General features: G+C 67.9%; 98 protein-coding genes, 1 tRNA gene and 1 pseudogene (1 of these 100 cut by a window edge). 24 read left to right on the forward strand and 76 right to left on the reverse strand.

Annotation, left to right across the window (positions count from 1 at the left end; all coding sequences use genetic code 11):
- The 14 genes from H7U32_RS01405 to H7U32_RS01470 form a co-directional block, all read right to left on the reverse strand.
- The coding region (locus tag H7U32_RS01405; RefSeq protein WP_239457411.1) for a transposase family protein at positions 1 to 303 on the reverse strand (303 nt) is incomplete at its 3' end.
- Positions 304 to 452: 149 nt separating this feature from the next.
- The gene (locus H7U32_RS01410) at positions 453 to 665 is read right to left on the reverse strand and encodes a hypothetical protein (RefSeq protein ID WP_204467400.1); all 213 of its coding nucleotides are present in this window, start codon (positions 663 to 665) and stop codon (positions 453 to 455) included.
- Positions 652 to 3,774 (reverse strand): type I restriction endonuclease subunit R, encoded by a 3,123-nt coding sequence (locus H7U32_RS01415; protein ID WP_204467402.1) that lies wholly within the window; start codon positions 3,772 to 3,774, stop codon positions 652 to 654. Before H7U32_RS01415 ends, H7U32_RS01410 begins: the two co-directional genes overlap by 14 nt.
- Positions 3,771 to 4,967 (reverse strand): restriction endonuclease subunit S, encoded by a 1,197-nt coding sequence (locus H7U32_RS01420; RefSeq protein WP_204467404.1) that lies wholly within the window; start codon positions 4,965 to 4,967, stop codon positions 3,771 to 3,773. The genes H7U32_RS01415 and H7U32_RS01420 overlap by 4 nt, the downstream gene beginning before the upstream one ends.
- 3 nt (positions 4,968 to 4,970) lie before the next feature.
- Positions 4,971 to 5,630, reverse strand: coding sequence for a restriction endonuclease subunit S (locus H7U32_RS01425; RefSeq protein WP_204467406.1), 660 nt, complete (start codon positions 5,628 to 5,630; stop codon positions 4,971 to 4,973).
- Between the two features lie 5 nt (positions 5,631 to 5,635).
- The gene (locus H7U32_RS01430) at positions 5,636 to 7,207 is read right to left on the reverse strand and encodes a type I restriction-modification system subunit M (protein ID WP_204467408.1); all 1,572 of its coding nucleotides are present in this window, start codon (positions 7,205 to 7,207) and stop codon (positions 5,636 to 5,638) included.
- Positions 7,208 to 7,881: 674 nt separating this feature from the next.
- Positions 7,882 to 10,194, reverse strand: coding sequence for a hypothetical protein (locus tag H7U32_RS01435; RefSeq protein ID WP_204467410.1), 2,313 nt, complete (start codon positions 10,192 to 10,194; stop codon positions 7,882 to 7,884).
- A 444-nt stretch (positions 10,195 to 10,638) separates the two neighbouring features.
- Positions 10,639 to 10,977, reverse strand: coding sequence for a hypothetical protein (locus H7U32_RS01440; protein WP_204467412.1), 339 nt, complete (start codon positions 10,975 to 10,977; stop codon positions 10,639 to 10,641).
- A gap of 131 nt (positions 10,978 to 11,108) precedes the next feature.
- A complete protein-coding gene (locus tag H7U32_RS01445; protein ID WP_204467414.1) occupies positions 11,109 to 11,501 on the reverse strand; it encodes a hypothetical protein in 393 nt (130 codons plus the stop codon).
- A gap of 50 nt (positions 11,502 to 11,551) precedes the next feature.
- On the reverse strand, positions 11,552 to 14,503 hold the full coding sequence (locus tag H7U32_RS01450) for a DUF5906 domain-containing protein (RefSeq protein WP_204467415.1): 2,952 nt from the start codon (positions 14,501 to 14,503) through the stop codon (positions 11,552 to 11,554).
- Between the two features lie 203 nt (positions 14,504 to 14,706).
- A complete protein-coding gene (locus H7U32_RS01455) occupies positions 14,707 to 15,006 on the reverse strand; it encodes a hypothetical protein (protein ID WP_204467417.1) in 300 nt (99 codons plus the stop codon).
- 485 nt (positions 15,007 to 15,491) lie between these two features.
- On the reverse strand, positions 15,492 to 16,913 hold the full coding sequence (locus tag H7U32_RS01460) for a hypothetical protein (RefSeq protein ID WP_204467419.1): 1,422 nt from the start codon (positions 16,911 to 16,913) through the stop codon (positions 15,492 to 15,494).
- Positions 16,914 to 17,046: 133 nt separating this feature from the next.
- Entirely contained in the window at positions 17,047 to 17,328 is a 282-nt protein-coding gene (locus H7U32_RS01465; protein WP_204467421.1) for a type II toxin-antitoxin system YafQ family toxin, read from the reverse strand.
- On the reverse strand, positions 17,321 to 17,578 hold the full coding sequence (locus H7U32_RS01470; RefSeq protein ID WP_204467422.1) for a type II toxin-antitoxin system RelB/DinJ family antitoxin: 258 nt from the start codon (positions 17,576 to 17,578) through the stop codon (positions 17,321 to 17,323). The genes H7U32_RS01465 and H7U32_RS01470 overlap by 8 nt, the downstream gene beginning before the upstream one ends.
- Before the next feature lie 84 nt (positions 17,579 to 17,662).
- On the opposite strand from H7U32_RS01470, the gene H7U32_RS01475 reads away from it, so the two are divergent.
- Entirely contained in the window at positions 17,663 to 18,439 is a 777-nt protein-coding gene (locus H7U32_RS01475; protein WP_204467424.1) for a MazG nucleotide pyrophosphohydrolase domain-containing protein, read from the forward strand.
- A 250-nt stretch (positions 18,440 to 18,689) separates the two neighbouring features.
- Entirely contained in the window at positions 18,690 to 19,214 is a 525-nt protein-coding gene (locus H7U32_RS01480; RefSeq protein WP_239457412.1) for a macro domain-containing protein, read from the forward strand.
- A gap of 106 nt (positions 19,215 to 19,320) precedes the next feature.
- Here H7U32_RS01480 and tig read toward each other — a convergent pair whose 3' ends face one another.
- From tig to H7U32_RS01520, 8 genes are all read right to left on the reverse strand, one after another.
- Positions 19,321 to 20,700: a trigger factor gene (gene tig, locus H7U32_RS01485; RefSeq protein WP_204467428.1), complete on the reverse strand. Its 1,380-nt coding sequence runs from the start codon at positions 20,698 to 20,700 to the stop codon at positions 19,321 to 19,323.
- Positions 20,701 to 20,751: 51 nt separating this feature from the next.
- On the reverse strand, positions 20,752 to 22,044 hold the full coding sequence (locus tag H7U32_RS01490; protein WP_239457413.1) for an HRDC domain-containing protein: 1,293 nt from the start codon (positions 22,042 to 22,044) through the stop codon (positions 20,752 to 20,754).
- Positions 22,037 to 22,669, reverse strand: a complete 633-nt coding sequence (locus tag H7U32_RS01495) for a DUF3000 family protein (RefSeq protein WP_204467431.1) — start codon at positions 22,667 to 22,669, stop codon at positions 22,037 to 22,039. The genes H7U32_RS01490 and H7U32_RS01495 overlap by 8 nt, the downstream gene beginning before the upstream one ends.
- 77 nt (positions 22,670 to 22,746) lie before the next feature.
- Positions 22,747 to 23,640 carry a pyruvate formate-lyase-activating protein gene (gene pflA / locus H7U32_RS01500; protein WP_204467433.1) on the reverse strand — a complete coding sequence of 298 codons (894 nt, stop codon included), beginning with the start codon at positions 23,638 to 23,640 and terminating at the stop codon, positions 22,747 to 22,749.
- Positions 23,641 to 23,798: 158 nt separating this feature from the next.
- Positions 23,799 to 26,174 carry a formate C-acetyltransferase gene (gene pflB / locus H7U32_RS01505; protein ID WP_204467435.1) on the reverse strand — a complete coding sequence of 792 codons (2,376 nt, stop codon included), beginning with the start codon at positions 26,172 to 26,174 and terminating at the stop codon, positions 23,799 to 23,801.
- A gap of 104 nt (positions 26,175 to 26,278) precedes the next feature.
- Positions 26,279 to 26,536, reverse strand: coding sequence for a hypothetical protein (locus H7U32_RS01510; RefSeq protein ID WP_204467437.1), 258 nt, complete (start codon positions 26,534 to 26,536; stop codon positions 26,279 to 26,281).
- 30 nt (positions 26,537 to 26,566) lie between these two features.
- The gene (locus tag H7U32_RS01515) at positions 26,567 to 28,270 is read right to left on the reverse strand and encodes an NAD+ synthase (protein WP_204467439.1); all 1,704 of its coding nucleotides are present in this window, start codon (positions 28,268 to 28,270) and stop codon (positions 26,567 to 26,569) included.
- 93 nt (positions 28,271 to 28,363) lie between these two features.
- The gene (locus tag H7U32_RS01520) at positions 28,364 to 28,765 is read right to left on the reverse strand and encodes a pyroglutamyl-peptidase I family protein (protein WP_204467441.1); all 402 of its coding nucleotides are present in this window, start codon (positions 28,763 to 28,765) and stop codon (positions 28,364 to 28,366) included.
- Positions 28,766 to 28,818: 53 nt separating this feature from the next.
- On the opposite strand from H7U32_RS01520, the pseudogene H7U32_RS01525 reads away from it, so the two are divergent.
- The 5 genes and pseudogenes from H7U32_RS01525 (at position 28,819) to H7U32_RS01545 (ending at position 32,784) form a co-directional block, all read left to right on the forward strand.
- Positions 28,819 to 29,405 (forward strand): annotated as a pseudogene (locus H7U32_RS01525) (IS607 family transposase).
- The gene (gene tnpB, locus H7U32_RS01530) at positions 29,398 to 30,723 is read left to right on the forward strand and encodes an IS607 family element RNA-guided endonuclease TnpB (RefSeq protein ID WP_204467742.1); all 1,326 of its coding nucleotides are present in this window, start codon (positions 29,398 to 29,400) and stop codon (positions 30,721 to 30,723) included. The pseudogene H7U32_RS01525 and the gene tnpB overlap by 8 nt, the downstream one beginning before the upstream one ends.
- A gap of 88 nt (positions 30,724 to 30,811) precedes the next feature.
- The gene (locus tag H7U32_RS01535; RefSeq protein ID WP_204467443.1) at positions 30,812 to 31,627 is read left to right on the forward strand and encodes a Cof-type HAD-IIB family hydrolase; all 816 of its coding nucleotides are present in this window, start codon (positions 30,812 to 30,814) and stop codon (positions 31,625 to 31,627) included.
- 62 nt (positions 31,628 to 31,689) lie between these two features.
- Entirely contained in the window at positions 31,690 to 32,229 is a 540-nt protein-coding gene (locus H7U32_RS01540; protein ID WP_204467445.1) for a hypothetical protein, read from the forward strand.
- Between the two features lie 15 nt (positions 32,230 to 32,244).
- Entirely contained in the window at positions 32,245 to 32,784 is a 540-nt protein-coding gene (locus tag H7U32_RS01545) for a peptidylprolyl isomerase (protein WP_204467447.1), read from the forward strand.
- Positions 32,785 to 32,863: 79 nt separating this feature from the next.
- Here the strand turns inward: H7U32_RS01545 and H7U32_RS01550 are convergent, their stop codons facing one another.
- The 3 genes from H7U32_RS01550 to H7U32_RS01560 all read right to left on the reverse strand — a co-directional run bounded on the left by H7U32_RS01550 (position 32,864) and on the right by H7U32_RS01560 (position 36,054).
- The gene (locus H7U32_RS01550; RefSeq protein WP_204467449.1) at positions 32,864 to 35,197 is read right to left on the reverse strand and encodes a RelA/SpoT family protein; all 2,334 of its coding nucleotides are present in this window, start codon (positions 35,195 to 35,197) and stop codon (positions 32,864 to 32,866) included.
- 75 nt (positions 35,198 to 35,272) lie between these two features.
- Positions 35,273 to 35,761, reverse strand: a complete 489-nt coding sequence (gene dut, locus H7U32_RS01555; protein WP_204467451.1) for a dUTP diphosphatase — start codon at positions 35,759 to 35,761, stop codon at positions 35,273 to 35,275.
- Entirely contained in the window at positions 35,761 to 36,054 is a 294-nt protein-coding gene (locus tag H7U32_RS01560; protein ID WP_204467453.1) for a DUF4193 domain-containing protein, read from the reverse strand. Before H7U32_RS01560 ends, dut begins: the two co-directional genes overlap by 1 nt.
- A gap of 207 nt (positions 36,055 to 36,261) precedes the next feature.
- Here H7U32_RS01560 and sepH point away from each other — a divergent pair, with 207 nt between their 5' ends.
- Positions 36,262 to 37,401 (forward strand): septation protein SepH, encoded by a 1,140-nt coding sequence (sepH, locus tag H7U32_RS01565; RefSeq protein WP_204467455.1) that lies wholly within the window; start codon positions 36,262 to 36,264, stop codon positions 37,399 to 37,401.
- Positions 37,402 to 37,431: 30 nt separating this feature from the next.
- On the opposite strand, the gene H7U32_RS01570 is transcribed toward sepH, so the two are convergent.
- Entirely contained in the window at positions 37,432 to 38,745 is a 1,314-nt protein-coding gene (locus H7U32_RS01570) for an alkaline phosphatase family protein (protein ID WP_204467457.1), read from the reverse strand.
- A gap of 133 nt (positions 38,746 to 38,878) precedes the next feature.
- Between H7U32_RS01570 and H7U32_RS01575 the strand changes: the two genes are divergently transcribed.
- Positions 38,879 to 41,569, forward strand: coding sequence for a DNA gyrase/topoisomerase IV subunit A (locus tag H7U32_RS01575; protein WP_204467459.1), 2,691 nt, complete (start codon positions 38,879 to 38,881; stop codon positions 41,567 to 41,569).
- A gap of 7 nt (positions 41,570 to 41,576) precedes the next feature.
- On the opposite strand, the gene H7U32_RS01580 is transcribed toward H7U32_RS01575, so the two are convergent.
- Entirely contained in the window at positions 41,577 to 42,251 is a 675-nt protein-coding gene (locus tag H7U32_RS01580; protein WP_204467461.1) for a ComF family protein, read from the reverse strand.
- A gap of 17 nt (positions 42,252 to 42,268) precedes the next feature.
- Positions 42,269 to 43,057, reverse strand: coding sequence for an HAD-IIB family hydrolase (locus H7U32_RS01585; protein WP_204467744.1), 789 nt, complete (start codon positions 43,055 to 43,057; stop codon positions 42,269 to 42,271).
- A 112-nt stretch (positions 43,058 to 43,169) separates the two neighbouring features.
- On the opposite strand from H7U32_RS01585, the gene H7U32_RS01590 reads away from it, so the two are divergent.
- Positions 43,170 to 43,598, forward strand: coding sequence for a metallopeptidase family protein (locus H7U32_RS01590; protein WP_204467463.1), 429 nt, complete (start codon positions 43,170 to 43,172; stop codon positions 43,596 to 43,598).
- A 13-nt stretch (positions 43,599 to 43,611) separates the two neighbouring features.
- Here H7U32_RS01590 and H7U32_RS01595 read toward each other — a convergent pair whose 3' ends face one another.
- From H7U32_RS01595 to H7U32_RS01605, 3 genes are read right to left on the reverse strand one after another with little or no spacing between them, the layout of a single operon-like run.
- On the reverse strand, positions 43,612 to 45,117 hold the full coding sequence (locus H7U32_RS01595) for a DUF5719 family protein (RefSeq protein WP_204467465.1): 1,506 nt from the start codon (positions 45,115 to 45,117) through the stop codon (positions 43,612 to 43,614).
- Between the two features lies 1 nt (position 45,118).
- A complete protein-coding gene (locus H7U32_RS01600; RefSeq protein WP_204467467.1) occupies positions 45,119 to 48,196 on the reverse strand; it encodes a glycosyltransferase family 2 protein in 3,078 nt (1,025 codons plus the stop codon).
- A 46-nt stretch (positions 48,197 to 48,242) separates the two neighbouring features.
- Entirely contained in the window at positions 48,243 to 48,542 is a 300-nt protein-coding gene (locus H7U32_RS01605) for a WhiB family transcriptional regulator (RefSeq protein ID WP_275051212.1), read from the reverse strand.
- Between the two features lie 333 nt (positions 48,543 to 48,875).
- Here H7U32_RS01605 and H7U32_RS01610 point away from each other — a divergent pair, with 333 nt between their 5' ends.
- From H7U32_RS01610 to H7U32_RS01620, 3 genes are all read left to right on the forward strand, one after another.
- A complete protein-coding gene (locus H7U32_RS01610) occupies positions 48,876 to 50,186 on the forward strand; it encodes an LCP family protein (RefSeq protein WP_204467468.1) in 1,311 nt (436 codons plus the stop codon).
- 96 nt (positions 50,187 to 50,282) lie between these two features.
- Positions 50,283 to 52,205 carry an FtsK/SpoIIIE domain-containing protein gene (locus H7U32_RS01615; protein ID WP_204467470.1) on the forward strand — a complete coding sequence of 641 codons (1,923 nt, stop codon included), beginning with the start codon at positions 50,283 to 50,285 and terminating at the stop codon, positions 52,203 to 52,205.
- Positions 52,206 to 52,338: 133 nt separating this feature from the next.
- On the forward strand, positions 52,339 to 52,620 hold the full coding sequence (locus tag H7U32_RS01620; protein ID WP_204467472.1) for a WhiB family transcriptional regulator: 282 nt from the start codon (positions 52,339 to 52,341) through the stop codon (positions 52,618 to 52,620).
- 92 nt (positions 52,621 to 52,712) lie between these two features.
- Here the strand turns inward: H7U32_RS01620 and H7U32_RS01625 are convergent, their stop codons facing one another.
- Complete coding sequence (locus tag H7U32_RS01625; RefSeq protein ID WP_204467473.1) at positions 52,713 to 54,197, reverse strand: sensor histidine kinase; 1,485 nt, start codon at positions 54,195 to 54,197, stop codon at positions 52,713 to 52,715.
- Between the two features lie 100 nt (positions 54,198 to 54,297).
- Here H7U32_RS01625 and trhA point away from each other — a divergent pair, with 100 nt between their 5' ends.
- The gene (gene trhA, locus H7U32_RS01630; protein ID WP_204467475.1) at positions 54,298 to 55,215 is read left to right on the forward strand and encodes a PAQR family membrane homeostasis protein TrhA; all 918 of its coding nucleotides are present in this window, start codon (positions 54,298 to 54,300) and stop codon (positions 55,213 to 55,215) included.
- Between the two features lie 185 nt (positions 55,216 to 55,400).
- Here the strand turns inward: trhA and H7U32_RS01635 are convergent, their stop codons facing one another.
- From H7U32_RS01635 to eno, 18 genes are all read right to left on the reverse strand, one after another.
- On the reverse strand, positions 55,401 to 55,817 hold the full coding sequence (locus tag H7U32_RS01635) for a type II toxin-antitoxin system HicB family antitoxin (protein ID WP_204467747.1): 417 nt from the start codon (positions 55,815 to 55,817) through the stop codon (positions 55,401 to 55,403).
- A 74-nt stretch (positions 55,818 to 55,891) separates the two neighbouring features.
- Complete coding sequence (locus H7U32_RS01640) at positions 55,892 to 56,947, reverse strand: acyltransferase family protein (protein ID WP_204467477.1); 1,056 nt, start codon at positions 56,945 to 56,947, stop codon at positions 55,892 to 55,894.
- The gene (locus H7U32_RS01645) at positions 56,907 to 58,034 is read right to left on the reverse strand and encodes an acyltransferase family protein (RefSeq protein ID WP_204467479.1); all 1,128 of its coding nucleotides are present in this window, start codon (positions 58,032 to 58,034) and stop codon (positions 56,907 to 56,909) included. The genes H7U32_RS01640 and H7U32_RS01645 overlap by 41 nt, the downstream gene beginning before the upstream one ends.
- A 75-nt stretch (positions 58,035 to 58,109) precedes the next feature.
- Positions 58,110 to 61,445, reverse strand: coding sequence for a bifunctional glycosyltransferase/CDP-glycerol:glycerophosphate glycerophosphotransferase (locus tag H7U32_RS01650; protein ID WP_204467481.1), 3,336 nt, complete (start codon positions 61,443 to 61,445; stop codon positions 58,110 to 58,112).
- 41 nt (positions 61,446 to 61,486) lie between these two features.
- Complete coding sequence (locus H7U32_RS01655; protein ID WP_204467482.1) at positions 61,487 to 62,278, reverse strand: ABC transporter ATP-binding protein; 792 nt, start codon at positions 62,276 to 62,278, stop codon at positions 61,487 to 61,489.
- A complete protein-coding gene (locus tag H7U32_RS01660; protein WP_323804548.1) occupies positions 62,268 to 63,053 on the reverse strand; it encodes an ABC transporter permease in 786 nt (261 codons plus the stop codon). The genes H7U32_RS01655 and H7U32_RS01660 overlap by 11 nt, the downstream gene beginning before the upstream one ends.
- A 36-nt stretch (positions 63,054 to 63,089) precedes the next feature.
- Positions 63,090 to 64,367, reverse strand: coding sequence for a CDP-glycerol glycerophosphotransferase family protein (locus tag H7U32_RS01665; protein ID WP_204467486.1), 1,278 nt, complete (start codon positions 64,365 to 64,367; stop codon positions 63,090 to 63,092).
- Positions 64,364 to 64,867 carry a glycerol-3-phosphate cytidylyltransferase gene (gene tagD, locus H7U32_RS01670; protein WP_239457414.1) on the reverse strand — a complete coding sequence of 168 codons (504 nt, stop codon included), beginning with the start codon at positions 64,865 to 64,867 and terminating at the stop codon, positions 64,364 to 64,366. The genes H7U32_RS01665 and tagD overlap by 4 nt, the downstream gene beginning before the upstream one ends.
- Before the next feature lie 4 nt (positions 64,868 to 64,871).
- A complete protein-coding gene (locus H7U32_RS01675; protein WP_204467488.1) occupies positions 64,872 to 66,059 on the reverse strand; it encodes a CDP-glycerol glycerophosphotransferase family protein in 1,188 nt (395 codons plus the stop codon).
- 179 nt (positions 66,060 to 66,238) lie between these two features.
- On the reverse strand, positions 66,239 to 66,721 hold the full coding sequence (locus H7U32_RS01680) for a GreA/GreB family elongation factor (RefSeq protein ID WP_204467490.1): 483 nt from the start codon (positions 66,719 to 66,721) through the stop codon (positions 66,239 to 66,241).
- A gap of 40 nt (positions 66,722 to 66,761) precedes the next feature.
- On the reverse strand, positions 66,762 to 67,172 hold the full coding sequence (locus H7U32_RS01685; RefSeq protein ID WP_204467491.1) for an FKBP-type peptidyl-prolyl cis-trans isomerase: 411 nt from the start codon (positions 67,170 to 67,172) through the stop codon (positions 66,762 to 66,764).
- Between the two features lie 121 nt (positions 67,173 to 67,293).
- Positions 67,294 to 68,739 carry an L-serine ammonia-lyase gene (locus H7U32_RS01690; RefSeq protein WP_204467493.1) on the reverse strand — a complete coding sequence of 482 codons (1,446 nt, stop codon included), beginning with the start codon at positions 68,737 to 68,739 and terminating at the stop codon, positions 67,294 to 67,296.
- A 28-nt stretch (positions 68,740 to 68,767) separates the two neighbouring features.
- Positions 68,768 to 69,349, reverse strand: a complete 582-nt coding sequence (locus H7U32_RS01695) for a cadmium transporter (RefSeq protein WP_204467495.1) — start codon at positions 69,347 to 69,349, stop codon at positions 68,768 to 68,770.
- Between the two features lie 142 nt (positions 69,350 to 69,491).
- A tRNA-Leu gene (locus tag H7U32_RS01700) sits at positions 69,492 to 69,571 on the reverse strand.
- Between the two features lie 59 nt (positions 69,572 to 69,630).
- On the reverse strand, positions 69,631 to 70,632 hold the full coding sequence (locus tag H7U32_RS01705; protein ID WP_204467497.1) for a Ppx/GppA phosphatase family protein: 1,002 nt from the start codon (positions 70,630 to 70,632) through the stop codon (positions 69,631 to 69,633).
- A gap of 84 nt (positions 70,633 to 70,716) precedes the next feature.
- Positions 70,717 to 71,325, reverse strand: coding sequence for a DUF501 domain-containing protein (locus H7U32_RS01710; protein WP_440201419.1), 609 nt, complete (start codon positions 71,323 to 71,325; stop codon positions 70,717 to 70,719).
- On the reverse strand, positions 71,322 to 71,888 hold the full coding sequence (locus H7U32_RS01715) for an FtsB family cell division protein (RefSeq protein ID WP_204467498.1): 567 nt from the start codon (positions 71,886 to 71,888) through the stop codon (positions 71,322 to 71,324). The genes H7U32_RS01710 and H7U32_RS01715 overlap by 4 nt, the downstream gene beginning before the upstream one ends.
- Positions 71,889 to 72,023: 135 nt before the next feature.
- Positions 72,024 to 73,322: a phosphopyruvate hydratase gene (gene eno, locus H7U32_RS01720; protein ID WP_204467500.1), complete on the reverse strand. Its 1,299-nt coding sequence runs from the start codon at positions 73,320 to 73,322 to the stop codon at positions 72,024 to 72,026.
- A gap of 372 nt (positions 73,323 to 73,694) precedes the next feature.
- Here eno and H7U32_RS01725 point away from each other — a divergent pair, with 372 nt between their 5' ends.
- From H7U32_RS01725 to H7U32_RS01735, 3 genes are all read left to right on the forward strand, one after another.
- Positions 73,695 to 74,441 (forward strand): ABC transporter permease, encoded by a 747-nt coding sequence (locus H7U32_RS01725; protein ID WP_239457415.1) that lies wholly within the window; start codon positions 73,695 to 73,697, stop codon positions 74,439 to 74,441.
- Between the two features lie 77 nt (positions 74,442 to 74,518).
- Positions 74,519 to 75,559, forward strand: a complete 1,041-nt coding sequence (locus H7U32_RS01730; RefSeq protein WP_204467502.1) for an ABC transporter substrate-binding protein — start codon at positions 74,519 to 74,521, stop codon at positions 75,557 to 75,559.
- An 11-nt stretch (positions 75,560 to 75,570) separates the two neighbouring features.
- Positions 75,571 to 76,302 carry an ABC transporter ATP-binding protein gene (locus H7U32_RS01735; protein WP_239457416.1) on the forward strand — a complete coding sequence of 244 codons (732 nt, stop codon included), beginning with the start codon at positions 75,571 to 75,573 and terminating at the stop codon, positions 76,300 to 76,302.
- 14 nt (positions 76,303 to 76,316) lie between these two features.
- Here the strand turns inward: H7U32_RS01735 and H7U32_RS01740 are convergent, their stop codons facing one another.
- The 4 genes from H7U32_RS01740 to H7U32_RS01755 all read right to left on the reverse strand — a co-directional run bounded on the left by H7U32_RS01740 (position 76,317) and on the right by H7U32_RS01755 (position 80,700).
- Positions 76,317 to 77,147, reverse strand: a complete 831-nt coding sequence (locus H7U32_RS01740; RefSeq protein ID WP_204467504.1) for a formate/nitrite transporter family protein — start codon at positions 77,145 to 77,147, stop codon at positions 76,317 to 76,319.
- A gap of 98 nt (positions 77,148 to 77,245) precedes the next feature.
- A complete protein-coding gene (locus H7U32_RS01745; RefSeq protein ID WP_204467506.1) occupies positions 77,246 to 78,526 on the reverse strand; it encodes a hypothetical protein in 1,281 nt (426 codons plus the stop codon).
- Positions 78,523 to 79,236 carry an alpha/beta hydrolase gene (locus H7U32_RS01750; RefSeq protein WP_204467508.1) on the reverse strand — a complete coding sequence of 238 codons (714 nt, stop codon included), beginning with the start codon at positions 79,234 to 79,236 and terminating at the stop codon, positions 78,523 to 78,525. The genes H7U32_RS01745 and H7U32_RS01750 overlap by 4 nt, the downstream gene beginning before the upstream one ends.
- An 861-nt stretch (positions 79,237 to 80,097) precedes the next feature.
- The gene (locus H7U32_RS01755; protein ID WP_323804549.1) at positions 80,098 to 80,700 is read right to left on the reverse strand and encodes a GNAT family N-acetyltransferase; all 603 of its coding nucleotides are present in this window, start codon (positions 80,698 to 80,700) and stop codon (positions 80,098 to 80,100) included.
- A 230-nt stretch (positions 80,701 to 80,930) separates the two neighbouring features.
- Between H7U32_RS01755 and H7U32_RS01760 the strand changes: the two genes are divergently transcribed.
- On the forward strand, positions 80,931 to 81,305 hold the full coding sequence (locus tag H7U32_RS01760) for an endonuclease domain-containing protein (protein WP_204467512.1): 375 nt from the start codon (positions 80,931 to 80,933) through the stop codon (positions 81,303 to 81,305).
- Between the two features lie 173 nt (positions 81,306 to 81,478).
- Here H7U32_RS01760 and mfd read toward each other — a convergent pair whose 3' ends face one another.
- Both mfd and pth read right to left on the reverse strand, forming a co-directional pair.
- Positions 81,479 to 85,036 (reverse strand): transcription-repair coupling factor, encoded by a 3,558-nt coding sequence (mfd, locus tag H7U32_RS01765; protein WP_204467514.1) that lies wholly within the window; start codon positions 85,034 to 85,036, stop codon positions 81,479 to 81,481.
- Entirely contained in the window at positions 85,026 to 85,625 is a 600-nt protein-coding gene (pth, locus tag H7U32_RS01770) for an aminoacyl-tRNA hydrolase (RefSeq protein WP_204467516.1), read from the reverse strand. Before pth ends, mfd begins: the two co-directional genes overlap by 11 nt.
- A 182-nt stretch (positions 85,626 to 85,807) precedes the next feature.
- Between pth and H7U32_RS01775 the strand changes: the two genes are divergently transcribed.
- A complete protein-coding gene (locus tag H7U32_RS01775; RefSeq protein ID WP_204467517.1) occupies positions 85,808 to 87,070 on the forward strand; it encodes a HipA family kinase in 1,263 nt (420 codons plus the stop codon).
- Between the two features lie 127 nt (positions 87,071 to 87,197).
- On the opposite strand, the gene H7U32_RS01780 is transcribed toward H7U32_RS01775, so the two are convergent.
- The 3 genes from H7U32_RS01780 to H7U32_RS01790 all read right to left on the reverse strand — a co-directional run bounded on the left by H7U32_RS01780 (position 87,198) and on the right by H7U32_RS01790 (position 89,015).
- Positions 87,198 to 87,497: a transcriptional regulator gene (locus H7U32_RS01780; protein ID WP_204467519.1), complete on the reverse strand. Its 300-nt coding sequence runs from the start codon at positions 87,495 to 87,497 to the stop codon at positions 87,198 to 87,200.
- Positions 87,481 to 88,047: a hypothetical protein gene (locus H7U32_RS01785; RefSeq protein WP_204467521.1), complete on the reverse strand. Its 567-nt coding sequence runs from the start codon at positions 88,045 to 88,047 to the stop codon at positions 87,481 to 87,483. The genes H7U32_RS01780 and H7U32_RS01785 overlap by 17 nt, the downstream gene beginning before the upstream one ends.
- Positions 88,048 to 88,490: 443 nt before the next feature.
- On the reverse strand, positions 88,491 to 89,015 hold the full coding sequence (locus tag H7U32_RS01790) for a GNAT family N-acetyltransferase (RefSeq protein WP_204467523.1): 525 nt from the start codon (positions 89,013 to 89,015) through the stop codon (positions 88,491 to 88,493).
- 1,014 nt (positions 89,016 to 90,029) lie between these two features.
- On the opposite strand from H7U32_RS01790, the gene H7U32_RS01795 reads away from it, so the two are divergent.
- Positions 90,030 to 90,746 (forward strand): hypothetical protein, encoded by a 717-nt coding sequence (locus H7U32_RS01795; protein ID WP_204467525.1) that lies wholly within the window; start codon positions 90,030 to 90,032, stop codon positions 90,744 to 90,746.
- A 127-nt stretch (positions 90,747 to 90,873) separates the two neighbouring features.
- On the opposite strand, the gene H7U32_RS01800 is transcribed toward H7U32_RS01795, so the two are convergent.
- The gene (locus H7U32_RS01800; protein ID WP_204467527.1) at positions 90,874 to 94,167 is read right to left on the reverse strand and encodes a UPF0182 family membrane protein; all 3,294 of its coding nucleotides are present in this window, start codon (positions 94,165 to 94,167) and stop codon (positions 90,874 to 90,876) included.
- 93 nt (positions 94,168 to 94,260) lie between these two features.
- On the opposite strand from H7U32_RS01800, the gene H7U32_RS01805 reads away from it, so the two are divergent.
- Complete coding sequence (locus H7U32_RS01805) at positions 94,261 to 95,535, forward strand: glycoside hydrolase family 3 protein (RefSeq protein ID WP_204467529.1); 1,275 nt, start codon at positions 94,261 to 94,263, stop codon at positions 95,533 to 95,535.
- 42 nt (positions 95,536 to 95,577) lie between these two features.
- Here the strand turns inward: H7U32_RS01805 and nadD are convergent, their stop codons facing one another.
- The 3 genes from nadD to H7U32_RS01820 form a co-directional block, all read right to left on the reverse strand.
- Positions 95,578 to 96,312 (reverse strand): nicotinate-nucleotide adenylyltransferase, encoded by a 735-nt coding sequence (nadD, locus tag H7U32_RS01810; RefSeq protein WP_204467531.1) that lies wholly within the window; start codon positions 96,310 to 96,312, stop codon positions 95,578 to 95,580.
- Positions 96,309 to 96,893, reverse strand: coding sequence for a phosphoribosylglycinamide synthetase (locus H7U32_RS01815; RefSeq protein ID WP_204467767.1), 585 nt, complete (start codon positions 96,891 to 96,893; stop codon positions 96,309 to 96,311). The genes nadD and H7U32_RS01815 overlap by 4 nt, the downstream gene beginning before the upstream one ends.
- Before the next feature lie 65 nt (positions 96,894 to 96,958).
- Positions 96,959 to 98,275 (reverse strand): glutamate-5-semialdehyde dehydrogenase, encoded by a 1,317-nt coding sequence (locus H7U32_RS01820; RefSeq protein ID WP_204467533.1) that lies wholly within the window; start codon positions 98,273 to 98,275, stop codon positions 96,959 to 96,961.
- Between the two features lie 132 nt (positions 98,276 to 98,407).
- Here H7U32_RS01820 and thrC point away from each other — a divergent pair, with 132 nt between their 5' ends.
- Positions 98,408 to 99,892, forward strand: coding sequence for a threonine synthase (gene thrC, locus H7U32_RS01825; protein WP_204467769.1), 1,485 nt, complete (start codon positions 98,408 to 98,410; stop codon positions 99,890 to 99,892).
- Between the two features lie 88 nt (positions 99,893 to 99,980).
- On the opposite strand, the gene H7U32_RS01830 is transcribed toward thrC, so the two are convergent.
- The 8 genes from H7U32_RS01830 to H7U32_RS01865 all read right to left on the reverse strand — a co-directional run bounded on the left by H7U32_RS01830 (position 99,981) and on the right by H7U32_RS01865 (position 108,763).
- The gene (locus tag H7U32_RS01830; protein WP_204467535.1) at positions 99,981 to 101,747 is read right to left on the reverse strand and encodes an FAD-dependent oxidoreductase; all 1,767 of its coding nucleotides are present in this window, start codon (positions 101,745 to 101,747) and stop codon (positions 99,981 to 99,983) included.
- Positions 101,747 to 102,310 carry a redoxin domain-containing protein gene (locus H7U32_RS01835; RefSeq protein ID WP_204467537.1) on the reverse strand — a complete coding sequence of 188 codons (564 nt, stop codon included), beginning with the start codon at positions 102,308 to 102,310 and terminating at the stop codon, positions 101,747 to 101,749. Before H7U32_RS01835 ends, H7U32_RS01830 begins: the two co-directional genes overlap by 1 nt.
- Before the next feature lie 158 nt (positions 102,311 to 102,468).
- Positions 102,469 to 103,968, reverse strand: coding sequence for an ABC-2 transporter permease (locus H7U32_RS01840; protein ID WP_204467539.1), 1,500 nt, complete (start codon positions 103,966 to 103,968; stop codon positions 102,469 to 102,471).
- 1 nt (position 103,969) lies between these two features.
- The gene (locus tag H7U32_RS01845) at positions 103,970 to 104,899 is read right to left on the reverse strand and encodes an ABC transporter ATP-binding protein (protein WP_204467541.1); all 930 of its coding nucleotides are present in this window, start codon (positions 104,897 to 104,899) and stop codon (positions 103,970 to 103,972) included.
- 21 nt (positions 104,900 to 104,920) lie between these two features.
- Positions 104,921 to 105,301, reverse strand: a complete 381-nt coding sequence (locus H7U32_RS01850) for a GntR family transcriptional regulator (protein WP_204467543.1) — start codon at positions 105,299 to 105,301, stop codon at positions 104,921 to 104,923.
- Positions 105,302 to 105,435: 134 nt separating this feature from the next.
- Positions 105,436 to 106,101, reverse strand: coding sequence for an HAD family hydrolase (locus H7U32_RS01855; RefSeq protein WP_204467544.1), 666 nt, complete (start codon positions 106,099 to 106,101; stop codon positions 105,436 to 105,438).
- On the reverse strand, positions 106,101 to 107,852 hold the full coding sequence (recN, locus tag H7U32_RS01860) for a DNA repair protein RecN (RefSeq protein ID WP_204467546.1): 1,752 nt from the start codon (positions 107,850 to 107,852) through the stop codon (positions 106,101 to 106,103). Before recN ends, H7U32_RS01855 begins: the two co-directional genes overlap by 1 nt.
- Positions 107,852 to 108,763: an NAD kinase gene (locus H7U32_RS01865; RefSeq protein WP_204467548.1), complete on the reverse strand. Its 912-nt coding sequence runs from the start codon at positions 108,761 to 108,763 to the stop codon at positions 107,852 to 107,854. Before H7U32_RS01865 ends, recN begins: the two co-directional genes overlap by 1 nt.
- A gap of 183 nt (positions 108,764 to 108,946) precedes the next feature.
- On the opposite strand from H7U32_RS01865, the gene H7U32_RS01870 reads away from it, so the two are divergent.
- Together H7U32_RS01870 and H7U32_RS01875 are read left to right on the forward strand one after the other, a co-directional pair.
- A complete protein-coding gene (locus H7U32_RS01870) occupies positions 108,947 to 110,410 on the forward strand; it encodes a TrkH family potassium uptake protein (RefSeq protein WP_204467550.1) in 1,464 nt (487 codons plus the stop codon).
- Positions 110,411 to 110,457: 47 nt separating this feature from the next.
- Positions 110,458 to 111,117, forward strand: coding sequence for a potassium channel family protein (locus H7U32_RS01875; RefSeq protein ID WP_204467552.1), 660 nt, complete (start codon positions 110,458 to 110,460; stop codon positions 111,115 to 111,117).
- Positions 111,118 to 111,140: 23 nt separating this feature from the next.
- Here H7U32_RS01875 and H7U32_RS01880 read toward each other — a convergent pair whose 3' ends face one another.
- From H7U32_RS01880 to tyrS, 5 genes are all read right to left on the reverse strand, one after another.
- On the reverse strand, positions 111,141 to 111,926 hold the full coding sequence (locus H7U32_RS01880) for a TlyA family RNA methyltransferase (protein WP_204467554.1): 786 nt from the start codon (positions 111,924 to 111,926) through the stop codon (positions 111,141 to 111,143).
- Entirely contained in the window at positions 111,923 to 112,102 is a 180-nt protein-coding gene (locus H7U32_RS01885) for a hypothetical protein (RefSeq protein WP_204467556.1), read from the reverse strand. The genes H7U32_RS01880 and H7U32_RS01885 overlap by 4 nt, the downstream gene beginning before the upstream one ends.
- A complete protein-coding gene (locus H7U32_RS01890) occupies positions 112,099 to 113,148 on the reverse strand; it encodes an HAD-IIA family hydrolase (RefSeq protein ID WP_204467558.1) in 1,050 nt (349 codons plus the stop codon). Before H7U32_RS01890 ends, H7U32_RS01885 begins: the two co-directional genes overlap by 4 nt.
- A complete protein-coding gene (locus H7U32_RS01895) occupies positions 113,145 to 114,845 on the reverse strand; it encodes a tetratricopeptide repeat protein (RefSeq protein WP_204467560.1) in 1,701 nt (566 codons plus the stop codon). The genes H7U32_RS01890 and H7U32_RS01895 overlap by 4 nt, the downstream gene beginning before the upstream one ends.
- A 77-nt stretch (positions 114,846 to 114,922) precedes the next feature.
- Positions 114,923 to 115,078, reverse strand: the 3' end of a protein-coding gene (gene tyrS / locus H7U32_RS01900) for a tyrosine--tRNA ligase (protein WP_204467561.1). The gene runs 1,167 nt beyond the window's last position; the window shows 156 of its 1,323 coding nt (coding positions 1,168–1,323); its start codon lies beyond the right edge, outside the window; the stop codon is at positions 114,923 to 114,925.

Here is a 115,078-nt window from a genome sequence, read left to right on the forward strand (position 1 = left end):
GAAGCCGCGGGTGAACCGGCCGCCCGGCTCGGCCCACGGCACCCGGGAGACCACCACGCCGTGCAGACGGCATTCCACTCGCGGGACCGGGCCGGAAAGCTCGACGCGGAAGCAACCGAAGTCCTGGCGCCGCCAGCTTCGCCCGCCCCCGCCGTTGTCGTGTCTCGGGGCCTTTCGCCCGCAGCGCGAGCAGCGCAACGCTCCCTTCCCGCACCTGACGCGCGCCACCAGGACGGGCGCGTCGCGTAGCGGGGAGTCGTCCAACGACACGTCCTCGACTATCATGTCTTCGACGTTCGGCAATCGCTTGAATATGCTCTTCGACTAAGGCGCTTTCCTCGGTTGTGTTCTTGGTCGAAAAACGAACCTACAGGAAGCGCCCCTCACACCTTCGTATTCAACGGCTCAACGACGAGCCACCACCCACGAAAACAACACAAGAGCCATTTTTTTCAGTCCAGAGCCGCGTCGATTTGGGCGCGCATGTCACCCAGAAGATACAGCTCGTCGCGCAGCGCCGCGGCATCGACCTCGTCGGGTATCTTGGCCTCGATGCATCGCCGGCCCGTATCCTCCACCGCGTAGAGGCCCTCGGCGATGTATCCGAGCTCGATTTCGGTGCAGCTCAGGACGTAGGTGCCGTCCGGGTCCCTAGTCACCCTCATGGCTCGCCTCCACCGGGTAGCGCCTGATGAGCGTCTTGAAGCGGTCGTAGAACTCCTGCAGGCGCGCAATCACGCGATGGCGCTGCTCGCCGTAGGCGTTGCCCTTGGCGAACCTCGAGACCTTCGGGAGGCACGCCTGAACGAGCGTGCCCGTCTCCGGCACCCCGCCAGCGTCGAACGCGTAGCTCACGACGCGACGGACCTCGTCACCCCTCAGGTGCTCGTCCGCGACGATGGCGTCGAGCTCGCTCTCGACCTGCTCGCGCACGTAGTCGGACCACGCGGCGTCGACGCGGGAGCGGCGAGCGCCCTCCTCGCCCGGATCGGTCTCCGTGGCGCCCTCGGGGGTGACGCCCATGCGCTCGACGAACTCGAGGATGAGCTCGGCCTTGTCGCGCAGCTGCGGCGAGGTCGCGATGGCCCTCTTGATCTTGTCGTAGGCGACCTTGTCCTCGCCGTTACCGGAGCGGGCGCGCATCACGAGGTCAAGGATGTAGTCGATGTTGACCTCGACCTGCCGTATCAGCTCGATCTCGAACACGAGGTCGTCGACGATGTCGGCCTGCTCGGCGCGGGCGTCGCGCTTGAACTGGTCCGCGAGATCCAGATAGGTCCCCTGCAGGTCCTGCAGCATGCGCGGGCTTATGACGTCGTCGGCCTTGAACTGGTCGAAGACCGACAGCACGTTGCGCAGGCGCAAAAGCGCGCCGAACGCGCCGACGAACGCCTTCTGCTGCGACTCGCCCAGAAGCGCGAGGTGCCCCTCGTCGTCCATGAAGCGCTCGCGGATCTCGTCCACGATCTCGAGGTACTCGGAGAGGTACTCCTCGTAGGGCTTCAGCAGCACGATGCCGCCGGCCTCCTCGTCGCCGAAGAGCTCGAGCGACTCGTCGACGTTGGCGGACAGGTCGCGGAAGCAGACGATGTTGCCGAAGGTCTTGACCGAGTCGAGGATGCGGTTCGTGCGGGAGAACGCCTGGATGAGGCCGTGCATGCGCAGGTTCTTGTCCACCCAGAGCGTGTTCAGCGTCTTGGAGTCGAAGCCGGTGAGGAACATGTCCACGACGATGAGCATGTCGAGCTCGCGGGCCTTGAGGCGCTTGGAGACGTCCTTGTAGTAGTTGTCGAAGCCCTTGCCGTCCGTGGAGTACGAGGTGCCGAACGTCGCGTTGTAGTCGGCGATGGCCGCCTCGAGCGCCTCGCGGTCGGAGGCGGAGAGGCCGTCGGTGCTCATGGACTCGTCGGCGATGATGCCCGCCTCGAGGTCGTCGCCGTTTGCCGCGAAGGAATAGATCATCGCGACCTTGAGCCGTCGTTTCAGCGTGCCGGCGTCCTCGCGCGCGTCCTGGCGCTCGCGCAGGGCCTGATAGTAGGCGCGCGCCATCGGTATGCCGTCGGTGGCGAGGATCGAGGTGAACCCCGTCCCGTCAGCCTTGCGCATCGTGTTCTGGTCGTAGTGGTCGAGGATGTAGGTCGCGTTGCGCATGATGCGCTCGGGGGCCAGGAGCGCCCCCTCGCGGTCGATAGCCTCGACCTGGTCGTCGCCGAGGTCGCCGGCGGGCTTCATCGTCGAGTAGTAGCTCACACGGAACGGCAGCACGTTGCCGTCGTCGATGGCATTAACGATGGTGTAGGAGTGGAGGCGGTCGCCGAACGCCTGCTCGGTGGTGCGCAGCGTGGGGTCTCCGCTCATGTTCGCGTTCTTGGCGAAGATGGGCGTGCCCGTGAAGCCGAACAGGTGGTAGTTCTTGAACTTCTTGACGATGTCCTTGTGCATCTTGCCGAACTGAGAGCGGTGGCACTCGTCGAAGATGAACACGACGTGGCGGTCGTATATGGGATGCTTGGAGTTCTTCTCGATCAGCACGGAGAGCTTCTGGATGGTCGTGACGCAGATGCGCTTCGTGTCGTCGCGCAGGTTGGCGTCCAAGGCGCGCGTGTCCGCCGAGCCGTTCACCGCGTCCCTCTGGAAGCGGTTGTACTCCTTCATGGTCTGGTAGTCGAGGTCCTTGCGGTCCACGACGAACATGACCTTGTCGACGCCCTCCATGCGGCTCGCGAGCTGCGCGCACTTGAAGCTCGTGAGCGTCTTGCCCGAGCCGGTGGTGTGCCAGACGTAGCCGCCGGCGTCGACCGTACCGAGGCGGCGGCGGTCGAGCTCGGAGACGAGGATGCGGTTCAGGATGCGCTCGGTGGCGCAGATCTGGTACGGGCGCATGACGAGCAGCTTCGGCTCGTCCTCGGCCGTGAGCACGCAGTAGTGCGTGAGGACCATGAGCAGCGTCCCCTTCGAGAGGAAGGTCCGCGCGAAGCCCTCGAGGTCGGCGATGCGGCGGTTCCTCGAGTCGGTCCACCAGCTCGTGAACTCGAACGAGGACGCGCCGCGGCGGCCCGCCTTGGGGTGCGTGTGGTCCCAGCGCACGGTGTTGCCGTAGTACTTCGTGCTCGTGCCGTTGGAGATGACGAAGACCTGGACGAACTCGAACAGCCCCGAGCCCGACCAGAAGCTCTCGCGCTGGTAGCGCTCGATCTGGTTGAACGCCTCGCGCAGGCGCACGCCGCGCCGCTTGAGCTCGATGTGCACGAGCGGAAGGCCGTTCACGAGGACCGTCACGTCGTATCGGTTCTTGTGCGTGCCCTCGTCCGTCTCGTACTGGTTCATCACCTGGAGGCGGTTTCTGTGGATGTGGTCGCGGTCCAGGAAGTAGACGTTCTTGTACGAGCCGTCGTCGCGCTGGAAGGCGACGACCGGGTCGTCCTGGATGCGCCTGGTCTTGTCGATGACCGTGAGCGCCGGGTTCGTGACGTTCTCCGAGCTGAAGCGCCTCCACTCGGCGTCGGTGAACTCGATGCCGTTCAGCTCCTCGAGCTTGGCGCGCAGGTTGGCGACGAGCTCGGCCTCGGTCTCGACGTAGAGCCGGTCGTAGCCCTGGTGCGTGAGGATGTCGATGAGGCCGGCCTCGAGATCCGCCTCCGACTGGTAGACTCCCTCGGCCGCGGGAGCGGCAGGCGCCTCGGAGCAGACCGTCGACTCGGGGCCCTGCAGGATGAGGCCGTAGGTCGGCGCTCCTGTGGCCGTGTCCTTGGCGATGGGGTCGTCGACGGTCATGCCGCCACCTCCTTGCGCGGGAGGTCGAGGAGCCCATCGCGGTAGTACTCGTACTGCTGGCGCCTCGCCTCGATCTCGGCAGGCAGGCCGTCGGTGAGCGACGTCGTAAGCGCGTCGAAGCGATCGAGGATGTCGACGACCTGCTGTTGGACAGGGAGAGGTGGAACGGGAACTTCAATTTGCGAAAAAGTCCCGATCCACTGTCGAGAATGAGCCATAGGCTCGTAACGATTCATCTGCAACAAGTAGAACAAATATCGCAAAGAGAACTGCGTCTCGTCCCTGCTTGTCAACAACTTTGCCGCAGACGACTTCACCTTAAATGGAAAATCAATCCAACGATTGGCGGTAGTAAAATCGTCAATCAACACGACAGGATTGTCCTTTGAGGCATCGTAGATGCCCTCGGAGTCGTCGGTATAGCCCAATATGAATGATTGACCAGCTGTCAAGACGGGAGTTGGATACGAGTCGTTGTAATCAGTCGAGCTAACGATGTACTTTCCCGGCTGCTCATAATCAAGCATCTCGCCTAACTTCTTGAGTTCAACCTCTTCGCCCGCCATCGCCTCGAGACTCTCGCGGGACAGCAGCTCGTCGCGGTAGTGGGCGTACTGCGCCTTGCGCGCCTCCAGCTCCGCCTCCAGCTCCGCCTCCAGCTCCGCGAAGGAGTCCACCACCCGCACGATCTCTCGCTGGATATCGAGAGGCGGGACGGGAATCTCGTAAGCTGCCACCCACTTCATGCTGAGATTCTTTTGAGCAGAGCCAGAGCCTGCAGCTTCAGCATCACTCAAGAACTGCTTTCCATGTAAAACATGGAAAAGAAATCTCGGCAGTATTCTTGAAGAAGCTCGCAAACAAGCGACCCGCTGATTCAAATATGCGGGCAGAATTGATTGGCCAACATAAGCCACGCGCCCGACAAATCCCGTCAATGAGACGACAACGTCGTTCTCTCGAAGAACAGCCTTGCCAACCTTATCGGCAAACTCAAGCGGATAATACTTGACGTCCTTGTCCGACATAAAACCATCCTGAACATCGGAGATGCGAATAACACGTGCGCCAGAGTCGGAGTACCCAGTGCTCTTGAAGGTGTAGCCGCCGATTACCTCGGTTACATCACGCAACGCAAGGTGCGGCACGCCATTCGGACAAAGCTCATCGAGCATGTCAATGATGCGACTCATACCCTACGCCATCTCCTTACGCGGAAAGTCGAGCATTTTATTCAAGTAGTAGGCATATTGTGCTTTCCGCGCCTCCAGCTCCGCCTCCAGCTCCGCCTCCAGCTCCGCCTCCAGCTCCGCCTCCAGCTCCGCGAAGGAGTCTAGCACCCGGACGATCTCGCGCTGGATGTCGAGGGGCGGGACAGGAAACGGAAACGACTTGAACGCACTCATTGCAACCGAAGCAAACCCGCCCTTATTAGTGTTTTCAAGACAGAACCTGTCAAGAACATCCGCATAGTACAAGACGAACTTCATGTCGAGACGCTCTCGAAATGAAGGCTTTCTAGTCAGGCAAGTAAAGCGCTGGTTGCACATAAATGGCACGGTAACAAGCGCATGTTCGCCAATTGTTGCAGAGGTAGCCACAATCAAGGAGTCGGCATCGAACAGGCGTCCACCCTTGATAGCCGTTTCCGAAACCTTCTGGATAGAATCGGACAGAATCCTCCCGTTAGTACGGATGTCGTCCATCCTGAACCAGTTGACCGTACCGTCAGTCCAGTACTCGGGATTCTTCTTCGAAGGCGTGTAGCCGTTCTTAAGATCAAAAATCTCACTCAGCTGATAGTACTCCACCCCGTCCGGGCAGAGTCGCTGAACCATCTCGTCGATCCTGCTCATATGCCTCACGCCTCCAGGTCCGCCACGATGGCGTCGATCTGCTCGCGCAGCTCCTGCTCGCGGGCGACGATGCCACGGATCCGCTCGTTGAGCTCGGCGATGTCGATGACCTCGCGCGTGTCGCGCCTCTCGACGTAGGTGCCGACCGACAGGTTGTAGTCGTTCTCGCCGCCGACCTCGTCGATTCCGACCAGCTTGGAGAAGTGCTCCTCCTCGCTGCGGTCATGGACCGCGTCGTAGATCTTCTGGACGTTCTCCGGCATGAGCACGTTCTTGTTCCCGACGTGGCTGAACTCCTCGCTCGCGTCGACGAACAGGACCTTGTCGTCGGCCTTGCCCTTGGAGAGCACGATGATGCAGGTCGCAATACCAACGCCGAAGAAGAGGTTCGCCGGCAGCTGGATGACGGCCTCGACGAAGTTGTTGTCCACGAGGTACCTGCGGATCTTCTGCTCGGCGCCGCCGCGGTACAGCACGCCGGGGAACTCGACGATGGCCGCCTTGCCGTCGGCGGAGAGCCAGCTGAGCATGTGCATCGTGAAGGCGAGGTCCGCCTTGGACTTCGGCGCGAGCACGCCCGCCGGCGCGAAGCGCGGGTCGTTGATGAGCGTCGGGTCCTCGTCACCCGGCCACTTCACCGAGTAGGGCGGGTTGGAGACGATGGCGTCGAACGGCTCGTCGTCCCAGTGCTTGGGCTCGAGCAGGGTGTCGCCGAGCGCAATGTCGAACTTGTCGAAGTTCACCTTGTGAAGGAACATGTTGATGCGGGCCAGGTTGTAGGTCGTGAGGTTGATCTCCTGGCCGAAGAAGCCGCGGCGGACGTTGTCCTGGCCGAGCCGCTTGGCGAACTTGAGCAAAAGCGAGCCCGAGCCGCAGGCCGGGTCGTAGACCTTGTTGACGCTCATGCGGTCGCCGATGACGATGCGCGCCAGGAGGTCGGAGACCTCCTGCGGGGTGAAGAACTCCCCTCCCGACCTGCCGGCGTTGCTCGCGTACATGTTCATCAGGTACTCGTAGGCGTCGCCGAACAGGTCGATCTTCGCGTCGGCGATGTCGCCGAAGTCGAGCCCGGCGATGCCCTTGATGATCTTGACGATCCGGGCGTTGCGCTCGGAGACGCCGTTTCCGAGCTTGCTCGAATTGAGGTCGATGTCGTCGAAGAGGCCGCGGAAGCTCTTCTCGGAGGGCGTGCCGACGCTCGAGCCCTCGATGTGGTCGAACACGGCCTTGACCGTCTCGTTGAGGTCGGGGTCCTTGTCACAGCGAGCCGCGACGTTGGCAAAGAGCTCGGAGGGCAGCATGAAGTAGCCCTTCTCCTCGACGATGCCCTCGCGGGCCGCCTCGGCGTCCTCGTCCGACATGGCGGCGTAGGAGAAGCCCGCGTCGCCCGCCTCGCGCTCGCCCTCGTCGATGTAGGCGGCGAGGTCCTCGGAGATGAAGCGGTAGAAGAGGAAGCCCAGGACGTACATCTTGAAGTCCCAGCCGTCCACGGCGCCGCGGACGTCGTTGGCGATCGCCCAGATGGCCTTGTGCAGCTCGGCGCGCTGCTGCGCCCTCGTCGTGTCGTTGTCTGCCATGTGCTCAAGTCCCTTTCTTCCTCGGGTCCGGCGGGTGCCGTGCCCGTCGTCTCACGTCATGCGGACAGAAATCCGCGGCCTAGCCTAGCGTCAGCCCTTCGTCGCTCATTCGCCGCGATCCTCTCGCTCGGTCGCAATCAGTCTGCGAACGATCACAGCCATGGGGACGCCATCCTCATACGCCCAACGCTGAAGGTCTTGCTTGTCTCGGTCAGTCACCGAAAGAACCAGACTCGTATACACGGGGCGCATCTTCGCCTTGGCCCGCCTCTTGCGATGCGCCGGCTTATCGATCTTCTCGTCATCGTTATCGGAACGTGTAGGCATAAAACCCTCCGCGCGTATCCAATGCCACAAACGCAATCTCGTTCATCCGATTATAGCACAAATACTATATAGTCACTAGTTATCGCATATAGGCTTACTATATATTTGACGCCGTTTCAGAGTCCCTCTATCCTTCCAACGGCACTACAAACGCCCCTCGAATGGCTACGACCGTTCAACGGCGTTTCAAACGCCTCGTAAGCGGCCTTTGAAACGACCGGCGTTCCCGCAGCTCGATCGCGTAGCCTGTGAATCACTCCCTTGTCTCTCGTAAACGCGCATCTGCGCTCGTGAAACGTTTCTGACCTACCTCACGGCCCGCTCCCTCGAGGCGCCCCGCGCGGCCATCAGAGCACCGGCCCGTCGTCGCGGGAGCGGCCCGCCTGCGGCGCATCGTCGACCTCGCGGACGGCCGCGTCGCGGCGGGCGTCGCGCGCGAACGCCCGCGCGAACGACCTCGCGACGCGCTCCTGCACGCGCCCGGACAGCGCCTGGCTGAACGGGCGGCCGATCGCGTCCTCGCTCATCGCGTTGATGACGTCCATGCACGTGCGCGCCGCCGAGGCGAACCGCTCGCCGCCGACGCCCATCTCGACCATGACGCTGAGGGTTCGATACGCGATGTAACCGACGTCGCCCACGACCCGACTCAGGAAGCCCGTGATGCGCTCCTCGGCGCGGTCCGTGATCCCGCGCAGGGCCTCCTCGCGCTCGGCGCGGGCCTGCTCGCGCGTCGCCTGGGCGTCCCTCTCGGCCCGCTCGCGCACGGCCCCGGCCTCCGCGCGCGCCCGCTCGACGTAGGCGTCGGCCTCCTTGACGTGCTCGACGGCGCCCTCGAGCCAGCGGGCCTTCTCGTCGGCCTCGGCGTCGAGCCGGGCCGCCTCGGCGCGCTTGGCCTCGTTCGCCTCGTCGAGGCGCTTGGACTCGGCGCCCTTGGCCTCGAGCTCGGCGTCGATGCGCTCGACCTCGGAGCGCTTCCGCGCCACGACGCGCTCGAGGGCGGCCTCGTGTGCCTCGACGGTCTTCTCGCGGCGCTCGACGTCCGTCCTAGCCGCCTCCACGGCGGCCTCGCGCTCGTCGATGCCAGGGTGCGGCACGGTCGGGTCCAGGCCGAAGAGCTGGGCGTCGGCGATCCGGAGGCTCGCCTCGTCCCAGTGCCGCTCTTCCCAGTACTGCCTGTCTGCGTCGGTGAGCTCGTCCAAGCTCTCCACGTCCTCGTACCCGGGCTGCTGGCGCACGTACTCGAGCGGCAGGGTGACGAGCCACGCGCCCTCCTTGCCGACGAAAGCCTCCCTGTAGCCGCGCTCGCGCGCGAACTCGTCGGCGAGGTCGTCCACGCGCTCGTTGGCCGCGTCCACGTCCGGTCTGCCGTCCTCGCCCAAGAGGTCGCCGGGGATGTCGCCGGCCGCGTCGTCGTCGGTGAGGCGCCACAGCGCGCGCAGCTCGGGCGGCATCGCCGACGGCGGCACGAGCTCCACGCCGGCGGGAGGCTCGTAGCCGTGCAGGGCCACCTCGGCGCGGGCGCGCATGCGGTCGGCCTCGTCCTCGCGCGCAGCAAGGCGCCGATGCTCGTGCGAGATCTCGACGCGGGCGTCGCGCGCCTCGCGCTCGAGCTCGTCGGCGCGCCGGTCGAGGGCGCGCGCCTCCTCCTCGTTCCACGCCGCGTTCTCAGAAATGACCCGCCGCATGTCGGCGTTCCTCTCCGCGTCGGCGGTGTTGCGCTTCTCATCGGCCGCGTTCTTCGCCGCCTTCTCTTCCTGCTCTCGCTGCCAGCGCTGAGTTTTCGCGTACTTGTTCGCCGACTGCCCGGCCGGCTTGAAGACCTTGCCGGTCTCCTCCTCGATCTGCTTCTTCTCTCCGTAGCTGAGGTGAGGCCTGACCGACCAGCCCGTGGCCTCGAGGTCGTTCTCGTCGGTTTTCTCGCGCCAGCCGCGCTTGGCCATCTCGGCCGGGAAGATGTTATGCAAAAGCTTCAGGCGCCCACCGTTGAGGAGCTTGCCCGTGCGGTAGAGGCAGCCGTCGCCCTCGCCCTTGTAGCGCGCCTTGAACTGCGCGGCGCCCTCCTCGCCGAACGCCTCGACCAGGAACTCGTCGTCGGGGAGCCTGTCGGGCATGCGCCCGGCGCCGTGGCCGTGCAGGCCCTCGTCGCCGAGCTCGTCCGCGCGCGTGAGCCCGCGTTCGGCCATAGCGCCCTCGTCGACGTGGATCGCCCACGCGTCAAGCCTCGCGCCGAGCCACAGCTCGTAGACCTCGCGCGCGTCGCGCATGAACTTCTCGCGCAGCGCCGCGTCCCACTGGGCGACGGCCTCCTCGTCGGGCGTGATGACGCACCCGACGCCGACCGCCGTGTTCGACGGGAGCTTGCGCGGCTTCGTCTTGCCGTGGCGGTCCGGCTTCGAGCGGTGCGTCTTTCCGTACTCGAGCGCGTAGTCCTCGAGGCGCAGCACGAACCAGTCGGCGACCGCGTCGCCGGACGTGCCGCAGCCCTCGGGAAAATCGTAGACGTTGCGCGACGAGCGCGCGGGGTCGATGTGCGCCGTGGCGCTCTCGCGCTCGTCGCCGAACTCGCGGGCCGCCCGCTGCACCGACGTCGTCGTCTTCGTCGACGGCTTGTCGTTGGTGAGCGTCATCACGCTCACGCCGACGCCAACCTGCGGCATGGGCCGCCTCCTTTCCGTCCGTACGCCCGCACCTGCGGGCGACAAACCATGTGCGCCCAAAAGGGCGCGGAACCCATACGCCCCAAGAGGGGCGGGTGCTGCGCGCCGTGTGCTCGCATGCGCGAGCGGTCGTTCACCGGGCGCGGGAGCGTCCGGCGAACCTCCTAGAGTTTTTAACCGTAGGACGTTTCCGCTCCGTGGCCTCCGGCCACTCCGCTCCACGTCCGACGGGCCTCGCTCCCGGGGGCTAACGCCCCCGCCGCGAGCGGCGACCCCCGGCACGCCCTGCGGCGTGCCCCTGGGCGCGTCTGCGGCCGCCGTCGCCTTGTGGCTCCTGCGGCCTCGTCGCGCCCGGCCGGACGCACCGCGCCCTCGCCTCGCCGTGCTCGCGGCCCCGAGGGGCCGCGTCGACGGCTCGGCTCGCGCGGGCGCCGGCCACGTGCGTCAGACGCCCGTTGGCGCTGACGCACTCCGCGCATCGGAGCCGCGGGCCCGGAGGCTCGCGTTCTCCGCGCGCAGGCGCTCGAGCTCGGCGCGCATGTGCTCGCCCTCGACCGCCTTCACGAGCGCGTCGCGCTCGGCGTTCAGACGCTTCAGCCGCGCGCGGTGTGCGCGCTTGACCTCAGCGATCTTCGCGTCGAGCGCAGCCACGCGCTCGTCGTCCTCGGCACGCCACGCGCCGCCGTCGGCGGCGTCCGTGGCCTCGGCGTGCGCATCGCCGTGACCGTCGGCGGAAGCCTCCGCGTTCACGGGGACCGCGCTCTCGCGCATCTCGTCGCTCATCGTTCACTCACTTCCTCAAGGTCGTTTCCGTTCGCTTACTCGCTCGCCACCGCGTCGCGCGGGGCCGCGCGACGCAGCGCGGGCCCCGCAGCGGACGTATCGACACGCAGGTCGTGAAACCTGCGGGGTCGTCACTCGACTGCGATGCCCTCTTCCTTGCAGAGGCGCACTGCAAACTTGCGTATGAACCACTCGGACAGGAAGCAGTGGCTCTCAACGGCCATGCCGCCAAGACACTCATGGCAGTTGCGCTCTTCTTCGCTACAGGCGGTGCCGTCGCAGTACTGGCCTTCGATGGGCGTAAGCGCCGTGTAGTAATGCCGGACCCACCCTTCGACATCGCACATGGTCGGTGTCCGCCCATTAGCGAGGGCGCTTCGAATAAACCCACGGACCGACGCGTCATTGTTTTCCAAATGGAAGAGGTCGTCGGCCCATCCGTTGAACAAACTAAGACATTCGTCACGCTCTTCAAGGGCGTATACCGACTTACGATGATGCGGCTCCTCAAACTCACCACTCACGATTAACTCCTCTCGTTCGTAATCTCGTCCAGTCAATGCACGGCTGCCTCTCACTCGATCAGCGGCAACCTCTCACCGTCGACCTCGACCGTGCGCGTGAGCCTCGTCGAGCGCCCGTAGGCGGCCCACTCGTCCTCGCCGATCACCTCGCGACAGACCGTCGTGCCCTCGGGCCCGCCGTCGAGGACGACGTAGCCGCCCGAGTGCTCCACGGCGCCCTTGGCGTGGGCGCAGAACGCCTCGTAGCCCGGATCGGGCGCGCCCGGGGCCTCCTCGGCCGCGTCACCGCCCTCCACGGCCGCAGGCGCGGCCGAAACGGGCGCCTCAGCGGGCGCTGACGGCCCGTTCGCGGCCGGGGCCCTGTCCGAGGGCGCGGGGGCCTCGTGCGCGCCGTCAGCGGGCGCTGAGGCGTGTGCCGTGCCCTGAGCTGCGGTTTCGTCGGGCGTTTTCACGTCCTCGAGGGCGTCCGACGAGGTCGGTGCGCCACAGCCGGGGCCCGACGGGTCATCGTCGGGGTCGTCGGGCGAGAGATAGGCCTCGAAATGCGCACGCGTGTCGCGGATGATGACGCGGGAGCGCGTGCGGCCAACAAGAACGCCCAGCACCTGCATGTAGCTGATCGTGGGCGCGACGCTGTTGCCGCCCACGACCTCGCTGGGACAGCCCTGCTCGAGCCACTCGCAATAGGTCGGCACCAGGTAGGGCAGGCCGGTCTCGGACAGGGCCACGGCGTAGGTGCCCCGGGCCGTGCCCTCGAAGTCGGCGCCGAAGGAGGCGAAGTCGCCGAAGTCGGGAGCCGTGGAGCCGAAGCCGTAGCCGAGCAGGCTGCTGACGAAGCGGCCGTAGGCCTTCTTTCCATCGTCGGTGGCTCGCGCCCAGTCGCGCGCGTGCTCCTCGGCACGCTCGGCGAGGTGGGCCTGAGCGGGGGTGACGCCGCCCTCTTCGTAGCGCTCGAGCGCCGAGCGGCGGTAGAGCACGCCGCGCACGGAGCGGTAGCGCAGACCCTTCGAGCCGTTCAGGGCGTCGCCCGCAAGCTCCTGGCCGTTCACCCAGCGCATGAGCCGCTGGTTGGAGTAGATGACCTGACCGTCGCTGTCGTGGCCGCGTGTGGTGGTGTAGCGCGCGAGCACGCCGTGCAGGCGCTCGGGCTCGAAGAAGCCCCGGCGAAGCGTCGAGGTCTTCCACTGGTCGCGCTCGTCCAGCTCGGCCTCCCAGCCCAGCTCGTCGGCGATCTGGACGAGCGAAAGCTTGAACTCGCCGTCGAAGGAGGCCGACGCGCCCCGCTGAGAGATCTTCTCGCGGTAGTACTCCTTGAACGCCTCGTGGAGCGCCGGCATCGGCACGCAGTCCACGCCGGCCTCGTCGAGCTCGGCGGCGAACTGCCGCATGAACAGGCGCACGTAGTCGTTAGCATCGACGAACTCGTCGTGGGCCTGCTTGAGGACGCGGTTGCCCTCGATGTCGTAGTGGCCGAACAGGCCGTTGCAGCGGATGGCCGACTGCTGGGTGGCCCAGCGCTTCCACTCGGGGTCGTCCGGGAGCTCGCCGGTGACGTGCTCGTTGTGCGTCTTTTCCTGGTAGAAGCTCTTCATAAACGGGCAGATGACGAGGCGCGACGCCACGGCGCCGGAGCGGTCGTCAGTGCGCGGCCTCTGGTTGCCCGCCTGGATGAACGAGGCGTGGGTCACGAACTTCTTGCGAGTCGCGTAGAGCGGATCGACCGAGACGGTGCCCTGGTCGACGGCATTTTTGAAACGCCGCGTGCCCGTGCCCTTGATCTTCTCGTCGGGCGCGTTGTCCTCGCCGATGACGGCTGCCTTGCCCGGGATCGTCGCCACGGCCTTGTCGTTCCCGAAGTCGCCGAGCGAGAGCTCGGCGAAGTCGCCGCCGCAGAGGCTCTGGCACGTGCGCACGATGAACGACTTGCCCGCGCCCGCCGGGCCGAACAGGTAAGGGCTCGTGCGGTCCGTGAACGACCGGTTCACGAACTGCTCGAGGACCTGCCAGACCATGTCCACGCCGTCCTCGCGGTCACGCTCGTCGAACATGTTCGCGAAAAGCTCGCTCGCGCGGATGTGCTGCATGTTGCCCTCGGAGTCGGGGAAGTCCCACTCCGGCTCGTCCACGACGACCGCATGCCCCGTGCCGTCGTCCTCCATATAAGCGCCGATGGCGGTCTTCTTGTACGCGAGCTCGCGGACGTCGCCCGTCGGGTCGGAGAGCTCGAAGGTCCTACGGTTCCAGATCTTCGCGCCGCCGTTCGTGATCGACAGGTACGGGTCGATCTCGCCGGCCTTGATCATGGCCTCGACGTTCACGACCTCGACGTGGTTGCGCACGTAGGCCCTGAACTCCTTGAACTGCCTGTCGCCCTTGCCGAAGCACAGCTCGTCGAAGGCGCGGCGGATGTAGCCGATCACGTTCGGGCCGTCGGCGTACTCGGCCATCTCCCACATGTGGCGGGTCGCGTTGAAGTGCCACAGGTAGCCCTGCGCGGCGGCGTCCTCGGAGATCTCGTCGGAGCCCTGCGTGGGCGCCGCGACCATGACGAGCTTGCCGTTCTCGGGGTTGGCGTGCCACCCCAGGAGCATGATGGCGCCCTCGATACCGCTCGGCCCGGAGTAGTCGTACTTCCAGCGGCGACGGGCGCGCTCGCCGTTGCTCCCGACGCTCACGAGCCGCCGGTTGTTGCAGATCTCGGTCCAGCGCTCGAGCTCGCTCGTGAACGCGGAGGCCACGAGGGCGAGGCTGTTCGGCAGGTCGTCGGGGGACACCACGCCGTCGGGGCCCCCGAACTCGCCCGGCTCCGCCCCGATGAGCTCGTCGAAGACGCTCACGCCCTGCCTCGCGACGACCGTCGCAATGTGGCTCGCGACGGCGCGCCTGAGCTCGGGCAGGGAGCGCGCGAACATCATCGCGTGGCGGTCGCGGTCGACCGACACCGCGCGCGGAGGCGTGACGGGGACGTCCTGGTACCCGGCTCCGCCCTCGGGCGCTGCCACGCCCTCCTGAGCCGGAATTTCGTTGATATGCTCTTCGGTTATAGCTTGCATGTCACCATGCGGCATGGTAATATCGTTGGTGACATCGTTGGAAGTTGTGGCCGTCCCGAGGGCGCTGGCAGGCGCGGGGGCGGCCTCTTCCTTTTCAGGCGGCCTTTGCGCGCTCAGAAGCTTCTCGTCAGACATCTGAATTACCCGCCTCCCTAGTTCGAAAGCAGCTCGACGAGCTGCCTCTTCTGTTCGGGGGTGAACGCGGGTGCCACCTTCGCCAGGCGCTGTGCGACGGCGTTGTAGGCTCGGCGAGGCTGGATCACGCGGTTCTCGCGCATGCGGGCCTCGCAGTCCTCGGCGCAGACCCTGAGGCGACCCGCCACTGTGATCGAGCGGATCGAACCTTCCTGTGCCCAGCGGTGGATGGACGCACGCGACCCGTAGCCGCGCTCGCTCGCCTCGGTCGGCGAGACGTACTCGACGTCTTCGGTCGGTGTGATGGGAATGGCCATGAAAAACGCCCTCCTCGAGAATCAGGTCCGCGTGAGCGGACTCGCCAGATTCTCGAGAGGGCGGGCAATTCGACTCGATGCGTGCGACTTCTTAGAGGCAGCACCCGCGCCCGGGTGCGCTGTGCCCGGTTATCCTGTCCGGGTCCACCGCAATGTGATACGTCCGCGCGTGCGTGGTTGCACGGACGCCTTGTCGCACGTCTTTATTCTAGATCAGTTTGCGTCGACGAACAAGCGAGTTTTCAACTTTTCGCTGCTATCGCATGTTGTCTCACTGTATCATCATTGTATCATCGCAGGGTATTCCCCTGTAAGACCATTTTGCCTGACGTCATAGACCCACCGGTAGATGGCGGCTCCGCCATCGTCATACCTGACGTCCAACAGACGGAGGAACCAGCTGGCGTCGCCCTTGGCGTTGCGTTGGAAAACACACCAGGAGCTCCGGGAATACCGTCCTGTGGACCATACCGCTTGCACTGCCTTCATCCTTTCCGTGTCCGCGCGATGACAACGCCACCGGGAAGCCCGTACCGGGCCTGACATCCTCGTCTCCTGCGGGCGACATCCAGTCCGCAGTTCCGTGTCGTCTGGAGTTCAGCCATCAGTGTATCGGACCGCACCGCACAGGGAATTCCTTCCTTGTCTTCCATGGCATCGTTATGCGTGTCGTCATCATGTACAGCAACGGCACTGTGGCCTTCGAGGGGATCCTCCGGCGGAGCAGCGAGGTTCAGCCCCTGCGGGTAGGCTCTGCCGACGATGACGGAGTTCCAGGGCAGGTACCGGCTGGGCCTGATGAACAGGCAGGAGGCCTCCATGTCATGGGCGGGCGTGCACTGCGCCCCGAACCCGACCAGGCCGATGTCCCGCGGCCTCCCGCGCACGGTTCCCTCCTTCGGCAGGAAGGTGTGGCGGTCGACGCGGTCGGCCGTCGGATCGTCCGGCCGCAGGTATGGGGCGCGGTACACCGCCATCGCATCCCGGAACAACGGTTCGTCCACGCCGGCGGACCGGATGGACGGCGGCCATACTGGGAACGCCGAGATATCGAATTCGGCCAGGCGGAACCCGTGTCTGACCAGCCAGCCGTCCACCCGGTCCCGTCTGCGCGACTGTGCCAGCACACGGACCTTCGTCACTTGCCAGCTGGCGTCCTTCGCGGTCACCGTGCCCATGTGCTCGGTAATGTCGAACAGGCTTTCTAAGGCGGAGGTTGTGGAGGCCGGCATCACCAGGTAGTAGTCGTATCCGGCGTGGAGGCTGGCGCCTTGGTTGACCCGTCTGCCGCCATTGCCGCCGAACTCGTCGGTGAACACGAACAGGCCGTCGCCGTCCTCGATCCGGCCGACGCTGCGGCGCCAGTGCTCCGGGATGATGATGCGGTCGGCCAGGCGGAACGTCGGCATCTCGATGCGAAGCTTCTTCCGTCGGTCGCCAACCAATGCGGCAAGCGGCAGCTCCTTCCCGTCAACCGTCACCGTCGCCTGCTCCGCGTCCAGACGCTCGGCGAGACGACGTCCCCGGGAACGGAAACCGACCTCGAGATGAAACCGCCGGCTTCCGTCCTGCTCCCGGCGCAGGAACATCATGACCGGCGGAACCATGCTTTCCTGCTCGCTTTCCGCGCCACTGCGGTAGAACGGGCACGCCTGGGCGAACCGGTCATTCTTACTGTGGCGGGAATACGGGTCCGGGCTGTTACGGAGCACCGATGCACGGCTTCGCGGCATCGCCGGCCCCTGCACGTCCGGGCTGCCGTCGGCGCAAATCGTCACCGGCCTGGTGCAGTACGGGCAGGAGAACCGCATGCCGCCCGGCACATCCCCATGAAACCGTTCGGCTATCTCCCGCGCCGTGACGTACCGCACCGGGGCGGACACCACCTGCTGCAACGCACCATCCATACCGACCTCGTCAGGCTACGCTTTCGTCCGTGACGTCGATCCGGCGCCATCGTCATCTATCAGCATACGGGAATACGGTAAGAACACAGCGTCGTCCCATCTGCGCCAAAGGAGTTGTAATGCAAACCTGGTATCAGAACAGATCGTCATGCGAGCCGGTTCGGACCAGGACGAGCATGAGTTCCTTCCGCTCAATGCGGTAGATGATGAGCCAGTCCCCTTCGACATGAATCTCACGGAATCCGTGCCAGTTGCCGGACAGCGCATGGTCACGGTATTTGGTGACAAGCACATCTCGATTCTGCGATTGCAACGCCTCGATGGCAGCTCGCAGCTTGTCCACGCTGTAGTGCTTACGCAGAAGCACCTTCACATCACGCTTGAATTGCGACGTGCGGAACACGCGCTCAATCATCGAGCAGATCCTTCATCAGGTCGTCCACCGAATCGAATGCCTTGCCTTCATGTGCCAACGCTTGCCGGCGCGCCTCCGCGGAAGCCGGATTCTCCCGTGTGACGCGGAACGGCAGCCCGTTGTCATTCAACGACTGGCGCAGGAACAGGTTGATGGCAGTGCTCATGTCGAGTCCCAACGACTCGAACAGTTCCTTGGCTCTGCTTTTGACCTCAGGATCGGTCCGAAAGGTCACCGTCGTGGTCGCCATGCCTTCACCTCATTTCCGTATTACATTTTATTTACATTGTAATACATCATCCGATGACGGCAACGGCCGCTTACAATGGTCCGCATGACTGCTGCCGCGCATGATGACTACCAGCTGCCCGCCGGATTCGAGCGATGCTCGAAGCTCGACCCCGTCCGCAATGCCGTCTCCGCATTGGACCGGGTGCGGGCCGTGGTGGAGATTCTCGTCAGCCCGGGCGGCTGCCCGTGGGACGAACGCCAGACGAACCGCACGCTGCTCAAGAACCTGCTCGAAGAGACGTACGAGTACGTCGACACCGTCGAGACCGACGACCGCGAGGGTATGCGCGAGGAGCTGGGCGACATGCTCATGCAGTCCGTGTACCAGGCGGCGGTGTGCGAGAAGGACGCCGACGACCCATTCACCCTCGACGAGGTGTGCGACCGTCTCGTGGACAAGCTCATCACCCGCCATCCTCAGGTGTTCGCCCCCGATGACGCCCCGCAGCCCGACCACGAGGACAGCGCCGAGGACGTCCTGGCCACCTGGAACGCGATGAAGCAGAAGGAGAAGCATCGCTCCTCCGTCATCGAAGGCATCTCGCACGCGCAGGGCGCTCTCCCCCGCGCTGCCAAGATCGTGCACCGTGCGGCCAAGGTACGTGACGGCGCCCTGCTGGACGAGGCGATGGGCCCGTTGCTTCCGGGCGCCGCCCAGGAAGCGCCCCTCTCCCCCGAGGATTGCGCCGACCAGATCCTCACCATCATCCGCCGGGCGGACGCCGCCGGCATCGACATGGAATCCGCCCTGCGCAATCGGCTGAGAGAGATTGAACAGCGCCTCGTCGCCATCGAGACAGGCTCACCGAGCAAGGATTGACCGCAAAGCCAGTTCACACGTTGGGAGCCACTCATCATGTGAACTGACGGCCATATGCGGTTCCTCCCAGCATCCTTGGAATCATGCGGTTCCAGCAGGTTGCCGATGTGCGGTCCTGTTCGTTTCCGGTTCACCACATGCAAGCCCGCTATGTTGTGAACCAGACGCCTATGCGCCACCCCACACCCTCAAACCCCCAGAGGCATTACAGTGGGCACTACGGCCGAAGCACAGGAGCGCGATCATGCCCATGAGCATCATCCAGGGAGACATCACCACCATGAGGGTGGATGCCATCGTCAATGCGGCGAATCCTCAACTGAAACAGGGCGGCGGCGTGTGCGGCGCGATCTTCCGCACGGCCGGGGCGAGCCGGCTGCAGCGGGCCTGCGACGCCCTCGCCCCGGTGCCGGTCGGCAAGGCCGTCATCACTGACGGCTTCGGCCTGCCGGCGCGCTACATCATCCACACGCCCGGCCCTGTCTGGCGCGGCGGCACACATGGCGAGGCACAACAGCTGGCCTCCTGCTACCAAAGCAGCCTGGAGCTGGCCGCGGCGCACGGCTGCGCCAGCGTCGCCTTCCCGCTGATCTCCGCCGGTATCTACGGCTTTCCTGCCGGGGAGGCGATACGAATCGCCCTCGAACAGATCGAGGTCTTCCTGGCCCAGCCCGGCCACGGGACGATGGACGTATCGCTGGTGCTGTTCGACGCCGCCACCCACCGCCTCGCGCTGCGCGTCCACGACGACCTCCGCCCTTCTTGCCGGCCGTGACCCGTCAGGACAACCGACAACGCGCAAGGCCGGAGACATCACTATGATGTCTCCGGCCTTGTGCCAATGTCAGCGCGCGCTCAGGCGCGCCTAGCCATCAGATCACTCACTCGGCGTCGTCGGTCTTGCTGAGCTCGTCGGCCACGGCGGCGGCAGCGGAAGCGGCTTCCACGGACTCGTTCTCAGCGGCATCCTCGGCGGCCTCGTCCTCGCCCAGGAACGCGGAGAGATCCACGACCTCGCCATCGGCGGTGAACTTCACGGCGCGCATGCCGGCGAGCAGGCCCTTGGAACGGCCCACCTCCTGCACGGCGGAGCCGAGCTGGCCGTTCTTGATGATCGCGTTGATGAACGCGTTCGGATCCATGCCGTACTGCTGGGCGATGGAGGCGAGGAAGTTGAACACGTCGGCCTGGGAGACCTTGACGTCCAGCTTCTCGGCGAGGGTGTCGAGCACGATCTGGTCGCGCAGCTCCTTCTCGACGGTCTCCTCGGCCTCGGCCTTCTGCTCCTTGGTGGCCTTCTCCGGATCCGGGGTCATGTTCTTGAGCTGCTGCTCGACCATCTCGGCCTTGACGCCCTTGGGCACCGGCACCTCGAGGCCCTCCTGCAGGCGCGCGATGAAGGCGTCGCGGGCCTCGGTGGCCTGGCGGCCCTTGGCGGCCTCGGCGGCGTTCTTACGGATGTCCTCCTTGAGCTCGTCGAGCGTGTCGAACTCGGAGGCCTCCTGGGCGAAGTCGTCGTCGAGCTCCGGCAGCTCCTCGGCCTTCACGGAGTTGACCTTCACCTTGATCTGGGCCTTCTCGCCCTCGTGCTCGCCGCCCTGCAGCTCGGACTCGAAGGTGGTCTCCTCGCCGGCGGACAGGCCCTCGAGGGCCTCGTCCATGCCGTCGAGCATGGTGCCCGAGCCGAGCTCGTAGCTCACGCCCTCCTGGGAGTCGACGGACTCGCCGTCAATCTGGGCGTCGAGGTCGATGTTCGCGAAGTCGCCCTTGGCGGCCGGACGGTCCACGCCGACCAAGGTGCCGAAGCGCTGGCGCAGGGACTCGAGGCGGGTGTTCACGTCCTCATCGGTCACCTCCGGCTTGGCGATGGCGATCTCCATGCCCTCGAGCTCCGGCAGCTCCAGGTCGGGGCGGCGCTCCACGGTGGCCACGAACTTGAGCTTGGTCTCGTCCTTGGCGCTGGCCGGCACCTCCTGCACGTCGAGCTCAGGCTGGGCCATCGGGTGGATCTGCTTCTCCTCGAGCGCCTTGGAGTACAGCTCCGGCACGCCGTTGTTCACCGCCTCGCCGGCGACGGCGCCGAAGCCGATGCGCTGGTCGATGATCGGGCCGGGCACGTGGCCCTTGCGGAAGCCGGGGATGTTCACCTGCTTGGCGATCTCCTTGCGGGCTGCATCCAGGTACGGGTCGAACTCCTCCGGGTCGACGGTGACGGTGAGCCTCACCTTGGTGGGTTCGAGGTTGCGAACGCTGATCTTCACGCTAAACGCTCCTGATTACGGTTTTCCTATGGTTCTGCCCAAAGGCAACTTTCACACCATAGCTCGGGCCACGGACGCGCTGATCAGTCTCACCTGCCAGTCGCGCGCGCCCTGGGAGGCGAGGAACGAGGCCACGTCCAGCCCCTGCGCGTCCTCCTGCCAGCACAGGTTGCGCACGATCTGCGGACGGATGAGGACGTCGGCCGGGGTGCGGGTGTCCTCGGCGATGCGGTTGATGGCGCGGCGCACCCGCTCGAGCCGCTTGTAGCGGGCGGGATGCCGGGTCTGCCAGATGCGCATGGATTTGGGCGCGTTGCCCTCGTTCTCGTTGCGTCCGCCGGAACGCGGCAGCGTGGGCAGCCCGGAGTCCGGCAGCGCCAGCGCCCGCTGGATCGTCTCCTTCCACACGCTGGGTTTGATGGAGCGTTGGATGGGCGCGTAGCGTTCGAACATCTTGTCCTGCTCGCCGCCGGTGTGCATGCGCACGCGCTCGTTGAGGGAGCGGATGGCGCGGAACTCGCGCGCGTTGCGCGGCTTCCTCTGCGCTGCCTCGACGATGGCGGCGTCGGACAGCAGCAGTCCGGGGGCGATGTCGTGCTCGCGCGCCAGCTCGTCGCGTTTCTCCCACAGCGCCTTGGCCACGGCCAGGCCGCGCCGGTCGCGGCCGAGGGCGGTGATGTGGCTGATGCGCATCCACGGCACCGGATGCCGCTCGGGCCTGGGGCCGGTGCCGGCGGCAAGGACGTGGGCGAACTCCTCCTCGGCCCACTCCTGCTTGCCGTGGGCCTTGAGGTCCGCGCGCATCGCCGCCTCCAGCTCGATGAGCAGCTCGACGTCGAGCGCGGCGTAGTTGCGCCAGTCGCGCGGCAGCGGCCGGTACGACCAGTCGGCGGCGGAATGCTCCTTGGCGAGCGTGACGCCCAGGTAATGCTCGGTCACGGCGGCCAGGCCGAAGCGGTGCATGCCGAGCAGGCGGGCGGCGATCTCCGTGTCGAACAGGCGCATGGGGCGCATCCCCAGGTCGGCGAAGCCGGGCAGGTCCATCATCGCGTCGTGGATGATCCAGGTGGCGTCGCCGACGGCATGGTTGAACTCCTGCCAGTCCGCGCCGGCCTGTCCCAGGGCGATGGGGTCGAACAGCAGGATGCCCGCTCCCTCGCGTTTGAACTGCACCAGCCAATCCTCGTGCCCGTAGCGGAAGCCGGAGGCACGTTCGGCGTCGGCGGCCAGGGAGCCGCCGGCCGCGGCCAGGGCGTCGCAGGCGGCGTGGAATCCGGGCAAGGTGTCGATGACGTCGGGCACTCCCCCACGTGGTTCGGCTTGGAGACGGGGTTCGTCAGTCAATGGGGTCGTTCTCCTCGAAACGGACGGTCGATCGGATGAACCGGGCCCACATGGCCACCTGGGCGCCGGCATCGAGCCCATTGTGGCCAAGGGGGTCGTCAAACGGCGTCCAGGAGACCCGAACCTCCACGCCGGTCCCTTCGCCGCGCCGTTCGAGCGCGCCGAAGGCGGCGTCCCTGACGATGGTGATGGTGCCGCCGATGGCCGCGGCCCCCGCCTCGTCGAGCCGCTTGGTCACCTCGTCCCAGACGGCGGCGGGCACGGGCCCGGCGCCGTCGCCGCCGGGCATGGGCAGGCGGGCGTAGGCGACGCACCGCCAGCGGCCGCCCCAGTCGAACCGGGGTTCGTCGGCGCGCAGCAGCATGATCCATCCCGACGCCAGGCCGTCGTCGGCGCCGTCGTCCTCCCCGCTTTCCAGATGCACGCCGATGCCGTGCGGCGCCAGCGTGGCGGGCACGGGCATCTCGTGGTAGGTGACGCCGGGCTCGCGTGCCATCGCACGCACCGACTCCACCGCCTCCCACACGTCGTCGGGGGTGTCCGGCGGCCGGCCCTGCATCGCGCCGGGCGCTCCGGCCCGGGACGTCTCTGGCCCGGCGGCCGGGATAGCGAAGATCTCAGCCATGTCTTCCAGCGTACGGCGGCGAGGGGCCGCCGTGTGGCACCGACACAGCCTCGGGGCGCTTCGGCCCGGTTCCGCGGTCAGTACACCTTGAAGCCGTGGGCCTCGAACTGCTTGACGACGCGTTCGCGCAGCTTGGCGCTGGGCCCCTTGCAGTCCTCCAGCGGGTACGGGATGCCGAGCTCGTGCCACTTGGGGCGGCCGAGCTGGTGGAAGCCGAGCACGTCGATATGCTCGATGGCACCGCCGAACTCCTCGCAGATCCTGGCCACGTTCTCGACGTTCTCCTCGGCGTCGGTCAGCCCGGGCACGAGCACGAAGCGCACCCAGATCTTCTTGCCGGCCTTGTCGAGGCGCTTGCCGAACTCGATGGTGGGGGCGAGCATGCCGCCGGTCACCTTGTGGTAGGTCTCCTCGTCGCCGGACTTGACGTCGAGCAGGCACAGGTCGATGTCCTCGATCATCTCGTCGGTGTAGTTGCGGTTGAGGAAGCCGGAGGTGTCCAGGCAGGTGTGCACGCCCATCTCGCGGGCGGCGCGGAACACGCGGGAGACGAAGGCGGGCTGCATCATCGACTCGCCGCCGGAGAACGTGATGCCGCCGCCGGTGGCTTTGAAGAGGTCCTGGTAGCGGGCGACCTTCTTGACCATGTCCTCGACGGTGACGGGCTTGCCGTCGCGCATCTTCCAGGTGTCGGGGTTCTGGCAGTACTGGCAGCGCAGCGGGCAGCCGGACATGAACACGGTCATGCGGGTGCCCGGACCGTCCACGGAGGTGTTGATGTCCCAGGAGTGCACGAAGCCGATGTCGCCGGTTTTCAGGGCGCGTATGCGGTCGCGCCGGTCGAGCCCGATCGGCGATTCGAAGCCGGACAGGCCGCCCATGAGCATCTGCTTGGCGTAGGTCTTGGATTCGCGCAGCATGCGCGGCGTGGTGGTGCGGAACCGCCCTGCGGCGGTGGTGGTGCTGGGCATCGTCGTCCTCCTTGAGGGGCCTTCACGCGTCTCGCCGGCCCCATATGGCGAGCATAGACGAAAGGGGCGGGACCGTGGCCCCACCCCTTTCGTCGTCGTGTCGGCGCCCCGTCAGGAGCGCCGGCGGTCATGCGGTTCTACCGTCGGTCCGCATCCGATCAGTCGGTGACGGCTCCCTGGTGGAAGGTGCGGCTGATCACGTCGAGCTGCTGCTCCTTGGTGAGCTTGACGAAGTTCACCGCGTAGCCGGAGACGCGCACGGTCAGGTGCGGGTACTTCTCCGGGTGCTCGACGGCATCCTCGAGCTGCTCCTTGCGCAGCACGTTGATGTTTGCGTGGTACAGGCCGTGGCCGTTGCCGGCGTCCAGGATGCCCACGAGGTTGTTGATGCGCTCGTTCTCGTCGCGGCCCAGGCCATCGGGGGTGATGGTGTTGGTCAGCGAGATGCCGTCCAAGGCGTCGTTGTAGTCGATCTTGCCGACCGAGAACATCGACGGCAGCATGCCGTGGGAGTCCATGCCGTTCTCCGGGTTGGCGCCCGGGGCGTACGGGGTGCCCTTCTTGTGGCCGGACGGGAAGGAACCGGTGTTCTTGCCGTACTCCACGTTGGAGGTGATCGTCAGGATGGACTGGGTCGGCACGGCGCCACGGTAGACGGGCAGGCGCTTGACCTGGCCCATCACGGTGGAGACGACCCACTTGGCGATGTCGTCGGCACGGTCGTCATCGTTGCCGTACAGCGGGAACTCGCCCTCGGTGCGGTAGCCGACCACCAGGTCGTCGTCGGCGCCCTCGACATACTCGTACTCGTGGCCCGGCATGTCCTTGGCGTCCTTGTTGTAGATCGGGTACACCTTGGCGTACTTGCAGGCGGACAGCGAGTCGGCGGCGATGGACAGACCGGACATGCCGCAACCCAGGGTGCGGTACACCTCCTTGTCGTGCAGGGCCATCTCGATGGACTCGTACGCGTACTTGTCATGCATGTAATGGATGATGTTCAGCGCCTCGACGTAGGTCTCGGAGAGCCACTCCAGGGCCTTCTCGTAGTTGGCCTTGACCTTCTCGTAGTCCAGGGAGCCGTCGGCCTCGGGGGTGATCGGCTCGATGACGCCCTTGTCGATGACCTGCATGCCGGTCATCTCGTCGCGGCCGCCGTTGATGGCGTACAGCAGGGCCTTGGCGGAGTTCACGCGCGCGGCGAAGAACTGCATCTGCTTGCCCACGCGCATCGGGGACACGCAGCAGGCGATGGCGGCGTCATCGCCCCAGTGGCCGCGGATCTCCTTGTCGGACTCGTACTGGATGGCCGAGGTCTCGATGGAGGTCTTGGCGCAGAACTTCTTGTAGCCCTCCGGCAGCTTCGGATCCCAGAAGATGGTGATGTTCGGCTCCGGGCCGGGGCCGAGGTGGTCCAGGCCGAGGGTGGCGAGCAGACGGAAGGAGGTCTTGGTCACCATCGGGCGGCCATCGTCGGCGAAGCCGGCGTCGGACCAGGTGGCCCAGTACGGGTCGCCGGAGAAGATGTTGTCGTAGTCCTTGGTGCGCAGGAAGCGCACGATGCGCAGCTTCATCACGATCTGGTCGATGAGCTCCTGGGCGTGGGACTCGTCGATCGTGCCGTTCTTGAGGTCACGCTCGATGTAGCAATCGAAGAACGCGGAGTTGCGGCCGAAGGACATGGCGGCGCCGTCCTGGCTCTTGACGGAGGCAAGGTAGCCCATGTAGGTCCACTGCACGGCCTCCTGGGCGGTCTGCGCCGGGCGGGACAGGTCCAGGCCGTACTCCTGGCCGAGCTTGATGAGCTTCTTGAGGGCCTTGATCTGCTCGTCGTGCTCCTCGCGGAAGCGGATCCAGTGCTCGATCTCCGGCTCGGTGAAGTCGTTGCGGTAGGGGATGGAGTCCTTGTCGCGCTGCTTGAAGGCGATGAGCTTGTTCACGCCGTACAGGGCGACGCGGCGGTAGTCGCCGATGATGCGGCCACGGCCGTACGCGTCCGGCAGACCGGTGAGGATCTTGTTGTGGCGGGCCACCTTGATCTGCTTGGTGTACACGCCGAAGACGCCGTCGTTGTGGGTCTTGCGGTAGCGGGTGAAGATCTTCTTGATCTCCGGGTCGGGCTCCTTGCCGGCCTCCTTGATGGCCTGCTCGACCATGCGCCAGCCGCCGTTCGGCATCATGGCGCGCTTGCACGGCTCATCGGTCTGCAGGCCGACGATCACGTTGTCGACCTCCGGGGACTCGATGTAGCCGGCAGGGAAAGCGTCGATGTCGGCCGGAGTGTGGGTGTCCACGTCGTAGACGCGCTGCTTGCGCTCGACGGCCAGGTAGTTGTCGTCGAGATACTTCCACATGTGCTTGGTCTTCTCGGTGGCCGTAGCCAGGAAGGACTCGTCGCCGGTGTACGGCGTGAAGTTCTTCTGGATGAAGTCACGAACGTCGATGTCATTCTGCCAGTTGCCACCCTCGAAGCCGGCCCACGCCTTGGCTTCCAGCTCCTCCTGGGTCGCGGCGGTTGACTCAACTGCGGTCATATCCACTCCTTGGTTTCGTTATAGCGGCGCACCCTCACGTCGCCGTCACTGTATAAGTGTAGCGACGCGGCATGGAACGGGGGGCCAAAACGACGTGACTTAGCTCACACTTGGCCGCCGACGCCGACGCCGCCGGTGGTGCCGCCGGCGGCACCACCGGCGGCGTCGTGACGGGGCTTTGGCCAACGGTTCCATTCGCGGTCCTGCGCATCCCAGGCGCTGTTGCGCTCCTCGACGATGCGCCATGCGTCGAGCGCGTCCTCGCGGCTGCGGTATGGCCCCATCCGCTGGCTCACCGGGGACTGCGGCCCGAGCTCGGGCTGCTGCGTCACCGTGTTGAAATACCACTGTTTGTCGGCCATGACGGCCTCCCCTCCTTGGACATTGCCCGTCTACTCGCGGAAGGCGTCGGTCACCGGCAGTCTGCGGTCGCGGCCGAACGCGAGCGCGGTGACCTTCGGCCCCAGTGGATACTGGCGCCGCTTCCATTCGGCGCGGTCGACCAGCCGCATCACGGTGTCGACGGTGGCCTCGTCGAAGCCGTCGGCGAGCAGGTCGGCGCGCCCGTGCGCATGCTCGATGTACGCGGCGAGCACCTGGTCGAGCAGCCCGTACTCCGGCAGCGAGTCGGAGTCCTTCTGGCCGGGGCGCAGCTCGGCGCTCGGCGCCTTCTCGATGGAGCTGACGGGGATCATCACCCCGTGCTTCAGCGGTGTGCCGAGGTCGCCCGCCTCGTTGCCCACGACCTTGAGCCCCCCGATGCCCACGCCTGCGGCCGCGGCCTTGTTGCGCCAGCGGGCGAGCTGCCAGACGCGTGTCTTGAGCAGGTCCTTGATGGGAGCGTAGCCGCCGACCGCGTCGCCGTAGATCGTGGAGTAGCCGCAGGCGAGTTCGGATTTGTTGCCGGTGGCCACGGCCAGCAGGCCCTTGGCGTTGGAGTACGCCATGACGATGACGCCGCGGATGCGCGCCTGCAGGTTCTCGGCGGCCACGCCCGTGAGCTCGAGCTGGCGCTGGAAGGCGTCGAACAGCGGTTCGATGGGCTGCACGTCGTAGTGGGCGCCCAGGTTGGCCGCCAGGTCGGCGGCGTCGTCCTTGGAGCCGTCGGAGGAGTACATCGAGGGCATGGAGATGCCCCACACGTGCTCGCCGCCCACCGCGTCGGCGGCCATCGCGGCCACGAGCGCGGAGTCGATGCCGCCGGACAGGCCCAGGGTGACGCCGGTGAAGTGGTTCTTGGCCATGTAGTCCTTGAGCCCGAGCACGCAGGCGGTGTACACCTCCTCGTCCGGGTCGGGGGCAGGGGCGATGGCGCCCTTGGGCTGGCCGCCGGCGGGCGCGGCGGTGTCGAGGGTCCAGATGGCGAGGTCCTCCATGAACATCGGGCTCTGCGCCAGCAGGGTGCCGTCGGCGTCGACGACGAAGCTGCCGCCGTCGAAGACGAGGTCGTCCTGGCCGCCCACCTGGTTGACGTAGATGAGTGGCGCGCCGACCTCCTTGGCCCGCTTGGCGGCGAGTTCGCGGCGCACATGCGTCTTGCCCTCCTCGTAGGGGCTGCCGTTGATGGTGACGAGGCAGTCGATGCCGCGGGAGGCGAGCTCGGCGACGGGGCCGCCGTCCTGCCAGATGTCCTCGCAGATGGCCACGCCGAGCCGGGCGCCGTCCACGTCGAGGACCACGGAGCGGTCGCCGGAGGAGAAGATGCGGAATTCGTCGAAGACGCCGTAGTTGGGTAGGAAGTGCTTGTCGTAGCCGGCCCACACGCGCCCGTCGTGCAGGACGACGAGGCGGTTGCGCGGCTTGGCGTTGGCGTGGTCGGTGCCCACGGTGCCGATGATGGCGTACATGCCGCCCAGGCCCTCGGCGGCGAGGTCGGCGGCGAGCCGGTTGGCGCGGTCCCATGCGGCGGCGCGGAAGGTGCGGCGCAGGGCGAGGTCCTCGATCGGGTAGCCGGTGAGGGTCATCTCGGGGAACACGGCGACCTGGGCGCCGTCGGCGCGGGCCCGGCGGGCGAAGTCGAGGACCTTGGCGGCGTTGCCGTCGAGGTCGCCGACGCAGGTGTCGATCTGGGCGAGTGCGAATCGGATCTGGGTCATGGGGCCCCAGTGTAGTACCGCCGTGGTGACGCCGGCGGCGGAGCGGGGCCGGGGTGGACGGGCGCCGTCGCCCGCCCGCCCCGGGACGGGCCGTCAGTGGGTGGTGCCCATCGCGGCCCGGGGCTCGGCCCCGTCGTCGCGCACCGCGGCGCCGATCGCGGCCTCCAGGGACCTGGCGATGGCCTCCAGCGGCATCGAGGGGGTGCCGTCGGGCTTGCCGACCGCCTGGCCGGGCTCGTAGGGCACGTGGATGAAGCCGGCGCGCACGCCGGGGAACCGGCGCTCGGCCAGGTTAATGGCGACCTGCTCGACGGTCACGCAGCTGCGGCCGCCGGCCTGCCCGACGCAGATGACGACGTCGGGCCGATGCGCCACGATGGCGGTCTCGAGCGCCTCGGCGCTGCGGGCGTAGGCAGTGGAGATCTCAAGCTTGACGATGTCCGCGCCGGCGATGACGTCGGGCAGCAGCCGGACGGCTTCGAACGCGAGGGTCATCTACTGGGTGATTGCTTCCTATTGGTTTGTTTTTGTGTGTTATGCCTTATTCCATGCAGGTTCGAGAGTGGCGTCTCGCGAGGGTCTGAATCCTCAGACGGTATGGAAGTGGTGTCGGGAGGGCACCATGCCCGTGCCAGTGGAGAAGACGCCAACCGGCATGTATCTGATTCACGACCCGCGCTACGAGACCATGCGGACCTCGCCTTCCGGTGGCGGTCGGACGGTGTGCTACGCGCGCGTCTCCTCGTCCGACCAGAAGGATGATTTGCAGCGTCAGGCCGACCGGCTGAAGGCGTTCGCGTTGAATATGGGAGTCGAACGGCCGGAGGTGGTCATGGAGACCGGTTCGGGCATGAACGACAAACGTCGCAAGCTGAACCGCATCCTTGCCGACCCGACCGTCACGACGATAGTCGTGGAGCGGCGCGACCGACTGGCCCGGTTGAACGCGGGACTGGTGGAGTCCGCGCTGGAGGCGCAGGGACGCAGGCTCGTGGCCGTGGACGATTCGGAGTCGGACGAGGGCCTGGAACGGGACATGACCGAGGCGTTGGCCTCGTTCTGCGCGCGCCTGTACGGGCGTCGCGGCGCGAAGGACAGGGCAAAGGCCGCGTTGAGGGCGGCGCATGATGATTGAGGCGGCGAGGGTGGCGCTCGACCCGGCGCCACGGCAGGAGCGGATGCTGGAGTCCCATGCGGGCGCGGCCCGCTTCGCCTACAACGCGGGACTCGCCCACGTCAGGGACGTTCTCGAACGGGGCGGCAAGCCCGAGTGGTCGCACTACGCGCTGCGCAGATGGTGGAACCAAGCCAAGAGCGTTCTCGCCGTGAACAAGGAGACAGGCGCGGCGTGGTGGCCCGAGAACAGCAAGGAAGCCTACAGCTACGGACTCGAATCGCTGGCGGCCGCTTTGTCGAACTGGTCGAAGTCCCGCAAGGGCCAGCGCAAGGGGCGCAGGGTCGGGTTCCCGAAGTTCAAGGCCAAGGACAGGGCGGCTGCGAGGTTCGCGTACACGACCGGCTCGTTCGGCCCCGTCGCCGGCGACCCGAAGGCGCTGAGACTGCCGCGCATCGGCCGCGTCCACTGCATGGAGAACGTCGCCAAGCGGACCGACGGGGCAATGGTCAAACGCATGACCGTCTCGAGGCATGGCGGGCGCTGGTATGCCAGCCTGACCGTCGAACGGCCGGACGAAACGGTGCGGTCATTGCCGCAGGGCGGCGCGGTCGGCATCGACTTGGGAGTGAAGGAACTCGCCACTCTCTCGGACGGCACGGTCATCCACCATCCCCACGCGCTCAAATCGAACCTCAGACGACTCAGGAAGGCGCAGAAGACGCTGAGCCGCAGGATGAAAGGCTCCAGCCGCCGCCGCAAGGCACGCGACAAGGTCGCCCGCCTGCACGCCCGGGTCGCCCACCTGCACGCCCGGGTCGCCCACCTGCGCCGGGACCTGCTGGACAAGGCCACCACGATGCTCGCCCGCACCTACGCGGACATCTGCATCGAGGACCTGAACGTGGCGGGCATGGTCAGAAACCACCGGCTCGCCCAATCCATTCAGGATGCCTCCTTCGGCCAGCTGCGCCGCCAACTGGAATACAAGACCATCCGCACCGGGGCGAGACTCCACGTCATCGACCGCTGGTATCCCAGCAGCAAGAAGTGTTCGGACTGCGGGACGGTGAAAGCCAAACTGTCCCTCAACGAGCGCACCTACCACTGCGGGAAATGCGGACTGGTCATCGACCGCGACCTGAACGCGGCCATCAACATACTGGTCGCCGGGAGTGCCCCGGAGACCCTAAACGCGCGCGGAGGGAGCATAAGACGGGCCCGTCATGACGATGGGGCAACGCGGCACCCGGTGAAACGCGAACCAAGCGGCGGCGAAGACCGCGTGAGCCTTGGAGCTGTCGCCGGCAACGGCGACATGCAAGTGACACCGTTCTAGCCACAAACCAGAACAAAGACACTTGTAATGACACCCTACACCGATGCATGGCCATGCGTTCCGCGGCGCCGTTGGTAGGCTTGGGGGCATGGCAGACCATGGCATGACCCCGGACATCAAGGCCGTCTTCTTCGACATCGACGGCACGCTCACCAGCTTCGTCACCCACGAGGTGCCCGCCTCCACCATCGACGCGATCCACGCCCTGCGGGCCAAGGGCGTCAAGGTGTTCATCTGCACCGGCCGCAGCCCCGTCTACATGGGCGTGGTGCTCGACGCGCTGCCGGTCGAATTCGACGGCATCGTCGGCCTCAACGGCCAGTACTGCGCCGACGGCTCCGGCTTCGAGGACTGGCTGGCGATGGACCCCACGGATGTGGCGACCATCGTCCGCTGGCTCGACGACCATCCGTCGGTGGCATGCAACTTCTGCGAGCGCGACCGCGCCTACTTCGACCGGGTGACCGACGAGCTGCGCACCACCTGGGCCAAGCTGGGGCGCACCGCGCCGAAGGTGGAGCTGTGCGATCCGCACCCCCGTCTGGCGGACCATGCCTTCTACCAGATCAGCCCGTACGTGGACCCGGCCACGGAGGCCGAGCTGCTGGCGCTGTGCCCGAACACCGCCGGCGTGCGCTGGCATCCTGACTTCACCGATCTCATCCCCGCGCAGGGTGGCAAGCCGCGCGGCATGCGTCGTTTCATGGAGCGCTACGGCTGGGACCGTGGCCAGGTCATGGCTTTCGGCGACGGCGGCAACGACGAGACGATGCTCGCCTTCGCTGGCATCGGCGTGGCGATGGGCAACGCCACCGCCGGTCCCAAGGCTGCGGCCGACTACGTGACCGACGACGTGGACCATGACGGCGTGGCCAACGCGCTGAGACACTTCGGCGTCCTGTGACGGTGGCACCCGCCACGGCGCGGCCACTGGCGGGTCGCGCCCGGACCCCGTACGCTGGTGCCATGGACATGACAACGACGACACGGACCATCGCCGCCTCGCTTGCGGCGCTCACCACGCTGGCGGGACTCGCCGGCTGCTCCTCCACCTCCTCCGACGAGCGCGTGCTGGACAAGCTCGATGGCATCGAGCGCCGCCTCGACGACCTCGAGTCCAGGCAGGGCGCCGGTTCCGGCGGCGCCGCCTCCCCCGACGACGCCGGCGACAACGGCGCGACCACCTCGGGCGGCACCGCCGCCGACCTGGAGCGGGCCGTCGCCGACTACGAGGCCAAGGCCAAGGCCGCGGCCGCCACCGCCGGGCAGGCCGCGGTGCCTTCCACCCCCGCCGACCGGCCGAAGGCGTACGTCGAGGCCAAGGCGCCGCTGGAGACGCTCAGCCACCAGATCGACGAGCTCGACGACCGGCTCGAGGCCGCCGTCATGCAGGGAAGCATCGACCGCACGACGTATTTCTCGCTCGAGCAGCGCCTCGACCAGGCCGACGACACGCTCGACCAGGCCGAGGACCGGCTCGAGGCGGCCATGGGCGTCGATGACTGATGGGACACTGAGACAATGAGCACAATCATCATGCACACCTCCGAGGGTGACATCACGCTGAACCTGTTCGACGACCTGGCGCCGCAGACAGTCGCCAACTTCCTGGGCCTGGCCACCGGCGAGAAGGCCTGGACCGACCCGATGACCGGCGAGAAGCGCCACGATCCGTTCTACGACGGCCTGACCTTCCACCGCATCATCAAGGACTTCATGATCCAAGGCGGCTGCCCGCTGGGCACTGGCACCGGCGGCCCCGGCTACGACTTCGACGACGAGATCGTGCCGACGCTGACCTTCGACCGTCCCTACCTGCTGGCCATGGCGAACGCCGGTCTGCGCCGTGGCATGGACGGCAAGGTCCACGGCACCAACGGCTCGCAGTTCTTCATCACCACCGTGCCCACCCCCTGGCTCGACGGCCATCACACGATCTTCGGCGAGGTCGCCGACGACGCCTCGAAGGCCGTCGTCGACAAGCTCGAGGCCCTGCCCACCGATGCGATGGACCGTCCGGTGGAGCCGGCGGGCATCGTTTCCGTCGAAGTGCTCGGCTGACACCGCGCCCATCCCCTACGCATGAAGGGCGGCCCCTCCGGGCCGCCCTTCGCATATGCTGGCGCGGGATGGCGCGCGGTCACTGCATTTTGCGCAGGCGCGGCTCGGCGGAGTCCTTGGCGCCGGTGATGCGGTAGACGTCGAACACGCCGTCGATGCGGCGCACGGCGGCCAGCAGCGTGTTGAGGTGCTGCGGGTCGGCCATCTCGAAGCTGAACTGGCTGGTGGCCACGCGGTCGGAGCCGGTGGAGATCGAGCCGGAGATGATGTTCACCCCATGGTCCGAGAGCACGCGCGTCACGTCGCTCAGCAGATTGCGCCGGTCGAGCGCCTCGACCTGGATCTTGACCATGAACGTGCCCTTGGTGCTCGTCCACTGCACGTCGACCACGCGGTCGGGCTGGCGCTCCTTGAGGTTGATCATGTTCTGGCAGTCGGCCCGGTGCACGGAGACGCCCTCGTTGCGGGTGATGAAGCCGATGATCCGGTCGCCGGGCACGGGCGTGCAGCAGCGCGCCAGCTTCACCCACACGTCGCCCACGCCCTTGACGGAGATGCCCAGGGAGGCGGTGGTCTTCTTCTTCGAACGCTCCACCTGCTTGAGAGGCAGCGCCTCCTGCTCCACCTCCTCGTCCACCTCGTCGCGGCCAGCCTCCTTGACCAGATGCGAGATGACGTTCTGCGTGGACACCTGGCCTTCGCCGATGGCGGCGAACAGCGCGTCCGCGTTCGGGAAGTTGAGGTCCACGGCCACGCCGAGCAGCGCCTCGGGGGTGGTCAGCGCGGCGACGGGCAGGCTGCGCTTGCGCATCGCGCGGGTCAGGTCGTCGCGGCCTTCCTCGATGGCCTCGCTGCGGCGTTCCTTGGAGAACCACTGGCGGATCTTGTTGCGGGCCTTCGGGCTTTTGACGAAGCTCAGCCAGTCGCGCGAGGGGCCGGCGGTGTCGGACTTGGAGGTGAGGATCTCCACGGTGTCGCCGTTGTCGAGCTTCGTGTCCAATGGCACGAGGCGGCCGTTGACGCGGGCGCCCATCGTGCGGTGGCCGACCTCGGTGTGCACGGCGTATGCGAAGTCCACGGGCGTGGCGTCCGCCGGCAGGGAGACGATCTTGCCTTTCGGCGTGAACACGTACACCTCGGCCGCGCCCAGGTCCTCCTTGAGGGAGCCGAGGAACTCGTCGGAGTCCGGCGTCTCGCTCGTCCAGTCGGCGAGCTGCTGGATCCACTTGAGGTTGTCCGCCTCGGAAAGCTCCTGGTACTCGGAGCCCTCGCGCTTGCGGTCGGCCTTGTCCGGCGAGCTCAACGCGCGGCCGGCCTGGCCGTTCTCCTTGTACTTCCAGTGGGCGGCGATGCCGAATTCGGCGCGCCGGTGCATGTCCCAGGTGCGGATCTGAATCTCCACGGGCTTGCCGCCGGGGCCCACCACCGTAGTGTGCAGCGACTGGTACATGTTGAGCTTGGGCATCGCGATGTAGTCCTTGAACCGGCCGGGCACCGGGTTCCACCGCGCGTGCACGGCGCCGAGCGCCGCGTAGCAGTCCTGGATCGTGTCGACGATGATGCGCACGCCCACCAGGTCGTAGATGTTGGCGAAATCGTGGCCGCGCACGATCATCTTCTGGTAGATGGAGAAGTAGTCCTTGGGCCGGCCGGTCACATAGGCCTTGATGTGCTGATCGTCGAGGTCCTCGTTGATCTCGGCGATGATCTGCGCCAGGTACACGTCCCGCTGGCCTGCCCGGCGGGCGACGAGCACCACGATCTCGTCGTAGATCTTCGGGTAGAGGACCTTGAAGCTGAGCTCCTCCAGCTCGGTTTTGATGGCGTTCATGCCCAAGCGGTTGGCCAGCGGGGCGTACACGTCCAGCGTCTCGCGCGCCTTCTTCTGGGCGGAGGTGGTCTTCACGTACCGCCAGGTGCGGGCGTTGTGCACGCGGTCGGCCAGTTTGACGACGAGCACGCGCACATCGCGGCTCATCGCCACGACCATCTTGCGGATCGTCTCGGCCTGCGCGGAGTCGCCGACGTCCATCTTGGTGAGCTTGGTCACCCCGTCCACCAGGCCGGTGACGGTGTCGCCGAACTCGGCGCGGCATTCGTCGAGCGTGTAGTCGGTGTCCTCCACTGTGTCGTGCAGCAGGCCGGCGGCCACCACGAGCGGGCCCATGCCCAGGTCGGCGAGGATCTGCGCGACGGCCAGCGGGTGGATGATGTACGGCTCGCCGGACTTGCGCCGCTGCGGGGAATGCTGGATGACGGCGCGGCGGTAGGCGCGCTCCAGAATCGACAGGTCCTCGTCCGGATGGTGGGCGCGGCACGCCTGCATGATCGGCAGCAGCGGGTTGACGGGATCGACACCGATCTCGCACCCCAGCTTGCGCGCGGAATCGAACTCCTCCTTGCTCCCTGCCATCGCAACCTCCCTCGCCGTCGTGAATGGTTTCATCCTACCGCGCCGCGAGCGTGGCCCGTGCGCCGTCCCGTGCGCTCAGGCGGCGCTCACTCCGGTGGAGCCGAAGCCGCGTTCGGCGCGGTCGGAGCCGGGCAGCGCCGTGGCGGGGACGAACCTCGCCTCGACATAGCGCTGGATGACGAGCTGGGCGATGCGGTCGCCGACCTCGAAGCGCACGGTGTGCTCGGGGTCGAGGTTGATCAGCGGCACCTTGATCTCGCCGCGGTAGCCGGCGTCGATGGTGCCGGGCGCGTTGAGCACGGTGACGCCCTGCTTGGCGGCCAGACCGCTGCGCGGATGGACCAGACCCACATAGCCGGCGGGCAATGCGATGGCCACGCCGGTGGGCACGAGCGCACGCTCGAAGGGCTTGAGCTCCACGCGTTCGGCAGCCTTGAGGTCGGCGCCGGCGTCGCCAGCGTGGGCGTAGTGCAGCTCGGCGAGGCATGCCGGCTGGGCGGGGTCCACCGCCTTGACCAGCACCTCGGTGTTCTCGGGCTCGTTGTATGCGGTGTCGACGGTCATCAGGCCGCGCATTCCTGGCACACGGGCTGGCCGTCGTCGGTCATGTAGGCCAGCTGGCTGCGGTGCTTGACCAGGAAGCATTCGGAGCAGATGAACTCATCGCCCTGCATCGGGATGACGGTGACGGAGGAGTCCTCGTTGCTCAGGTCCGCGCCGGGCAGCTCATAGTCCTCGGCGATGGCGTTCTCATCGTCGTCGATGTCGCTGGAGGAGTTCTGCGCCCCCTTGCCCAGGGCCTGCAGCGACTCCTCGTCCTCGTCCTTGTTGCGGGGGGAATCATAATCCTGGGCCATCGCAATACCTCTTCTTTCTGTTGGATTGACGTGGCCGCCGCCTCGGGCGGATGCCGGTGAACGCCATTAGGATACATGAATACCGCGTCGTGTAAAGCGCGACGCGCCTCCATACGGCCGCCGTGGGGAGAAATCGCCGCCTCCCGGCCGGCCCATGGGGCATACTGGTAGTGATTGGAACGCCGTTGAGGGAAAGTGGTGCGAACGATGCCGCAGAACGCCGCGCAGGAAGCCAGGTTCGACCATGTCAGCGAGTCGGGCGAGCTGGTGTTCGCCGCCGGCAACCTGCGCTTCGCGGTCGCCGTGGACGACGATCTGGAGCGCGCCATGCTCGCCGCCAAGCAGATCCGTGGCGAGCAGGCCCGTCTGCGCCAGCCCGCGGCGGTGCCCACGCTGCCCATCTCCAGCATCCAGACGTTGATCCGCGCCGGCGCGGAGCCCTCGGCCGTGGCGCAGCGCTACGGGCTGGACGAGGCGCTGGTGCGCCGGTTCTCCGCCGCCGTGCAGACCGAACGCCAGTACGCGATCGAACAGTTCCTCTCCGTGCCCGCGCCCAAGGAGAGCCGGGTGCGCACGGTCTCCGACCTCATCGACCGCACGCTGGAGTCGGCGGGCATCCGCCGCGCCGGCGTGAAATGGAACGCCACCCGCCGCGGCCACGAGCCGTGGCGCATCACCGCGCTGTTCGACTCGGCCGGCCGCCAGATCAAGGGCGAATGGTCGTGGAACATGCATGACAATTCGGTGACCTGCCTGAACTCCACGGCCAGGAAGCTGCTCGGCGAGCAGAACCTCGGGGCGCGGCCCGGCGTGGCGCCGGTGCCCTCAGCGATCCAGCCGGGGACCTTCGGCAACGGTCTTGCGATTCCGGTGCACGCCCCCACGCATGGCGGCTCGGATGCGGCGGATACCGCCCCGGCGCAGCCGGCGGCGCCCTCCGGCGCAGCCCCGGCCTCCCCCGGTTCCTCCGCGGCCTCCGTCCCCGCCGCGACATGGAACAGTCCCGCCCGATCCGACGCCACGGCCGTGCCGTCGGACGCCGATGCACAGGAACGAGCGCACGAAACAGCCTCCTCCTATGACGCCGAATCCCGGAGCGCCGAGTCCCGTGGCGCGGCGGAGCTTTCCGGCATGGCGACGGCGGGCGAGGCCGTCCCCTCCCCCGCCGTCCCGGCCGCGGCGCAACCGACGGGACAGGCCGAAGCCGCCGTCGGGCCGGACGAGGCGGCGACGGTGGCGATGCCCGCGCAGCCGGCGCAGCCGCGCCAGGCGGATGAGCGCCGTCCGCGCCGCCGCACCGGACGGTCGGCCGTGCCCAGCTGGGACGAGATCCTGTTCGGCGAGTGACCGACCATCCAGGCCCTGCCCGGGCGGCGTCTAGGCGACGTCGATCAGGCAGGGCACGTCCATCTCCAGCATGGTCTGGGAGCCGTGCACGGCGGGCAGGCGCGTGGCCTTGTCGCTTTGGATGCGCGGATCGACGAGCGTGACCTGGCCGGCGGCCTGCACGATGACGTCCCCGAGCATCGGCGCCACGCGCGCCTCCACGGGGCCGAACAGTCTGTCGGCGAGGGCCTGGTCCTTGGTGCGTACCAGCGCGCGCTCCCCTAGGCGTTCCCGCCAGCGGGAGGCGATGGCGGCCGGATCTTCGCCTTCCTCGGCGTAGAGCATGAGGGCGCGCGGTTCGCCGCCCACATGGGCCACGCCGCGTGTCAGCGTGGGGTCGGCGGCGATGTCCACGCGCTGCGTGGGGTCGGCGGTGACCATGCCGTGGTCGGCGGTGACGACGATCAGCGTGCCTTTGGGCGCCAGGCGCCGCAGCAGGGCGAGCTGGCCGTCCACCCGTTCGAAGGCGCCGACCCATGGCGCCGACTGCCAGCCGCTGGCGTGGCCGACTTTGTCGATGTCGCGGATGTACAGGTAGGTCAGGCCGGGTGTGCGGGCCGCGTCGGCGGCGGCGCGCACGCGGTCGTTCGGCGTGACGTTGGCGATGTAGTCGGGTCCGCGCAGCGCCGCCTGGGTGAGCGGCGAATCCCGGAACTTGGCCAGGCCGGAGGCGGTGACGCGCATGCCTTGCCGGGCGAGCCGCTCGAAGACGGTGGGTTCGCGCTGCAAATCGCGGGGGTCCAGAGCGGGCTCCGCGGCCTTGGACGCCCGTGCGGCCTGGGCGCGCGCCGTGGCCCCGTGCAGGCCGGGCACGGCGGGCGCGGGGGGCGTGACCTGCTTGAATTGGATGAGCTGGACGAGGCGGCCCGAGGCGGGGTCGAGCTGCGTGTAGCCGGCCATGCCCGTCAGTCCCGGGCAGGAGCCGGTGCCGAAAACCCCCATCGCGGCCACGGTGGTGCTGGGCGCGCAGGTGGAGACGGGGCGCTGGTTGGCGCCCTCGCGCATGAGCGAGCGCAGGTACGGGGCGTGGCCCAGGCGCATCGCGAGATTCCAGTAGCCCAGGCCGTCCACGAGCACGACGATGGCGCTGCGGGCGTCGGGCAGGCCGAGCGCGGCCTGGAGCGCGGCGGGGTCGCGGTGCACGGCGGTGGGCACGGGGCATCCGAGTGCGTTGGAGACGGCCGGCAGGATGGCGGACAGGTGCAGCGCCCCGCCCCGCCGGTCCGGCCCCGGGGCGTCGTCCCCGTAGGCGGCGGTCGGCACGATGCGCAGCAGTTCGTCCATCTGGGGCACTTCGACACTCATAGCTCGCCAGTGTAGCCCGCGGCCCCGCCGCGCCGGCCTTTCCGGCCGGCTCCGTCCCCTGCCCGGCGGCGACCGGCCGGGGAGCGGCTTCCGGTATCATGGGGCGGTTGGCTTCGATTCCCAAGGGGGCAGCATGGCACATCGCAAACCGGCGCAACCGGCCTTCGACCCGCGCACGGTCAAGGAGCATATCGTCGAAACGCCGCTCGGCGAGGAGATGAGCAAGTCGTTCCTCGAATACGCGTACTCGGTGATCTACGCGCGCGCCCTGCCCGACGCCCGCGACGGTATGAAGCCGGTGCAGCGGCGCATCGTCTACCAGATGGGCCAGATGAACCTGACGCCCGACCGCCCGTACATGAAGTCGGCGCGCGTGGTGGGCGAGGTGATGGGCAAGCTGCACCCGCACGGCGACTCGGCGATCTACGAGGCGATGGTGCGTCTGGCGCAGCCTTTCGCGATGCGCCTGCCCCTGGTGGACGGCCATGGCAACTTCGGCTCCCTGGACGACGGTCCCGCCGCCTCCCGGTACACGGAGGCGCGTCTAGCGCCAGCCGCGCTGGCGATGAACGCGGACATCGGCGAGGATACGGTCGACTTCACGCCCAACTATGACAACAAGCTTTCCGAGCCGACGGTGCTGCCGGCCGCGATCCCGAATCTGCTGGTCAACGGCGGCTCCGGCATCGCCGTGGGCATGGCCACGAACCTCGCCACGCACAACCTGGGTGAGGTAATCGCGGCCGCCAAGCATCTCATGGCGCATCCGGACGCCACGCTCGAGGAGCTCATGCGCTATGTGCCTGGCCCGGACTGGCCGGGCGGCGGCATCGTCATCGGCCGCGACGGCATCCGCGAGGCGTACGCGACCGGCCGCGGCACCGTCACCACGCGTTCGAAGACGCATGTGGAGAACGTCACGGCCCGCAAGAAGGCGATCGTGGTCACCGAGCTGCCGTACATGGTGGGGCCCGAGCGTGTGCTCGAACGCATCTCCGACGGGGTGAAGAACCACAAGCTGGAGGGCATCTCCGGCGCCATTGACCTGACGGACCGGCTCAACGGGACGCGCATCGTCATCGAGATCAAAACCGGTTTCGATCCGAACGCGGTGCTGGCGCAGCTGTTCAAGCACACGCCGCTGCAGGACAACTTCACGATGAACAACGTGGCGCTGGTGGACGGCCGCCCGCACACGATGGGTCTCAAGGAGATGCTCGAGGTGTGGATCGGGCACCGACGCTCGGTGGTGCGCCGCCGCAGCGAGTTCCGCCACAGGAAGGCGCAGGAGCGCCTGCATCTGGTGGAGGGCCTGCTGCTGGCGATGGTGGACATCGACGAGGTGATCCAGGTGATCCGCTCCTCCCAGGACACGGACGCCGCCAAGTCCCGGCTCATGGCCGTGTTCGACCTGGACGAGATCCAAACGCAGTACATCCTCGACCTGCGTCTGCGCCGGCTCACGCGCATGAGCCGCATCGAGCTGGAGGCGGAGCGCGACGACCTGCGCCGCCGCATCGAGGAGCTCGAGGCGATCCTCGCCTCCGACGGAGAGCTGGACCGCGTGGTGGTGCGCGAGATGGACCAGACCGTGGAACGCTATGGCACGCCGCGGCGCACCGTGCTGCTCGACGAAGGCCCGGACGGCGGGCTCACGCCGGTGACGGCCGCGGGCGACGACTCCGGCCTGTCCGCCGCCGCCCTGGACGCGGCGCGCGACGCCGTCACCGTGTCCGCCGCGGCGGACGACGTGGCCGCCGCCGCGGCAGCCGCGCGCAAGGCCGGCGAGGAGGCGCCGGTGGCCGCCGCCTTGCAGATGGAGGACGCCCCGTGCGCCGTGATGATGAGCGCCACCGGCCTGGTGGCGCGCACCTCGTCCGCGGCGTTGGACGTGTGGCGGTCGCGTTCGGCGTCCGACCAGCGCCTGCCCGATGACCAGATCGTCTCGATCTTCCCGACCTTGACGCTGGCCTCCTTCGCGCTGATCACGTCGACGGGCCGTCTGGTGCTCGCGCATGTGGCGGACCTGCCGAATCTGCCGGCTTCGCAGACGCTGTCGTTGGCGGGCGGAGTGAAGGCCGGCGAGCTGATCGGCATGACCGAAAGCACCGACCCGGTGCCGGGCGAGCGGGTGGTGGCCGCCGTGCCGATGGCGCCGGCCCCCGCCGGCGACGGGGCGGACGGGGCCGCGTTGGCGCCGTTGGCGCTGGGTACGCGCCGCGGCATCGTCAAGCGGTGGAACCGCGAGGCGCCGACGACGATGGACTCGTGGCCGGTCATCGACCTCAAGGACGGCGACGAGGTGCTGTTCGCCGCGGACGCGGCGGACCAGGACCGCATCGTGTTCGTCTCCACCGATTCGAGCCTGCTGACCTTCGAGGCTGGCGCGGTGCGCCCACAGGGCCGCACCGCCGGCGGCATGGCGGGCATCCGTCTGGCCGAGGGCGAGCGGGTGGCCGCCTTCGCCGTGGTGCCGGCCGGCACAGTGGCGTGGACCTACGAGGAGAACGAGGACGGCCTGTCCTCCGCCTCCGGCGCCGTGGTGCTCACGGTGGCCGGCGACTCCGAGGCGCTGCCGGGCACCGAGAACGGCGCCGCAAAGGTGACGCCGCTGGAGATGTATCCAACCAAGGGCCGGGCCACGGGCGGCGTCCGCTCGCAACGTTTCCTCAAGGGGCAGAACACGCTGGTGGCGGCCTGGGTGGGCCCCTATCCGCTGCACGCCACCTCGCAGGGCGGCTCCCCCGTCGAACTGCCGAAGCCGGATATGCGCCGCGACGGCAGCGGCACCGACCTGGCCGCGCCGATCGCCTTCGTCGGCTGACGCGCCGTCAGTCCGGCCCGGGCGGCGGGGTAGCGGCGAGGGTGAGCGCGCCCACGACCCGTGCCCCCGCCGTTCCGAGGGCCGTGACGCAGTGGTGCAGGGTGGCGCCGGTGGTCACGATGTCGTCGACGAGCACGACGCGCGTCCCGTCCACCAGGCGCACGGCGCGCGCCGGCACGGCGATACCGCCGTCGCCCATGCGCGCGGCGCGCCCGGCCCGGCCCCGCGTCTGCACGGAGCGGCCGTGCACATGGGCCGCCTCCAACGCCCCGTAGGCACGCGCCTCAATGCCATGGCGGCGCATCATGGCGGCCAGGGCGCGCGCCAGGGGATCGAGATGGCGCCGTCCGCGCCGGCGCAGGGAACGGGGCGAGGAGGGCGCCGGCACGACGAACAGGCCGCCTCCGCACAAGTCCATAAGCCCCGAGCGCCAGGCCAGGCCGGCCAGTAGCTGGCGGAACGGCCGGTCGAGTTCGCTCTCGCCGTGGTCCTTCCAGGCGAGGATGGCGTGGCGCACGCATCCGTCGTACACGGCGCAGGAATACGAGCGCCCGGTCAGCGTGCCGGCGAGCGGAGCCACGACGGTGCGTCCGAACAACGCGCGGCAGTCGTCGCACAGCACGTGATCGGGCAGGTCACATCCGGCGCATCCCCGCGGCAGCAGCAATCCCAGGGCATCCATGCCACGACGCTACCAGCTCACAGACGGGCCAGCAACCCCTCGCACAAGCCGAGCGTGTCCCGCGGGCCGTCCACGCGCAACCCGAACGCCCCGGCGGCGACGGCGGGCCAGTCGTTGCCGTCCGGGCCCATGCGGTCGCCGACGAACACGATGTCCCCCACGCCGATGCCCTGGCGCGCAGCCAGCTCGCGCACCGCGTAGGCCTTGTCGACGCCGCGGGCCATCACATCCACGCTGGTGTAGCCGCCGGCGCGCACCAGCAGGTCGGGCAGGTCGGCCTGCACCGCCTCGGCCAGGCGCCGTTTGAGCGAGCCGTCCGCATCCCAGGCGCGCTTGGCCTCCTCGGGGGCCTGCTGGCCGAGCGCGGAGAAGGTGATCTGGCTGCCGCGGTCCTCGATGCGCTCGCCCCAGCACGCCCCGTCCATGAGGCCGAGCGCGCGGGCGTGGCGTTCGAGCGAGGCGACGGCGCGAGCCTTGTCCCTAGAGGACAGGTCGTGGCTGAGCACGAGCCGCCACGCGCCGTCACGCCACCGGTAGTAGCGGGTGCCGCTGGTGGGCATGAGGTGCAGGCGGCCCAGATCCGCCTCGGGGGTGAGCACGTCGAGCACCTGGCTGACGACGAGCTCCTGGCGGCCTCCGGTGACCACAGCCACGTCGATGCGGCGGGTGAGGCGGCTGAACCGGTCGGCCATCTCGGGCAGCATCGGCTGCTTCGAGCGGGCGAGCGTGTTGTCGAGGTCGAAGGCGACCAGGCGCGCACGGCGTGCGACGGCGTCCAGGTCGGCTTCGGTCCAGAACGGCACCATGGCGGCCTCCTCACTCGCGGTCCTCGTGCCGCGCGCCACGCGGCGAATGGTGCCCATCCTAGCCCACGGGGCGGCGTGGCGCGACGGCGACGCTTGGCCTATCGTGGGACTCATGCTGCAAGCTCCTTGGAATGCGAAGATCTACCGCAACCGTCACGGACGGGGCATGCGCACGCCGATGTTCGGCACGCGCCTGCCCCGGTACCGCACCCGGGCGGGTCTGTTCGACGACCTGGTGGCCGCGCATCTGCGCCGCTTGGCCGCCGCCTGGCCGGAACTGATCCGTCCGGTGCAGTTCATGGTGGAGGACGTGCCCCCGTCCGATCCGGCCCCCTGGGAGGAGGAGCCGAGTCTGGGCTCGCGTTGCTTCCCCGCCGGACGGGGCGTGCCGGCGCGCATCGTGCTCTACCGGCTGCCTCTGCAGACGCATGCGCATGACCGCGAGGAGCTGGAGTGGGCGATCCGCGACGAGCTGGTGCTGCGTCTGGCGGAGCTCTACGGCCGCCGCCCGGAGGAGATCGACCCCGACTTCGAGTGGTGAGCGGCGCCGGCCGTCAGCGCACGACCTGCTGGCTCTGCGTGGCCCACACGGTGGTCTGGCGCACGTCCAGCGGCGTGGGCCCCAGCACGGACAGGCCCGCCACCTTCGCCTTGTCGAGTCCGCCGTCCGTCAGCCGCACGGACCAGGCCACCGCGTCGTCGGGATCCTCGACGACCACCACGGAGCCGGTCACGTCCATGCCCTCGGCGCCGTCCGCGCCGAGCTCCACCTGCTTGGCTTCGTCCTCCCTGCCATCGGCGCCATAGGTGGTGACGGTGACGGAGGTGTTCGCATCGGTGGTGTTGGCCAGGGTGAGCGTCGCCCGGACGCCGTCGGGCAGTGCCACGGCGCCGGAGCCGGCCGGGGTGGCGGCGGGTACGAGCGCGTAGTCCTGCTGGCCGTCGGCGCCGTCGCGGGTGGCCACGGCGCCAACCGTGACCTTGCTGTCGGCGGTGACAAGCACCGCCATCGCGCCGTCGGGGGCATCGCCCAAATCGAGGGAGGCGACCTGATCGGCGGGAAGGTCATGGTCGCCCGCGTCCACCAAGCCGTCGCCGGTGGCCCAGGAGACGGTGGCGTGGGCGCCGTCACGCGCATAGGCGAGCAGGCGCACCCGGTCCCCTTGGCGCACGCCGGGCAGAGCGAGCGTGGAGGCGGGGTCCGCCAGGGGGACGGCCACCTCGGAGCCGTGGGGGGTGAGCCCGTCCATCGTCACGGAGCGGACCACGACGGCGACGGGCGTCTGGCCGCTGGCGACGGTGACGTACAGCGCGTCCTCGCCGGAGGCAGCGGCGGACAGGTCGAGCGTGGCCTGGGAGGAGGGGCCGACGGTGAGCGTACCGCCGGTGGACATCGCCAGCGCGCCGGCCTGGCTGGTGCCCCGCAGCGTGATGTCGACGGCGGTGGCCTTGGGCGAGGGATTGGTGACGACGAGACGCTGGGTGGCGCCGGTCTGGGTGCCGGTGACCAGGAAGCGCGCGGTCAGCGCAGGCACCACGCAGGTGGCGGCGGAGATGCCCCTCAGGTCGCCTTCCTTGGCCTTGGAGACGGTGGCGCCGACCTGGCCGGTGCCCTCCCCCGCCTTGAGCAGATCGGTGAGCAGGATGTGGCCGCGCGCCCCGTCCGCGGAGGAGACGACGAACGCGCCACCATCCTCGCCGTCGGCGCGGTTGAGCGCGATGGCACCGTCGGCGTCGGCGGCGTCGGCGCTGGCGTCAAGCGGCCGGGCGGAGGCGTCGTAGACGGAGCCGAGGGCGGCGTAGCGCGCGGCATAGGACAGGTCGCCGGCCGAGGCCTGGAACTCGCTGTCGCCGTAGTCGGCGTCGTCGGCCAGCGGCATGGAACGGTCGCAATACGATTCGAGCCGGCTCTGGCTCACCTCATGGCCGGCACCGGCGCCCGAGGCCCCGGCTCCGTCCACGGGACCGACGGCGCCGGCGACGCACAGCGCGGCCAGCGCGGCCACGACGACGAGTCCGGTGACGGACGCGGTCACGATGCGCAGCATTCGACGTGCCATCTCAGCCCTCCTGCTCGATGCGGCTTGTGTGCGGAACCGCCACCAGACAGTAGGCGGCGACGATGAGTCCGGCGCACCACAGCCAGGCCACGCGCCATGGGCTGCGGCGCGCGTCATCCAGGCCCGCCCGGCCGTCGGCGCCGGCCCGCTCGCCGGAGAACGTGATCCGATAGTAGGTGCCCTGCGCGTTGGCGACGACCGACTGGGTGCCATTGGAGGCGGCGATGTTCGCGGTAAGCCGGTCTCCGGCGTTTTCCCCAGCGGTCACGTAGATGCCGGAGAAGCCCAGCTCGGCCAGCGTGGCGATGGCCTGGTCGTCGGAGTTGGCCATGAGGCTGGCCGCAACCTCGGACAGGCGCGCGCTGCCCTGGTCGTCGGCAACGCCACTGACCTGGCGGGCCCGGTAGACGGGCGAACTGTCGATGAGGTCGCCGCGGCTGGTGCGCATCACGGAGAAGCCGACGCTGTTGGACGAGTCGGCGCGCAGCGCGAACACACGCTGGCCCTCGTCACGGCCCATCGCCTCGGTGGCGGTCATCGGCAGGCCATCGGAGGATATGGACACGGCGCCCACGTCAGAGCGGACCAGGCCCTGGCCGACCCATGCTCCGGCCGCGCATAGCATCGCGACCACCAGCACCCAGCGTGCCGCGCTCGCGGCGGCCGCCTTGCCGACGAGCCGGATGCGGCGCCGCTGCGGCCCGCCCAGCATGGCGAAATGGGACACCGCCCCGCCGGCGACCAGGCAGACGCAGCACAGCAGGCCCATGGCCATCAGCGCCAGGCCAGGCAGGACGGAGCCCGCCACGGCGCCGTCGCCGCCGGGGGCCACGGCCACGCGGCAGGAGGCCAACGCCAGCAGGCCGCCGCAGACGGCCACCACCCACATCATGCGGGAGGCGCGCAGCACGCCCGGCAGGGCCAGCGCCGCCAGCGCGACGACCGCCATGCCGGCCGCGGCCACGACCGAGGCCAACGCCCATGGGGAGGAGGCCAGCGCCGTGGCGCCGTGGCCCACACCCAACGCGCGCAGCAGCGCGTCTGGCAGGGACAGCGCGGCGGGGGCGCCGTCCGAGACGGTCTGGGGCACCGTCATGTCGCCGAACAGCTGGCGCCAGGAGCCCTCGGGGGCATAGCGCACCGCGTTGACCAGCGTCGGAGCGACAAGGAAGGCGGCGGGCACGGGGATGAGCAGCAACGTCGCGCGCCGGCGGCGGACGAAGGCGACGAACACGAGGAAGCAGACGACCAGCGGCAACAGCAACTGCGGCTCGGCGGCCACGGGCGGCATGAAACACAGCGCGGCCACGGCCGCGGCCTGCACGCTGGGCCGCGGGTCGACCGGCTCCTCGGTGCGGCGCATGCCCACGGCGCGGAACACGAACGCGAACGCGGCGGGCAGGAACATCATCACGGTGAGCATCGGCAGGTCCGCGGTCCGGTACAGACCCATGCCCACGGCCAGCGCCACCCATGCCAGGCCGGCCGCGCAACGCACGATGTCGGAGCGGGTGAAGATACCGGCCAGCGCCCAGGCGGACAGCGCGGCCAAGGGGGCGGAGACGACGAACATCAGGGTGAGCGCGGCCGCCACATGCCCTCCGGTGAGCACGGACGCCGCCATCAACACCATCAGCCATGGCGCCGGCGGGGCAGGCACGCCGGTGCCGATGCCGGCCACCCATGGGATGGTGGCCGCGTCCACGAGCTGGCGCATCGAAGCACCGGTGGGCGGCAGGGACGCGGAGACCAGGGAACCTGATCCGGCAGCGCGCAGCACCGGCCAATGCAACGCCACGACGCCCACGAGGCAGGCCAGCGCGGTCACGGCGGCCGCGGCGGCGCGCACCATGAGACGACGGCGCAGATGGGCCTTGGCCAGAGGGCTGAGCAACACGACGCCGCGCTGGTCTTGGAACGCCTGGCTGCGTTCGCGCCATTGGGCGATCTGCGCGCGACTGGCGGACAGCAGCGCCAGCTGCGTACGCGGCAGACGGCCGCATCGGGCGACGCGGCGGCGCGCGCCCATCGCGCGGGGCAGGCCGGCCAGCGCCACCCACGGCATGCATAGCTCGCACACGGCCTGCCACGGCCGTTTGCCCAGCAGTAGGCGCACCGCCATGGCGAGACTGCGCACCAGGCGCCACAGCCAGACCAGCGGCCACAGGGCCATCCTCACATCGGTGTAGTAGTACCGCTGCCAAGCGGCGAACAACGCCATCGAGGGGTTGGCGGGCTCCCCCTCCTCCACCGCTTCGCCGGCACGGGTGCGCTGCGCCTCGAACCGGGCGCGGCGGTGCGCGATACGCGCCTGCGGCTCCACGATCACACGGCCGCCGCCGTTGCTCACGCGGCGGCAGAAATCACAGGACTGCACGAAGGTGCCGCAGAAATCGTCGATGCCGCCCATGGCATGGTAGGTCTCCAATGGCAGCAGCATGCCGGCCAGGGAGACGGCGTACACGTCGCAGCGGCCGTCGTACTGCTCCTGGTCGGGCTCGCCGTCCACGACGAGCGTCTCGATGCGGTGTCCGGCGGCGTAGGAGCCGACGTCGTGCAGGTTCCTGCCCGACCAGTCGAGCTGCTTGGCGCCGACCAGGGCGACGGTGGGCGCGTTGTGCCAGGCCTCGGTCAGATGTTCCAGGCAGTGCTCGTCGGCGGGCCGGGAATCGTCGTGTAGCAACCACAGGGCGCGCACGGAGGGCGAAAGATGGGCGTAGTCGAGCGCCTTGCGCACCGCGCCGCCGAAGGACCTGGCGCCGTGGGCACGCACCAGACGCACATCCACGCGCTTGGGTTCGGGCATACGCGACATCGGCCCGGACTCGGTGTGGATCACCTCGAACGACGTGGCGAGCGGCTGTGTGGTGCCGCCGGTGCAATCGGCCACGACCACGGTGCCGGGCAGCACGCTCTGCGCGAACACGGCGCGCAGCGTCTCGGGAAGGAATCTCAGGTCGTCCTCGACGGTGATCACCGCCGCCACCGAGGAATCGACGTCCTGGCTGTGCGAATAGGCCCGGCCGGCCAGCGCCGCGGCCAGCACACCGCGCACGTCGTCTGCTTGTTCGCGATCCATGATGCCCCAGTGTAGGCGGGCAAGTGTACGCGACCTGTGGCGCCGCTCACGCCCTGCGATCGAGCCCGCGCTTGTAGCGGCGGCGTTCGCGTTCGCTCATGCCGCCCCAGATGCCGAAGCGTTCGTCATGTTCCAGCGCCCAGGCAAGGCATTCCTCGCGCACCTCGCATTTGGCGCACACCCGCTTGGCGTCGCGGGTGGAGCCGCCTTTCTCAGGGAAAAACGCCTCGGGATCGGTCTGCGAGCAAAGGGCCTTGTGCTGCCAGGAGACGTCGCCGTCCGGCCTGAACAGCCCCCAGAGTTCGTCCATCGGCTCATCGGCCGGACCATCGGTGGCATTGCGCATATGCACCTCCAAGCCTTGGGAGCCGTCTCAATGTCCAGACGCCTAAATTACACACATGTGGTTTCGTGTTTGTCAAGTCTGTGCGCGCCAATGCACGCTTCCGCGGGAACCATGTGGTAAAGGGGGATGGCAATGGCGCCCGCCCATGGGCGGCGGGTTGTGCCGTTCCTGCGAAACTGTGGCGCCTGCGGCACGCCACCCCGTCATGGTTGTGCCTACAGTGGCGTGTGTTTGGCTCTGCCCGCCCATGCCCCCTGCGGGCGGAGGCGGCGTCCGGTCCCGCGGCCATGCCACCGATCCCGCCGTGAGACCCCTATGGGAGGAGAAGATTCCATGACCGGTCAGTCCCCCCGTGATATCCCTCCCAGCTTCGTGCCTTCCGCGGGACGCAGACGGCAGATGGCCGGCGGGGATCCGGCCGGCCCCGGCGCACAGCCCGGCCATGACCGGCACGGGGCGATGACGCCGCCGAGCTACGCCCCCTCACCCCGCCGCTCCGCTTCCGGCGCGCAGGGCACCCCCGCCATCCCGCCGTCCGTGCCTCCCGCGGCACGGGCCGCGCGCCGCAGCGGCGGATCCTCGCGCACCGTGCCGGCCAGCGTGCCCCCTGCCCGCGCTGCGCAAACGGGGCGGTCCCGTTCCGGCGCCGTGGCCATGGCCGCGGGGCGTGGAGCCGGCGTCCCCTCCCCCGCGCCCCGTGGCCGCCGCCACCGCGCCCGCACCGTCGTGGCGGCGGCGCTGGCGGTTCTCGTGGCCGCCATGGCGCTTCTCGTCTTCGGTGCATGGAACTGGGTCGACGGCAAGCTGACGCGCGAGGACTGGCTCACCGACCATCGCGCGGGCCCCGGCACCGCCTGGCTGCTGCTGGGGTCCGACGAGCGCGACAACCCCGAGGAGACCGGCATCACCGGATACCGCACCGACACGATTCTGGTGCTCACGAAGCCCTCGCACGGCGCCGTCTCGCTCATCTCCATCCCCCGCGACTCGCTCACCCAGGTGGATGGCCGGTACATGAAGATCAACGCGGTGGCGCAGGCCGCCGGTCCCAAGGCGCTGGTGGGCCAGGTGGAGACCATCACCGGCAACAAGATCGACCATGTGGCCAAGATCAAGTTCGACGGCCTACAGCAGGTGGTGGACGCGCTCGGCGGCGTGGAGCTGTGCTATGACCAGACGGTGAGCGACCCGCTTTCCGGCCTTGACTGGCAGGCTGGCTGTCATCTGGCGGACGGCGCCACCGCGCTGGCGTTCTCCCGCATGCGTTACTCGGATGCGCGCGGCGACTTCGGCCGCGCCGAGCGGCAGCGCCAGGTCATCGGCGCGATCGCTAAGAAGGCGCTGGGCCGCGACGTGCTGGCCAATCCCGCCAAGCTCATGAGGGTCGGCGACGCCGCGCTGGGCGCGGTGAGCGTGGACGAGAAGACGAACCCGTACACGTTGGCGATGATGCTGCTCGCGTTCCGCGATGCCACCGGCGCCAATGGCATCAGCGGCAGCGTGTACTGGACCGACCCCGACTACCGGGATACCGGCGTGGGATCCGCGGTGCTGCTGGACAAGGACCGTAACCTCGCGCTGTTCGAGTCGCTGGCCGAGGGCACGCATGCGCCCGGAGCCGTGGGCAGCCTCGCTGAGAGCTGACCGGCCGCCGTCGCGCGACACGCCCGGAGCCGAGGATCCGACCACAATGCCCGCTCGCGGTGGCGCGGGCCCGTCCCGGTGTGGGACGGTGGACGCATGGCAGACGCGACGCATCGACGGCACCGGCCGCACCGGCCACACCGGCCACGGGGCGGGACCCCGCGCGACCCCGCCTCCACGCTCATGGCCTGGGCGATGGCGGCGCCTGTGGCCGCGCAGGGCGTCATGCTCGCCGCGATGCTCGCGCAGAGGCGGTGGCTGTTCGCGCTGATGGTGGGCGCCGGCATGCTCGGTTGCCTGGCGGTGCCGCTGGCCTCGTGGCTGAGGCGGCGGCAGGAGCGGTCTGGCGGCCACGGCGGGCGCGGGCATGCCGTGCGTAGTTCCGGCTCCGATGATGATCCTCCCGTGGCGGCAGGCCGGGACTATGGCACCGGCCGCCAGGCGATGACCATGCGGAGGTGGGAGGCGCTGCCCTCGGCGCCGCTGGAACGTCTGTTGACGATGGAGGGCCGGGACGCCGCCGAGGACATGCGGGATACGCCGGCGGTGCCTGCGGATTGGCGGCTGGTGGCCAGGCTGTGGCTGGGGCCGCCGTCGCTGCGGGTGCCGTTGGGCGTGGGGCCGGAAGGCGTGGCCATGGTGGACCTGGCCGCGCAGGGGCCGCATGCGCTGGTGGCGGGGACGACCGGATCGGGCAAGTCGGTGCTGCTGCAGGCCTGGTGCCTGGCGATGGCGGCGCGCAACCCGCCCGAGGCGCTCAACTTCGTGTTCCTGGACTTCAAGGGCGGCGCGGCGTTCCGCCCGTTGGAGCGTCTTCCGCACACGGTCGGCTCGGTGTGCGACCTGGATCTCAAGGCGGCGACGCGCGCCCTGCTGGCATTGGAGCGGGAGCTCATGCGCCGCGAACGGCTGGTGGCGGACGCCGGCGTACAACGGCTGGACGAGTTGGCCGACCCGCCGCCGCGGCTGGTGGCGGTGGTCGACGAGTTCCACGCGCTGCGCGGCCAGCTACCGGACTATGTGGACCGGCTGACGCGCATCGCCTCGCTCGGCAGGTCGCTGGGCATGCATGTGGTGGCGTGCACGCAGAATCCGCTGGGCCAGGTGGGCCCGGATATGAAGGCGAATATGTCGCTCAACCTGTGCCTGCGTGTGCGGGATACGATGCAGTCCGCCGAATTGCTGGGCGACGGGGCGGCCGCGTCCATCAGTCCGGCCGCGCCGGGCGGCCTGTGGTGCGCGGACGGCGAGGGGACACGGCCATGGCGCGGCGCGCATATACGCGACCTGGACGGCTTGGTGCGCGCGATCGCGTTGGCGGCGCGGTTCCACGGATGCGCGAGGCGGCCGCTGCTCTTCTCCGCTCCCCTGCCGGCCGACGCCGGTCCCGCCCCCGCGGCAGGGACGGGCGGCGTCGCGGACGTCGCCGGCCCGCCGGCGGACATCGTGTTCGCCCTGGGCGACGATGGCATCGTCACCGCGCCGTTGCGCCTGCCGCTCGACCAGGGCGACGTGGCGCTGGTCGGCCCGGCCGGGCACGGCCGCACGTCGCTGCTGCGCCTGGTGGAGCGCGAGACGGCCCGGCTTGCCGGCCACGAGGTGCATGTGGTGGACCGGCTGGCCGGACGGGTGCGCAAGGTGCCGGTGGTGCCACGGGGCGCGGCCATGGCGGACGGCCCACCGGCACCGCCGCGCGTGGTGTGGCTGGCGGACGACGCGGACGCGCTGCTCGACCCCTTCGATGCCTCCGCATTGGCGTTGCGCTTCCGCGAGGCGCTGGCCGACCCCGCCGTCACGGTGGTGTTCGCGGTGGCCTCGCTGCGCAGGCTCAGGGTGCCCGAGCAGTGCCCGGTGCGCATCGTGTTCCCCTGCGGTGACCGGACCGCCGACCAGATGGCCGGCGTGCCGGCGGCGTTGTGGCGCACGCTGGACCGCGAGGACTTCGAGACGCCCGGGCGGGTGGTGCTGCTGCGCGGGGCCGGCGCCACGCTGGCGCAGTGCCATCACGGCGCGCCCTAGGCGGCTCGCCGGATGCGCGGTCGCGCGGCGCGGATACCATGTTTTCTTCCAACGAAACTCTTGAAAAACATGATCGTTCGTGATTATCTGATACCGAACGCTTTTGAGGTCGCGTGCGTAGGGAGGATAAACGATGAGCAACGCTTTCGATTGGCGAGCCAAGGCGGCGTGCCGCGACAAGGATCCCGAGCTGTTCTTCCCGGTGGGCAACACCGGCGCGGCATACCAGCAGATCGAGGAGGCGAAGGCCGTGTGCCGCACCTGCAAGGTGATCGACGCATGCCTGAAGTGCGCCCTCGACACGAACCAGGACTACGGCGTGTGGGGCGGCCTGAGCGAGGACGAGCGCCGCGCGCTCAAGCGCCGCGCGATGCGCGCCCGCCGCTCGCAGGCCATGCAGATGCACATGGCCTGAGGCCAGAGGCGGTCCTGCTGAAAGACAGCGCAAGGGGCTGGCTCCCATACGGGAGCCAGCCCCTTGCCGTATGCGCTATGCACGCCGTGCGCTCAGACCTGGGCGGCGCGCAGCTTCATGTCGAGGATCACTCGGGTGCCGCCCTCGCGGCGGGGTTCCCAATGCACGGAGCCGCCGAAGTCGTTCGTCACGAAGGTGTTGATGATCTGCGTGCCCAGGCCGGAGCCGGAGGAACGGGCCATGCCCTCCTGCTCCTCGGCGCCCAGGCCCACGCCGTCATCCTCCACGACGACGCTGAGGTTGGAGCCGGACCGGCCGACGGACACGGTGATATGGCCGTCCTTGCGGCCCTCGAACCCGTGTTCGACGGAGTTGGTAATGAGCTCGGTGAGCACCAGGGACAGCGGCGTGGCGTCCTGGGCGGGCATCATGCCGAATTTGCCGACGAAGCCGACCTCGATGTGCTGGTCGCGCATCGTGGCCAGGTCCACGGCCATCTTGAGCAGGTTGGCGATCACCTTGTCGAAATCCACGATCTCATCGGTGGTCTGGGACAGGCCCTCGTGCACTGCGGCGATGGTCTGCACGCGGCGCATGGCCTCCTGCAGCTCCTTCTTGACCTCCTCGGACTTGGTCTTGCGGGCCTGCAGGCGCAGCAGCGCGGAGACGGCCTGCAGGTTGTTCTTCACACGGTGGTGGATCTCGGAGATGGCGGCGTCCTTGGTCTGCAGCTCCTGGTCGCGGCGCCGCAGCTCGGTGACGTCACGGCACAGCACGATGGAACCGGTGCGGCCGTTCGCGTCGTACAACGGCAGGGAGCGCATCGAGACGGCGGAACGGTTGGCCACCAGCTCGGCGTCGACGGCGGCCTTACCGGCCAGGACAAGCGGAAGGTTCTCGTCCACCGGGTCGTCCCGGCGCAGCAGCTGGGTGCCCAGCTCGCTCAGGTAGCGGCCCTGCATCGTGGTGAGCAGGCCGAGGCGGCGGAAGCAGCTGATGGCGTTGGGGGCGGCGTAGCGCACGATGCCGTCCATCGTCAGGATGATGAAGCCGTCGGCCACGCGCGCGATGTGCCGCTGGCTCATCACCGAGTCGCTGTAGGGGAACTGGCCGCGTGGAATCATCTCGTAGAGCTGCTTGCCGGCGTTGATGCTCTCGGACTCGTAGCGGCCGTTGGATTCGCGCGTGGCCATGTTGGTCTCGCGCACCACCAGGCCGAGTGTGCGGCCCTTGTGGCGCACCGGCGCATACACATTGCACACGGTGGACTTGCCCACGGAGCGCAGCACGGTGGAGCGGAACACGCCCTCGCATTCCATCGCGGCGTCAAGCTCGCCGGTCATCTGCTCGGGCATCACGGTGCCCACCACGTCGTCGGTGCGCAGCGTCATCACGGTGGAGGGCCGGCACTGCTCGGCCACCACGTAGCGGCCGTCGCCGTCCTGCATGATGAGCAGCAGGTCGGCGAAGCTCAGGTCGGCGATCACCTGCCAGTCCGCCACAAGCTGGTGGAGCCATTCGCGGTCCTCGTCGCGGAAGTCGGGACGGGTCGCGAGTATCTGCGAGAAATCTGCCATGCCCACCATCATACGTTCCCGGCGGCAAGGCGGTTGACTTATCGGGAAGCTACGCTATCGTAGGTTACGGCACCGTAACCTAAATGGGAGGTCGATGCGCATGTCCGCACGCAACCAGGCCGGCGACTTGGCCGGCGCCCAGGAGCCCACCCCATCCGCGCACGATCCGGAGGCCAATCTGGCGCTGCTCGGCGAACGCCGCCGCGCCATCGCCGAGGCTCGCGAGCGCGCGCTGAAGGCGAAGGCCGAGTCGGTGCGCGCCAAGGCGCGGGCGAAGGCGGAGCATGTGCTTGCCAAGGGCGAGGCGAAGGCGGCGCGCATCGAGGGCATCGCGCCCGCCGAGGTGGAGCGCAAGGTGCGTCTCGACGTGCATGGCAGGCCGAAGCCGGCGATGCGCGGCTGGATCCACGCGGTCGCCGCGCCGCTGGCTCTGGCGGCGGGCATCGTGCTCATCTGTCTGGCGCACGGGACCGGGCTCAAGTGGGCGTGCGCGGTGTTCATGGTGTGCTCGCTGGTGCTGTTCGCGAATTCGGCGGCCTACCATCTGGGCGATTGGAGTCCGCGTGTGACCGATGTGCTGCGGCGCATCGACCATGTGAACATCTTCCTGCTCATCGCCGGCACGTACACGCCGGTCTCGTTCGCACTGGAACCGTTCTGGCGCAATGTCATCATCATCTCGATGTGGGTGTGCACGGCCATCGCCATCGGCATCCACGTGGTGTGGATCAACGCACCCCGCTGGCTGTATACGGTGGTGTACATCGTGTTCGGCGTATACGGGGTGGCGTACCTGTATTTGTTTTGGATCTCCCCCGCCGCCGGCCCGGCGGTGGTCATCCTGCTGGGCGCTGGAGGCGCCTGCTACATCGCCGGCGCCATCGTCTACGCACTGCGCAAGCCCGACCCGTGGCCCCGCGTGTTCGGTTTCCACGAGATCTTCCACTGCGGCACCGTGGCCGGCTACTCCTGCCACATGGTGGCGATCTACATGGTCATCGTCTCCCTGTGGCCGTAAGCGGGTTGCAGGTCACCGCCGTTCCCGCCGAATACGCCAGGATGACGCCATGAGAACGCTTCACACCTGGAGCAACGGAGAGCACATCGGCGTCTTCACCGAAGACGATGATGGGCATATCGACTTCTCCTATGATGATTCCGCTGGAACACTACCCATCAGCGTGAGTCTTCCGCGCATTCCGGCTATGCCGCTGCGAGATCACGGTCGCGGAGCTGTTCGAGCGCGTCGCGCAGAACGCCGCTGTAGTTGACGCCGTGCTGTTCGCCCCAGGTGTCGAGCCATGCGGGAATCGTCACGTTCTTGCGAACGGCTTTCTTGCCATACCGGGCAGCGTAGGCGTCCATGTCCAGCATGACGAGACTGACCATCGCATCGGGATCAGCGGGGTGGATGTTGCGCATATCGCTGGACTGGGGTGCGGGTCTGCCGGCCTCAAGCTCGGTAAGCACCCAGCCGCTGGCTGCATCCTCCGCCATCCACAGCGCTTCCGATAAGCTATTACCGCCCGTTACGCATCCTGGAAGATCGGGGACTTCAACGGCGTATGCGCCAGGCTGCTCATGGTCGGGAATGATGATAATCGGGTAGGTAAGTTTCATTTGGTCCTCTTCTCGCTGATACCAGCCTGCTTCCATATCGATTTGACCACCACTTTAATTACACGAATCACAGTTCATCGAATTGGCGAAGACTGGGCTGAGTCAGAGATGGTTATGCGGCGGAACCGAGACCAGTCATAGACGGTAAGGCTTTGCAGCATGCGAGGCAGAGGCGGGATGAGAGCGATGGCACAGGCCACTGCCATGGCGCCAAGCAAACAAACGGCGAACGGCAATGTGTCAAGCGTCGTAACGGAGTCGAAGAATCCGGCACGGTCAAGCGCTCCCTTGACCATACGATGAACGATGTAGATGGCTAGGGTCCTCCGCCCGAGGTACGCCAGCACCACAGGATGCGCAGGAGCCACAGCCACGAAAGCGACCGCGAGCATCAGACCGAGAACCGTCATAACCAGATATTCACCCAGCGCCGGCACAACAGGGATGCTTACGGGCGTATCTCCGTACATGAACCGCGTGATGAACGCCAGCCGATCCGGGAACGCCAAGTACGCTCCTGCCGCAGCCGCGCCAGCCAGACAACAGATGATCCGACGCAGCGCACTGCCACGTAGCCAGCCAACCTGCGGGATGGTCGCATAATAGCCGAGAACATAATACGGGAGGAAATGGAGGGCTTTGCCGAGCCCTAGAAAATACGTGGCCTCAATCTGCATGCTGCCTATCACGCCAACGAGAACGGCCAGTGTCAGCCCTGCCACAGGGCGGAGCTGGGCGAGAATCGGGGTGAGCAGGATCCAGATGGCCATCGCCGCCAAATACCAGGGCGCACCGGGCATCAGTAGCGCCTTGCCCAAGGATAGACCTCCCCCGTCAATCAAGCGTAGAACGACGTTGAAGGCGATGGCCAGCAACAAATAATCGAGCACACGTTCGATGCGCAGCCGCCCGGTACGATCCAACGACCGTTTGGCCAGTAGTCCCGACATGAAGACGAACAGTGGCATGTGGAACAGGTAGACGATGTTGTACGCGGCTTCCAGCGTCGGGTGTCCTTCACGGACGGGCAGCGCAACATGTCCGAACACCACCAGCAGAATCAGGATTCCCTTGAGCCCGTCGAGCCATTCAATGCGCTTGCCCCCCCACGTCACAGGCAAGGGCGTCATTCATCCTATCAATCATTCGATTGACCAGATGATCGTACCGACAGACCTTCTTCAGTCCGTCGATGGCGAGAGCCAGAGCCAGTGACATGACCAACAGCAGCGCATACACCGCAAGGAAATTGTCAAACGTCCCATACACGAAATCCTCGCAGTAAGTGGCTCTGATAAACGTGTGTGTCAGGAAGATGGTCATCGAGTGACGACCGAGAAAACGCAGAACGGCGTTGATGCCCGGAATCGGGATGATGCAATATCGGAGGAAGCAGATCACGATGACGGGGACGATGCCATAGCTCAGTTCCCATGCCTGCACCCGGAACGAGTTAGGAACCAGAAGAGCAATCACCGTCAGGATGCAAACCGGGACGACGCGGAGAGAAATCGTTCCTGCATGGCTTTTGCGCGTGGTCGTTTCATCCAACCGCTCGAATAGCGACAAATCGGAGAACATCATGCCCATCAGCAGGGGGAACACGAAGGTAATGGCGTTGGTGCCGCCGGGATATCCTCCTCCAATCAGGCGCGGAACCGCCATGACCGCGGCAATTGCAGCGATGTATCCGAAACGATGCGCTATGGCGTACAGAATCGGGAAGAGCACGATGAATACGATGGCAGCGCTCATGTACCACCATGTGCTGCACAGCGTCGGGCTTCCAAAGAGATTCGCCAGCCCGCAAGCGTCGGCAAGCGCGTAGAGCACGCCGACGATGACGCCTTTGTCTCCATATTGGTGAAGGGGCAACCCGTCGAGGCAAAGCGTCACAGCGAACGCCATGGCATAGATGAACCAGAACCCCGACATGGTCTTGACCAGGCGGACCCGCGTCCAGGAGGCGAGATGCTCCATCCCTTTCTCGGAATGCTTCAGCGATGACAGAAGACCATAGCCCGTGATAAACGCGAACAGACTGACGCAAATCTTACATTTCCATGCCATGGATGCTACCAAGTTCTCGCCGATGGGCCAGAAATCGATGGCATAGTCATCGAACCGACCCGGCAGATACAGATGATGGAACATCATCATCAATATCGCCGCACCCTTAACTGCCGCAGAATCAGCCTTGGTAAACGCCTGTTTCATGCTCTCCTCTTCGCCACCCGGATGACTGGTCAGGGCATCGACATCTCAACTCTGCTGACGCCCCGACCGGCACCTTCATCGGAACACACGGCCGTAAATCTGTTCGCAGGCGTGGCCAGTCTCGAAGATGCAGTAATGCTCGCGGAACCGCGCATAGGCGTCGGCGTAGCGCTCCTGCACTTGGTCGATGTTCTGAATTGCTGCAATTACCTGATCCGTATCGAACAGCAGCGGACCGGGCGCTTCTTTCTCTAGATCGATGTTGAAACCTCGAAGATTGTCACGGTAATCCTCAAGGTCATAGGTGAAGAACAGCAGAGGCCGTCTAAGAATCGCATAGTCAAACATCAGCGAGGAGTAATCGGTGATGACGATGTCGGAGACGAGGAATAGCTCCTCCATGCTGGCCACGTAGCTGAGGTTGAGCACGCGAGGATCAAGCGAATCCTTATCCAGCCCGGCAAGGGCGAGATGGTGCACGCGAAGGCCAATCTGGTATTCGTCGCCAAGCCTATCTAGCATCTCGGCAAGGTCAAGCTCCAAATCGAACCGTCCGCTTTTGCGCCAAGTCGGAGCATAGAGCACCAGCTTCTTGTTGGAATCGATGCCGTACTTATGTTTCAATGCCGCGATATCCTCCTGGGTGTTCTTGGCAAAGAGAACATCATTGCGGGGATACCCTGTCTCCAGATAGGCGTTGCGGTACGCGTAGCAGGAACGGGTGATGTCCTCGACCTTGGTGCTTTGGACGACGAGATAGTCCCATCGGGCGCATCGCCGCAGAAAGCTGTCGATGGACCGCTGCGTCGGGGAATCGCCGGGTACGTCCAGGCCAAGCGTCTTTAGCGGCGTACCGTGCATGGTCTGCACCTCGATCTGTCCGGAACGCTTCTCATACGCATCGATGAAGTTTACGTTGTTGAACAGATACTTTGCCCGTGCCATGACATAAAAGTATCGGAACGATCCCTTGACTACGCGTCGTGGATCCCCCTCGATGGCGATACGCGGATCCGCGACGGACCAGATACACGTGTATTCGGGGTGATACTTCGCCATGTAACGGTACATCGCACCGGGGTTGCAATCTGCCTTGCGTCCCCAGAACGATTCAAAGACAACCCACTTGCGCTTGAGCGGAAGCAGCCGCATCATCGGATACACATATTTGGCGACAATCCGCCTGGCTCGCTTCGACCGGTCAAGTCGCCCGGGAATGCGTTTCACCGTAACAAGGAAGCGAGTGGTACGCGTGGCGGCCCAGTATCGGTGATCTCTCACCTGAACTGTGCCGATGGGCAGTCGTTTGTCGCAGGTGTTGTAGGACACGAAATCCAGCGGATTCCCGGTCACATCGTCTCCGAAAATATGAAGCTCGTATGCGTCATCGCGCATAGCTGCGGTCTGATCACTGTCACCAAGAGCGATGGATATCTGTAAATGCCATTCACCGACAGAGGAGTCACGAATCGGCTCCGTGTGGAAGGCTAATGGAATGCAGGCGCCGAACTTCCGGCCCACCAAAGTTGCGGAATGGATTTTGGCCATGCCTGCTTCGGCAGGAATCGTCAGATTCATGGAAAGCGTCGAGCCTTCAATGCAGCAATTCCTCATCAGGGCGCCCCATGGCATCAGTTTGATTCCGAGCTTGCCATGACGGTTGGCGACGCAATACAGCAGTCCAGCGTCGCAGTGATGGAATACAGGCGTGGTGGCCGTATAGGGTTCCTCGAATGTGGTCCACGCGGTCAAGGATTCCTCGGTATGAAGCACCTCATGAGACCCGTCCTCACGCGTCATAGCAACAGTGTGATCGTCGATCAGATCGACCGATGACACCTCGGTAGAGCAATCCACCACGTCGATGCACAGGTCGTAGCAGAAGTTGTACGTGAGAGAAACCACCTTGTCACCGATACGCATGGCGAAGGGACGGGGAGGATCGCCGGCAATGGGCTGCCCAAGACGGCGACGGTCGCAAGACAGACCGGAAACCGTGTATCCGAAGTCCACGCGGTAGCGTCCTTCAGGAAGACCGGACAGGGTTTCGGTGGGAATCGTCAGCTGGTAGCGGTCATACTTATTGGTTCGGCGTACGATTCGTCGATAGTTACGGCTGATGTTGAACCGATGCGGTTTGGAGGACGGTTCAAGTGTCATAGAAACTGGCCGAACCAGACTTCCCTGCTCATCGACTAATCTTGCGCTCACGGATGCGTCATCGCGCTTCCTCACATCCATTCGGTAGGCGCTCATCGAGCCGCCAACAGTCAGTCCGCTCTCGTCCAACTTGGCGAAACGGACATGCTGTTTCAAGGAGAATCGCCGCAGTTCGTAGGTCATGTCCTTGAGCGATGAATCCACCTTGAAGGGGAAATCACCGTGGAAACGGCCATTTCCGTCGGCTTTGACGCGCAGGGTCTTCATACCCATCTTCTCAAACTGCAACACATCTTGCAGCATCCCCAGGTCCCGTCGAGCGATGGCATGGTATTTGAGCCGGTTGATTGCGCGAATGCTGTCAAATGCTTCGGCTTCCACCTTATCGAGATAGTCTCCGACGGTGGATATAACCTCATCCACATAATCGTCATTCGCATCGCGCAGTGCGTTGACATACAAGCGTAGATCCATGTCAAGCCATTTGACGTCCTTGGCAACGGTGAGCGCATGGTCATCGACATTGGATTTGAAAAAGTCATCGACCATGGAGATGGCTTTGACACGATCTCGGAAATTTTGAATCTCGGTCCGTCGCTGGGTGATAGAGGCGGAGACACCGTCACGCGCACGCCATCGATACACAGTTTTGTTAAGATAAGCGACCTTGTTGGCCTTCCAGTGCGCAGGCACTGTCACTGGGATATCCTCATAGAGCATCCCCTCAGCCCACATGAGATGCTCGCGCTCGTAAAAATCACGCCGGAACAGCTTGTTCCAGGCGGTGGTGTCATACAACAAATCATGGTCACGGGAGATATGCATCACCTCAGTGGCATCACGAAAGGCACGACGATGGAGACCACTGGAGTAGGTGCGACGCGAGTTGAAGCGCACCACATCGCCGACCACCATGTCTGCACCATGCTTGTCGCCGAGTGCGGCCATCTCCTCGTACGCGTAGGAGGGAATCACATCGTCGGAATCTGCGAAACACACATATTCACCATGCGCGAAGCGAACCCCATAGTTACGGGCATGGCCAAGCCCTCCATTTTCGATGTGATGGCAACTCACAAAGGAGTGACTGGCCGCGAACGCGTCAGCCACCTTGCCACTACCGTCAGTGGAACCGTCATCGACAAGGATGACCTCGATATCGTCAAGAGTCTGCTTTGCCAAGGACTCGAGACAGTCCTCCAGATATTCGACGACGTTGTATATCGGAACAATGACACTGACCTTTACCATGGATATTTTCTCCTCTTTGCGAATGTGCTGCGTAACGTCGTTCACTGCGCCGTGTAGTAGTCCACGGCCTCGCCGATTTCCCCGGAGAATTCGGCGTGACCCTTGCGAATCACGATGCCCTGAGTGCAGAATTCCTTGGCCATAGCGATCGAATGCGTCACAAACAGCACGGTGACGCCCTCCTTCGCCATGATTTCGTGCACGCGTTCCCGGCACTTCTTCGAGAACTTCCGGTCGCCGACGGACAGCGCTTCGTCCACGACGAGGATGTCGGGGCGGATGGACGAGGAGAAGGCGAAGCCGAGGCGGGCCCTCATGCCGCTGGAATACGTGCGCATCGGCTGGTCGATGTATTTGCCCAGCTCGGAGAATTCGACGATCTCCGGAATGAGCGCCTTCGACTCCTCGGCCGAAAGCCCCCACAACTGGCAGCGCATCTGGATGTTCTCCATGCCGGACAGGCGCATGTCGAATCCAGCCGAGAGCTCCAGCAGCGCGGAGACCCGGCCGTGCACCTCGATGGTTCCCGACGTGGGGAAACAGACCCCGGTGATCATCTTCAACGCGGTCGATTTGCCGGCGCCGTTGTCGCCGATCAGGGCAATGGACTCCCCTCGCTTGCAGGTGAAGCTCAGATCGTCGCTGGCGTTGACGGTCGTGTACTTCACCCGTTTGGAGAAAGTGGCGAGCAACCGTTGCTTGTCGTTGCGGAACAGTTTGTAGGTCTTGTTCACATGGTCGAAGCGGACGGCGATGGGATTGGACGTGTCCTCGTCGCGGATCACGGTCGCGTCTCCGATGCGGGTCAGGGAGGGCGAGGGCTTAGATGACATCGGGGACCTCCATGTACAGGCGGCGGTAGTTATGCATGGCAAGGAACACGAAGAACACCAGGACCGCGAGGAACGGCAGGAATGACGTGTAGTCAGCCCACACCCATTGCTCGTAGACGAAGCAATCACGGACCGCCTCGGCGCACCATGCCACCGGATTGAAGGCCATGATGACGCGCGCGACATGCGGTAGCTTGTCCAGCTCGAAGAGAATGCCGGAGAGCCAGAAGAACGGCGTGCCGAGCGTCTTGAGCAGGTTGGCGAAGTCGCGCGAGATCGCGCTCAGCGGGGACAGCGCCATCGACCAGCACACCCAGAAGACGAACATGAGCGCCAGGACCAAGGGCAGCTGCAGCAGATATACGCTCGGGAAAATGCCGAAGCATGCGGCCACCACCACAGTGAAAGCGAGCATGCACACGAGCACGATCATGAGCGAGAGCGTGTAGAACGTGGAGATGAGTGACAGCGGAAACTTAATCCGGTTCACCAAGTACGTGTACCGCTTGTACACGTCGCTGCCCGTCGTGATCATGCCGGACATGAAGAACCAGGGGAACACGCCGGCGGCCAGCCACAGCAGGAACGGCTTGCCATTGACGTCACTGGAGCTGCGCAGACCGAATTCCAGCGCGAACCAGAACACGAGGATGTACACGGCCGGCTTGGCAAACAGCCACACCTTGCCCAACGCGGCGCCGCGGTAGGTCTTCACCAAGTCGATCTTCGCCAGATTCCATACTTGGTGCCGCCATCGCCAATTCTCTTTGATCACGGAAAGCAGCATGATGGGTCCCCTGTCAGACGTCTCTTATTTCCTGAACACCCGCTCGAGCACACGCTCGGAGGCGCGGCCGTCGTCATGCGGGCAGTAGGTCTGCCGGAATGCGCGGTAGGCGTCGCCGTACCGCTCGGGCCAGGCGTCGAGCTGGTGCAGCTGGTCCGCCACCTGTTCGCTGGTCTCGCACTTCGGCGCCGGAATCGCGTCGAAGTCGAGGTAGAAGCCTCGGATCGACTCGTCGTAATGCTTCCTGTCGGGCACGAACAGCACCATCGGCCTGCCGGTGTTCGCGTAATCGAACATGACGCTCGAATAGTCCGTCACCAGCACGTCGGCCGCCAGATACAGGTCGTTGACATCGTCCACGCCGGAGACGTCGACGACGAAGTCGCCGTACGCGGAGAAATCGAAGCGGTTGGCGATGTAGTAGTGGGCCCGGAACAGCACCGTCCACCCCTCACCCAGCTCGCGGCGCAGCAGGTCCAGGTCCAGCAGGTAGTCGAAGGTGTAGCCGACGCCCGCCCGGTAGCTGTCGTCCCGCCAGGTCGGCGCGTACAGCAGCACCTTCCTGCCGTCGGGAATGCCCAGCCGTTTGCGGATGGAGGCGAGCGTCACGTCGTCGTTGCGGGCCAGCTCGTCGTTGCGCGGATACCCCTCCTCGATGACGACGGCGCCGCGCTTCCCCTCCGGCAGACCGAACGCATCGCACAGGTGCCGCGTCGTATAGGCGGACGGCGAGAGCAGGTACGTCCATTTGCACGCGTCCAGCCCGAAGCGGGAGGCGAGCTCGGCGGTGGTGTTGAGCGCGTTGGACGTCTCGATCGTGACGTCGTAGCCCAGGCGTTTGAGCGGCGTGCCATGCCAGCACTGCACGTAGGTCTGCCCTTTGCGTGGCCACACGTATTCCGGCAGGCGCGTGTTGAGGATGAGCGTTCCCGATCCGGCCAAGGCCTCGTAGTAGTCGCGGCTGCCGCGCGTCACGATGCGGGTGCGGTCCCCCAGTTCCCGTTCCGCCGCCTCGCGTTCCTTCTCACGCACCGACCAGACGAAGCGGTAGCCGTCGTAACGCCCGTCGGCCAGCATCGCCTGGTACAAGGCCTTGGGCGAGCAGGATATGGACCGTCCGCCGTAGGCTTCGAAGAACACTTGGCGGGCGTCCATCGTCACTCCCTTGCTCAGGCGCTCGTACCGCCATCGTTGCACACGCCAGTAGGTGTGCCGCACCATCAGCCTGAGACGAGGCGTATGGCGCAGCACCGCGAAGGCCGCGGTCCGGGCGGCCCGATGGACGCCGCCGTTGGACTTCACCGGGCCGCTCCCCCGTCGGAAAGCCGTTCCTTCACCTCGGTGGTGGAGATGCCGTCCGTACGGTCCAGGTACACCAGGTCGCAGAACTCGCGCAGGTACTCGAAGCGGGGGCTGCCCTTCCAGTCGCCGCCCATGCACACGATGTCCACCTTGTAGTCGAGCACGTCGCTCTGCTTCTGCTCCCAGCAGTCCTCGGGGATCACCAGGTCGACGTAGCGCAGTGCCTCGAGCATCTCCTTGCGCACGTTGTACGGGTAGAAGCTGCGCTTGCCCTTGGAGGCGTTGAACTCGTCCGTCGACAGGGCCACGATCAGGTAGTCGCCCAGCGACGCGGCCCGCTGCAGCAGGCGGATGTGCCCGTAGTGCAGCAGGTCGAAGGTGCCGTAGGTGAGCACGCGGCGCACGCCCACGTGGTTGTCGCCCCGGTACAGTGCCTTGGTGGATTGGAGTTCCACCGTGGCGGGGTCATACTGGTTTACGTTGTCAGCGACCATGGTCATCGGACTATCCTTTCTTTCCCTCAATGCCTGAGTCGATAAGCGGGGACAGGGCGCGCACAATCCGTTCGCATGTGCCGTCCTTCGCGTCGCGAAGGTCGTCCACTCCGTAGCCGCGCATGAAGGCCGCGAACGCGTCGGCGTCGTAGGTCTTCCCGTTCCTCTGGTCGTCCGCCACGAGCCGGCCCAGCTCCCGCGCATCCTGGAAGGCGAGGGAGGGGAGGTCGCGCACCGGGTCGATGTTGAGTCCCGGCGAGAGACGGTATTCCGCGATGTCCGGCACATAGAACAGCACCTTGCGCTGTGCGAGCGCCGCTTCGAAGGCGATGGCGGAGTAGTCGGTGACCACGTAGTCGGCCAGACCCAGCGCGTCGATGGAGGGCATCGCGCGCAGGTAGCGCACGTCCGCACCCGCCGTGCCGTCCGTCTCCTGGCTCCGGTCGAGCGGGTGCCCGGAGACGACGAGCGCAATCTCAGAGGGCAGGGCCCGCCGCAACGCGTCCACCGCGTGCCGCTGCCAGTGCGCGTCGCGTGGATGCTTGCGGAACGTGGGCGCGTACAGCACCACGTCGCCCTCATGCCGGGTCAATCTCAGGCGTTCGCGCACCACATCCGTGCGGCGCTCACGCAGCCGCGCATACCCTGGGTCAAGCAGATAGTCGGCGCGAGGCAGTCCCAACGGCACGATGCGGTCGGCGCCATAGCCGAAGGCCTCGGCAAACGCGCCGCGTGCGCCGGCCAGGCCTGCTATCACCAGGGCATAGCCGCGATGCATGCCCAGGGCACGCGCCTCATGCGTGGTGCGCCCGGCAGGGGTGTCCAGCGACTGACGGCCGAAGCATTTGATCGCGCCCATCGCATGCCACAGCTGCACGCAGGGCGGCAGCTTCGCGGCCGTTCGCGCGGAGATCCGGGGGATGGAGACCGAGGGGACGTATCCGTCCACGATGCAGAGGCTGGAGGTGATGGAAAGCCAGAGCTGGCGGAGTCCGGTCAACGGGCCCAACCGCCCGCCTTTGCGCACGCAGCACCACACCACGTCGTATCCGGGGAACGCGCGGTTGAGATATGGTTCCAACAGTTTGAAGTCAAAGGGTCGCGCGGACTGACGCGACAGCAGCGCGATGCGCCGGCGGCGGGGGAACAGCATGAGCACGCCGCTGATCAGGCGTATGGCCCATGTGATGATCTCCATTGCTCCCGCCTTGTCGCTTCTCCCTAAGGTGAACAGACGGTAAACGTACCCCCCCGCGACAAATTCGGGGGCCACCCTACTGTTCCCCGTCTCACTCCCCTGTCAAACAGCATACGGCCCGGCCCCGGAACCCATGGAGGTTCCGGGGCCGGGCCGTATGTGGGTGCGCCGCGCGGGGCTCAGGACTCGAGCGGCTTGGACTCCTTGATGACCACGGTGATCTCGCGGCCGTTGGGGGCCTGGTAGCTCACGGTGTCGCCCGCGGCATGGCCGTTGATGGCGGCGCCGATCGGGGACTCGGGGCTGATGATGTCGTGGTCGGTGGCAATCGCGAGGTCGCGGCTGCCGAGCACATACACCTTCTCACGGCCGTTGATGTCGAGCGTGACGAGCGAGCCGTCGCCCACCTTGCCCGCGGGCGGGGCGGTGAGGATCTTCGCGTCGCGCAGCTTGACGGTGAGCTCGTCGATGCGGCCCTGGTTGGTGCGCTGCGCCTCGCGGGCGGCGTGGTAGCCGCCGTTCTCCGACAGGTCGCCCTCGGCGCGCGCGGCGGCCACCTTGGCGAGGATCTCGTCACGGTATTCGCCCTCGCGCCAGGCGAGCTCCTCCTTCATCTTGTCGTACGCCTGCTGCGTGAGCAGGTAGACCTTCTCTTCGGCCATATTGACTCCGGTCCCTTCGGGATGTGTGTGGATGGACGGTTCAGCGGGTCGAGATGATGTCGACCACGAACACGATGGTGTCCTCGCCGCCGATGCCGGCCTGCGGCGCGCCGTGCGAACCGTAGCCGTACTCGGGCGGGATGGAGATGAGCAGGCGGGAGCCCACGTTGTGGCCGGGCACGGTCTGGTCCCAGCCGCGGATGACCTGGCCCACGCCGATGCCGAAGCTGGCCGGCGCATGGCGGTCGAAGCTGGAGTCGAACGGCTCGTCCTGGCCCCACACCACGCCGTGGTAGTTCACGGTCACGGTGTCGCCGCGGCGCACCATCGGACCATCGCCCTCGACCAGTTCGACGGCCTTGAGGCCCTTGGGGGCCGCGGCGTCCGGGAACTCGATGACGGGGCGGGCGCCGAACTCGGCGTTGACCTGGGGCATGTTGCTGTCAGCCATGCAAGCCTCCTCATGCTGATGCCGCCGGGGTGGCTTCCCCGGGGCGTTCGAAAGACAATGCCACATAGCCTACCACCTCCGCCCGCTCATCGGACGGCGGTTACGCGTCTGGCGGCATGCCTCAGCATTCGACGACGTTGACCGCCAGCCCGCCTTCGGAGGTCTCCTTGTACTTGGCCATCATGTCCTCGCCGGTCTGCTTCATCGTGCGGATGGCCTGGTCGAGCGTGACGATATGACTGCCGTCGCCGAGCATGGCCATGCGCACCGCGTTGATGGCGGTGTTCGCGCCCATCGCATTGCGTTCGATGCACGGGATCTGCACCAGGCCGCCCACCGGGTCGCAAGTGAGGCCCAGGTTGTGTTCGATGCCGATTTCGGCCGCGTTCTCCACCTGCCCGGGGGTGCCGCCGAGCACGGCGGCCAGGCCGGCGGCGGCCATCGAGCAGGCGACGCCCACCTCACCCTGGCAGCCGACCTCGGCGCCGGAGATGGAGGCGTTGCGTTTGAACAGGTAGCCGACGGCGCCCGCGGTGAGCAGGAAGCGGATGACGCCGTCTTCATCGGCGCCGGCGGCGAAGTGCCAGTAGTACTGGAGCACGGCGGGGATGATGCCGGCGGAGCCGTTGGTCGGAGCGGTGACGATGCGCCCGCCGCCGGCGTTCTCCTCGGAGACGGCGAGCGCGAAGAGGTTGACCCAGGCGGCGTCGGAGGCCTCGAGCGCGGCGTCGACGCGGCGGTCGTCGCGGCGCAGCACGTCGCCGCTTTGGGTGAGCCGCTCGTACATGCGCGGGGCGCGGCGGGGCACGTCGAGTCCGCCCGGCAGGACGCGCTGGGAGCTGGTGCAGCCGTGTTCGACGCATTCGCGCATCACGCGCCACACGTCGAGCAGGGCGGCGCGCACGTCGGCGGCGGGGCGCATCGCGGTCTCGTTGGCCCAGACGACGCCGGCGACGTCCAGGCCTTCCCTGCGGCAGATGGCCATGAGCTCGTCGCAGGTGCGGAAGGGGTGGGGCACGCCGTCGCCGTAGCCGGTGGCGGCGTCGGCCGGGGTCGGGGCCATGGGGCGGTCGTGGATGCCGATCATCAGGTCGCCCGGGGTGCCTTGGCGCACGAATCCGCCGCCGATCGAGTACCAGACCTGCTCGTCGACGAGGCTCGAGGCCGCGTCGAAGGCTTGGAACCGCATGCCGTTGGCGTGCGCGGCCATGCGCTGCCAGCGTTCGAATGCCATGTCGTGCGCGTAGTCGAAGGGGATGCGCCGTTCCCCGGCCAGCAGCAGGCCGCCTTCGGCCTCGACATGGGCGCGGATGTCCATGAGACGGTCGGTGTCCACGGTGGCGGGTTCGGCGCCTTCCAGGCCGGCCATGACGGCGCGGTCGGTGCCGTGGCCGAGTCCGGTGAGTGCCAGGGAGCCGTAGAGGACGACGCGCACGCGCGCCACGCGGTCCAGGGCCCTGCAGGCGGCGAGGGAGCGGGCGAAGGATGCGGCGGCGCGCATCGGGCCGACGGTGTGCGAGGAGCTGGGGCCGACGCCGATGGAGAACATGTCGAGAATGCTGAACACGGCCCCGAGCTTACCGCACCCGGTCCCGTCAGGCGACGGTTTCCACCATGCCCGCGAGCATGACGGCGCCTGCGACGGCGAGCAGCATGGTCATCACGGCCACTGCGACCACGATGGCGTGGCGTTTGGCGAGGGTGGGAGCGCCCAGCGAGGCGGCGAAGAAGGCAAGCGCGCCCAGGCAGGCGGAGCTAACGCCCATCGCGATCATCTCGGCGTTCGACATGACGCCGGCGCCGACCGCCGCGGTGATCGAGTTCGTGATCGAGGCGATGACCAGCAGGCCCCACACGGCGTAGCCCACGGCGCCCATCGCCGCGTAGGCGAGCGGACGGAACTTGGCGCGCATGCGCAGCGTGAACGATTCGACGCACCATAGCAGCGCGAAGCCGACGACGTAGGAGAACATCACGGCGAACACGCAGGCGACGAGCGCCCACGATCCCACCGGGAACACGCCGGGGACGAAGCCGACGACCAGCGGGGCGCAGCAGATCTCGCCGAAGCACAGCACGGCGGCGATGATGACGGCCTGCACCGGCATCAGCGGCCAGACGTCCACCTCGCGTCCGTTGCTCCGGCCGCCGCCCAGCTGTTTGCGATCCGATGCCATGCTCCGCTCCTCCCGGTTCCGGCGCCGGTCTTGCCCGGCGCCGTCTGTACCAAACGGCATGGAAGCCTACCGTGCCCATGCAACGGCGATGTTTCGGCGGGCTGTGCGCGGCGGCGGGGCGTCCATGCCCCGTCGCACACCGCGCCCCCGGCGGGACTCGAACCCGCACGCCGCAGCGGCTGATTTTAAGTCAGCTGTGTCTACCGATTCCACCACGGGGGCATGGCGCGTCCCCTCCTTTGCGCGAAGGGAAGCGCCTTATATGTTACAGGACGGTGTGCTCAGGCGGCGAGCAGGCGCCGCCCGTAGTCGAGCACGATGCCGTCGAGCAGGCCGTGTTCGCTGGCCACGAAGGAGTCGATCACGCCGCCGTGGTCCTCGCGGGCGGCCTCGGCCACCTTGGCGAGCACGCGGCTCCACACGAGCGCGCCGCCGCCGACCACGTCGATGCGTCCGGGATGGATGGTCTTGTATGCGGAGCGTTCGGCGCGGGTCATGTTCAGGAAGCGATCGTCCACCGCGTAGGCCTCCTCCAGCGGCAGGCGGTGGCCGTCCACGGCGCGGTGGTCGTATGCGGTCAGGCCCATCGCCAGCGCCGTCATCGTGGTGACGGTGCCGGAGACGCCGATGATGGTGCGGGTGCGGCCGGCGGGCACCGTGGCGAAGGCCTCGTCGATGTGCCGGTCGATGTCCTCGACGGCCTGGGCGATCTCGGCGGGCGTGGGCGGGTCGGTCCTCAGGTGGCGTTCGGTCATGCGCACGGAGCCGATGTCCATCGAATAGGCGGCGGCCACCCGGTCGGCGGGCAGGGTCTCGCCGTCGCCGCCGAGCACGAGCTCGGTGGAGCCGCCGCCCAGGTCCACGACGAGGTACGGGGCGGGCAGCTCGCCGCGGTCGACCACGCTGGTGGCGCCGAGGAAGCTCAGGTCGGCTTCCTCGGTGCCGGGGATGACCTCGGGGCGCACGCCCAGGATCCGTTCGATCCCGTCCTCGAACTCCTCCCGGTTCTGTGCGTCGCGGGTGGCGGAGGTGGCCACGAAGCGCAGCCCGTCCACTTGGTGTTCGGCGAGGATGGCCGCGAATTCGCGCGCGGCCTGGTAGGCGCGTTCCAAGGCCTCGTCGGCGAAGCGGTGGGTGCGGTCCACGCCCTGGCCGAGGCGGATGACGCGCAGCTGGCGCGGCACGATCTCGTGCATGCCGGCGGCGTCCACGCGCGCCACCTTGAGCCTGATGGAATTGGTGCCGCAGTCGATGCCCGCGACGGTGACGGATTGCCGTGCCATGCCTGTCCTTTCGTTCTGGTGTCTCTGGTTTCCTGGTGTGAGTGGTCCTTGTGGTGCGGCGTGCGCGGCGCCCGGCCCGGTGTGTCAGTCCACGCCGACGGTGCAGCGGCAGACGGCGGGGTCGAATTCGCCCGCGGCGATGACGCGGTCGAGCGCCAGGTCGCCGATGGGGTTGACGCCGCGGCCCATCACCAGCGTCTGGCCGAGCAGGGCGTGCAGGCATTTGACGCGCACCGGCATGCCGCCGGCGGAGATGCCCTGGATATGCGTCTCATCGTCGCCGAGGCGTTCGGCGAGCTCGTGGCGGAACGCGAGGTAGAGGCGGTGCGCGGCCTCGTAGGCGGCGCGCACGGACTCGTCGTCGGCGACCAGCGCGCTGTAATCGTTCATCGTGCCATCGGCCTCGACGTGGGAGATGGCCTTGACCGCCTCGGGGCTTGTCAGGTAGCAGGTGGTCGGGAAGGGCACGCCGCCCGGCAGCAGCGGGCGGGTGACGACGGCGAGCGGGCGGCCGCACACGCAGCGGGCGCCCACGGCGACCATGCCGCGCGGGTAGCGGCCGAGCTGCCGTTCAACGAGGGCGATCTCCTCGTCGGTGGCCGGCTGGGCGAGGATGCGGTCGACGAGTGCGGCGGCGCGGGCGCGCAGCGTCTCATCGGACGGCGTCGGGGCGGCGGTGGATTCGTCGGTCACTGGGTCTGTCCTTTCTGCTGGGACTGCTGGCCGTGCTCCGCACCGGAGCCGGAGTCGTTCCGCTGGGCGGCGCCGTCCGCGGCGTCCCCCTGGTCGGCCTGTTCGAAGGAATAGTTGAGCTCGCTGTACCACGGCAGGGCCTTGGTGGCGTCGTCCCCGCTCTTGCCGGCGGTGGCGCCGGAATCGTCCTTGCCGCCGGTGACGGCCTGCGGGTTGAGCACGGTGACGGACTGCTCGCCGGGGAACACGAAGCCGAGGCGCTCCCGGGCCTGGGCGGCCACGTAGTTCTTGTCGTCCCAGCGGGAGATGTCGTTGCGCAGCTCCTTCTTCTCGGCGACGAGCGCGGCCTCCTGGCGTTTGAGGTCGTTGAGGCGGGCCAGGTCGAGCGCGTAGTCGTGGAAGGTGGCGACGAGCTGGATGGCGCCGATGGCGACGATGAACAGGGAGACGAAGAAGGCGATGGGCCCGGATCGACCGGTGCGGCGGCGTTCGGTGCGTGCGCGGCCCCTGCCGGAGCCGCCTGCTGCCGCCCCGCGCGGGGGTCTACGGGTTCGCTCGCTCATGGAACGAAAAACTACCCGCCGCCTTCGACTCGGGAAGGCGACGGGTAGTCTCGCTATGCCGGGGCGGCCGGCCTCACGCCGTGCGTCGGCCGGCGGCGCCCCGCGCGTCGCGTGCGCTCAGACACGCGGACGGGCTCACTTGGCCAGGTACTTCTTGCAGGCCTTGAAGGCGCTGTAGCCGGCGTACTGAGCGGTGGAGCCGAGCTCCTCCTCGATCTCGAGCAGGCGGTTGTACTTGGCGACGCGCTCGCCGCGGGCCGGGGCACCGGTCTTGATCTGGCCGGTGTTCTTGGCGACGGCCAGGTCGGAGATCGTGGTGTCCGGGGTCTCGCCGGAGCGGTGGGAGACCATGGAGGTGAAGCCGTTCTTGGTGGCCAGCTCGATGGCATCCAGGGTCTCGGTGACGGAGCCGATCTGGTTGAGCTTGACCAGCAGGGAGTTGGCGGCACCCATGTCGATGCCCTTCTGCAGGCGCTTCGGGTTGGTGACGAGCAGGTCGTCGCCGACGAACTGGAGGCGGTCGCCGAGCTCGGCGGTGATCTTCGCCCAGTCCTCCCAGCCTTCCTCCTGGTACGGGTCCTCGATGGAGACGATCGGGTACTCCTCGATGAGCTGCTCGTAGAAGTCGAGCATGTAGGAGGCGTCGCGGTCGTCGCCCTCGAAGTGGTACTTGCCGGTCTCCTTGTTGTAGAACTCGGAGGAGGCGACGTCGAGCGAGATGCCGATCTGCTTGCCCGGCTCGTAGCCGGCGGCGGAGATGGCGTCCATGATGTAGTTCAGGGAGTCCTTGTTGGACTTCATCTTCGGGGCGAAGCCGCCCTCGTCGCCCAGGCCGGTGTTCAGGCCCTGCTTCTTGAGGACGTTCTTGAGGGTGTGGTAGACCTCGACGCCGGCCTGGAGGGCCTCGGAGTAGGTGTCGAAGCCGTAGGGGGAGATCATGTACTCCTGGATGTCGGTGGCGAAGTCGGCGTGGGCGCCGCCGTTCATGATGTTCATGTTCGGCACCGGCAGGATGTGGCCGTTGGTGCCGCCGATGTAGCGGTACAGCGGCAGCTCGGCGGACTCGGCGGAGGCATACAGCGCGGCCAGGGACACACCCAGGATCGCGTTGGCGCCCAGACGGCCCTTGTTCGGGGTGCCGTCGAGCTCGATCATGAGGTCGTCGAGGGCGCGCTGATCGGAGGCGTCCATGCCGATGATCTTCGGAGCGATCTCCTCGTTCACGGCCTTGACCGCGTTGAGGACACCCTTGCCGCCGTAGACGGACTTGTCACCGTCGCGGCGCTCCCAGGCCTCGGCCTCGCCGGTGGAGGCGCCGGACGGGACCAGGCCACGGCCCTGGGCACCGTCCTCGGTCTCCAGGTAGACCTCGACGGTCGGGTTGCCGCGGGAATCAAGAATCTGGCGTGCGTACACGCTTTCGATTGCTGCCACAACTACTCCTTCATTTGGGTTGTGAAATGACATGCATAACAATAGTGCGATTCGCGGACGAGGGGAACAACACGCCGAAAACATGATGTGAGCGCTCACAGCGCCGGCATGGCCGGCCTATGCCCGTCCCCACCCGGGCGCATGTCCCGCCCCGCACCCACAATGAAGCGCGACACGGGGTGCCCGGGCCAAGGCCTTAAACACGCTGGGCCCCGGCGGCGCGACAAATAGGCGCCGCCGGCGCGAAAGCCGGCCGGCTGGGCTGAGATCACACTCGTCGAACCTGATGTAGTTAGCACTATCGAAGGGAATGTCACATTGTTCGACGACTCCATGCGTCGGCCGGCCCGGGGGCTCCCCCGCCGGCTTCTCATGGCGGCGGGACCCTGGGCTTCGACGCTCGTCCTGTTCCTGTGGTGGTTCCTCGCCACGCGCTCCCCCGCCTCATCCCGTCCGCTGCCCTCGCCGGCCGAGGTGCTCGCGGCAGGCCGCGACCTGGCGGCCGAGGGATTGCTATGGCCCTCCGTGGGCACGAGCCTGGCGCGCGTGCTCGCCGGCCTCGCCCTCGGCGTCGCACTGGCGGTGCCCGCCGCCGTGCTCTCCGGCGCCTCCCGGATCGGACTGGCCGTCATCGACCGGCCGGTGCACATGCTGCGGGCGATTCCGTTCCCAGCGCTTTCGCCGCTGTTCATCATCTGGCTGGGCATCGATGAGCTCATGAAGGTCGCGCTCATCGCCGTGGGCGTGTTCGGCCTGGTCTACGTCAATGTGCGCGACGCGATCCGCGGGCTCGACCCGCGTCTGGCGGAGCTGGCGCGCGCCTACCGGCTGCCACGCGTCCTCGTGTTCCGCCGCATCCTGTTCCGCGGCGCCCTGCCCGGTTTCTTCACCGGGCTGCGGTTCGCGATCACCGTGGCATGGATCGCGCTGGTGACCTGTGAGACCGTCAACTCCACCGTCGGCATCGGCTATGTGCTCGCCCGGGCCCAGCAGTTCTCGCGCACCGACCAGATGATGCTGTGCGTGCTGCTCTACGCCCTGCTTGGTCTCGCTTCCGAGGCCGTGGTGGCCCTGCTGGAGCGCCTCCTGCTGCCGTGGCGGGCCGCGGCGGCGCGCTGACGCCTGCCATTCGGCTCCCCTTATTCTTCCCCCCCCCCCATCCGTGATTCCCATTTCTTTCAAGGCAAGGACCTGATATGACCATCCGTTCCACGACCCCCACGTTCCCCACCCGTTCCGGCGCGCCCGCGACGCGCCGCGCGCGCCTGGCTCGCCGGGCGGCCGCCGCCTGCGCCGCCGCGGCGATGCTGCTGCCCGCCGCCGCCTGCGGATCCGCGTCCGACGCCAAGCCGGCCGCGGACGGCGGCGCGGACACCGTGCGCGTCGCCTACCTGTCCACCGCGAACTACCTGACCACGCTCAAGGACGACAATGCCGCGCTCAAGGCGATGGAGCCGTACCAGGCGGACTTCTCCGGCCCGTTCAACCCGCCGGACGACGCCTACCAGGTGGTGATGTCCGGCCGCGCCGACGCCTCGAGCACCGGCACCGGCCACTTCATCAACCTCGTCTCGCAGGGCGCCCCGTGGGTGGCGTTCGCGATCGAATGGTACGACGGCGACTCGCAGGGCATCGTCGCCGCGCCCGGCTCCGGCGTCACCTCGCTCAAGGACCTGTACGGCAAGCGCGTGGGCATCGACAAGAAGGGCGCCACCGGCGACTACGTGCTGCGCGCCGCCTTCGCCCACGCCGGCCTCGACTACGCCAAGGTGGAGAAGGTGGAGCTGAGCCAGACGGACTTCGCCGCCGCGTTCTCCTCCGGCAGGATTGACGCGCTGGCCACCTACGACCAGAACCTCGCCGCCGCCATCGCCACCCCTGGCGCCAAGCTGCTCGTCACCGGAGACGAATACGACTCGAAGAACGTGTCGCTGCACATGGTCTCCAAGGACTTCGCCGACGCGCACCCCGAGGCCGTCAAGGCGCTGTACCGCGCGCTCGTCGCCGAATCGGACGCGGCGGCGAAGGACCCGGGATTCATCTACGAGGCCTACCGACGTTTCGGCGCCTCGGAGCAGATCGTCGACCAAATCAAGGGCTTCGACGTGCCGAAGATCCTGCCGGTGGATGCCAAGGGCCGCGGCATGCTCGAGGACATCGCCCGCCAGTACGTTGACTTCGGGTTCATCGACGCCATGCCGGACCTCGACGGCCACGTCCTCGACTGCACGAAGTAAGGGGCCGGACGATGGCACGGACCATGACGACGGGGCGCGACGGCCGGCCGCTGGCGACGGTACGGGACGCGGCAATCGCCTTCGACGGGACGCCGGTGCTGCGCGGCGCGTCACTCACCGTACGCCCCGGTGAGTTCGTCGCGCTCATCGGCCGGTCGGGGTGCGGCAAGTCGACGCTGCTGCGCATCGTGGCTGGCCTGGTGCGCCCCGACACCGGCGAGGCGGCCACGACCGCGGCCACGGCCTTCGGCTTCCAGGACTCGCGGCTCATCCCCTGGATGCGCGTGTGGGACAACGTGACGCTCGGCCTGCCCGGCGGCAAGGCGGCCCGCCGGGCCCTGGCGCAGCGGGCGCTGGCCGAGGTGGGCCTGGCGGACCATGTGGACGCCTGGCCGGCGTCCCTGTCCGGCGGCCAAGCGCAGCGCGCCTCGCTCGCGCGGGCGCTGGTGCGCGAGCCGGAGCTGCTGCTGCTCGACGAGCCCTTCGGCGCGCTCGACGCGCTGACCCGTCTCGACATGCAGGACCTGCTGGCCTCGTTGCAGGCGCGCGAGGGATGGGGCGCGCTCATGGTCACCCATGACATCGCGGAGGCGGTGCGGCTGGCCGACCGGATCTGCGTGCTGCGCGGCGGCGTCATCGCCGCCGACGTGCCGGTGGACCGGTCCCGGCTGGACGGCGAGGGCCGTCCCGAGGACCACGACGCCGTGGAACGGCGCCTGCGCGCGGAGTTGCGGCGGGCCTGACGCGGGTCCGCCGCTCAGACAGCCTGGGCGGCGGGCCTGCGGTTGATGAACCAGTAGCCGAGCGCGACGACGACGGTGCCGCCGACGATGTTGCCGAGCGTGGCGGCGGACAGGTTGGCAAGGATGCCGGGCACCGTCAGCGCACCGGCCGCGTCCGTCCCATAGCCCATGAGGCTGGAGACCAGGCCGATAGGCAGGAAGAACATGTTGGCCACGCAGTGTTCGAATCCCATCGCCACGAAGCCGGCGATGGGCAGGAGGATGCCGAGCACCTTGTCGGCCACGGAGCGGGCGGAGAAGCCGACGCGCACCGCCAGGCACACGAGGATGTTGCACAGGATGCCGCGCACGAACAGCACACCCCATCCGGGCGTGACCTTGCCCACGGCGGTGGCGACGGCGGTGGCGCCCACGGCCCCGTCGTTGAGCCCCATCGTGCCGGCGAGCGCGATAAGCGTGACCAGCAGCAGGGCGCCGGCGAAGTTGCCGAACCAGACGATGACCCAGTTGCGCAGCATCGCGGGCCAGGAAATGCGCTTGGAGGCGAGGTCGGAGGCCATCAGGGAGTTGCCGGTGAACAGTTCGGCGCCGCAGCACAGCACGAGCACGAGGCCCATGCAGAAGGCCAGGCCGCCGAGGAAGCGCTTGGGGCCCCAGGTCAGGGCCGGGTCGGAGGTGATGATGAGGAAGAACAGGGCGCCGAATCCGATGAACATGCCGGCAAACATGGCGGAGACGAAGGCCTTCGCGCCGGTGAGGCGCGTCTTGGTCTCGCCGGCCTGGTTGACGGCCTCCTCGGTCTCGGCGGGGGTCAGTGCGTTGATATTGATGATGGTGTCGCTCATGGGGCCTCGCTGCTCGGTGATCGGGATATCCGACCGCCCAGTGTACCGGCCGTCCGGGGCGCGACACGGCCGCGGGGCCCCGCCGTGTCCGCGCGCCCCTATCGCCGCGGTCTGGCGATGGCGCGGACGAAGGCGAGGACGGCGCCGCCCGCCGCCGCGGCCACGCGAGGACGGGTCCTCAGGCGGAAGCAGCGCATCCATGCCAGGACGACGGCGATGCACAGGAGCGGGGGCACGGCGGTGGCGACGACGGAGCGGACGGCCCCGTGCATCATGAGGCCGCGCATACCGCCGTCCGTCTGTGCCATGGGGAGGACGAGGAAGTAGAGGGACGACAGGACGACGATCGCCCCGTTCACCGCGAGGGCGACGCGTGCGGCGATGCGCCGGCCGCGGTACAGGCCGTAGGCGACGGCGAGGAGGAAAAGCACCGGGAGAAAGGAGACGAGCACACTGCCGGGCATCGAGACGCGCAGGAGCCGGTACTGGGCGAAGCAGTCGACGGAGGCGGCGGAGTCGAGGCAGGAACGCAGACGGTCCGGGTCGACGTCCGCGTCGCCCATGAGCAAGCCGAGCGTGGACAGGGGGCCGGCGTGGATGGGCGAGCTGACGGCGATGACGGGGCCCAGCGCCATGACCGCGCCGAGGCAGGCGATGATGCGCCGCGCCTCGAACATCGTGGCGTGGGCGAGGCTCTCCGTGTCCTGGCGGGGCACCATGAGGTAGCCGACGACGTGTCCGAGGACGGCGGCGGCGAGCGCGCACCAGTCGCCGGTCTCGCCCCGGTACAGGACGAACATGCCGACGACGGCATAGGCGATGAGGCGGATGCGACGGCGCCACAGCACCGTCTCGAAGGCGCTGGCGGCCATGAGCGGTCCGACGGCCAGGCACAGGGGGCCGAGCACGACGCCGAGGTCGGCGAGCCTCTGCCACAGGGGCGAGCGCCCGTTGACCACGACCGAGGCGAGCAGGCCGACGGCGACGCCGCCGATGCCGCACACGAGCGCGGTGAGTACGGTCTTCCTGCGGCCGAGCCGGGATTCGGCGAAGCCTCCGGCGACGAGCACGGCCACGGTGTCGAGGACGATGCGCGCCGGATGGGCGACGAACACCAGCGACAGGGGCACGGAGACGGCGTCGCCGGCCTGCACGCCGTCGAAGCTCAGGCGGGCGGCGAGGGGCGGGAACGGGGCTCCCGCGCAGGCCTGCCAGACGGCGGTGAGGGCGTTGAGGATCAGGAGCGCCGCGGCGACGGCCACGGTGAGCGGATGGAGGCGAACCCATTCGGCCCCGTCGCGCAGCAGTGGGGCGAGGCGTCGCCGGCCCCTGCCCCTTCCGTGCTTCCTGGAGACAGTGGCCGTGGTGTGCGGAGTCATCGGCTGTCCTTTCCTTCCGTCGTGCCCGTCGTGTCCGTCGTGTCCGGGTCGCTCACCCCGTCGGAGAGGACGTGGATGCCGGCGTGCCGTGCGATGGGGCGGGCCGTGCCGTCGAGGCCGAGGTCGCGGCAGAGCACCTCGAGCTCGGCGTCCATGGCGGTGTGGACGGCGTGCCAGTCGTGGGCGCGTCCGGGGACCTCGATCATGCTCACCCGCATGCCGATGGCCCTGGCCCCGCGGCCGAGGCGGAGCATGGCGTCCATGGAGGACGTGTCGAGCGAACCGGAGGAGAGCATGAGCGTCTGGTCGGAATGCCCCCTCGTCTTCATGGCGAGCAGGGGCATCTGCGCTTCGTAGGCCGTGCGGTCGCCGTGGAAGAAGCGGCGGATCATCGTCGCTTCGCTGCCTTCGGTGGGCTTGAGCTCGCTGGCGAAGGGCATCATGTGGCCGAACAGGTCCGGATGGCGCACGCCGAGCTGCACGGAGCAGGTGCCGCCCTGGGAGAATCCGGCGACGGCCCAGTGCGCGGCGCCGTCGTCGACGGGCAGGGCCTTGCGGATCCAGTCGGGCACGTCGCGGGTGAGGTAGGTCTCCGCGTTGCCGTAGACGGGCGTGTCGGCGCACAGCGTGTTGTGGGTGGCGTCGCCGAGCTGGTCCGGGGAGATGACGACGGGCGCCAGGCCCCGGTGTCTGGCGGCGTAGGCGTCCATGAGGCCGACGAGGCCGCTGGCTGGAAGGCGCGGTCCGGGCTGCCGGGCTGGCCGGACATCATGATGAGCACCGGCAGCCGGGGCGGCCTGTCCGTCAGGGCCGCGGGCGGCAGGTATACCATGGCGGGGCGCGCCCAGAAGCCGGATCTGACGGCGGGGATGACGGCCGAGCCGCTCCAGCCCTTCCCCGGCATGCCGCGGACGGCGAAGGGATCGGCCCGCCATTGCGCGACGGTGCGCACAGGGCGGCGCATGTCCGTCAGGTCGATGGCTGAATAGGGGGAGCGGCCGAATACGCTGCCGAGGGTCGGGTATTCGCCGTACTGGCCGTCGACGGCGAGCGCGACGGCGAACGCCGTGACTGGCACCATGACGGCGGCCAGGGCGCGGGGCCACCTGCGCAGGACGACGATGCCGGCGATGGCGAGGCCGAGTCCGGCGCAGCCGAGGCCGAGGAGACGGATGACGGTGGAGCCGAGCCCCACGCCGAAGACGACGAACACGTCGGAGACTAGCCAGGCGCCGACGCCTCCGACAAGGCCGCCGGCCAGGGCGCCAACGATAAGGCGGAGCGTGCGGGAGACGAGCGCGGCATGTCCGGGGCCGGGGCGACGGGACCGTGGCGTCCACGGCGCCCTCGGCGTGCGGATGTCGGCGGCGACGGCGACGGCGATCAGCACGGCCAGTCCGGCCGCCGTGACGGCGTACGCTGTCGCCGGCAGCCAGCCTTCCGTGAGGCTCAGCGTCCAGATGCCTCCGCCCTGTGCGGCGAGAACCCCCATGGACCACCCCCTGTCCGATCGGCGCCCATCATATACATGCCGGCTGGGAGCGGAGGGCTGTCATCTGCCCGGAGAGTCGCTAGAGCAGCTGTTCCATGCCGATGCGGTAGGGGATCAGTCCCATGCGCTCGTAGAAGGCCTGGGCGCCGGGGTTGCAGCTCCACACGTTGAGCGTGAGGTTGTGGCAGCCGGATTCGCGCGCGAAGGCGAGCGCATGGCGGTAGAGGGCCGAGCCGACGCCGTGGCCGCGCTCGGCCTCGTCCACGCAGATGTCGTCGACGTACAACGTGAGAATGTCCGTCAGGATGTTGTCGTGCGGATGCCGCTGGAACTGGCAGAACGCGTAGCCGAGGATGCGGTCCGGGGCCGGGGCGCCGGCGCCGGTGGCGTCTATTCCGGCGGCGTCTGTTCCGACGTTGCCTGTTCCGACGGCGGCGATACCATTGGCGTCTGCTCCGACGGCGGCAGACTCCCCCGCCCGCGCCATGACGAACACCGGCGTCGCCTCGTCGGTCACGATGGCGCGCAGCTGGTCGTCGGTGTACTTCTTGGCGCCGCCCTTGAACAGGTCAGGCCGGCCGGCATGGTGCACCTCGAGCACCTGCCGCAGCAGCCGATCCAGCTCCGGGATGTCCACCGCCGTGGCACGTCGGATGACGGCGCCGTCTCCTGCCGCTGCCACACCTTCACTCACCGTTGTCCTGCCAGCATCTGTTTCACTCATACCCGGCAGTCTATCCTCCCCCATGCATGGCTCCCGCTGGCGGGAGGTCCCCACACGTGGCTCCCGCTGGCGGGAGCTGTCAGCCGAAGGCTGACTGAGGGTGGTCAGTACCACGATCAGCAACGTCCAGCCGTCTCCCAGCAGCATGCCTTACCCTGTCTCCACCCCAGCGAAGGAGCGTGGTCACGATGCCGATCCCCTACAACGCGAGGAATGTCCCGCTCGCCCGCGAGCTGCGCAAGAACATGACTCCCTGGGAACGTCATCTGTGGTTCGATTTCCTCCGCCGGCACACCCTGCGCTGGCAGCGTCAGAAACCCGTACTCGACTACATCGTCGACTTCTACTGCGACAAGGCACGCCTTGCCGTCGAACTCGACGGCGGCGGACACTATCACGATGCCAAACGGCTCGACGACGAGCGGCGCACCGCGCACATCGGCACGCTCGGCATCGCCGTATGCCGCTATGCCAACAACGACGTCGACCGCCATTTTGACGCCGTCTGCGATGACATTGACCGGGTGGCATGGGAGCGCCTTCAGAAACTGCAATCCCGCTGAGGAGCGCTACCGTCTCCGCGCGCTCACACCGTCAACCACCCTCAGTCACGGCTTCGCCGTGACAGCTCCCGCCAGCGGGAGCCACACACAAGCCGACTCCCGCCAGCGGGAGCCACACACAGGCCCGTTCCCGCCAGCGGGAGCCACGTACAGGACGGCTCGCGCGGGGGTTGTTATTTCCGTGCGCCGGGCTGCCAGGCGAGGTCGTCGAGGAGGTCGAAGGTCCACTGGACCACGCCTTCGGGCGGCATCGGGGCGGCGCCGAGCGAGCCGGCGAAGGGGGCGGGGATGAGCCACTGGTGGGTGACCGGCCGGTATTGGGCGCCCTTGTAGATGCGCGAGATGCGCATCTGGAGCGATTCGGGCGGGTCGATCTTCGCGACGCGCACGTTCCTGCCCTGCGCGATGATCTCGCTGATGCCCAGCGCCCTGGCCCGCATCCTGAGGCGCGCCACGTCGAACAGCGTCTCGAACTCCTTGGGCGGCTTGCCGTAGCGGTCGGTGAGCTCCTCGGCGAGGTCCTTGAGGTCGTCCTCGCCGCGGGCGGCGGCGAGCTTGCGGTACGCCTCCAGGCGCAGCTTGTCCGAGTCGATGTAGTCGGTGGGGATCGATGCCTCCACCGGCAGGTCGATGGTCACGGCCAGCGGCTCCGGCGTCTTGTCCTGGGAGTCCTTGGCGGCCTCCACCGCCTCGGAGACCATGCGCACGTACAGGTCGAAGCCCACGCCCTCGATGTGTCCGGACTGCTCGTCGCCGAGCAGGTTGCCGGTGCCGCGCAGCTCGAGGTCCTTCATGGCCACGTCGAATCCGGCGCCCAGGGACGTGTTCTGCGCGATGGTGGCGAGGCGGTCGTGCGACTGCTGCGTCATCGGCTTGGACGGGTCGTACAGGAAGTACGCGTAGGCACGTTCCCGGCCGCGGCCCACGCGGCCGCGCAGCTGGTGCAGTTGGGAGAGGCCGAAGCGGTCCGCATGGTCCACGATCAGCGTGTTCGCATTGGAGATATCCAGGCCGGTCTCGATGATCGTGGTGCACACGAGCACGTCGATGTCGCGGTGCCAGAAGTCGCGAATGATCGTGTCGAGCTGCTTCTCCCCCATCTTGCCGTGCGCGATGCCCACATGCGCCTCGGGCACGAGCTGGTGAATCTTCTCCGCCGTGGCACCGATGGAGTCGACGCGGTTGTGCACGTAGAACACCTGGCCGCCGCGCAGCAGCTCGCGCCGGATGGCGGCGGTGACCTGCGCGTCCTCGTAGGCGCCCACGTAGGTGAGCACGGGCAGACGGTCCTCCGGCGGCGTGGCCAGCGTGGACATCTCGCGGATGCCGGTGACGGCCATCTCCAGCGTGCGCGGAATCGGCGTGGCGGACAGGGAGAGCACGTCCACGTTGGTGCGCAGCGCCTTGAGCGTCTCCTTGTGCTCGACGCCGAAGCGCTGCTCCTCGTCGATGATGACCAGGCCCAGGTCCTTGAACCTGACCTTCGGGTTGAGCAGTTTATGCGTGCCGATGACCACGTCCACGGACCCGTCGGCCAGGCCCTCGATGGTGGCGTCGATCTCCTTCTTCGTCTGGAAGCGGCTCATCGCCGCCACGGTGACGGGGAAGCCCTCGTAGCGTTCGGAGAAGGTCTCGTAATGCTGCTGCACGAGCAGTGTGGTGGGCACGAGCACGGCCACCTGCTTGGAGTCCTGCACGGCCTTGAACGCGGCGCGCACCGCGATCTCCGTCTTGCCGAAGCCCACGTCGCCGCAGATGAGGCGGTCCATGGGCCGAGGCCGTTCCATGTCGGCCTTGACCTCGTCGATGGTGGTGAGCTGGTCGGCGGTCTCCTGGTAGGGGAAGGCGTCCTCGAGTTCCTTCTGCCACGGGGTGTCCGGGCTGAACGCGAAGCCGGGGGTGCTCTGGCGCGCCGAGTACAGCTTGACCAGGTCGTCGGCGATCTCGCGCACATGCTTGCGCGCCTTCGCCTTGGTGGCGGCCCAGTCGGAGCCGCCGAGCTTGTTGAGCTTGGGGGCCTCGACGCCGATGTACTTGCTGATCAGATCGAGCTGGTCGGTGGGGATGAACAGCTTGTCCGGCGGGGCGCCGCGCTTGCTGGGCGCGTATTCGATGACGAGGTATTCGCGCGTGGTGGCGTTCTCGCCGCGGCCGATGGTGCGCTGGCGCATCTCGACGAAGCGGCCGATGCCGTGCTGCTCGTGCACCACATAGTCGCCGGCCTTGAGCTCCATCAGATCGATGGCCTTGCGCCGGCGCTTGGGCGTCTTGGCCTGCGCCATGGCGGAGGTGCGGCCCGTCAGGTCGCGTTCGGTGAGCAGCGCCTCCTTGGCGGCCGCGTCGACGAAGCCGTCGACGGCCTGGGAGCGGACTGTGGCGAACGAGGCGATGCCGGTGGTGTTGATGGCGCGCTTGAGCCGGGCCAGCGTGCCCTTCGCGGAAGCGGTGACGGTGACGTGGATGCCCGCGTCGATGAGTCCCTCGATGCCGGCGGAGGCGCGCGTCTCGTCGCCACGGTATTCGGCCGGCTGTTGGGCGTCGAGCTGCAGGTGGCCGGGCCGGCTGGCGTCCAGCGTGAAGCTGGTGAGCGACAGCACCGTGCACCCGCCGCCCGCCAGGGCGTCGACCGTGTCGTCATAGTCGAGGAAGCTGGCCTCGTCGAAGCTGATCGGCGCGCCGGCGCCGTGGCCGGAGGCGGCCACGTGCCAGCTGGCGGCGAGGAACTCGTTGGCGGTTTTGGCCAGGTCCTCGGCGCTGCGGCACAGCTTCTCCGGGTCGGACAGCAGGATGGCCGCGTCCTTGGGCAGCATCGTGGAAACAGGCTCCATGTCGTCCACGAGCGCAGGCATAAGCGACTCCATGCCCTCGACGGGGATGCCATCGGCGATGGAGGCGAGCATGTCCTCCGCGTTGGGGATGGAGCCGACGAGCGAGCGGGCGCGCTCGCGCATCGCGTCCGTCAGCTGCAGCTCGCGGCAGGGCGTGGCCCAGATGCGCGCCATGCCCTCGCTGTAGGTGCGTTGGTCGGAGGCGTGGAACTCCCTGATGGTGTCGATCTCGTCGCCGAAGAACTCGATGCGCACCGGGTGCGGCGCGGTCGGCGGGAACACGTCGAGCAGTCCGCCGCGCACCGCGAACTCACCGCGGTCCATGACCAGATCGACGCGCGTGTACGCGTTCTCCACGAGCCGGGCGGCGGCCTGGTCGAGCGGCAGTTCCTCGCCGGTGCGGAACACGAGCGGCTCCACGTCCGCCAGCCCTTTGACGACGGGCTGGATCAGCGAACGCACCGGCATGACGAGGATGCGGACCGGCCCGAACATCGGGTCGGCGGCGTCCGGATGCTTGAGGCGCCGGAACATGGCCATGCGGCTGGCGACCGTGTCAGCGCGGGGGCTGAGCCTCTCATGCGGCAGTGTCTCCCAGGCCTCCAGCTGTCCGACGGCGGCGGGGTCGCCGTCCCACCAGGAGCGCAGCGAGGCCACGGTCTCCTCGGCCTCGCGTCCGGAGGCGACGACGAGCACGACCGGGCGGCGGTGGGCGAGCGCGGCGGCGAGCGCCGGGCGGATGCCTTCGGGCGCGCCGACCGTGACGATGCCGGTCTGGCTGGCGGCGGCCAGGTCGTCCACGTCGCCCGAGGCTGCCTTCGCGAAGGCCGGGTCGCGTCCCAGGCTCTCGAGCAGTCCGGCGAGGCTGCCGTTGACGCCGCCGTCCGTGGGTTCAGCGGCCATTGAACTTCTCCTGCGTCTTGGCCAGTCCCAGGAAGATCACGTCCTCGGCGGCGTCGGCGCCGTCGGCGAGGAATTCGGGCAGCTGCTTGCGCTGGTCGGGGCCGAATCCGCCGAGCACCCAGTTGATGGTGTTGTCGTGCGCGTGGGCGCCGCGGCGCGCGTGGCCGACGCCCATGCGCACGCGCGCGTACTGGGGCGTGCCCAGGGAGCGGTCGATGGATTTGATGCCGTTGTGGCCGCCGGCGGAGCCGCCCGCCTTGACCTTGATGCGTCCGAAGTCGAGGTCCATGTCGTCGTGGATGACGACGATGCGCTCGGGCGGGATCTGGTAGTACGCGCTGATGGAGGCGACGGCGTTGCCGGAGTCGTTCATGTAGGTCAGCGGCTTGGCGAGGAAGAACTTGACGGTGCGGCCGCCCAGGTTCATGGCGCCTTTGCCGAGCATGGCCAGGCCCTTGTGATCGGCGAAGTTGACGCTCCAACGTTCGGCCAGCAGGTTGGCGGTCATGAAGCCCATGTTGTGGCGGGTGTCCTCGTACTTCTTGCCCGGGTTGCCCAGGCCGGCGATCAGCCAGAAATCAGATGCCATCGTTCCCTTGCGTCCTTGGGTGATTCCTTGTGTTTCCAAACCTTGCCGATTGTACCGGCCCCGCCCGGACACTCCCGGCCGCGCGTGGCCCGCCGCCCTGCCGCGCATGGCCCTGTCCGAGGCATGCGCGGCAGGATAGGATGTGACACAGCAGGACCTGCCGGAACCGGGAAGGAGGCGCGATGCGCTACACGCTCAAACTGTACGATGCGCCGCTTCTCGAATTCGAGGCGACGATGGGCACGGGACTCGAATCGGGCAGGCTCACAACGCATATCACCTGGGCCGACGACTCGTGCCGCACGCTCCTGCCCTTCCCGCTGGCACCCGAACCGGACGACCGCAAGCTCGCCTCGTGGCTGCAGCGCCGCACCATCCCGAAGAACCGCCGATTCGCCACGCGGATCCTCGCCCAGGCGGATCTGACCCCGGACGACACGCTCGGCATCATCGACCTGTGCAAGGGACTGTCGGTCAACGACTCGTTCTGGGTGGAGCGTACGGGCGAAAACCTCGCCTTCGCGGACATCAACCTCTTCGACAACCCGCTCGACGAGACGCTTGCCATCGTGGCCTACACCGGGTACACGTCGAGCGAACGGCACGCCATCGGCCTGTCAAGCGAATGGACCACGGACGGCCAGTTCCCCAAGGCCTGGCGGCACACGGCCCACGGGCTGGAGCTGTGGAAAGCCGGCAGCGAAGGCGCCGCGAACGCCGGCTTCGAGCCGTACGCCGAATTCCTCGCCTCCCAGCTCGCCGCCAGAATCGGTATCCCCGCCGTCCCCTACCGGCTGGAGCGGTGGAAAGGCAAGCTCGCCTCGGTGTGCGCGCTCATGAACTCGAAGGACGTGGCCTTCGTCCCGTTCTACGCGGCGACCGGCCTGGCCTCCTTCCCGGAGATCCTGGCCTGCGCTCGCGCTCTCTCGGACGTGGAGTTCCGTGCGATGCGCGACATGCTCGTGTTCGACGCGCTCATCGTCAACCAGGACCGTCACGCGAACAACTACGGACTGCTGCGCGACGACGCCACCGGACGCATCATCGGCCCGGCCCCGCTATTCGACCACAACATGGCGCTGTTCAAGGATGACATGCGCTCCGACTGGGAGGCCGGCGCATGGTCGCCGAAGGCGATGAACCGTCTCCAGCCGGCGAGCAGCCGGCTCACGTTCCTCGGCCAGGCCAGGCAGATCGTGGGCGCCGGCCAGCATACCTGGCTGCGCAGGGCGCTGGACGTCACGCTGGAGGACGACCCAGAGCACCCGATCGACCCCGACCGTCTCGCCGCGCTGAACGGCTACCTGCACGCGGCGGCACGCCGCCTACTGGAGCTGCCGGTTGTGGACGAGGCCACGCTCGCCGCTCAGCTCGACGCCCTGGCCCCCTCCGTGGCCGACGTCCCCGTGCTGCGCAACGAGGCCCTGCTCTCCGCCGCTGATTGATCGTCTCGTACAGGCGCCTGCCGCAGCATTCACGTCACGGTTTGGCGCGAATGCTCCGCTGGCAGCCGCTCACCGGCACGCCGTACAGCGATCAGTCCGGCGCAGTAGCCGCCATTCCCCGACAAAGCTATCGGGATGCGATGCGGCGCAGCAGCTCAAGCTGCCTCCGGTAGGCCTGCCTGCCCTCAGGTGTGGCGCTCATCTCGGTGAGCACACGCCGTCCCCGCGTCACCTTCGAAACCTGGACGTAGCCGGCGTTCTCCAGTACCGTCAGCTGCTTGCTCAACGTGGGGGCGGAGGTCTCGCTGGCGGCGCGGATGTCGGAGAATCCCAACGCATCGACGCCGTCGAGCATGGCCATGATGGTGAACCGCAGCGGAGACTGGATAACCTTGTCCCACTGCTTGAGGTCATCCGCGAGACTCATGGTCATCCTTTCCCCGGATCAGGACGACAGCCAGTGCGATACGTGCCAGCGAGCCTACGGCCAGCAGGCCTCCGGCGAGCATTGCCCACCAGCCCAATCCCCTGCCCATGGTTCCGAACGCCGCGGGCAGACCGGCACCACTCACGCTCAAGGCCACGACCAGTACGACACAAGACATCCCCAGCAGCACCCTATGAATCAGATCAACCCCATGCTCCAGGCGCAGGCTCCCTTCGGGCATCACATGCCGTCCGACGGCCTCGGCACGCGTGGCGAACCAAGAGAGGATGGCTGCGCAAATCGCCAAGAACACGACGCTGTCCCATGACCATGACGCCGCAAGCCATGCGCCGACTACCAACCCCAGCGCCGCCTCGGCGAGGCTCTCCCACAGCACGGTCCATCCATACTTCCGAGGAGCGGAAGCCGGGATCCTGTCCCTGGCCTGCGCAGCCCGGTCCAGCGTCCGCTGGGCCCGGACCGGATCCATGGTAAGCCCCATATCCCTCTGGTTATTCCTGTTGTCAGCCAAACCATTGCGCACGTCCATGGTGTCCCCTTTCGCTTGGATTGACACCTTCACTCTACCTATGAGTTTCCATTTTGGCAACTATTGCAGTTTCAGTACCTTAAGGCGGCTTTGAAGGCTCTTCGCGTTGTCATGTGTGAAGGGCGCGGATCCGGTCCAGGACGTGTCGGTGTAAGTCTCCAACATGCGGCAGGCTTCGCTGCGGCGAACCGTACTCCTGCGAGCGGTCAGCGTACGGTTTGCCGCGCTCACACGGTCTCCATGCGGCAGACCGTACACTTATGCCCGCTCAGCGTACGGTTTTCCACATACGCACGATGCCGATGCGGCGAACGTACTGCGGCGGACGCACATCGGAAGCGTCTCCATACCCCGGAAACATCGCGCACACACGAACATGCGAAGAGCCGCTTTGAATAATTCGGATTGGTACCAGGCAGGCTACGACCTATGGCTCACAACCCTTACAGCGGCAGGTACCAGTAGGCGAGGTCGTGATGGATGCCGCCGGGCATGTGGACGGCGTCGGACAGCAAGCCGAAGCGCGTGAAGCCGAAGCGCTCCATAAGGGCGGTGGAGCCGGCGTTGTCGTCGAAGATGCGAGTGACCGCCATGCGGTGGCCGCGGGCGCGCGCGGCATCGACCAACCAGTCGACCAGGACGGTGCCGATGCCCTGCCCGCGCCATGCGGAGCCCACGTAATAGCTCAGCTCGACAACGCCGTCGAAACCGGCCCGCTCATGAAAGCGCGACAGGGAACCGAACGCGGCCGTCGCACCGTCAGCAGTACGCACCACGACCACGGGATAGTCGGCGCGCGGTTCGTGCGAGTCCACCCAGGCGCGGCGCTGTTCCAGCGTGCGTGCGCCGATATCCGCGCTGGACATGCGTTCGGCGATGGCCTCGTTGTAAATATCCGTAATGGCGACAAGATCCGCGTCAGTGGCGTTGTCGATGGTGAAATCAGCAGATGCAGTATATTCCAGCATGGGATGACAGCCTAGCGCCTTATACGGAAAAAAGAGCAACCGCCAGGAGGGGTCCCGACAGCCAACCTTGGAATGCTTTCACTACCAGCAGCCGAGCATCGTAGGGATGTGTTCCCAACTCGACAGCCGGCACTGCCAGCAGATCATGACCGAACAGATACTCGCTGACCAAGCCTGCCACGAACGAAATATCAGGGAACTCATAGAGTAGTGCATGCACGCAGCAGGCACATGATACTGCTTGCCCCCGGTAAAGCAAGTGAAGCGTTGTACGAGCAAATCGAATCATGACTATGACATGAACGGTAGGGATGGACGGCACATGGAACTTCTCGACGGGGTCTTTTCCATACAGATAGAGAGCATCTGCGCCAGCTTCGTCTGCGAATTACCATGCGAATGCGTCTGCTGATTTGCTGAAAACTACGTAGTCAATATGGTTGAGTTATCAGTTTATGCTTTGTTTGTAATTCATGTATCAAATGATGAGTGTCGTTAACGTGATGACTTCATACTAAGCGATGAAGGGTACTGATGATGCTCGACACAAAGTTCCTTTTGGAACCGTGCTCATCGGAAACGATGAATTGAAAACGATATATCTCACCTCAACCCGGAGGAAGCGATGAAGATTCTTTCGAGATTAACGCATAGTGTAATTGCTGGAGTTACTGCAGCAGTTACTGTAGCAGCGATAGCGGTTCCCTCTGCTTATGCTGCCGATTACTAGACTAGCGTATTTGTAAGCGAAAACTATGATTATTCTTCCGCTGAAGCGATAAGCTACCGAACTGTGGCAGTATGGGCGGAAGCTGTTCAGGATTACTCCATCCGCGATTATAAAGTCGCAGGACCTGGCAGCTCTTGTTTTGCTGAAGCATTCGGCTCCTCGGCATATTGGGGAGTTGGTGTTGATTACGCTAAGGCTGGCCGCCTATAACAATTGCTGATTTACAGTGTCGGCAGAAGCATTGTTAATTTCTGCCGGCACCGTACCAAATAATACAAAGGGGTATGTCGATGAAACGGGGATTTGCCGCTGTGCTGGCATTGACGGTCGCGATTGTGTTGTGTTCGTGCGGCGGGGAACAACAATCGGCGCAGAGTGAACCAATCCCGTCTGCCGCGGAGAATGGGCAGAAACTTGCCGGTTCGATGGATGAGTACATCGATCAGGTATTGTCCTGGGACAGCACCACAGACAGGGAACGCACTGTGTTGGAACGTGCCAAACGGGATGGCAAGCTGTCGATATCCGATTACGAACAGGCATGGTCTGATTTCAAATCCTGCATGGTTGACCGTGGATACCCGCCATTCGAATTGGTCAGCTATAATGGCATCTACGCCATGCCTGCATTGAAGTTCACCGGCACGGAAAATGAATGGGAGAAATACAAGAAGGATTACGATTCCTGCTATGGTCAGATTACCGCAATCGTCAGCATATACACCATGCAGGTGGCCAATCCGAACCTGTATACGGATATGGTTGAAGCGGTGGCCGACTGTCTGCGCCGTGAGAAGGTGGTGCCTGCGGACTACACGGCCGATGATCTGCGCCGAGAATCCGGCAGCGATCAGGGCTCAGGCGAGGATCCGTACGAATACTTCGACCGAACCGATCCGGTATTCCGCGGATGCAAGGTGGCAAACGGCTGGACTACGGCATACGCGAACGACGAGCGTGTGGACCTGTGGCATGGTACCGGCGGGAACGACAATGAGTGAACCCGTATTTCAACGCGAGTGCAACACCTGCCTGGGGTTGGGAGTGTGAGGCTTCCATCCCCAGGGAAAGGTGTTGCACCGCTGTTGTCATTTCCCATCAGCCGACTGTGCCAGCCGATCGCACCAATTACTTATCGAGTTCAACGGCCTTGTTGAGGGCGTCCTCGAGACGCTGCTGGGCCTCGCCGTAGGCGGACCAGTCGCCGTCCTTCATCGCCTGCTGGCTGTCCTTCATGGCCTGGGCCGCGTCGGACAGCGCCTGCTTCAGCTCCCCGGAGGCGGCGGTGCCGGAACCGGTGGACGGGGCGGTCTGGGCGTCGGTCTTGCCGCCGCTGCCCTTGTCCGCGTCCGCGCCGCCCGAGGTTCCGGACTGCCCGGACTGGCCGGAGGACCCGGCGGGCGGCGTGGTGTCGCCCGAGGCGTTCTCGGCGTCGCCTGCGGCGGCGCCGGAGTCGCCGCCGAACACCTGGTCGAGGGCCTCGTCGAGCGTGTCCGCGAAGCCGACCTGGTCGCCGAAGGCCACGAGCACCTTCTTGAGCAGCGGGAACGACGTGGAGCCCGAGGACTTCACATACACCGGCTGCACGTACACCAGGCCGCCGCCCAGCGGCAGGGTGAGCAGGTTGCCGCGCACCACGTTCGTGGAGCCGGACTGCAGTAGGTTGAGTTCCTTGGACACGTCGGCGTTCGCGTTGAAGTTGTTCTGCGCCTGGCCCGGACCCGGCACGTTGGAATCCTTCGGCAGCTCCTGCAGGCGGATCGTGCCGTAATTCGGCCCGATCTCGCCCTTGGTGGAGCCGGCGTCCGAGTCCACCGAAAGGAAGCCGGTGAGGATCTCACGCGTGGAGGAGCCGGCGGGGATGTACGAGGAGGTCAGCGAGAACACCGGCTTCTTGGTGCCGCCGGTCTGCAGCGTCAGATAGTAGGGCGGCTGGAGGATGTCCTGCTGCTGCGCCTGCTGGCTCTCGGTGGGGTCGACCGGCGTCTGCCAGAAGTCCTCGCCCGAGTAGTACTGCGAGGCGGAGGTCACATGGTACTTGGCGAGCAGCTCGCGCTGCACCTTGAACAGGTTCTCCGGGTAGCGCATATGGCTCATGAGGTCGCCGCTGATCTCCGACAGCTGGTGGTACTGGCCGGGGAAGATCTGCTCCCACGCCTTGATCACCGGGTCGTTCTGGTCCCACACGTACAGGTCCACGGAACCGTCGTAGGCGTCCACCGTGGCCTTGACGGAGTTGCGGATGTAGTTGGCCTGCTGGCGGCCCAGGCCCTGCACGGTCTGGGAGGTGACGGTGGTGGAGTCCTCGGTGGCCTGGCCGAGCTCGGTCATCTGCGAGTACGGGTAGGCATCGGAGGTGGTGTAGCCGTCCACGATCCACTTGACACGCCCGTCCACGACGGCCGGGTACACGCGGCCGTCCAGCGTCAGGTACGGCGCGACCTTGGCCACGCGCTCGCGCGGGGAGCGGTCGTAGAGGATCTGCGAGTCGGAGGTCACGCGGTCGGAGAACAGGATCTGGTCGGACCCGAAGCGGATCGCGTACAGCAGGCGGGAGAACAGGTTGCCCACGGACGGGCCGCCGTCGCCCTTGAACGTGGTCAGGGCGCCCTCGGAGCCGGTCGGATAGTCGAACTCCCACGGGTCGGTGCCCTCGGGCGCGCCCACGATCGAGTATTCGGTCATCTTCGGGGAGAAATAGATGCGCGGCTCGTACTTCTGCTCCTCGGTGAGCTTGCCCTGCGTGGGGATGCCGTATTCGAAGAACTCCGGCTGGCCGTCGGCGGTCACCTTGTTGCCGTAGGCGGCCACCACGCCGTAGCCGTGCGTGTACACGGTGTGGTCGTTGACCCAGTTGCGGTTGTCATTGCCGGCCAGGTCGAGCTCGCGCGCGGCGATCACGGTGTCCTGGCTCACCCCGTCGATCTCGTACTTGTCGACGGCCAGCGAATCGGCGAAGGTGTAGTACTGCTTGGACTGCTGGAGCTGCTTGAACGTCGGGGAGACGACGTTCGGGTCGAGCAGGCGGATCTGCGCGGTGGTCTCGGCCTCGCCGGCCAGCGCCCCGGATTCGCCTTCGGTGGAGGCCTCGTACTTCTCGGTCGTGAGCTTGTCCAGACCGTAGGCAGCGCGCGTGGCGTCGATGTTGCGCTGGATGTACGTGGACTCCATCTCCTGCGCGTTCGGATTGACGCGGAAGCGCTGCAGCAGCATCGGCCAGACGACGGTGAGCACCAGGCCCACGACCACCACGGCGGCGATCGCCACCACCGGGGTGCGCCACGCCTTGAGCGCGGCGGAGGCGCGCACGCCGATGGAGGCGGGGCCTTCGAGCGCGTGCGAGGTCATGAGCCACACGCCGAGCACCACGCCGAGCAGCGCCACCAGCGCGGCCATGACGAAGGTGACGGGGATCGTGGCGTGCACGGTGGTGTAGGTGGCGCCGGTGATGCGTTCGCCGGTCTGCGTCAGATGGGCGAACACGCCGAGGACCATCTGCGCGGCGAACGCGAACATGTTGAGCATGAGCCAGACGGCCACCTGGCGGCGGGCGCGCTTGGTGACCGCTAGGATGCCGTGACCGTGGGTCGGCATCGTCACGCGGACGCCGCCCATCATCACATGCGTGGCCACGGAGAAGATGATGCCCATGAGCAGCATCATCGACACGGCGCTCATCACTAGGCGCAGGCCGGGCAGCACGAACACGTAGAAGCCGTTGTCCAGGCCGAACTGGGGGTCCTTGGTGCCGAAGGACTGCGCGTGGAACATGAGCAGGATCTCGGACCAGTTGGCGTTGAACTGGGAGCCGAACAGCGCGCCGACGACGAGGGAGACGATGGCGGCAATGGCGCGCGCATGCCTCGAGCTGACGGATTTGCCGACCTCGACGACGTCCCCGTCGACACGCACGGTGGAGCCGTCGGCCGCGTCGGGGCGTGCGCGGATCGCCAGCCACGCGGCCAGGAAGCCGGTGAACGCGACGAGCAGCGCGTAGGCGACCCACACGCCGACCTTGACCCCCAGCTGCGTCCAGACGACGGACTGGAAGCCGAGCTGGCCGTACCACATGAGGTCGGTGGCGAAGCGGGCGAGGCCGAAGAACAGGGCGACGAGCACGACCAGCGCCACGACGACGCCGATGAGCACCTTGGCGCCGCGACCGGTGGAAGGGCGGTGAGGCCGCTGCGGCTGGCGAGTGATGCGGGGCATGCCGGGTCCGCCGAAGGGCGGGACGCCGCCGAAGGGGATCCCCGCGCCGTTGCCGCCGGCGCGGGGAGCGTCGCCGTCGGTCTCGACGTCGAGGATGACGGGGTCGCCGTCGGCCTTGCCGCCGGCGCCGTTGCCCCGGTTGGGATGGGGGCGACGCGGGTCGTCATCGTCGCCGAACATCATCGGTCCGAAGATATCGAAGAAAGACATGGAGCCAGCCTATCGAATGGCCGGGAACGCCCGTTATGCCGGGGGCGGACGGGGCTGGCGCCGGGCCGGCGCGGCGGTTGGTAGGCTGGGGCCATGAGCAGCAGGAAGGTCCATGCGGCGCGCCATGGCCGCGCCGTGGGCGTCGTCGCCGGCATCGTCACGTTCATCGTCGTGTTCGCCCTCTCGTTCGCCCTGACCGGGCTGGTGGCCCGGGGTCCGCGGCCCGCCTCCCCCGACCCGGCCGCCACGGCGCAGGACAAGCCGGCCCGCCAAAAGCAGGACGGCGCCGGCGATGAGGACCGGCAGGCCGAGCCCCAGCGGGACGACTCCCCCGAGGGCAAGGCGAAGCGCGCCGTCGAGGCGATGACGATGGACGAGCGCGTCGGCCAGCTGGTGATGGCGCCGCTGTACGCCGGCACCGACCCGTCGGCGCTCCGCGCGCTCGTCCAGGACCGCCATGTCGGCTCCGTGCTCATCATCGGCAACTGGAACAACGGCGTCGCCGGCGTCAAAGCCGCGACCGACGCGCTGCAGTCCTACGCGCCGGCAGGCAGCCAGTTGCTCATGACCACCGACCAGGAGGGCGGGCAGGTCCAGCACCTCAGGGGGGCCGGATTCGACCGCATGCCCAGCGCCGTCGAACAGGGGCGGATGGGCACGGACCAGCTGCGCGCCTCGGCGGCCGCTTGGGGCGGCCAGCTCAAGTCCGCCGGCATCAACGTGGACCTGGCGCCGGTGGCGGGCACTGTGCAGGTGGCCCGCGCCTCGAACGCGCCCATCGGCGCGCTCGACCGTGACTTCGGATTGGATGCGGCGGGCAACGCCGCCCACGCCTCCGCGTTCGTCGAGGGCATGCGAGACGCGGGCGTGGAGACCTCGGTCAAGCATTACCCCGGTCTCGGCGCGGTCACCGGCAACACGGATTTCACCGCCGAGGGGATCACCGACACGACCACCACGCTCGACGGCGCCGAAATCGGTGCGTTCCACCAAGTCATCAGGGACGCCCAGCCGGCGATGGTGATGATGGCGCTGGCCACCTACCAGGCCATCGACCCCTCCGCGCCGGCGGCGTTCTCGTCGGCGATCATCGACGGCGAGCTGCGCGGCCGGCAGGGCTATCAGGGCGTCGTCACCTCGGATTCGCTGTCCGCGGCGGCGGTGAGCGCCATCCCCTCCGACCAGCTGGGCGTGCGCTTGGTGGACGCGGGCGGTGACTTAGCCTGCGTGGGCGAGCTGGACCTGGTGGCGCCGATCCTCGACGGGCTCAACGCCCGCGCCGCCTCCGACGCCGCGTTCGCGGCCAAAGTCACCCGCTCCGCCGAACGTGTGATGACCCTCAAGTTCAGGATGGGACTGGCGGGCTGAGCCCCGGCCCGGGAGCCTGCGCGCGGGACTACGCCCGCGCGCTCACCTGCGGTACAGGCCGTGCTTGCCGATGTACTGGACCACGCCGTCGGGCACCAGGTACCACACCGGCTCGTCGTTGCGGGCCCGCCGACGCACGTCCGTCGAGGAGATCGCCAGGGCGGGGATCTCCAGCGTGTCCACCTTGCCCTCGGGCAGGCTCACGCCCTCCGGGGAGGTATAGCCGGGGCGGGTGACGGCCACGAAGTGGGCGAGGTCCCACATGAGCTCGGCGTCCTTCCACTGCATGATCTCCGCCACGGCGTCGGCGCCGGTGATGAAGTAGAGGTCGGCGTCGGGGTGCTCGGCGCGCAGGTCGCGCAGCGTGTCGATGGTGTAGGTGACGCCGGGGCGGTCGATGTCCACGCGCGAGACGGTGAACTTGGGGTTGGAGGCGGTGGCGATGACAGTCATGAGGTAGCGGTCCTCCGCGTTGGTGACCTGCTTGTCGAGCTTGAACACCGGCCGTCCGGTAGGCACGAACACCACCTCGTCGAGGTCATACACCCACGCCACCTCGCTGGCCGCCACCAGGTGGCCGTTGTGGATGGGGTCGAAGGTGCCGCCCATGATGCCGATGCGCGGATGCTCATGCCAGTTGCCGCGTGCGGAACGGCGGGCGTGCCGGCCCGCCGCGGTGACGGCGGTGGCCGCCCCGGCCTCGATGCTCAGGTCGGACATGCGCCTGGTGTCGGTCGGCACCGGTGCGCCGGCGGGCGCCGTCCCGTCCACGCTCATCGCCGCGCGCCGTCCTTGCCGCCGTCCTGGCGCCCGGCCTCGGCGGCGGCCTCGTGGTCCTCCTGCTCGGTCTCGCGTTCGATCTGGTCGGCGGTGGGGTTGACGTCACCGTCCGGGTCGATGCGGCCCATGTCCTCGTCCCATTCCTCCTGCACCACGCGGCGGATCTCCGCGAAGGTGGGCAGCGGGAAGCCAGGCTGGTAGAGGCCGCGCACCTCGGCCACGCGCTCGGTGATGCGGATGAGCGTGTCGGTCATGCCGTCCACGTCGCCTTCGCGTTCCATCTGGGAGAAGCGGCGAATGTACTGCTCCATCAGCGCCATGTGCTCGCGCACCACCTTGAGCTGGTCGTCGCCCAGGTCCACGACCTCCTTGGAGTCGGCGTCGGGCCAGCCGATGAGCACGGCGTCGGCGTATTCGAGCGAGGCGCGCTGGGAGGCGGAGGCGATGCCGTCCTCGATCTGCACGAGGAACACGTAACGCACGATGCTCAGGCGTTCGGCCGCGAGCTTGAGCCCGGTGCGAGGGTCGTCGAGGTCGAGGTCGGGGCGCAGCTGCGTGATGTCGGTGACGGTCTCCATGCCGGGCAGCACCGGCGCCTGTCCGCCGTTTGCGCCGGCGGTCTGCTCCTTCGTGTCGTTCGCGCTCATCGTCTCACCTGCCCGTTGCCGTAGCCGATCCATTTCGTGGTGGTCATCTCCGTCAGTCCCATCGGTCCGCGCGCGTGCATCTTCTGCGTGGAGATGCCCAGCTCGGCGCCGAAGCCGAACACGCCGCCGTCGGTGAAGCGCGTGGAGGCGTTGACCATAACGACGGCGGAGTCGATGCGCGCGGTGAACTCCTCCACCGCACGGTAGTCCTCGGTGACGATGGATTCGGTGTGGCCGGTGGAGTGCGCGTTGATGTGCGCGATGGCCTCGTCGAGCGAGTCGACCACCTTGACGCCAATCTGCAGCGCCAGGTATTCGGTGTCCCAGTCCCCGTCGGTGGCGTGCGCCAGGCCGGCCTTGCCGGGATGGTCGAGCCGCGGGTCGGCGTGGCCGGGCAGCGCGGCGTCGATGATGGCGTACGCACGATCGTCGGCGTGGATGGTCACGCCGTGTTCGAACAGCGCGGCCGCCACCTGCGGCAGGAAGGAGCCGGCCACGTCGCGGTGGACGAGCAGCTTCTCGGCGGCATTGCACACGCCGACGCGCTGGGTCTTCGCGTTGAGCACGATCGGCACGGCCTTCGCCGGGTCGCCGGCGCGGTCCATGTACAGGTGCACGTTGCCGGCGCCGGTTTCGATGACCGGCACCTTGGAGTTGGCGACGACGGCCTGGATGAGGCCGCGGCCGCCGCGGGGCACGAGCACGTCGATATGGCCGCGCGCCTCCATCATCGCGGTGGCGCCGTCGCGGCCGAAATCGTCCACGGTGGCGATAAGCGCGGGGTCGAGGCCCCGCTCCCCCAGCACACCGCCGATGACCCCAAGCGTGGCCGCGTTGGTGCGCTCGGCCGCGTGGCCGCCCCTGAGGATGGCGGCGTTGCCGGATTTGAGGCACAGGCTGGCAACGTCGACGGTGACGTTGGGCCGCGCCTCGTAGATCATGCCGATCACGCCGAGCGGCACGCGCACCTGCCGCAGCTTGAGTCCGTTGGACAGGGTGCTGCCGCGCACCACCTCGCCGATGGGGTCGGGCAGCGTGGCGACGTGGCGCACGCCGTCCGCGCTGGCGCGCACGCGCGCGGCGTCGAAGAGGAGACGGTCGAGCTTGCCTTCGTCCATGCCGGCGGCGCGGGCGGCCTCCATGTCGGCGGCGTTGGCGGCCGCGATGCGCTCGGCGTGCTCGCACAGCGCGTCGGCGATGGCTTCCAGCAGCGTGTCCTTGCGTTCGGCCGGGGCCTGGGCGAGCGCCTGTTGCGCGGCCGCGGCGGCGTCGGCGCGGGCGCACACCGCCTCGAGAATCTCAGGGAACTCCATGTGCCCAAGCCTACCGCAGCAGGGGGCCGCCGCCGTGCCGTTCCCGGGATGCGGAAGCGGGCGGGGCCGCCGGGTGGCGCGGCGGGTAGGATGGTGCCCCGTATCGTGCCGCTCACCCGACCGTAAGGACCCATCGTGACCACGTTCCATTCCACCCGCTCCACCACCGATTCGCTCACCTCGAAGCAGGCCATCCGCCAGGGTCTGGCGGCCGACGGCGGCCTGTTCGTCTCCGACCAGCTCGGCGAGACGAAGGTGCGGATCGACGACCTCGCCGGCATGGCGTACCAGGACATCGCCGCCCGCGTGCTCGGCGCGCTGCTGCCCGACTTCACCGACGGGGAGCTGGCCGACTGCATCGGCGCGGCCTACGGCGACCAGTGGGCGGACCCGGCCATCACGCCTCTGCGCCAGGTGGGCGACGACTGGGTGCTGGAGCTGTTCCACGGCCCCACCTCCGCGTTCAAGGACGTGGCGCTGCAGATCCTGCCCCGCTTCATGGCCCGCACCACGCCGGAGGGCGCCGGCGACGAGCGCGTGATGATCCTGACGGCCACCTCGGGCGACACCGGCAAGGCGGCGCTGGCCGGGTTCGCGGACGCGCCGGGCACCGCGATCACCGTGTTCTACCCCAAGGGCAAGGTCAGCCAGGTGCAGGAGCTGCAGATGACCACGCAGACCGGCGCCAACGTGCATGTGGCCGCGGTGGACGGCAACTTCGACGACGCGCAGAGCGCGGTCAAGGCGATCTTCGGTGACGAGCGTCTGGCCGGCGAGCTGGCGGAGCGTGCGCACACGCGCCTGTCCTCGGCGAACTCGATCAACGTGGGCCGTCTGGTGCCGCAGGTCGTCTACTACTTCGCCGCGTACGCCCGTCTCATGGAGCAGGGCGCCGTCCAGGCCGGCGACGAGGTGGAGTTCGTGGTGCCGACCGGCAACTTCGGCGACGTGCTCGCCGGCTACTACGCCAAGGAGCTGGGCCTGCCGGTCAAGCATCTGGTCGTGGCCTCCGACCGCAACAACGTGCTCTTCGACTTCCTGACCACCGGCACGTACAACCGCCAGCGCCCCTTCTACCAGACCATCTCCCCTTCGATGGACATCCTCGTCTCCTCGAATCTTGAGCGCATGTTGTACTACATGTCCGAGGGCGACGCCCGCCTCATCGCGATGCTCATGAGCGATCTCAAGCAGTGGGGCGCGTTCGAGGTGCCGGAGACGCTGCTGGCGAAGATCCGCCGCCTGTTCGGCTGCGGCTGGGCGGACGAGGAGCAGGTGCGCGAGGCGATCCACGACTGCTGGGAGAAGAACGGGTATGTGATCGACCCGCACACCGCCTGCGCCTGGTTCGTGGCGCAGCTCATGCCGCGCGAGGAGGGTGTGCCGCGCGTGGTGCTGTCCACCGCCAGCCCGTACAAGTTCCCGCGCACCGTGTGCGAGTCGCTGGGCCTGGACGCCTCCGGCACCGACTTCGACTGCATGGATACGCTCGCCAAGGCCACCGGCACCGAGCCGCCGGCCGCGCTGCGCGGCTTGGAGACCGCCGCGGTGCGGTTCGACGACGAGGTGGCCGTCGACGCCATGACCGATTACGTGCGCCGCGCCTGCCAGGACTGACGGCCCGGCGCCCTGGTTCCCGCCGGATATGCGATGGCCCCCGCTGGTTGCGGGGGCCATCGCCGTTGTCGCGCAGGGCGCGCGCCGCTCAGGCGCCGATGAGGTCGAGCATCTGGGCGACGTTCTTCTTGCCGAACTCCACCGTGGGCTCGCTGGAGCCGTGGCGGATGACGATGCAGGGCACGCTCATCACGCCGTAGCGGTCCTTGAGCTCGGGGAAGTGCGCCACGTCGTAGGCCTCGGCCCTCACATGCGCGTTGCCGGCGGCGATGCGCTGGGCGGCGAGCACCGTGTCCGGGCACATCGTGCAGGTCAGCGACACGAGGAGCATGACCTCCACGTCGCCGTCGATGGCCGCGATGCGCGCCGCGCTGTCGGCGTCGACCTGCTGGCCGGGGCCGGCCGCGTTGTACAGGCCGAGTACGAAGGAGTTGAACTCGTGGCCGCTGGGCACGCCGTGGAAGGCGAGGCCGGTGGGCCGCACGCCCCCGTCGTCGCCGGGCACGCACACGCGCACGCAGGGGCGGGCGGCGGGCAGGGCGTCGTCCGCGTCGAAGACGGCGCGGCCGTTCTCGTCGGCCGGCGCGTCGGCGGCGCGTTCCACCGTCACCTTGCCGTCGGAGAGCTTCGCCATCTCGGTGACGAATCCCTCCAGTTCGGCCGACAGCGGCGTGCCGTCGAGTTCCAGGCGCAGGGTGACCGGGCGGGCGAGCCGGCCGAACACCATCGCCAGCTGCTGCCTGACGTTCTCGTTGAACAGTTCGCCGGGTTTCCTGGCGGCCTTGGCGTCGTCGGAGCGGCGGGCGGGCGCGGGGGCCGGCGTGGTGCCGGCGGCGGCCTTGGCCGCCTCGGCCTCGCGGCGTTCGTAGGCGGTGTCGACGGGGCGCGGCGGCACCAGGCCGGTCCGCTCGCTCATCTGCTTGGCCCAGCGTTCCAGCTCCACGGCGGCCACGGCGCCGTCGGAGACGGCGGTGACCACCTGGCGCAGGTGCTTGACCCTCAGGTCGCCCGCGGCGTACACGCCCGGCACGCTGGTGGCGCCGTACTGGTCGGTGACCACGTAGCCGGCGTCGTCGAGCTCCACCAGGCCCTTGACCAACGCGGTGGCGGGCACGTAGCCGGCGAACACGAACACGCCGAAGGTGCCGCCGTCCGCCGGCGTCCACACCGACGTCTCCCCGGTCTCCACGTCGCGGATCCGCGCCTCGGTCAGGCCGCCCTGGCCGGCGGTGACGCCGTCGAGCACGGTGTGGTAGCGCACGTCGATCTTCGGGTCGGCCTTGGCGGGCGCGGCCACGGAGGCGTCGCAGGTGAAGTCGTCCTCGCGCACGAGGATCGTCACATGGCTGGCGTACTTGGTGAGGAACACGGCTTCCTCGGCGGCCGCGAAGCCGCCGCCGACGACCAGCACCTCGCGGCCGGTGAAGAACTCGCCGTCGCAGGTGGCGCAGTAGGCCACGCCGCGGCCGGCGTACTCCGCCTCGCCGTCGAAGCCGAGGCGGCGCGGGTTGGCGCCGGTGGCCACGAGCACGCCGAAGCAGCGCAGGTCGCCGCGCGAGGTGCGCACGGTCTTCACGTCGCCGTCCAGGTCGAGGCCGGTGACCTCGGCGGAGAGGAACTCCGCGCCGAAGTCGGCGGCCTGGCGGCGCATCGTGGCCGTCAGCTCGCGGCCGGAGGCGGAGGCGACACCCGGGTAGTTGACAACCTCGTTGGTGATGGTGATCTGGCCGCCGAAGTCATCCTTCTCGACGACGAGCACGCGGTAGCGCGCGCGGGCCAGGTACAGCCCGGCCGTCAGTCCGGCCGGGCCGCCGCCGATGACGACGACGTCGTACAGGTCCTGGGTGGGCGCCATCAGAGCATGCCCACCAGGTCGAGGCTCGGCTCGATGGTCTCGTCGCCGGGCTGCCACTTGGCCGGGCACACCTGGTCGCCATGCTCGTAGACGAACTGGGAGGCCTGCACGCGGCGCAGCAGCTCGTCGGCGTTGCGGCCCACGTTGGAGGAGGTCATCTCGTAGGCGACGACCTTGCCCTCCGGGTTGAGGATGTAGGCGCCGCGCTCGGCCACGCCGTCGGCCTCGTTGTAGGTGTCAAGGTCGCGGGCCAGCGTGGCGGTCGGGTCGGCCAGCATCGGGTATTCGATCTTGGCGATCTTCTCGTTGGCGTCATGCCAGGCCTTGTGCACGTAGTGCGTGTCGCAGGAGACGGAGTAGATCTCGCAGCCGGCCTCCTTGAACTTCGGGTAGGCCTCGGCGAGCTCCTCGAGCTCGGTGGGGCACACGAAGGTGAAGTCGGCCGGGTAGAAGAAGAACACGGACCAGTGGCCGAGCACGTCGGCCTTGGTCACCTCGTGGAAGTCGTCGTTCTGGAAGGCCTGGACCTTGAAGTCGCAGATCTCGTGCTGCAGCATCGTCATAATGATGTCCTTTCGCATCCGCCGCTCGGCTGTCGGGGCGCCTCGCCCCGTCCGCGCGGCACAATCTGGTGCTCTTTCAGGGTAGCCGCGTTTGCCTGCGATGTCACCGGCGCGCTTCGCCCAGAGCGTGTGAGTTCCGTCACGCCGCCCGCGGCCGGCTACAGCTGCCGGCGCGTCCAGATGGCGCGGGAGACGGGGATGGCCACGGCCCAGCCGAGCACGGCGAGTGCGAAGACGCCGGCCAGCCAGCCGCCGGCAGACACGGTGCGCAGGGCGTCGACGAACGCCTGTCTGACTGCGACGGGGATGAACGCGGAGATGACGGTGCCACCAATGACCAGGAAGGCCACGCCCCACCAGAACATCTGGAGCACGCGCATGAAGTCGAAGGCGTAGAGCAGCGGGGTCATGACGGCGGCGGCCAGCAGGTACGCCGCCATGCCCAGACCCACAGTCATCGCCGCCGCAGACGGGGCGAGTCCCGTGGGGTCGGCCAGCACCAGCATGACGGCTTCGACGGCGAGCTGCACCAGGCAGGCCAGTCCGGCGATGCCGATGGCGATCCAGCGGGCCGTGACCTGGCGGCCGCGGCGCACGGGCAGCAGCGCGGCGAAGCGGCCGTACTGGCTGTGCGTGGTGGTCTGGAACAGGCCCCAGGCGCTCGACGACCACAGGAACACGGTGACCGCGGCGCAGATGGGCAATGTGGCGGCCGCTCCGGCGAACGGGACGAGCAAGAGGAACACGAAGGGGATGAGCAGGGTGACGCCTTCGCCGGGGCTGTCCGGCCACAGATCCATGAGGTCGAGGCGCAGCACGCGCAGCACCGGCGCCATGGCGGCGGGGTGGGACCGTGGCGTGGCCGGCACGGTCCGGGCCGTGGCCTGCGCGGCCGGGGCCTTCGATTCCCGCTCCCCCGCCCGGGTGCGCACGACGTGCAGGGATGTCGCCAGCGAGCCCGCGCAGGCGGCGACGAGGACCGCCGCCGCGATCGCCGCAGTCACGGGCGGGTGAACCGCCAGCCAGCGCACCGCGTCCATGACCGCCCGCCGGGCGCCGTCCGGAAGACGGCTGACGAGCAGCACCGCCAGGAATGGCAGCAGGATGAGCGCGAACATGGCCACGGTGAAGATGAACCGCAGGGAGGACATGCCCCATCGGTAGAAGCAGGGCATGACCGCGGCCTCGATGAGCAGGGCCGAAGCGACGAGCGCCGCCACCACACCCGCTGCTGTGCCCCACCGGCCATCGGGTCCGGTCTGGTCCGTCAGGGCGAGAACAAGCTGGATGACCGCCAGGTTGACAGCGAACACGGCGATGAGCACGGCCATCGTCAGATAGCGTCCCAGCACGCGGTGCGTCGGAGTTGCGGGGACGACGCCGTTCATGCGCGTCCCGTCGTCGCGGGCGTCGAGCGTGAACAGGCTGAGCGGGCTGATGGCGGTCACGCCAAACGCCGCCCCCTGGATGCCGCCGATGGTGAAGTCGAGGTCGTCCACGCCGCCCACTCGCAGGAGGGCGATGACCATGGCGGCGAGCATGGGCCAGCACAGCCAGGCCACCGTGCCGGCGCGTCCGCCGAAGAGGCGGGCGGCGTCCAGTCGACAGGCGGCCAGGACGCCGTGCCAGGCCGGGCGGGGGCATGCGACGGCGGCCATGTCAGTCCTCCTTCCCGGCGTCCGGCGCCGTGTCGTCGGCGTTGGTCAGCAGGATCACGTCGTCGATGGAGGCGGGCTCCACAGCCAGTGAGGACACAGCGTCTGCCACCCCATCCGGCATCCCGAGGATGCGTGCCAAGTCCTCGGTGCGCACGAGCGCGTCGAATCCGGTCTCGTAGCGGCGTAGACCGACTGCGGCGCCGGCGAGCGCGCCGGTCAGCTCCTCGGGGCCGCCCTTGAGCAGGCGGAAGGATTCCTCGAATTCCTCGCGTGGGCCGGTGTAGTAGACGCGGCCGCCGGTGATGTAGGTGAGGAAGTCGGCGGAGCGTTCCAGGTCGGCGGTGATGTGCGTGGAGAAGAGCACGGAGCGGTCGCCGGGTTCGATGTAGACGGCGAGCAGGTCCATGAGCTCGTCGCGGGCGATGACGTCGAGGCCGCTGGTGGGCTCGTCGAGGATGAGCAGGCGGGCGTCGTGGCTCAGCGCCACGGCGAGCATGAGCTTCATCTGCATGCCGCGGGAGAGTTCCTTGATCTTCTTGGTCTCCTCGAGGCCGAAGCGGCGCAGGTGGGCGGCGAAGCCGGCGTCGTCCCAGCGTTCGTAGAAGCCGCGCATCACGCGGCCGACCTTGCCCACGGTCCAGGTTTCCACGAAGTAGCTGGAGTCGAAGACGACGCCGATGTTGCGCTTGACGTCCTCCTCGCGGGCGATGTTGTCGAGGCCGAGCACCTCGATTGTGCCGGCGTCGCGCCGGACCATGTTGAGGATGAGTTTGATGAGCGTGGATTTGCCGGCGCCGTTGGGTCCGATCAGGCCCATGATGTAGCCCATGGGCAGGTCGAGGGTCACGTCGTCGAGTGTGAATCCGGAGGCGTAGCGTTTGGTCAGGCCGGTGACGGACAGTGCCATCGGCTCCTGGTGCGGGGCGGTCATGGTGACTCCTTCGGCGGTCGGTCAGGACGACCGGCGGGCCCATACCTCGTCGAGCAGACCGTGCAGCTCCTTTGGCGTCATGCCGGCGGCACGGGCCGCGGCGCAGGCCTCGTCCAGGCTCTGTTCGGCCTGGCCGGCCAGGGTGCGCCGCATGGCCTCGTTGCCGCGGTCCATGACGAAGCAGCCCTTGCCTTGCACGTTGCGCACCACGCCTTCGTCGGCCAGTTCGTTGTAGGCCCTGGTGACGGTGAGGACGGAGACGCGCAGCTCCTTGGCCAGTTTGCGTAAGGAGGGCAGCGCCTCGCCGGCCTTGAGCTCGCCGGAGAGGACCGCGTCCCTGATCTGCGTCTTGATCTGCTCGTAGATGGGTTCGCCGGACACGGATGAGATGATCAGCCTCATGCGGTGTCCTTTCTGGGGTTGGTGGTTGTCGACATCGCAGCCGAACTGTTCGGCTGTTATAGAGAACAGTATCACAGTTGCCGGCCGACTGTTATCGCGTGTTGCATAACAGTGCCGAACAGCGGCCCCTTGCCCTACAGGCGCAGCGGCGCGTCGGCGAAATCGAAGAGCACCCCGTCGGCCAGCTCGCAGATGGCCGGCCAGTCGGCGGCCGAGGAGTCGTCGTGCATGGCCCACACGCGCATGCCGACCGACTTGGCCGAGCGCATGCCCACAAGCAGGTCCTCGAACACGGTGCAGTCGGCCGGGGCCACGCCCAGGCGCCTGGCGGCAAGCAGGTACACGTCGGGCCGGTCCTTGCCCACGTCGTTCGCGTCGTCGACGGACACCACCGCGTCGAAGTCCTCCAGGATGCCCACATGCGCCATGGCCGGCTCGCGCAGCTGCGGGGGCAGCGAGGTGGCGACGGCCAGCTTCGCGCCGCTCGCCCTGAGCCGGCGCAGGTAGTCCGCCGCGCCCGGCTTGGCCTCCACACAGGTGGCGTACATGACGCGCGCCATGGCGTCCCACTCCTCCATGAGCTCCTCGGGCGTGTCCTTGAGGCCGAAGCGCGCGATCGTGTATTCGGCGATCTGGCGGAACTGCATCGAGGCGACCTTGGTCATGTAGTCGGGCGGCACCGCGATGCCGCGCTTGGCCAGGAAGTCGATGTCCACCTGGTCCCACACGCCCATCGAGTCGAGCAGCGTGCCGTCGAGGTCGAAGATCGCGCCCTTGCCCGTGTTGCTGCAGCAATCCATCACAGCCTGCTTTCGTCGAGGAGTTCGCGCGCGTGGTCCAGGGAGGCGCCTGTCTCGGAGCCGGAGAGCATGCGCGCGATCTCATGCACCCGTTCCTCGCCGTCGACGCGGCGCACCCGCGTCTCGACGGCGGCGTCGCCTTCGCCGGCCGTTCCCTTGGCGACGACGAACTGCGCGTCGGCCCAGGAGGCGACCTGCGCCAGGTGGGTGACGACGATGACCTGCGCGCAGCGGGCGAGGCGCGCCAGCCGCCGGCCGAGCTCGGCCGCGGCCTTGCCGCCGACGCCGGCGTCGACCTCGTCGAAGATGAACGTCATGCCGCCTTCGCGCCGTTCCGCCGCCGCCAGCTCCATGGCAAGCATGAGGCGGGAGAGCTCGCCGCCGGAGGCGGACCGGCCCATCGCCAGCCGCGGGGAGCCGGGGAACGGGGTGAACAGGAAGGCCACGTCGTCGCCGCCGTGCGCGTCGAGCTCCGGGCGCGCGGTGACGTCGATGTCGAGCCGGGCGCCGGCCATCGCCAGCGATCCGAGCTCGTCGGTGACCTTGGCGGCGAGGTCCGCGGCGGCCAGGCGCCGGGCCTTGCCGAGCCGGTCGGCCGCGTCGCGCGCCGCGGCGGCCAGCTGGCCGCGGCGTTCCTCGAGTTCGGCGAGCTTCTCCGGGGAGGCGTCGAGGTCCTCGACCTCGAACGCGGCCTTGTCGCGCCAAGCGAGCACGTCGGCGAGCGTGGGCCCCCAGCGCAGCGCGAGCTCGTCGAGTTCGTGGATGCGCGCGTTGATGGCGTCGAGGTCCCCTTCGCCGCCGTCGGCGTCAAGCATCCCGGACAGGGAGAAGGCGATGTCGGCGAGGTCGGCGCCGACCGTGTCGAGTCGGTCGGCGAGCGCCGCGTACCCGCCGCCGTCGGCGTGGATGGAGCGCAGCGCCTGGGCGGCCCGGCCGATGAGTTCGGCGGCGCCGGCCGCGTCGGCGTCGGCGTCCACCTGGGAGGGGTCGAGGGCGGCGAGGGCGCGGGAGACGCCGTCGGTGATCTCGGCGGCGTTCTCGATGCGGTCGCGGCGGGCCTTGAGCTCCTCGTCCTCGCCGGGCCGGGGGTCGGCGCGGTCGATGCGGGCGATGGATTCGCGCAGGTAGTCGGCGCGTTGGCGGGCGTCGGCCTGCTGGTCGCGCAGCCGCATCAGGCGCGCGTCCAGCGCCTTGAGCTCGCCCCAGGCGGCGGCGTAGGCGGCGCGTTCGGCCTCGTCGGCGGCGACCATGTCGAGGAAGTCGCGTTGGCGGGCGGGCGAGGCGATGCGCAGCTGGTCGGCCTGGCCGTGGATGACGATGAGTTCGCCGGCCACGGCGGCCAGGACGGAGCGGGGCACGGTGCGTCCGCCGAGCACGGCGCGCGAACGGCCGGAGGCGGGCACGGCGCGCGAGAGGATGAGTTCGCCGTCCTCGGGTTCCACGCCGGCGTCGCGCGCCGCGGCCAGCGCGGCGGGCACGCCGGACAAGGCGGCGGCGCCGGCCGTGGCCCCGTCCTCCTCCGGCGCCGCGTCCGGGCCGTCGAGGGAGAAGATGGCCTGCGCCCAGGCGGCGTCCGCGTCGGCGGAGACGCGCGAGCCTTCGGCGGCGCCGCCGGAGACGAGGCGGACGGCGCTGAGCAGCATGGATTTGCCGGCGCCGGTCTCGCCGGTGATGGCGGTCATGCCGGCGGCGGGCGTGAGCGTGGCGGTGCGGATGGGCCCCAGGTTGCGGATGGAGAGTTCCTCGAGCATCAGCGGGCGGCCCCCTTGGCCCGGTCGGATACGCGGGCCTGCTCGCGCCAGCCGACGACCGGCAGGTCGAATTTGGTGACGAGGCGGCTGGTGAACGGCACGCCGGAGAGGCGGGCCAGGCGCAGTGTGTCGCGGGAGGCGCGCACCTCGACGCGCGTGCCCTTGGGCAGGGCGCGCTGGCGGCGGCCGTCGCAGCAGATCCAGCCGTCGGAGGCGGAGTCCTCCAGGATGTCGAGCGTGAACATGGAGTCGTCGCCGATGACCAGCGGACGGGCGAACAGCGCGTGCGCGGCCAGCGGCACCAGTTGCAGGGCCTTGACGTTGGGCCAGATGATGGGCCCTCCGGCGGAGAAGGCGTACGCGGTGGAGCCGGTGGGCGTGGAGACGATGACGCCGTCCGCGCCGAAGGAGCTCATCTCCACGTCGTCCACGCGGATGGACAGCTCGACCATCTTGCCGCGGTCGGCGCGTTCCAGGGTGATGTCGTTGAGGGCCCAGTCCCCCAGCGGCTCGTCCTGGCCGGGCAGCCACACGTCCACGTGGGCGATCATGCGCTCGTCGATCGAATAGTCGTGGTCGGCGACCCGCCGGATCGCTTCCTTCATCTGGAAGCTTTCGAATTCGGCAAGGAAGCCCACATGCCCCAGGTTCACGCCGAGGATCGGCACGCGCGTGCAGTGCACGAGCTCCGCCGCGCGCAGGATCGTGCCGTCGCCGCCGAGCACCACCACGATCTCGGTGGCCTCGTCCACGACGGGGGGATGCGAGGCGAAGGCCGGCGCCTCGATGTTGTCGACGATCGCCACCTCGAAGCCGGCGGCGCGCAACTGGTCGACGGCCTCGGCGACGACGGTGCCCTCCTGGCGCAGGCGGGAGTGCGTCACCACCACCGCGTGCCGCTTGGTTCGCATGCGCGCCCCTTCCCATGGAAACGTCCCTACGGGGCCCATCGCCCCGCGCCCCATCCTAATCGATGCGGGTGGCCATGGCGGCGAGGCGTGGGTACAATGGGCCCACGCGCGCCGCATCCCCGCATCCCACCGGCGGCCGCGGCATGGACGGATTCGACGGGACCTGGGAGGCGACCGACGGCTATGGCGGGCGAATCATTCGACGAGGCCTCGGAGTACCGCGCCGCCTCGCGCGGCATGTCCTGGTGGTTCGCCGACGAGCATTTCGACCAGGACGCCCGCGACTCGCGTCAGCCCCGCCCGCGGCGCACGGGCTCGCGGCTGCTGGCGCATCCCGGCCAGCTGTCCATCCTGTACTTCGCGGCGTTGATCGCCGTGGTCACGCTGCTGCTGCTCATCCCCGCCTCCTCGCGCGAGCAGGGCTCCACCGACCCGGTCACCGCGTTCTTCACCGCCGTGTCGGCCCTGTCCACCTGCGGCATCCCGGTGGTGAACACGGCCGAGCATTGGACCAGGTTCGGCCAGGCCATCATCCTGGTGTCCGTGCAATTGGGCGGCCTGGGCGTGATGACCTTCGCGTCGATCATCGCGTTGGCGGTCAGTCGCCACATCAAGGTGCAGCAGCGCGTGCTGGCGGCCAACGAGCTGGGCACCACCAAGCTCGCCGAGGTGCGCGGCGTGGTCACGATCGTGGTGGTCACCACCTTCGCCATCGAAGGCGTGACGATGGTCTTCCTGTTCCCCGGCCTCTACCGGCTCAATGGCGGCGAGCTGGGCGTCACGCTGTGGGAGGCGTTGTTCTACGCGGTCTCCTCGTACAACAACACCGGTTTCACGCCGGACGCGGCCGGCCTGCACGTCGACTCGTGGGCGGTGGGCCTGCCGGTGCTCGCGGCCGCGTTCGTCGGCACGCTCGGCTTCCCGGTGATCCTCAACCTGGTGCGGGCGGCGCGTCTGCGCATCGCGCCGCGCCGTTGGAACCTGCACACCAAGCTGACGCTGGTGACCACGTTCGCACTGGTGGCCACCTCGCTGCTGTGGTTCCTGGTGGTGGAGTGGAACAATCCGGCGCTGTTCAAGGACGCGGACGCGTCGATGCGCCTGCGTTCGGCCCTGTCCGCCGCGGTGATGCCCCGCTCCTCCGGATTCGACCTGTCGTGGGTGCCGCAGGTGAGCGAGGAGACGAAGGTGTTCATGAGCGGCATAATGTTCATCGGCGGCGGCAGCTCCTCGACCGCCGGCGGCATCCGCGTGACGACGTTCGCGGTGATCGTGCTCATGTGCCGCGCCGCGTTCACCGGACGCCACGACGTCAACGCGTTCCGCCGGCGTATCCCCACGCGCCTGCTCACCACGGCGGTGAGCGTGGCCGCCACCTGCCTGGCGCTGGTGGTGGCCGCGTCCCTGGCGTTGATGTTCGCGACGGACGCGAGCCTGACGGACGCGCTGTTCGAGACCTGCTCGGCGTTCAGCCTGGGCGGCTACACGGTGGGCGTGGCCAGCGCGGACGATCCGGCCACGCTGCTCATCCTCGCGGCGGTGATGATCGTCGGCCGGCTCGGGCCGATGACCTTCGCCTACGCGATCTCGCGGCCGCGCACGCCGGAGGCGGTGCGCTACCCGCAGGAGCCGATCGTGGTGGGCTGAGTGCGGGCGGATACGACGGCATGGCATTGGCAAGGAAGGAGCCTTAGATGGAGGACAGGATCAACAACAGCGTGCTGGTGGTGGGTCTCGGCCGCTTCGGCAGCGCGGTGGCCACCACGCTCGACGACTTGGGCAAGGAGGTGCTGGCGGTGGACAAGGACCCCGAGCTCGTGGCCCGATGGTCGGCGCTCATCCCCACCGTGCAGGCGGATATGACCGATGTGATGGCGGTGGAGCAGGTGGGCGTCTCCGAGTTCGGCTCGGCGGTCGTGGCCATCGGCGACAGCGTGGAGGCGTCGGTCATCACGGCCGGCAACCTGCTGGACGCAGGCGTGACCGACCTGTGGGCGAAGTCCGTGTCCAAGGAGCATGCGCGCATCCTGCAGCGCATCGGCGCGCGCCACATCATCAACGCGGAGACGGACGCCGGCAAACGCATCGGCCACCTGGTCTCCTCGAATTACCTCGACTACATCGAGATCGCCGGCCCGCACACCGTGGTCAAGGCGCATACGCCGGCGCATGTGGCGGGCATGACGATCGCGGACGCCAAGGTGCACGACCGCTTCGGCATCGTGGTGGTGGGCGTCAAGGGCCCGGGCCGTGAGTTCGAATACGGGGCCAACGAGCTGGTGATGCACCGCAACGACGAGCTCATCCTCGCCGGCCCGCAGCGCCAGATCGACCGTTTCCTCGCGCAGCAGTGAGACGTCGCCCGCGCCGCCGGCGTTCAGGCGGTGCGGGCGTACAGCAGATACTCCGCGTTGCCGTGGGTGCCTTCGATGGGGCTGGGCGCGCTGGCCACGACGCGCAGCCCGTTGGCCTCGGCGCAGGCGGTGACGTCGGCCAGGGCCTGCCGCCTGGCGGCGGGGTCGGTGACGATGCCGTTCTTGCCGAGCCGGGCGCGGCCGACCTCGAACTGGGGTTTGACCAGCAGGATGACGTGCGCGCCGGGCGCGGCCAGGCGCGCCACCGGCGGGATCACGTGGGATAGGGAGATGAAGGAGACGTCGGAGACGACCACCTGGGGCGCGTAGGGTAGGTCGCCCGGGGCGACGTCGCGGATGTTGGTGCCGCTCATCTCGATGACGCGCGGGTCGCCGGCGATGCGAGGGTCGAGCTGGCCGTGGCCGACGTCGAGCGCGATCACACGCCGCGCGCCGCGGCGCAGCAGCACTTCGGTGAAGCCTCCGGTGGAGGCGCCGATGTCCAGGCAGTCCATGCCCTCCGGCGCGGGCAGTCCGTGCGGGGCGAAGGCCTGGTAGGCGCCGACGAGTTTGAGCGCGCCGCGCGAGACGTAGTCGTCGCCCAGGTCCGCGGCGAGCCTCGCCTGGGGGCCGACGGTGGCCGCGGGTCTGGCCACGGCCCGGCCGTCGACGCTGACCCGGCCCGCCTTGACCAGGCGGGCGGCCTTGGAGCGGGTGGCGACGAGTCCGCGGGCGACAAGCGCCGCGTCGAGCCGCATCGGCCCGGCCTGCCCATCCAAGCGACGGTCAGCGGAGGAATCGGCGCTCATGCCTGCTCCTCGTCGAGTTCGCGGCGCAGACCGTCGAGCACGTCGCGCAGGACCTTGGCCTTGCCCTCATCGTCGCATCCGGACAGCGTGGCGAGCCCGGGGTACCGTTCCTCCAGCGGCGGGCGGGCGCCGGCAGGCGCGTCCGTGGCGTCGGTCCTGTCCGTGGCGCCGCTCATAGCGCGACGAACTCCGGCAGCGCCAGGGCGGCGGTGTCGAGGCCGCTGTCCGCGGCCTCCCAGGCGGCGTCCAGGGCGGCCTTGAGACCGTCGATGCCGTCGGCGCCGTCCCCGGTCACGCGCAGCGCGCCGTCGGCCACGCGCGCGACGGCGCTGCCGCAGGCCCAGCCGCCGTCCGCGGTGCGTTCCGGAGCGCGGGCGGGCTCCAGCAGGGCGCGCAGGTCGCGGGCCACGTAGGTGGGGCGCAGGTGTGCGGGGGCGAGCATGAGCTCGCGTGGATTGGTCACGCCGGTGAGCACGGCGAGCGAATCGTAGCCGCCGCGGTTGCCGGCCTCGATGTCGGTGTCGAGGCGGTCGCCGATGGCCAGGCACTGTCCCTTGGGCACGGGGTCGCCGCCGCCGGAGGCGTTGAGCAGGCGCGCCTCGTCGTACATGTACGCCTCGGGCTTGCCGGCGGAGGCAACGGGTTCGACGCCCGTGGCCGCGACGACCGCGTTGATGAACGTGCCGCAGCCGGGGGTGGGCCCCTTCTCCCGCGGCAGGCTCAGGTCGCGGTTCGTGACCAGGTAGGTGGCGCCGGCCTCGACGGCGTAGGCCGCCTCGGCGAGCACCTGCCAGTTGATGCCCGGGAACCAGCCCTGGAGCACGGCGGCCGGATGGTCGTCGGAGGAGTCGACGACGCGCAGTCCCTGCTTGGCGACCTCGTCGCGCAGATGGTCGGCGCCGATGACCAGCACCGCGGCGCCGGCGGGCACTTCGCGCGCCGTCATGCGCGCGGCCACGACGGCAGAGGTGATGACCTGCCACGGCTCCACGTCCAGGCCGAAGCCCTTGAGCTGGTCGGCCACGACGCTCTGGTAGCGCGAGGAGTTGTTCGTCGTGTACTCCACCCGCATGCCAAGCGCTTCGGCGGCGCGGATGGAGTCGGACGCATGCCCGACCGCCTCCTTGCCGCGGTAGACGACGCCGTCGAGGTCGAGCAGGGCGAGCCCGTAGGCCTCGGCGAGCGGACGGTCGGTGGATTTGAGGAAGCGGGTGGCGCTCACGCCTCGGTCGCCTCCCCCGCGTCGTCGGCGCCGGGGGCGGCCGGATCGGCGTCGGAGGCGGCGCCGTCGGCGGCCTGGACGGCCGGCAGCTCGTTCTCGTCGTCCGCATCCGGGGCGTCGCCGGTGTCCTCGCCGGCGACGTCGGCGACGATGGCCGCGTCGTCCACGGCGTCGGTCTCGCGCTCGGCCGTGAACTCGACCGGACCCTCGGCTTGGTCGTCGTCGACGGCGTCGGCGGCGGCCTCATCGTCATCGTCGTCATCGGGCGCCCACTGGGCGTCCTCCTCGGTGATGCCAAGCTCGGCCAGCTCGTCCTCGTCGCCCACCAGGCTCTCCAGATCGTGGTCGATGACCACGTCATCGGATTCCTCGTCCTCGTCGAAGTCGGCGTACTGGTCCTCCAGACGCTCGATGAGGTCGTCGAGCCGCATCGCCTCGTCCGTGCGGCCGGCCTCCTCCAGGAAGTTCTGCTCGGCCTGCAGGGCGCGCATGCGGTAGCCGCCGGAGATGCCCTTGGACGTGCCCAGCGTATGCGCGATTGCGATGGCCTTGTCCCAATGCTCCAGATCAGCCAGCGCGCCGGCGTACACCAGGAACATCTCGGCCTTGGCGTCGCCGCGCAGCAGCTTCGCGTCGTCCGACAACGCCACCTCGATGGCCTTCTTGGGCTGGCCGAGGCCACGCTCGCAGTCGGCGATGAACGGCAGATAATCCGGATAGCCGTTCATACGGTGCGCGGTGCGGAACTCACGCAGCGCCAGCTTGTAGTTGCCGCAACGATAGGCCACGAAGGCGAGCACCTCGCGCGCGAAGTCGATGCGGGAGGCCTGCCGGGCGGCCCACTGCGCGTGCTCCAGCGCGGCCTTCGGCTCGTCGTCGATCAGCGTGTAAGCGGCCAGGATGTGCAGGCCCACGTTCTCCGCATGCTCCTTGGACAGGCCGCGCAGACGCTCGCGCTCGTCCTTGGACAGCATCGACCAAGTCAGCCCCTTGGGCATGCGCGGCTCGTCCGGACGACGGTCGGTGTACGGGTTCTGCGAGGGGAAGCTCATCGTGCCGTCGGAATTGCGGCGCGGACGGGACATGTACTCCTCGCGCTTGGCCTCGCGGTGCTGGCGCTTCTCCTCCGGGGAGAACTCGCGGCGCGGACCCTTGTGGAAGTCCTTGCGGCCCTCCTCGCGGCGGTCGTCCCGGCGCTCGTCCCGGCGGAAGGGGCGGCGCTCGCCGTCCTTGTGGAAGTCCTTACGGGAATCCTTGCCGTCCTTGTGGAAGTCCTTGCCGTCCTTGCGGAAATCCTTGCGGCCGTCGCGCTCCTTGCGGAAGCCGTCGTCCTTGCGGAAGGGGCGGCGCCCCTCCTCGCGGCGCTCACCGTCCTTCCACTCGCGGCGCTCGCCGTCCTCGCGGGGCTGCCAGTCGCGGCGCGGACCCTTGTGGAAGTCGCGGCGCTCCTCGCCGCTCTCGCCGGCGCCTTCGGCGCGGAAGCCGTCCGACTTGCGGAAGTCCTTGCGGAAGCCGGACGACTTATGGAAGCCGCCCTTGCCGCCACGGCCCTCATGGCCGTAGCCTGGCTTGCCGCCGCGGCCGGGACGCGACGGCCCGCGGCCCTTGCCGTAGTGGCCGTTGCCCCGCCCGTTACCGTTGCCATTGCCATAGTGACCGCGGCGCTCGCCGCTGCCGCCGTTGTGTTCCTGAGCCATGGATGTCTCCCAAGTTCCTTGTCTGCGCGGCTACGCGCCGCGCGAGCGTTGTATCGATGATGGATGGACGACGCGAATCAGCGGTGCTCGACCGCGCCCAACGCCTTCTTACCGCGGCGGATGAGCGCGAAACGGCCCTGGAGGAAGTCGGCGTCCGTCAGCACGGCGTCCCCATCCTCCACGCGCACATTGTTGAGGTACACGCCACCGGACTTGATCGCGCGGCGCGCCTC

Origin of the sequence: Bifidobacterium pullorum subsp. saeculare (assembly GCF_016899725.1) — a bacterium.
GTDB classification, from domain to species: Bacteria; Actinomycetota; Actinomycetes; order Actinomycetales; family Bifidobacteriaceae; genus Bifidobacterium; species Bifidobacterium pullorum_C.

Coding starts and splice junctions, on each gene's coding strand:
- H7U32_RS01625 (WP_204467473.1), bottom strand. CDS start 54,197: ATGGCAGATTTCTCGCAGATACTCGCGACCCGTCCCGACTTCCGCGAC.
- H7U32_RS01470 (WP_204467422.1), bottom strand. CDS start 17,578: ATGGCGACCACGACGGTGACCTTTCGGACCGATCCTGAGGTCAAAAGC.
- H7U32_RS01655 (WP_204467482.1), bottom strand. CDS start 62,278: ATGTCATCTAAGCCCTCGCCCTCCCTGACCCGCATCGGAGACGCGACC.
- H7U32_RS01550 (WP_204467449.1), bottom strand. CDS start 35,197: ATGGCAGGGAGCAAGGAGGAGTTCGATTCCGCGCGCAAGCTGGGGTGC.
- H7U32_RS01520 (WP_204467441.1), bottom strand. CDS start 28,765: ATGACCCTCGCGTTCGAAGCCGTCCGGCTGCTGCCCGACGTCATCGCC.
- H7U32_RS01435 (WP_204467410.1), bottom strand. CDS start 10,194: ATGCCGCAGGTTGGCGTCGGCGTGAGCGTGATGACGCTCACCAACGAC.
- pflA (WP_204467433.1), bottom strand. CDS start 23,640: ATGCCCAGCACCACCACCGCCGCAGGGCGGTTCCGCACCACCACGCCG.
- H7U32_RS01465 (WP_204467421.1), bottom strand. CDS start 17,328: ATGATTGAGCGCGTGTTCCGCACGTCGCAATTCAAGCGTGATGTGAAG.
- H7U32_RS01615 (WP_204467470.1), top strand. CDS start 50,283: ATGGCAGACGCGACGCATCGACGGCACCGGCCGCACCGGCCACACCGG.
- H7U32_RS01415 (WP_204467402.1), bottom strand. CDS start 3,774: ATGACCGTCGACGACCCCATCGCCAAGGACACGGCCACAGGAGCGCCG.
- H7U32_RS01760 (WP_204467512.1), top strand. CDS start 80,931: ATGCCGATCCCCTACAACGCGAGGAATGTCCCGCTCGCCCGCGAGCTG.
- H7U32_RS01675 (WP_204467488.1), bottom strand. CDS start 66,059: ATGGAGATCATCACATGGGCCATACGCCTGATCAGCGGCGTGCTCATG.
- H7U32_RS01600 (WP_204467467.1), bottom strand. CDS start 48,196: ATGGATCGCGAACAAGCAGACGACGTGCGCGGTGTGCTGGCCGCGGCG.
- H7U32_RS01820 (WP_204467533.1), bottom strand. CDS start 98,275: ATGGAGTTCCCTGAGATTCTCGAGGCGGTGTGCGCCCGCGCCGACGCC.
- H7U32_RS01830 (WP_204467535.1), bottom strand. CDS start 101,747: ATGGCGCCCACCCAGGACCTGTACGACGTCGTCGTCATCGGCGGCGGC.
- H7U32_RS01780 (WP_204467519.1), bottom strand. CDS start 87,497: ATGAGTCTCGCGGATGACCTCAAGCAGTGGGACAAGGTTATCCAGTCT.
- H7U32_RS01865 (WP_204467548.1), bottom strand. CDS start 108,763: ATGCGAACCAAGCGGCACGCGGTGGTGGTGACGCACTCCCGCCTGCGC.
- H7U32_RS01730 (WP_204467502.1), top strand. CDS start 74,519: ATGACCATCCGTTCCACGACCCCCACGTTCCCCACCCGTTCCGGCGCG.
- H7U32_RS01875 (WP_204467552.1), top strand. CDS start 110,458: ATGGAGGACAGGATCAACAACAGCGTGCTGGTGGTGGGTCTCGGCCGC.
- H7U32_RS01835 (WP_204467537.1), bottom strand. CDS start 102,310: ATGACGATGCTGCAGCACGAGATCTGCGACTTCAAGGTCCAGGCCTTC.
- H7U32_RS01635 (WP_204467747.1), bottom strand. CDS start 55,817: ATGAAACTTACCTACCCGATTATCATCATTCCCGACCATGAGCAGCCT.
- H7U32_RS01610 (WP_204467468.1), top strand. CDS start 48,876: ATGACCGGTCAGTCCCCCCGTGATATCCCTCCCAGCTTCGTGCCTTCC.
- H7U32_RS01845 (WP_204467541.1), bottom strand. CDS start 104,899: ATGACCGCCCCGCACCAGGAGCCGATGGCACTGTCCGTCACCGGCCTG.
- H7U32_RS01585 (WP_204467744.1), bottom strand. CDS start 43,057: ATGGTGCCGTTCTGGACCGAAGCCGACCTGGACGCCGTCGCACGCCGT.
- nadD (WP_204467531.1), bottom strand. CDS start 96,312: ATGAGCGTGGACGGGACGGCGCCCGCCGGCGCACCGGTGCCGACCGAC.
- trhA (WP_204467475.1), top strand. CDS start 54,298: ATGTCCGCACGCAACCAGGCCGGCGACTTGGCCGGCGCCCAGGAGCCC.
- H7U32_RS01440 (WP_204467412.1), bottom strand. CDS start 10,977: ATGAGCGACGAGATGCGCGAGAGCGCGGTCCCCGTGAACGCGGAGGCT.
- H7U32_RS01650 (WP_204467481.1), bottom strand. CDS start 61,445: ATGGTAAAGGTCAGTGTCATTGTTCCGATATACAACGTCGTCGAATAT.
- tnpB (WP_204467742.1), top strand. CDS start 29,398: ATGATTGAGGCGGCGAGGGTGGCGCTCGACCCGGCGCCACGGCAGGAG.
- H7U32_RS01495 (WP_204467431.1), bottom strand. CDS start 22,669: ATGGCTGAGATCTTCGCTATCCCGGCCGCCGGGCCAGAGACGTCCCGG.
- tagD (WP_239457414.1), bottom strand. CDS start 64,867: ATGACCATGGTCGCTGACAACGTAAACCAGTATGACCCCGCCACGGTG.
- H7U32_RS01480 (WP_239457412.1), top strand. CDS start 18,690: ATGAGCATCATCCAGGGAGACATCACCACCATGAGGGTGGATGCCATC.
- H7U32_RS01870 (WP_204467550.1), top strand. CDS start 108,947: ATGGCGGGCGAATCATTCGACGAGGCCTCGGAGTACCGCGCCGCCTCG.
- H7U32_RS01605 (WP_275051212.1), bottom strand. CDS start 48,542: ATGCGCAATGCCACCGATGGTCCGGCCGATGAGCCGATGGACGAACTC.
- H7U32_RS01620 (WP_204467472.1), top strand. CDS start 52,339: ATGAGCAACGCTTTCGATTGGCGAGCCAAGGCGGCGTGCCGCGACAAG.
- H7U32_RS01815 (WP_204467767.1), bottom strand. CDS start 96,893: ATGGAGACCGTCACCGACATCACGCAGCTGCGCCCCGACCTCGACCTC.
- H7U32_RS01570 (WP_204467457.1), bottom strand. CDS start 38,745: ATGAGTGTCGAAGTGCCCCAGATGGACGAACTGCTGCGCATCGTGCCG.
- H7U32_RS01745 (WP_204467506.1), bottom strand. CDS start 78,526: ATGACTCCGCACACCACGGCCACTGTCTCCAGGAAGCACGGAAGGGGC.
- H7U32_RS01795 (WP_204467525.1), top strand. CDS start 90,030: ATGTCGATGAAACGGGGATTTGCCGCTGTGCTGGCATTGACGGTCGCG.
- H7U32_RS01640 (WP_204467477.1), bottom strand. CDS start 56,947: ATGACGCCCTTGCCTGTGACGTGGGGGGGCAAGCGCATTGAATGGCTC.
- H7U32_RS01705 (WP_204467497.1), bottom strand. CDS start 70,632: ATGGCACGGCAATCCGTCACCGTCGCGGGCATCGACTGCGGCACCAAT.
- H7U32_RS01460 (WP_204467419.1), bottom strand. CDS start 16,913: ATGGATGGTGCGTTGCAGCAGGTGGTGTCCGCCCCGGTGCGGTACGTC.
- H7U32_RS01855 (WP_204467544.1), bottom strand. CDS start 106,101: ATGGATTGCTGCAGCAACACGGGCAAGGGCGCGATCTTCGACCTCGAC.
- H7U32_RS01695 (WP_204467495.1), bottom strand. CDS start 69,349: ATGGCATCGGATCGCAAACAGCTGGGCGGCGGCCGGAGCAACGGACGC.
- H7U32_RS01775 (WP_204467517.1), top strand. CDS start 85,808: ATGCGCTACACGCTCAAACTGTACGATGCGCCGCTTCTCGAATTCGAG.
- H7U32_RS01540 (WP_204467445.1), top strand. CDS start 31,690: ATGGACATGACAACGACGACACGGACCATCGCCGCCTCGCTTGCGGCG.
- H7U32_RS01805 (WP_204467529.1), top strand. CDS start 94,261: ATGAGCAGCAGGAAGGTCCATGCGGCGCGCCATGGCCGCGCCGTGGGC.
- H7U32_RS01895 (WP_204467560.1), bottom strand. CDS start 114,845: ATGGCTCAGGAACACAACGGCGGCAGCGGCGAGCGCCGCGGTCACTAT.
- H7U32_RS01425 (WP_204467406.1), bottom strand. CDS start 5,630: ATGAGCAGGATCGACGAGATGGTTCAGCGACTCTGCCCGGACGGGGTG.
- H7U32_RS01510 (WP_204467437.1), bottom strand. CDS start 26,536: ATGGCCGACAAACAGTGGTATTTCAACACGGTGACGCAGCAGCCCGAG.
- mfd (WP_204467514.1), bottom strand. CDS start 85,036: ATGGCCGCTGAACCCACGGACGGCGGCGTCAACGGCAGCCTCGCCGGA.
- H7U32_RS01410 (WP_204467400.1), bottom strand. CDS start 665: ATGAGGGTGACTAGGGACCCGGACGGCACCTACGTCCTGAGCTGCACC.
- H7U32_RS01685 (WP_204467491.1), bottom strand. CDS start 67,172: ATGGCTGACAGCAACATGCCCCAGGTCAACGCCGAGTTCGGCGCCCGC.
- H7U32_RS01645 (WP_204467479.1), bottom strand. CDS start 58,034: ATGAAACAGGCGTTTACCAAGGCTGATTCTGCGGCAGTTAAGGGTGCG.
- H7U32_RS01590 (WP_204467463.1), top strand. CDS start 43,170: ATGCTGCAAGCTCCTTGGAATGCGAAGATCTACCGCAACCGTCACGGA.
- H7U32_RS01715 (WP_204467498.1), bottom strand. CDS start 71,888: ATGAGCGAGCGAACCCGTAGACCCCCGCGCGGGGCGGCAGCAGGCGGC.
- H7U32_RS01725 (WP_239457415.1), top strand. CDS start 73,695: ATGGCGGCGGGACCCTGGGCTTCGACGCTCGTCCTGTTCCTGTGGTGG.
- H7U32_RS01840 (WP_204467539.1), bottom strand. CDS start 103,968: ATGGCCGCCGTCGCATGCCCCCGCCCGGCCTGGCACGGCGTCCTGGCC.
- H7U32_RS01680 (WP_204467490.1), bottom strand. CDS start 66,721: ATGGCCGAAGAGAAGGTCTACCTGCTCACGCAGCAGGCGTACGACAAG.
- H7U32_RS01560 (WP_204467453.1), bottom strand. CDS start 36,054: ATGGCCCAGGATTATGATTCCCCCCGCAACAAGGACGAGGACGAGGAG.
- H7U32_RS01580 (WP_204467461.1), bottom strand. CDS start 42,251: ATGGATGCCCTGGGATTGCTGCTGCCGCGGGGATGCGCCGGATGTGAC.
- pth (WP_204467516.1), bottom strand. CDS start 85,625: ATGGCATCTGATTTCTGGCTGATCGCCGGCCTGGGCAACCCGGGCAAG.
- H7U32_RS01455 (WP_204467417.1), bottom strand. CDS start 15,006: ATGGCCATTCCCATCACACCGACCGAAGACGTCGAGTACGTCTCGCCG.
- H7U32_RS01535 (WP_204467443.1), top strand. CDS start 30,812: ATGGCAGACCATGGCATGACCCCGGACATCAAGGCCGTCTTCTTCGAC.
- H7U32_RS01790 (WP_204467523.1), bottom strand. CDS start 89,015: ATGCTGGAATATACTGCATCTGCTGATTTCACCATCGACAACGCCACT.
- H7U32_RS01515 (WP_204467439.1), bottom strand. CDS start 28,270: ATGACCCAGATCCGATTCGCACTCGCCCAGATCGACACCTGCGTCGGC.
- H7U32_RS01880 (WP_204467554.1), bottom strand. CDS start 111,926: ATGAGCGCCGATTCCTCCGCTGACCGTCGCTTGGATGGGCAGGCCGGG.
- H7U32_RS01420 (WP_204467404.1), bottom strand. CDS start 4,967: ATGAGTCGCATCATTGACATGCTCGATGAGCTTTGTCCGAATGGCGTG.
- H7U32_RS01850 (WP_204467543.1), bottom strand. CDS start 105,301: ATGAGGCTGATCATCTCATCCGTGTCCGGCGAACCCATCTACGAGCAG.
- sepH (WP_204467455.1), top strand. CDS start 36,262: ATGCCGCAGAACGCCGCGCAGGAAGCCAGGTTCGACCATGTCAGCGAG.
- H7U32_RS01740 (WP_204467504.1), bottom strand. CDS start 77,147: ATGAGCGACACCATCATCAATATCAACGCACTGACCCCCGCCGAGACC.
- H7U32_RS01430 (WP_204467408.1), bottom strand. CDS start 7,207: ATGGCAGACAACGACACGACGAGGGCGCAGCAGCGCGCCGAGCTGCAC.
- H7U32_RS01885 (WP_204467556.1), bottom strand. CDS start 112,102: ATGAGCGGCGCCACGGACAGGACCGACGCCACGGACGCGCCTGCCGGC.
- H7U32_RS01785 (WP_204467521.1), bottom strand. CDS start 88,047: ATGGACGTGCGCAATGGTTTGGCTGACAACAGGAATAACCAGAGGGAT.
- dut (WP_204467451.1), bottom strand. CDS start 35,761: ATGACCGTCGACACCGCATACAACGAGCCCGAGAACACCGAGGTGCTG.
- recN (WP_204467546.1), bottom strand. CDS start 107,852: ATGCTCGAGGAACTCTCCATCCGCAACCTGGGGCCCATCCGCACCGCC.
- H7U32_RS01575 (WP_204467459.1), top strand. CDS start 38,879: ATGGCACATCGCAAACCGGCGCAACCGGCCTTCGACCCGCGCACGGTC.
- H7U32_RS01735 (WP_239457416.1), top strand. CDS start 75,571: ATGGCACGGACCATGACGACGGGGCGCGACGGCCGGCCGCTGGCGACG.
- H7U32_RS01750 (WP_204467508.1), bottom strand. CDS start 79,236: ATGGACGCCTACGCCGCCAGACACCGGGGCCTGGCGCCCGTCGTCATC.
- H7U32_RS01475 (WP_204467424.1), top strand. CDS start 17,663: ATGACTGCTGCCGCGCATGATGACTACCAGCTGCCCGCCGGATTCGAG.
- H7U32_RS01545 (WP_204467447.1), top strand. CDS start 32,245: ATGAGCACAATCATCATGCACACCTCCGAGGGTGACATCACGCTGAAC.
- H7U32_RS01800 (WP_204467527.1), bottom strand. CDS start 94,167: ATGTCTTTCTTCGATATCTTCGGACCGATGATGTTCGGCGACGATGAC.
- pflB (WP_204467435.1), bottom strand. CDS start 26,174: ATGACCGCAGTTGAGTCAACCGCCGCGACCCAGGAGGAGCTGGAAGCC.
- H7U32_RS01595 (WP_204467465.1), bottom strand. CDS start 45,117: ATGGCACGTCGAATGCTGCGCATCGTGACCGCGTCCGTCACCGGACTC.